This is a genomic window from Mesotoga sp. H07.pep.5.3 (assembly GCF_002752615.1).
In the GTDB taxonomy this organism is placed as follows: Bacteria; Thermotogota; Thermotogae; order Petrotogales; family Kosmotogaceae; genus Mesotoga; species Mesotoga prima.
This window is the reverse complement of the sequence record NZ_AYTV01000012.1, coordinates 230,687-346,029: the sequence shown is the minus strand read 5'-3', so window position 1 is coordinate 346,029 and position 115,343 is coordinate 230,687. Positions and strand designations below refer to the sequence as shown.

The window sequence follows — 115,343 nt, the reverse complement described above, 5'->3', positions numbered from 1 at the left end:
TATTTGACCAATAACAATATAGGCAATAACTGAGAGATCTAATGATTTTGGTCTCCACCAGGATCTTTCTTCGCGATTTTCTCTGACAATACTCTCAGAGCAAACTTTACAGCCTTAGTCCTGAACGGTCTTGCTTGGCTATCCAGTTTGATGAGCCAACGATTCCCTCTCCTTGATAGGTTTACGTAGAATCGCTGGGAGAAGTCCCTATCGACTGTTAGCGTTTCAATCAAGAAGGTATTGCGGTCCATATTTCTGTACAGCCCCATGAATTTCACAAAAATCTCATTTTTCGAAAAACTCTTCCCGTCGACTTTCTGAAGAGATTTCTCGTCAATGTCATCGATCCACAAGTTCGACACACGAACCACGTCCTCTTCACCATTTATTTCGCATTTGATTCTTACGCATTTCATCCTAAAGATCTCTTTACTCATATCCAGCCATTTCTTCTCGTATCTTGTTCCTACTCCGACCGTAGGATTCACTTCAAGGACTGGATCATCGAAACAGTTCGTCTTTCCAACTTCTCCAAACATTTCATGAACAAACTCTTCTGAATCCGAATACAGCTGGAAAAAACCGCCCTTTTTTAGCACTTTGGCAATCTTCTCAATGAAACTAACTGTATTGAGCCTCCGTTCTGAATGTCTCTTTTTTGGCCACGGACAAGGAAAATTCATGTATACTCCCGACATTGAATCTTTAGGAAGTATGTTTCGCAGAGCAAAAGATGCATCTACAAGCAGTGCGCGAACATTTCCAACATGATTCCTTGAGATTGATTTCAAAAGCTTTTTGGCACTTATCATTGATAGCTCTACACCAAGATAATCGGCATTGGGGTTCTCAATTGCCTTCTGAAGTATGAATTCTCCGCTTCCAAAACCAATTTCTAAGAAAGTCTCTCTCTTTCTTCCAAAGATATTCTGGAGATCAAGAGGAAGTTTATATTCCGTACAATCCACATAGTTAAGGAGATAGTGTTCACTCATGCTTTCGCCCCGCCCACAAATCAGACATTTATTTCAACCAAATTTTCTTGCTTGACAAAAAGCATTCTAACGCAACTGTGCATCAATTTCTACATTCAGCTTTTTGCGATTGGATCGCATCATCATCCTCCGATGGTATAATTATCGTGACTCCCGGAGGTGAAGGAAATGCTCTTTGATCCTGCAAGAATCGAAGTCCTTTATTCAGAAGAGGAACTGAAGAAAATCGTCAATGGACTGGCAGAGAAGATTAATGAATACTATTCACCGATTACTGATGAAATTACTGCAGTATGTATCTTGAAGGGGTCGGTTCATTTTTACAGTGACTTACTTAAGCGGCTGAATTTGAAGGTCCGATACAACTTTGTTCATGTTTCCAGTTATTCTGGAGCATCAACTACCGGTAGGATTCGCGTTAAGACCTGGGTAGATGAATCGGTTACCAATCGCTACGTCTTGCTTGTTGAAGACATAGTTGACACAGGAGGAACTCTCAGGTACATTATCAACTATATCTGGAAGCAAAAACCAGCGGATGTAAAACTAGTATCGCTTTTCGAAAAGACCATTCACGATCATGGAGTCAAAATTGATTTTACAGGTGAAAAGATTGGGGATCAGTTCATAGTCGGTTATGGACTTGACTACGAGGAGGTTTATCGCAATCTTCCTTACGTAGGTTATTTGAAAGGAGAATAATGAAAAAAGGCAACGTTGTTACACTAGTTCTGGCTGTACTGCTTCTAAGCATTTGCACCATAACTTCCCTTTTTGCACTGAACGTTGTCAGTTCCAACAGGGAAAACACGCAGCTGATGCTAGAAGCTTCAGTAATGAGAGGAGTAAGAGTCTCAGCAGAAAAGCTTCTTCTGTTCAGTATGGAACATGGAAAAAAACTGGCTGTTGAGATCAACGGTTATCACTTGGAAACGGACGAGATTAATGGGAGTTGGTGTGTGCGATTAGATAATGGAGATGAAGAAGAAATAATATTCGCCGAAGGAAGGTGAACGATTTGATAGCAATATCCGTTGATTCCGGTTGTGCACCTAGCAGGGATTTTGTGCGGGAGCATAAGCTATTTTTCATGGGGATGAAGGTGATAATTGACGATAAGGAATACAACGATGATTTTGACTTCATGGAGAATGTGTTTTATAGAATCGTTGAAAACTCAAAGGAATTTCATACGGCGCAGCCACCGTTGGGTCAGGTACTTGAATATTATAACGATATTAGGTCAAGAGGATATACAGAGCTTCTTGATATTCACTTTTCATCAAAGATGTCAGGGGTGTACGAAACTTGCGTAATGGCTTCCAAAATGGTCGAAGGAATAGATGTTCGGGTGGTCGATACCAGAAAAGTGTCTGTTGGTGCTAATCTTGTGGCCAGAAAGCTTATCAAGCTCGTTGAAACTGGATATAGTCTAGACGAGGTTTTTGAAAGCGTACCCCGAGTCATTGATAATACTTTTATGGAGTTTAGTGTTCCCACTTTGAAATATCTCATTAAGAATGGAAGAATAGGAAAGGCACAGGGGCTCGCAGGAACCTTGCTAAACATAAAACCAATTCTTTCTGTTGATGAAGAAGGATTTATAAGCCCAATAGCAAAACTCAGAGGTATGAAGAAGCTTCAGGAACAGATGGTTCAGAACATCGTGGAATTTCTTCAAAACAGGAGAAAATCAATCACGCTTTACTCGATTTATGGAAGCGAAGAGTATTTGACCGTTATGCATGAGACAACTGAATTGCTTATAGAATCAATCGAGTCGAGACTTGGAATATCCAGAAGTGACATTGAGCTGGTCAGCGGTAGAATATGGCCTACGATAGCTTGTCACAGCGGTCCTGCGGTTTTTGGACTTGCTTGCTACGGGGAGAGAGAAGCAGAATAATGCTCTTGGAGCAATTCCTTGAAGAATGTGAAAGACTTCTCGAAGCTCACCTCAGCGGCAAAAGGGAAGATAATGTATTACCCGAGCTCAAGCGTTTCCTATCTTTGCTCGATAGGTCCGAGTTGTCTTATTTCTCCTCGCTTGGCGAATACTTGTCTAAGTTTATTTCTTACCTCTCCAGAGTTGACGAGTTTCCTCATGATCGAAAGGTCAAAAGATTGAAAAACGGCCTCGAAATGATAGCCAAGCTAAGAATTTTTTTTCTACTTCACAATTCAGAAGAAATTGAATCTCTTCTTGGTAGACCGGTTTCACCTTCGACACCCATTAAGTACGCATATTCGGTAGGTGAAGCGAGATCAAAGATACTGAAGAGAATGGATATCGAAACAATTGGAGACCTAATACAGTATTTCCCGAGAGATTACGAAGATCGAAGGATAATTATGCCCATTTCCTCGATAGTCCCTGACCAAAAGGTAAGTGTAAAAGGCCGTCTTCTGAACTTCTCTGCAAAGAAGGCATCGGGTTACACAATTATCTCAGCAGTAGTCAGCGATGGCTTTGGTCAGTTGCTTCTTAAGTGGTTTAATCAGGACTATATACTTCAGAAGCTTAAGAGGGATCGAGAGTACTTGATTCACGGCTTGGCAAAGGGAACTCCATTTGGCCCCATGGAGATGAACTCTCCAGAAATAGAGGAGATCCAAGGCGAGGTGCCAAGAGAAATCCTTCCTGTCTATTCGCTAACTTCGGGCATTTCTATGAAGATGATGAGAAAGATCGTCAAACGAAATCTCGGCTTGGTAAGATCGTTGGACGATCTAGTACCTTCCTCAATAACCATTGAAAGGGGATTACTCCCTAGAAAACATGCGTTTACCGCTATTCACTTTCCAAAGAGCCTTTATGAAATTAGCAAGGCTAGAGAAGCTCTGGCTTATGAGGAGTTCTTTCTGTTTGAGACTACAATCTTATTCAGAAGACGCCAGATTAGGAAAGAGTATCAGGGTCTCCAAAAGGAAATCAGCGGCGTCTTGTCGAAGAGACTGATCGAATCCTTGCCATTTGAACTAACTAAAGATCAGGTTACTGCTTTCGAAGAAATCAGAGATGACATGAGGGCCGCTTCGCCTATGAATAGACTACTTCAAGGTGATGTTGGCTCCGGGAAGACTCTGGTCGCTGAACTGGCAATGGTCGATAATTACGAAGCTGGCTATCAGAGCGCCTTGATGGTACCTACTTCTGTACTTGCAATGCAGCACTATGAGAAGATCAAGAGAGAACTTTCACCTATTGGGATTGAAACCGGTCTGTTGACGGGATCAATGAAAAAAAACGAACAGGATTTTGTGAGGATGAGGTTGAAGAAGGGAGAAATAGATGTGGTTGTCGGTACTCACGCACTCATCCAAGATGGTGTTGAATTCAGGAATCTTGGCCTTGTGGTTGTCGATGAACAACATAGATTTGGGGTCAAGCAACGAGAAACATTGACAGCAAAAGGCAAGCTTCTCGACAGTCTCGTCATGACCGCCACTCCAATTCCCAGGACTCTTGCTTTAACCGTTTATGGAGACCTCGATATTTCGACAATTCTTACATTGCCAAAAGGAAGATCCCCAGTCAGAACAATTATCCTCACAAGAAAAAGACTTAAAGATCTTTACTCATACATCTCAGATGAACTGAAGATGGGTCATCAGGCATTTTTCATATACCCGCTCATCGAAGAATCAGAACAGATCGATCTGAAAAATGCTACCGATGAAGCGACGAGACTTAGAGAAGAAGTATTCCCAGGGGTAGGTGTTGAATTGCTTCACGGCAGGTTAAACGATAACGAGAAGCAAGAGATAATGCAGAGGTTTAGATCAAGGCAAAGCATGATTCTCGTTTCAACAACCGTTGTCGAAGTTGGGATAGACATACCCACCGCCACTGTTATGGTTATTGAACACCCCGAAAGATTCGGAATGGCTCAGCTACATCAACTTAGAGGGCGTGTCGGTAGAAGCAATCTCAAATCTATCTGTGTAATGGTTATGAATAAAGCTATTTCAGATGATGCTCTGTCAAGGCTCAGAGAATTCGCTTCTACTTCGAGCGGATTCGACGTCGCCGAGCTCGATCTAAGACTTCGAGGACCGGGCGAGTTTCTTGGCTTAAGGCAGCATGGTATGCCTCAGTTCCTTATTGGTGACATTGTAAACGATCGAGATCTCCTCTTCAAGGCAAGAGAAGACGCAAAAAAACTGATGGAAGAAGACCCCGAACTCCTTGAGCACGGTGCTCTACGAATCGAAATGGAAAGGGTCTATTCAGAGAGAGCTAGACTGATTGAGGTAGGATAGCATGTTGACAATAACCGGCGGAAAATTCGCCAGGAGAATGATTAAGCCAACAACAGCAAAGAAAACCAGGCACACTCCCCAATTAGCTCGTAAGGCCCTCTTCGACGTTATAGATATAAACTCAAAGTCCCTTCTAGATCTTTTTTCGGGGAGTGGGATAATATCTTTTGAAGCCCTTAGTAGGGGTGCAGCCAGCGTCCTGGCAGTTGAGATTTCAAGAAGGGCCTGCAATTCAATTCTTGGAAACAAACGGGGAATTGATCCCTCTATGGATCTGGAGATTCTTTGCTCAGATTTTCGTAGGGCAATTCCATCATTCGTAAAAAGTGGAATCGCATTTGACGTCGTATTTGCGGACCCTCCCTTCGACGAGGAATACATCCAGCCTCTTATGGCAGTTCTTGAAAGAAATGCCGAGCTTCTAAACCTTCGCGGAATGCTTATAGTCGAATCTTCTGTAAGAGAGAAGGATTTTGTCTTGCAAGGTGCAGGATCCTTCGATCTTGTTGACCAGAGAAACTATGCAGGAGTAGTGTTCTCCTTTATGGTGAAGAAATGAGATTTTTGGTTGAAGAGCCCTTAACCAAACTAGCGAGGAAGCTCAGACTGATGGGTTTTGACACGGAAATATGCTCTAGAAATGAGATAGGCAAGTCAGTTGAGAATCGGGATGTGTTTTTGACTAAGAGTAAGAAAGCAATGGAGATCGCGATTAAATATGGTATCAGATCTTATTTAATCAAGTCGGAAAACTGGCGCTCGCAGCTTAAATCTGTAATTCAAAGATTCCAGATAGGTTTGGACGATGTTCACTTTCTTAGCAGATGCTCGAAATGCAACGGTCTGCTTGAAGAGGCTTCCCTAAAAGATGTTGCGATGGTTCCAGATTATGTGGTGCTTACGGCAGAAAGGCTTTACAAATGCAACAGGTGTGGTCAGCTTTACTGGAATGGGAGTCATGTTCAACACATGAAATGGATGAACGAAATTGCAGGAAAGAGTGGTGGTAATGCTGAAGAAAACAAACTTTGAGAAATCGTCCGATGAAGTAATCCAGAGGATTTTGAAGAAGATTTCTTCTGAACCCTCTTCAAAAGCATCACTGTTCATACTGGAGAAATATCGAAACGTTTTCAAAGAAGTCAACCCAGATGAAGCCTTCACTCGCACTGGTAGAGAGATAAGGTTAAGCCTAAATCCCTCTCTGAAGGAGCTTTCTGAGGATTTTGCGGGAGAGATGAACGTTGTTGTTTCCTCTCATGGCAAAGAATTCAGAGAAAAAGTATTTCTCGTCAGTCTTTCTTACGATGGAGAACCTCATGGGTTACTGATTATGTCTGCAGGCGCAGAATCGAATAAATTACTCAAGGGCTGGATAAAGGAAATTGAGCTTGCTTTGCATTATTTGCTGAAAAGATCTGCCGAAGAGGAAGCTTACAGACGATTGAAACTGGTTTCAAAGCTTACTTCGGTACTGGAAACTGAAACTCAAGTTGAAGAATTGATATGTAAATCATTGGAGATAGCAAGAGAAATGTTGAGAGTTAGATGGATCTTCTATCTCGAAGGGCAGGGAAAGAGTCTTCACCTGAAGGCGGCTGTGGGAAACGGTAATAACCCTCTCAAGGGAATCGAAATAGAGATTTCTGATGATCAGTTGAGCGAACTGACAAGTGAGAAGCTTTTCGTTTCTGCGAGAAAATCAGATCTCTCATCTGCAATCTTTAAAGAAGATGTTTCTGTGGGCTCCTTCATGGCTATTCCTCTAGCCGTAGAAGGAATACTAAACGGACTGATCGTCGCTGCAGACAGGGAAGATATTGAAGGAGAATTCAGAGCATATAAACATCTCGACAAAGAAGACCTTAAAATTCTTGATGATATAAGCAGAAGAATGGCCGTTGCTATTAGCAGAATAAGACTTACAAAGAGGTTGGAGCTAGAAGTAAGGAAGCTAAGACAGCTTGGGAAGAAACATGAAGAACTCATAAATGATCAAAAAGATCAGCTTTTCAAGCTTGGAGTTCTCCATAAAATTACCGAGGCCATGAAAAGAAGCATGGACAGAGAGAGAATAGTTAGAATTCTTCTAATAGGCGCGACTGATTCCTCAGGACTGAGATTCGATCGCGCCACGTACTTCCGTGTAGATAGCGGTCGTTCCCTTCTCATTTTGGAAACCCAAGTAAATTCTACGAGGGGCAAGAGTTTCAAGGATAGATCCGCATACAGTGATCTTACAAGGTATCTTCAAGATGTTTCGCTTGAGGCGGCACAAAGTACCAGTAATAATGAGCCTTCGGCTTCAATTTCATATCCTGGGAATATCATTCTAGAAAGGGTCATCCTCAGGAAAAAAATGGTTCACGTTTCCCCTGAAATGCTCAGGCTCAGGGGAGAAGAGCTGAGCTTGATGAATAGGATTATCGGCACTGACGAGTATCTCATTGCTCCCGTGTCAGGGGAAGAAGAAGTACAAGGTGTACTGGTGGTTGACAATGCTTATTCCCGGAAGAAAATCAGCAGTGGTGACATAGAGATTCTCGGATTGCTGGCCGATAGTACAGGAGTAGCTCTTGAACTTACGGAGAACTATAAGAGAATTGTACAGATGGCTGAGAGTCTCGAAAAAGAGAGAAATCTCTCCAATTATTATCGAAGATTCGTTTCAAGTATACTTCAGTCTCTAGAATCAGCAATCATAGTTTGTTCTGTTGACGGTGAAATAACGGAAATCAACAGAACTGCTGGATTTCTTTTAAACATTGAAAGAGAAGAATTGATTGGAAAGAAGATTCAATCAATGAAACCACAACTTGGAAGCATTATCGACCTTTTGTCGGATGCGATGAGAATTGGCGAGACTATTACCCTAACGGATCAATACTTTGAAGCCTTTGGAGAAAGGTACTTCGACGTCCGCATAACACCGCTGAGAGAAGAGAAAAGGAAAGGTCTAACTGGCGTGATTCTCTCCTTAGATGACATAACTAGGAGGAGAAATCTTGAGCAGGAACTGAAGGGCAGGGAAAAACTTGCGGCTCTGGGGGAAATGTCTGCAAGAGTCGCCCATGAGATTAGAAATCCAATAACAATAATCGGCGGCTTCGTGAAAAGGATTCTGGCTTCCTCAGACAGGAAGAAAACCGAAGAATATGCGAAAATTCTCATGGATGAGCTTCAAAGACTGGACAGAATAGTTGGCGAAGTACTTGAGGTTTCTAGAAGAAAGGCCAAACCATCCAAGGAAGCGTTTGACCTGGTTTCTATGACACGTGAAATACTGGCTGGATTCGAAGAAAAAGCCGCGTCGGAAAATGTTAAACTTGTTCTATACACGAAAGAAGAAAGAATTGAATATTACGGAAATAGAGATAAAATCAAACAGGTAATAATCAATCTTGTTCAGAATGCTATTGAGGCCTCTGAATCTGGAGATGAGGTTCATGTAACTCTTGAGAAAGATAACGAGGAAATCCGTTTTTCAGCCTGGAACGGTGGGAAAACTATACCAGAAGAGACTTTGAAGCGCATTTTTGAACCATTCTTCACTACAAAGACTCTCGGTACTGGTTTAGGACTTTCTATTTGCAAAAAGATTGTAGAAGAACATGGAGGAAGCATTCATGCCTCAAGCGGAAGTGAAGGAACTGTCTTTACTTTCAGGTTGCCGACTAAGGAATTTGGGAGGTTTGATCTTGAAAAGAGTACTGATAGTTGAAGATGAAAAGAATCTGAGGCTACTAATCGAAGAAGAACTTACGGAATCTGGCTTTGAAGTTAAGAGTACCGGCACAGCTGAGGAAGCGCTTGAAATTCTCAGCACAAATAACTCGTTTGACCTCATGACCATTGACATTGAAATGAAAGGAATGAACGGGCTCGAGCTTGCCGGTGTTGTGCGAAAGCGGTTTCCTAATATGAAAATTGTGCTTTTAACCGCTTATACTCATTACAAGCACGATCTTTCTTCTTGGGCCGCCGACGCGTATGTTGTCAAGTCACCGGATTTCTCAGAACTTAAGAAAGTTATAGAAAGCCTTCTGAGAGAAGACCTTGACTAGTAAAGAAGGAGGAAGTAAGATGTACAAGAAAATCATATCTCTTTCAATAGTGCTTTTGATTACAATGTCACTTCTAGGATATTCAGTAAGACCGGGTGACCTTCTATCGATTTCGGTATATGGGTCCAGCGACCTTTCTAGTGAAACCCTTGTGGGACCAGATGGAACTGTTTCCGTTCCTCCGCTTGGAAGCATTATGCTTCTGGGAAAAACACTAGAGGAGATTCAATCCTTTCTGTCTTCACAATTTCTTAGCAAGGGCATTCTTACATCAGAGCCCCAGGTAACTGTATCTGTGAAGTCGTTCGCTCCATTCATGTTCTACGTTCTGGGAGAAGTTAACAAACCCGGAGCAATTGAGTGGCGCGACGAAACTATTGGGATCTCTCAACTGCTTGCTCTTGCGGGCGGCCTCAAAGACGGGGCAGATCTTTCCTCATCTTTCATAGTGGATAGCGAAGGAACAAGAAATTACATAGATCTATCATCAATTCTCTCCGGTGGAGCCGCTCTAAAAGAGAAAATCTCTGAGGGCTCAACATTATTCGTTCCAACAGGTCCTCGTGCGTGGATAATGACGATGGGCGAGTTCAATTCTCCTTCACTAGTCAAATACAGCCCTGGAATTACTTTGACTCAGGTGATCGCCAAATCTGGAGGACTAAAGGAAACCGCCGATGATAACGAAATCATGATTCTTAGCGAAGCTAAAGAGAATTCTTCGATCGTCAGTCTGAACAGCGTCTTATCCGGCATAAAGAGTGACCCTGAGCTATCTGCTGGAAGCATCGTCATTGCAAACGATGCCTCATCAAAATCGGTCAAGCTTCTTGGAGAGTTTGGCAATCCTTCATCAATACCATACCGTGAAAAGCTGACTTTGCTTCAGGCTATTGGAGAGGCCGGAGGACTAAATCCGGCCGCTTCGGACCAGCTTTACATTCTGAGGAAAGACCTGGATGAACCGGAATCCGTTGAAATCAGCAAACTCCTCAGCGGTCAGATCAAAGATATAGACCTCTACCCAGGTGAAACAGTATTCGTTCCACGCCAGCCTGAAAGATATGTTTATATAGCCTCCGCATCGTTTGGAGGAAAAGTTGAATTCAGTATAGACGAAGAAATTACGCTAATCAATGCCTTAGTAAAGGTAGATCTCTTTGATCCAGTAAGCCAGGACCCATTAGTTGTTGTAACCACATCAGGCGAACGTCGTGAGTTCCATCAAGGGGAAGATGCCGTTCTCGATGCAGGATCAATGATAATACTTCCGAGCGGTGAAAAGAGTATCTTCGTCACCGGTGAAGTGAGAAACCCGGGCGTCCTTTCCTTCTCGAATTTCGAAGAAATCACTCTTGGAAAAGCAATTGCAAAATCAGGTGGAGTAACGGAGTTTGCAGGCTCTGTAGAGCTTCTGGAAAATGGGGAGGTAAAAAAGTTTTCAATCGAAGATGCTGCTAAGAGCACTTTGGTTCTTTCAGCTCAATCTATCGTAAATGTAGCAGAGAAAGAGCATCGTTTTGTATACGTCGTTTCTTCGGCAGAAGGCGGAAGAATCGATTTTGATGAAAGAGAACCATTCACTCTGAGAAACCTGCTGGCAAAGATGAATTTACTAAACTTCAATTCGAAGAAGGAAATATCGATTATTGACACCACTGGAATGAGCAAATTTCTTTCTGTTTCTAACCTATCAAAGGAAGACTATCAGCTTGAGACCGGTTCAATCGTGATAATTCCCGATATAAGCACATGGATATATGTATTTGGGGAAGTGGAAAGACCCGGAAAGATCGAGCTCGATGAAGACGATCTTCTTCTGACGCGTGCTATTAGTGCAAGTGGAGGATTCACTCAAAACGCCGACATTTCGTCGGTTCAGGTGCTTTCTGGATCGGAAATCAGTGAAATAGATCTTGATGAAGTTCTGAAGGGAATATCCAGTGATCGGAAAATTTCCTACGACGATCTCATATATGTCCCAAGAATCGACAGTCGATTCGTCTACGTTGTTTCTGAGGAAAATGGTGGAAGAGTTGATTTCTCTTCTGGCGAAAGCATTACCCTCAGAAATGCCCTTGCCAAACTAAATCTTGTGGAGATCGCTTCAGAGAAGGAAATTTCGGTGATTTCACCGTCTGGTAAGGAGATAAGAGTTTCGATTAGTTCTCTTGAGAGATCTGACCTCGAACTGGAAACCGGAAGTGTAATCTTTTATCCTCAAGCGGATAACGTGGCAAATGTTATTGGACAGGTAAGAAATCCCGGTACTGTGAATCTCAAACCCGGTATCCCCTTCAATCTGAGCACCGTAATAGCAGCAGCTGGTGGCATAACCGATCTGGGCGACGAATTCAATATTACAGTAATAGATTCTAAGTCTGCTTCTACAGTTGTTTATAGCCTCGAAGATCTAACAAGAGACCCGATTCCTGTAATTCCAGATGGAGCTACTGTGTTTATTCCCGAACTCGAGGCGAGATTCGTTTATGTTTTGGGGGGTGTACGAGAGCCTGGAATAAAGGAAATAGGCAAAGAAGAGCCAAATCCAACTTTGACAAAACTAATAGCGATTTCTGGTGGACTAAGTGACCCACTTTCAAAGGAAGTTGAGATAATTGAGGATAATCAGAGAAGAAAGCTTGACCTACAGTCAGTAATGGCGGGCAGTATTGGAGATCCACAGGTATCGAATCATTCGATAATATATATTCCCGAAACTCCCGATCGATTCGTGTATGTAATCTCTAGAGAGAAGGGTGGAAGAGTCGACTTTGGAAGCAATGAGGAAATCACCCTAAGGACTGCACTGGCAAAACAGAATCAACTTGATTTTGATTCGGATGGCAGGGTTACCATTATCCTTCCAGACGGGACAAAGAGAGAGAGACAGATTTCAGATCTTGGGGAGAACGACATGAACTTGTCCCCTGGTTCAATAGTTATTTACCCAGATGTTCTACGTCAGGTTTTTGTGGTAGGCGCAGTTAACAAACCGGGACTCTTGGAATTCGAACCTGGAGAAAAAGTCTCCCTAACAACTGTTCTGGCAAGGGCAGGTGGAATGACCCCGCTTGCGCTGAGTAGCAAGATACAGATAACGGATCCTTTTGGCAGGACCTCCACTGTAAGTGTAGACTCAATACTTCTTGGTAAGGCTCTTGACATGAATCTTGAAGATGGTTCTTTCGTTTACGTACCCATATATGAACCAGTCAGGGTAAATGTAATAGGAGAAGTCAAGTATCCAGGAACGATTGAGTTTTCTAAAACTGAATTGCCATCTCTTCTACTCGCTATTTCTAGAGCCGGTGGTTTGACTGAAAAAGCTGCACAAAACGTGAAGATCACAGGCGAAGAGAAAGAAGTACTGTGGCTAGATCTTGTCGATGGAAAAGATGTGATGTTAGTCTCGGGTCAAACCGTCTACGTTCCGGGTGACGATCGATACATCTACGTTGGCGGTGAAGTAAACTCTCCCGGAAAATTCGAATTCGCAGCTCAGGAGGAGATTACGGTTCTGAGAGCTCTCGCAAGGGCTGGCGGCGAAAAGGCCACCGCCTCAGACCTGGTCAAGGTATTGCTGCCCTCAGGGGAGATTCTACCAGTGAGTCTTTCGAATATCAAGAACGAAGGCAAAGATGCGCTTATTGAACCTGGAAGCACACTCATAGTACCAAAACAAGTGCTAAGAATAACTGTTCTTGGGGCAGTTAAGAATCCCGGTCTTTTCACTTTCAATCCAGATGAGGATCACTCACTTTCCGATGTTATAGCTAGGGCCGGAGGTCTCATAGACGATAGTCTTGTTGATGCGATAATTGTTCATGACGACAAACGATACAGTGAATATACTCCAGAAGTTTTGCAGAAAAGAGGAAATCAACTGTCTGATAACACTTATATCTATGTGTCCAGTAGATCACCCGTCTCTGTGACTGTCCTGGGTGACGTCGCTAGACCTGGAGAGTATGAAATCAGCGTCAGGAACCCTTCCATTGCAACGGCAATCGCAGTTGCCGGCGGAGTTGAAAAGGCCGTAACAACGCTAAGCCTAATCGGAATAGATGGCAGGGTGCAATTGTTTGATGCGTTGAGGACCGAGGAACTCGCAAGAAGCTATCTAGAAGATGGAGATACCATTGTCGCGTTAAGAAACTACGATTCTTTTGTCGCGGTGGTCGGTGATGTGGAATCTCCGGGAGTATTTCCAGTCTCGGACTATGGTGAGCTAACTTTGGCTGAACTCATAAGTCTTGCTGGCGGAATTACGAATTTCGAAACCAGCGGAAGAGTCTTCATATCTTCAGGCGGCAAGACGGAAGAGATCATTACCTCACCTGATGATTTCATCTCTCTCACTAGAAAAGTAGTTCCAGCTGGATCCACTGTATATGTGCCTTACTCGGAACCGGCCAGAGTTTATGTTTTCGGTGAGGTTCAAAAACCTGGTGTCGTAAGATTCTATGACGGAATGACAGCCATTGAAGCTCTTGTGGAAGCCGGTGGATCGACAAGCTATGCTGTGCTCGGAAATGTATTGCTCTTCCAGGATCTTGAAGAGGAGCCAATGGTAATCGACCTGGATCAGCAGAAAGGAAAACCTGCAAAGGGGAATATCCCGCTGATACCGGGAAATATAATCTTCGTTCCGCAGTCCCCAATAGTGAATATTAAAGATATTATGTCGATTGTTGCGTCATCGCTAAGCATAGTGAATTCAGCAGTTGGCATATTTAAGTGAGGTTTGAGGAACTTGAATATTGACTCTCATTGCCATTTGCTTCCCGCAGTGGATGATGGTGTGGAAGAAATCGAGACATCATTAGCAATCCTGGAAGAAATGAAACTTAAGGGGCTGCAAAGGCTTTATTTGACGCCCCATTTCTTCTCTCCCATAAGTCCTTCAGATCCCGCGGAAATAATGAGGCGATGGCACGAATTCAGATTCGAACTGAATAATCATTCGGTCGAAGTTCTGCTTGGTTCGGAAATCTTTCTTAGGCCTGAGGTGTTAGAATCTGATTTGATCACAATGGGTGAGTCGAATTTCCTGCTAGTAGAGCTCTCGACTCAACAGAAACCGCATTACCTTTTTGAAGTCATAGGAAAGCTTCAAAGTAAGGGGTTTAGAATCATACTCGCTCATTTGGAAAGATATCATTATCTTTTCAAAAAGGTAGGATTAATCTTTGGGAAGGTAGAACCAACAGATGATGTACATAGGCTAAGAGACATGGGAGTTCTATTTCAGGTTAACTGGAACAGCCTTGATAAGGATTCAAAGGCAAGAGTTCTTGTTGATCGGAGAATTGCGGATATTACTGGAAGCGATAAGCACAAGCGAGGCGATAACAGACTGCTTATTGACTTCCATGATGATCGATACAGACTTTTTCTGAACGATTCTTTTCTCTAGATGGAGGTGCTTTAGTGAGCGAGTTCGAGGGTAGTGATTACAGAGAACTGACTCTTGAAGATATTCTTAGAATGTTTAAGAAACGGATGATCCTTTTCGTTTCTATAGTGCTCGCAGTTGTTGTTGTGACGGGAATCTACCTCATTTTTGCTACTCCTATTTACGAAGCCAGCGTTACAATAAAGGTCGACCCCACATCACAATCTTCAGTAAGTGATCTCTTCAGTAGTTCCCTGACCGGTAGTTCGGGATCGAACATCTCCACTGAAGTTGAACTGATTAAGAGCCGGACAAATATTGAAGAGATTATTGAAGTGCTTGATTTGGTGGACAGAATCTATTCAGAAGAGACAAAGAACCGACTTCTTGCGGAAGGTTATTCACAGAAAGATCTTGTGACATCACTAACACGCACGATTTCTTCAATGATAACGGTCTCTCCAGTCAAGGATACAAGAATTGTCAGAGTCTCGGTTCAGAACAAGGACCCAATTCTCGCAAGAGATATCGCCAATACACTAGCCGATGTTTATAATACAAAGCTCGCGGAGTTATCCAAAAGAGATTTGACAAGAAAACGAGAATTCATCGAGGCGCAGATTCCTCTACTAGAAAGTGATCTGAATGAGGCTACAGATAGGATAAAGGATTTCAAAGAGGAGACCGGAATTTACGTTCTCGACAAGCATGCCGATCTTCTTTTTCAGATGCTGAGTAGTTATGACAAGCAGTACAACGAACTGATGATATCCGCTGAAGAGAAGAAAGCGGAAATCGAGACCTATCAAAGTATGCTCGATGATTTCGACAGCAATGATTCGAAAAGCATAAAGGCTTTGTGGGTGCAAACCTCCGAGAGCTTCTCTGTTAACCCCGTTCTGACGAGTCTGAGGCAAAGTCTCGCAACTTTGCAGGTGGAGCTTGCCTCTCTAGAGGAACAGTATCCGAAAACCGATCCAAGAGTCAGGTCGAAGATAACAGAGATCTCAAAGACCGAGAGCTTGATCGAGGAACAGATACAGAATGAGTTCATAACCTCCGGTCAGGGTATGACTTTAAATCCAGCTTATCAGCAGATTATGACAGGAGTCATCAGTTCGGAAGCCGGGTTCCAAATACTTCAAGCTTCAATTCAGGCGGTGGGTCTCTTGAGAGATCAATATCAATCTGAACTCAGAAGCCTACCTGCAAAGGAACAGCAGCTACTTGATCTTGAAAGACAGATTGCTGTGAAAGAGAGCCTCTATACACTGCTTCTAGAAAGGCTCGAAGAAGCGAAGATCAGTGAAGCTGCCGTAGTTGGAAACGCGGCAATAGTTGATCCCGCAACTGTACCCCAGTCTGCGGTAAAACCGAACAAAAAACTTTCTCTCGCCATTGGGGGTGTGCTGGGAATCTTTCTCGGAATGCTCATGGTCTTCCTTGCCGAGTACCTTGACAAGACTTTGAAGACGGAAGAAGAGATAGAACGGTTCAGCAGACAGCCTATCATCGGTAGAATTCCAAATATTGAGGGGGCAAGCGAGGAAATGTACGTTGAGAAGAATCCCACCGCTCCTTCCTCAGAATCAATCAAGTTGGCCGCAAGCAACCTTTCCTTCACGATGGGTGAGGGAAAGTCTGTTGCCGTTACTTCCGTTCTGCCTACCGAGGGAAAGAGTTTTGTGATAGCAAACCTGGCCTACTCAATGGCAAACAGCGGTCAGAGAGTCATTCTCTTAGATCTCGATTTGCGTCGTCCGAGGGTAGAAAAGATCCTCAAGGCAGGAAAGATAACTAAGGGCGCAGTAGATGTGATTATGGGAAACACAACAGTTGATGAAGTTATACAACACTACGCGGATAACATGGACTTCATAGCGGTTGGAACTATTCCTCCCAATCCAACAATAGTGCTTTCATCGAAAAACGTCGATGCTCTCCTTTCAGAACTCAAGCAGAGATACGATAAAGTTCTTATAGATATGCCTCCGGCTGTGGTTACCTCAGATGTATCTCTAATCGGTAACAAGCTTGACGGGATAATATTGGTCGTGAGACCTGGAAGGGCGATTAAGGATGGCTTGAGAATAGTTGTTGAGAATCTCAAGACAGTGGGAATCAAGATTTTCGGAGTAATAGTGAACGGTGTTGATGAGAAGAATTCAAGCTATTACTATCACTACTACTACTATTACAACGAAGAGGGAAAGAGGCAAAAGAGAAGAAAGCGCACAAAGAAATGATCGCAATAGCTAATACCGAAATTTCGCAAAGTTCGCTACTGTAATGATGATGAAACTAATAATGGCAGTTCTCCGCGTTTTTAGTCCTGGACTCTTTGCTTTGACGAGGTGGTTTGGATGTCCGTAAAGAAGCACGTGATAGACTTCGAGACAATTGTCTATCTGTTTTTAACGCTGTTCATCCCTTTGTTTGTCACAAAGGGATTCACACATGAGCCTTCAACTGGAAAACATCTCTTCTACGTTATTGGATTCACAATTATCTTTCTTTCTCTGTTAATAAGAAAAAAAGAGATTTCAGTAGAGTTTGGAGACGTTCATCTGGCATTTTTCGGAATAGGCATAGCGGCCCTTTTGTCATTGATCGTGGTCTCTATGGACAATCCACAGTACCTGAGATATTCTTTAGAAATTGCTCTCTATGTAGTTTTTCTCTCTTTCACAGCGGTCTATATTTCGAACAAATGGAACACCATCGAGAAGCTAGAAATTGTAATGATCTTTTTTGTAATTGGAGCTGCGGTTGTTGCTTTTGACGCTCTCCTTAACTTCTATCTAGGTGTGGATATCTTTCTTGGTAAGGTCGGCGAGCCGTTTGCAAGAGCTTCTGCAAGATCAACGATTGGGAACCCGAATTTCGTGTCGGATTATATGGGAATGACCATTCCAATGATATTCTACTTCCTTATATCGAGAAAACCGCTAGGCTTTCTTCTCAAAAGACATGTTGGCCAGCTAATTTTCAAGATTACTTTGCTCATTTTCCTGATACCCATGATCTCTTCCGTATTCGTGTCACAAACAAGAACGGTGATAACAGCAATATTCGTTGGAAACGTGCTTTTTCTTGTTCTTTATTTCTTTCTGAAAAAGGGAAAGAAACGAGAAGTCCTAGAAGACTCTGAAAGCAGAAAACTGGGCAGAGTGTCTCTCGTTTTCTTTGTCTTGGCTCTGATAATTATCGCAGTACTCTCTTATCTATATCTCACCCCTTCGCCACTGTCCGGTGATGGAAGAATCAACATAACCGCAAGATTGGAATATGCTATCACTTCTTCGGGTTCCTGGAATGAAAGGTTTTCTGCTTGGTACAATTCGATTTTTCAGTGGCTGGAAAGTGAGAACAAGTTGAGAATTCCATTTGGCTCGGGCATTGGCACTTTTCAACTCTATCATTTGCTGTACAGTCCGGATGTTCTTCAGCATAGTCCTTACTTCATGCCAGTCTGGAATAATTTCAAAAGGACGCACAACGACTACGTACAGGGCCTGGGAGAAATGGGTCTAATTGGATTTCTATTTATTGTTCTTCTCGTTGGATTGCTCGTTTTTAGATATTTGAAGAATCTACTTAAGATCGACAATAGAAGGGACTTGCTGCTTTACGGATCGCTGGGGGCAGGGATATTCTCTCTGGCAGTTCACAGTTTCTTTGAGTTTCCCTTACACATGCAACCAAATCTCATGCTGGCAGTCTTTTTGGGATCAGTTGTTGTTGGAAAATACTTCAATCCAGATCTAAAAAACAAGAAAATCAGTAGACTCCCGTTTGCAGTAGTCATTATGGTTCTTGCAGGGGTCCTGATATTTCTGAAAACCTCAGCCTTTATAGGGGAAGGGTTTTTTAGGATTGGTCAGACTAATCAGCAGTATTATCTCGCTTACTACAACCAGGCTCAAAGCCTCAACATTAAAGCTCTCGAGCAAGCAAAGAATGAAATCAATAGTTATGCTGGCAATTATGCTTATCTTAAAGACGTTACCAGCTACATGAGCGCCAAAGGAAGTGAGATTCGTTCGAAGTATCCTGGAGCGAGCCAAATAGACCTTCTTGAGTTGGCCGAGAAAGATCGGCAGAGTGAGGTGCGCAAATTGCTCGACGAAATAGATAATCGAATTAATCAATATAACTTCTACTTGGCGAGATCAGGGGAGTATTATGAAAAGGCCATTGAGAATTTCAAGTTCTCAAACAGAGTTTATCCGGTCTTCGGAAAGCCGTTATGGTACATCGCCGGGCTAGGTACAAAAACACAGAGACTTGAAACTGCCAAAGACAACCCGGAGCTCATGAAGTCTATTCTCACAGGCAAGGATGAATACTCATCCGATATAATTTCGGAGTTCAAGGGCAACCCCAAAATAATCCCTGTTCACAGGACGACGATTCGGACTCTTCCCTTCCGCGATTTCTTTGAGAAAAACATTTCAGTCTTTGACAATCCCGAATACGTTTCGGGATTGCAGCTGTATTTCATTACTCAGATTCAGATGATTCTGGACGCGGCCGATTATTACGAATCGTCAGTAATACTTTTCAGCGAACGACAAACACCTAGAATTCTTGGGAGATTGTATACGAGCATAAACAGCGAGTTAAAAAAATACTACAGTTTCATCAATTCTAGAGAGACCATGATGACCGCCGCTTTTGGAGAGAGCGGTGAATTCAGACAGTTACTCATTGATCTGGTATACGAAAGTGCTGATAGAGCAATATACTGGTTTGATATGGCAATTTCGCTTCTTCCGGGCACATGGAATAGATACCCAGACTGGGAGGATATTTATATCGAATACATGAGCTCGATTCCGTCTATTCTCGATTCCAATGAAGAGAGAAAGCTAAAGATTCTTGAAGTTGCCGAGAAACATGTTTGGGCCTGCGAGAACATGGGCCCAGAGGCCCCAGTAGAAACGCTGCAGTTTGCAATCCAGTGGGGCAAATCCAACCTGTCCAATGGTGAATTGATAGACTTCGAACAATCTTTGAAAAAGATCTATGAAGAGGTTGTTTCTCTAAACACTGACTTGCTGGAGAAGTCACCAAATATTCCTCAGGATACAGCCGAAAGAATAAGGAGTCTTATCTCGCTCTACGAAGCGCTTTGAATTGTTTCGTTTGGTATACATTTAGCTAAGTAAATGATATAATATTTCTGGAGGTGTCCTGTGGAGAAGTTCTACGTCACTACGCCAATATACTACATCAACAGCGAACCGCATATTGGGTCTGCTTATTCGACAATAGTTGCAGATGTTATCGCAAGATATAGGAGACTCTCCGGATACGATGTGTTTTTCCTAACTGGAACCGATGAACATGGACAGAAGGTGCTTAACGAAGCCATAGAAAGAAATGTTGAAGCTCAGAAATACTGTGATGAGATGGCTGAAAAATTCAAGGCACTTTGGAAAGAACTTGAGCTTACAAACGACGGTTTTGTAAGAACGACTGATGAATACCACATGAAGACTGTTCAAACATTCGTCTCCAAGCTAAAGGAAAATGGCGACGTATATAAGGGGAAGTATGAGGGCTGGTATTGCATACCGGACGAAACTTTCTGGAACGAAGAGGACCTTAAGGAAGGAAGAACTTGCCCGGAATGTGGGCGAGAAGTTAAGTGGGTAAGCGAAGAAAACTACTTCTTCCGCCTTTCAAAGTATAACGATATTCTTCTGAGGTTTTACAAAGAGAATCCCCAGTTCGTTCAACCTGACTTCAGAAGAAACGAGATGCTCAGGATTCTGGAATCCGGATTGAAAGACTTGAGTATTACCAGGACTTCATTTGACTGGGGCGTTCCAATGCCAGATGATCCAGAACATGTCATATATGTTTGGGTTGACGCGCTGATAAACTACTTGAGCGCCATTGGGTACCCTCACAACATTGATCATTTCGAAAGATACTGGCCTGCCGATGTTCATCTGATAGGCAAGGAGATAAATCGTTTTCATTCGATAATTTGGCCCGCCATGCTTCTCTCTGCGGGTCTTCCTCTGCCAAAACAGATCTATGCCCATGGATGGTTGACCGTGAATGGCCAGAAAATTTCAAAGTCACTCGGAAATGCAATCAGCCCTTTGGCCTTCGTTAGAACCTACGGCAACGATGCTTTGAGGTACTACCTCCTAAGGGACATACAGTTTGGGAGAGACGGTGACTTCTCTGAAACCAACTTGATTAGCAGAATCAATGCCGATCTTGCGAATGATCTCGGTAACCTTCTGCATCGAACTGTCGTCATGATTCAGAAATTCAACGATGGTGCTGTTCCTGAAAGGAGCATCACAGAAACGATAGACGAAGACCTTATGGAGCTTGGGGAGAAGACATTCTCTGCCTACACTGAGTCGATGGATAATATGAGGTTCACCCAGGCTCTTGAATCAGTTTGGGAGCTAATCAGATTCGGCAACAAATATATCGATCTTACTGAGCCCTGGAAAATGGGAAAAAAACCGGAAATGAAGGGCAGACTAGATACGGTTCTGCACAATCTTGTCTGCACTTTGAAAAATGTTTCCATAATGATTGAGCCTGTAATGTTTAGAACAGCGAGAGAGATTCGAAAGAGGTTAGGTTTTGGTGGAACCATGACTCTTGAAAACGTTAGCTGGTCGGATATAGTGGCAGGAAAGAGAGTTAGTCACGGAGAGCCGATTTTTCCTAGAATCGAAATCGAAAAGCACAGGAAGGTGACTGAGATGGAAAACAAGGAGACGGGCCCGGAGATCAAAGACAATCTTCTAATAAGCATTGATGACTTCTCAAAAGTCGAATTGAGAGTCGCATCTGTAACTGAAGCCGAAATCGTCCCAAAATCGAGAAAACTCGTAAGATTACAACTCGACCTGGGTGATCTAGGAAAGCGACAGGTAGTAGCTGGAATTGCTCAGTTCTATAACCCTGAAGAACTTGTCGGTCTTAAAGTTGTCATCGTTGCGAATCTTCAACCGGCGAAACTTATGGGAATTGAATCAAACGGCATGATCCTGGCTGCAAAGATCGGTGATTCTCTCTCACTGCTCACGGTACACAAGGATGTGCAACCAGGCGCGAAAGTTTCTTGACAACCAAGGAGGAAAACGTCTTTGCCCGAAGAGATAATACACAAGAATATAGATGATGAACTGATTAATTCATATATGCTCTACTCGATGAGCGTCATTGTGGGAAGGGCCATTCCAGATTTGCGTGACGGTCTAAAACCTGTACAACGCAGAATACTATTTGGAATGTCGGAGCTAGGTCTTCATCATAACCAAGGGTTCAAGAAAAGCGCTCGAATAGTTGGTGAGGTCATGGGAAAGTTTCATCCACACGGCGATGCTGCGATATACGACGCGCTTGTCAGAATGGCTCAACCCTTCTCAATGCGCTATCCTCTCGTTGAAGGCCAGGGTAACTTTGGTTCGATAGACAGGGATCCGCCTGCGGCAATGAGGTATACCGAGGCGAGAATGGAAACGCTTGCCGAGGAATTACTACAAGATATCGATAAGAACACTGTTCCCATGATGCCCAATTTCGACGGATCGCTATCGGAACCTGACGTACTTCCTACAAAGATTCCCAACCTCCTTCTCAATGGCACATCCGGGATTGCAGTGGGTATGATGACCAGTATTCCACCCCACAATCTTGTGGAAATTGTCGATGCTATCAGTTTGTTGATAGAAGATCCCGAATGTTCTGTATCGGATTTACTGAGACACATAAAGGGCCCGGACTTTCCCACTGGCGGTATGATTATGGATGCCGCTTCCATTCCCTCAATCTATCAAGAAGGGAAGGGAAGGATAACCGTCAGGGCAATCGCAGAGATTGAGGAATCGGGAGGAAGCTCACAAATAGTTGTCAATGAAATACCCTACAATACATCGAAGGCGGATATTATAGAACAGATTGTGAATGCAACTCAGAACCATCGTGATCTGCAAATCAGAAATATCAGGGATGAATCGGATCAAAAAGGGCTCAGAGTGGTCATTGAATTTAAACGTGGAGCAGATCCAAATGTAGTTCTAAATCTGCTTTTTAAACACACGCAGTTACAAACAACCTTTAGCGTCAATATGCTGGTTATAGACGAAAAAAAGCGACCGAGAGTAATGAACTTAAAACAGATCCTTCAGGGATTTCTTTCCCACAGGTTCAACGTAATCAGATCGAAAACGGAGTACGATTTAGAACAAGCATCGAAGAGAGCACATATCGTTGAGGGATTGACAAAGGCCACGAGATCGATAGATACTGTTGTGGATATAATAAGAAATTCCGCCAATAGCGAAGAGGCTTCCAAAAACCTTATGGAGACACTGGAAGTCACTCAGGAGCAGAGCTCGGCGATTCTCGATATGAGAATGGGAAAGCTTACAGGAATGGAAATTGAAAAGCTGCTCAACGAGTACAAAGACCTTGTTGCAAAAATAAACGAGTACAGAATGATTCTCGCAAGCGATGAGAAGGTTTATGGGATAATTCTCGATGAATTGAATGAAATAAAAGCGAAGTACGGAGATGCAAGGCGTACAAGGATTGATTTGGGAAATGGAACTGATTTCAATATAGAAGATGTGATACCGGACGAGGATATAGTCCTGATGGTTACGAAGAAGGGCTACATAAAATCGACTCCTCTTGAAAGCTACAGAAAACAGGGTAGAGGCGGCAAGGGCGTGATAGGAGTAAGAACCGGAGACGAAGACTTCGTTGTCAATATACTTACCACCACTAGACTCAGCAAAACGGTCATAATAACATCAAAAGGAAAGGCCTATGTGTTGAGCAATCACATCATCGACCACTCGTCTAGAGATTCTAAGGGAAAGCTTCTTGCAAACTACATCAAGATCGATCCAGATGAAAACGTGCAAGCCGTTCTTTCGACGAGAAAGGAAGAAGTTCAAGGAAAGCACCTTGTCATCACGACAAGATCAGGGAAGATAAAAAAGACTGAGTTCGAAGCATTTTTGAATGTACGAATCTCCGGCATAAAGGCTATTAGCCTAAACGAGGGTGACAGAGTTATCGATGCATCGCTTACATCTAGAGAAGATGACACCATAATCATCTCAACAAAGAACGGAATGGTAATAAGATTCCCGCTGGATCAGGTACGTTCCATGGGAAGAAGCGCAGCAGGAGTTATGGGAATCAGGCTGAAGAAGAACGATGAAGTTGTTGGCGCCAATATCGTTGCTTCCGAAGATACGAGATTCCTACTCACAGCCACCGAAAAAGGTGGTGGGAAAAGGACCTGCCTATCTGAGTACAGGAGTCAGAATCGTGGAGGTTTAGGAGTGAAAAACATTTACGGGCTGGAGAAGATCGGGAAAGTTATTGGAACGCTAGTGGTTAACAGTGACGATGAAGTTATACTTGCTACTAAGTTGGGTATGTCTATCAGAATCCCCGTATCTCAGGTAAGGCCCACTGGCAGAGTAACAAAGGGAGTTAGAATAGTTGATCTGAAGGATAACGATATTGCTGCATCGATGGCGGTTGTTGTTGACTAAAAATCCCAGCCAAACATAGGGGGTGTCATGAATTGACTCTGACGGAGAAACAAAAGAAGATTCTTGAGTACATCGAGAACTTCATTAAGCTCTATGGTTACCCGCCAAGCATAAGGGATATCTGCAGGGATTTCGAGATATCCTCTCCAAGGGGGGTGGCGAAACATCTCGAGTCTCTTGAAAAAAAGGGTTACATCGAAAGGACCGGCGTTTCTCGAGGAATTCGAGTCTTGAGAAGCCCAGATGGTTCGTCGCTTGAACCCGGTGAAGATGTTGTGATGCTCCCAGTTATTGGCAATGTTGCGGCAGGTGAAGCTATTCAAGCGGTTCAAACTGAAGACGAGAAGATTCCCGTGCCGCTTTGGATGATCAGGAGGGGATTCGAATATTATATGCTCAAGGTAACTGGTAACAGCATGATTGAATCTCACATAGTCAACGGGGATTTCGTTATCATAAGGAAGCAGGAGTGGGCGAACAACGGTGAAATAGTGGTAGCACTGATAGATGATGAATACGCCACTCTGAAGAAGTACGAAAACGAAGGGCCGAAAATCCGGCTCGTTCCCTCAAATCCAGAAATGCTTCCAATTGTCGTTGAAGCTAACAGAGTTAAGATACAAGGCAGACTTTCCGGAGTGCTGCGTTGGTATAAATAGTAGAATGCTTTTTCAAGGAGTTGAAACATGAAGATTGCAATTGGTTCCGATCATGCGGCTTATGAGCTCAAATCTTTTCTCGTGCAATATGTCGAGAGTAAGGGTCATTCAGTAATTGATCATGGTCCAGAATCGGGGAGTCTTTCGGTAGACTATCCTGATTTTGCAGACAAGGTTTGTAAATCAGTAACTGACAATGATGCCGATTATGGTATTCTGCTTTGCGGAACTGGAATTGGAATGTCCATAGCGGCCAACAAGCACAGAGGCATTCGTGCTGCTCTCTGCCTTTTCCCCGAGATGGCGGCTCTTTCCAGGAGACATAATCATGCAAACGTTCTAGTGCTTGGAGGACGGCTGATCGGAAGTGAGCTGGCGGGCTGGATAGTCGATGCTTTTCTTGATTCGTCTGAAGAAGGTGGTAGGCACCAAACCAGAGTTGACAAACTCGAAACGGATACTTTCGGGAACCGGGTGAATGAGCCTTGATAGTTTTCTACGACAGAAGGCATCTCTTCCATCTCCCGATGAAGGAGCTTGATAACGGTAACTGGATTGAAAACCCGGACAGACCAGAAAGAATCGAATCTATCCGTAGTGCTCTAGAATCTGCCGGGTTTCAAATAAAAGAACCAAGAGATTACCACTGTTCCCATCTTTTTCAGGTTCATACGCCAGAATACGTAGAATGGCTCAAGGCGAAAAGTAATTCGGTTTCCAGAGACAGAGAATATTTTCCAGAGGTTTTCGGCTACGATAAGCTCTTCGATACTGGTACACCGGTCACTTCGGGATGCTATGTGAGTGCTCTCGCATCAGTGTCAACAGCGCTGAATGCAGTTGACTCTATTCTTGAAAGCGAACCCGTTTCCTATGCCTTATGCAGGCCACCAGGACATCATGCAGGCAAATCGACTGGTGGAGGTTACTGCTACTTCAACAACGCAGCAATAGCAGCCAAGTACTACCAGAAACACACCAGGGGTTATGTAGCAATTCTCGATTTAGACTTTCACCATGGGAACGGTACTCAAGAGATCTTCTACTACGATGATACTGTTTTCTATGTCTCTATACATGGTGATCCTAAGAATTTCTATCCCTGGATTACCGGGAACTCCTGGGAGATAGGTTCTGACACAGGAGAGGGATTTAACATGAATTTTCCTCTTGCCGGAGGTATAGAAGGCCCAGAGTACATGAGAACTCTGTCGAAGGCTCTGCAAGAGATCGAAGACTTTTCTCCTGATCTCATGATCATCTCCCTGGGTACAGACGGTCACAAAGATGATGGCATAGGCCATTTCAATCTCAGCAGCGAGGATTATTCAATGATGGGAAAGTTGATCGGGGAAATAGAAGTTCAGAAGCTTATAGTTCAAGAAGGCGGATATAATCCCAATGCCAATTCTGCCTCCGTTTTGAACTTCCTTACGTCAATCAGATGAAAATCTAAAGAAAGCGCGGGCAAGCCGCGCTTTCTTTATTTCATCAAAATGCTGCTCCAAAGCCAAAGAACGGCGTCCCATAATACGGTTCCCCTGCTCCAGAGTTTTGCTCAGCAAGAAAAGTGTTGTAACCGTAGCCAAGTCGGACCAAACCTATCATCGGTATCGATATGTCTATGCACAGGCCAAAGTCAGCAAGGAAATTCCCTCCTATTAAGTCTCCGCCTGGTGTCTTTCTATAGAAAAGCAAGTCTCCAAATCCCACAATATCTAAGGGTATTGAAGAGGCCTCAGGTGTTAGGGGATACCTTAACTGCGCAGAGCCTACGGTAACTCCGTACGCGTTCTGGCCTATACTTTGCGAACCTCTGACTCGAACAAATGTGTCCGGAGTCAACAAATAACTTCTGAAAACACCGTTTGGCGAAAGCGGGAATAGCTGCTGAGTTCTCACTCTGAAACCAAGTACCGGGTCCCCTATCGACATGAAGTTTCTGTACTCCGCATAACCCGAAATAAATGGCTCGTTATCCTTTCCAAATAAACCTCTGACTGTCAGTCCGGCTAGGTACTCACTTCCCATAGTAGGCCTGTAAAGATCGTCTCGGGTAGACAGCTCATAGCTCAATCCAGTGAAGATACCATCAAAATTTTCTGAGAGACTACCCGTGTCGACTTCCGTAGCAGTTTTAGTTTCCGTTGAGACCTGGCTTTCAGACATTATGTATTCGTAACCGGCGGTAAAACCGACTTTCTGGCCAGGGGAAATATTATAAATGGGAGTCAAAGAGAACAAGAACTCCGTTTCCTGGGAGGATTTCGTGACTATAGTGTCAGTCGAATCATTTGTTGTCGTGAATCCTGAGAATTTAAACTTGAATGCCGTATCGAGATCAAGTTTTGTTCCTCCTACCTTTGGGATAGAATAGCCTATAGTTGCATCAAAGGCTGGCCTTCTTGTCGTAGTCTCTGTAGCTCCGTCAGTCACGATAACTTCCTTATTGTTCGGCATGGGAAGCGTAACACTGAGTGTCGTTGAGATGTTCTGCCCGTAGCCCCAAACATTGAGAAGTCCGAGATCGAGATACAGATTCAACCCATTCTGCCAGCCTCCTCCTCCGCCGATCTTATTATTCTTATCAGTCTCCTGAAGCGTAATGCTTACGTCGAGCGCATCCTCACCAACAGGAACAGGAGCGATATCAACTTTTGAAAAGTAGCCGGTATTGTTCAAGAAAGCGTATGTATTTCTAAGCTCATCAAGCGACAATACATTGCCTTTCTGAATGACTATCTTGTCGACTATCAAATAATCCTGTGTCTTCTTAGGACCGTCAAATTCAACGGTTATGTCTCTTACTAAAGGCTCCGTAATCTTGATACTGAAGAAGCCGATCTTCTCATCAATAACTGGTTCTATCCTGATAAAAGGATACCCTCTCTCAGTATATAAGTCCTGAACTGCTTGAATAGATCTCATCGCTACCTCGTTGTCAACTCTTTGACCTTCCGTGAGTCCCGTCTCTCTTAGGATTTCACCTTTCTGTAGATTGACGTTTCCCTCTATGAAAACGCTTCTGAGATCGAACTCTTCTTTCACATATTCAACCGGCGCAAAAGCAATGCTCATTGATAACGCTCTGCTTTCTTTAACTTCCTCAGGAAGTGTTACCTGTCTTGCGTTTCTCAACGCGTTATTCAACGTAAGAATCATTGCCTGATAAGTCTCGTCATCAAATCCCCATTGACCGCTGGAATTCGCATAATATGTGCTGTAGACTGTCTGAACCATCATATTTATGTCGTCTAGCTTGGGCACGTACTTCTTCTTAGAATTTATCCATCTAACCAAAAATGATGTGTCATAGTACTTCTTCAGGCAATCAATCTGCAATTTGCTCGACAGAAATGCCTTGGACTCATCGGATAGGGGTGCTTCAATCGATACTTCCCACAGAAAGGATACTTTGACTGTAAATGTCACTTTTACTCTATCTTTTATGTTGCCAGAAAAAACGTCTTCTCTGCTTTTATCGGTTTCCCACTCTACCTCAACAAAAGGTTCAATGTAGCCGTTTTCTACGAGTTTGCTCATCATAGCTTCCTGAGTGAGGGGAATATCATAGATCAGTGTCGAGGGATCCGCCGGTTTACCGCTCTCTATCACTGAAACCGATTCAAGAACGTCAGGTTCAACGATTTTTGGACCGTCAAAAACAACTTCAACATCGACAACAGGATATTCCACAACCTGAATCTTCAAAAGACCGGAAGATTCATCAAAACTATAGTAAACATCTGAAAAGTAACCGCTGTTTCTAACTCTTTCCAGTGCCTCACTCAGTTCTGAATCGCTAATCTCTTTTCCCCGCTGAATATCAAGTATCTCAAGCACCTCTCCATCCGAGATCACTCTGTTGTCAAGAACGGTAATTCTCGAAGGAACAATAACTGCAAAAACAGATCCTGAGACCAGGACCAACACAAGAATCAAGAACAATCGTCTAACGGACATCTGACAAACCTCCCAGGGATATTTCTGCCTCTTGAAGAATGGTCAAGACCATCTTCATTTTGACTGGTGAAGTGAAGCAGTCGTTCCCGAAAGCTTCTCGAAACTGCGACGACGAAAATGCATACCCCTCGTCATCCAGTAACCTCTCTATAGACCAGTCTACACGGCCACTCAATGTAATAACAACAAATAGAGTCGAAGGGACATCTCCTACAGGCTGACAATCTATACTCGAGAGCAAGAACCTCGCACTCACTTCAGTTCCAGATCCTTCGACCGAACGAATCCTGAATTCCCCACCGGTGGACTCCGCAGCAAACTTAAGCATAGGAAGCCCCAATCCGAATTTCACTTTCTTTCTCTTTTCAGTATAGAAGGGATCTAAAACGGATTCAAGTGATTCACTCGAAATTCCTTTTCCCCTGTCAACAACCGAAAAGTAAAAACTCTCTTCTCTCTTCTCGACGATTCTCAATGTAGCTTCTTCCGTTCTAGAGTCGACTGCGTTCTGAGCGATATCAATAATGTGGTCACATATGGTCCTCAATCCCATATTATTCTCAGCGACCTTCCATTTGAATAGAGAGCGCTTCTAAACTCCTCGAAGCTTCTTGCCTTTGACTCAATCGAAACGGTGGGGGTGATCATACTTAAACTGTGTGCATCACTTGAATGAATGATGTTCTCCACAGGAAGTCCCTTTTCAAGGGTTCTCTTGAACGAAATCTCCATCGGTACTTCCCTGCAGGTCTCAGGTATGAAACCTAGCTGAGTCAAAAGTCCCATCTTTCTTTCAATGTGAGCCATTACAGAGACCCCGCCATACTCCTCTACGGTTGACAGAGTTTGCGAAATGCTCAAGAGAGCTGGTTGACCTAGCCAGATCTCTTCAAATCCAGTGAAGGTATCATCTTCATCAACGATTAACTGATAGCCTGAGATCTCTGGATCAACTGATAATCGCGAGAACTTTTCCCCTTTCAGCCACTCAGAGTAATCCTCAGCTATCTCAACCTCGGGAAAATAAGCGAGTATATGAACATCTTCCAAAGTGTGTACTTCTATGCCAGGTATCACAACAACACCAAACCTGTTTAGTACTTTACTGAAAACCCTGACATTCCTCGCACTATTGTGATCGGTTATTGCAATCCAATCTATTCCCTTTGAAACGCATGTTAAAGCTATTGCATTGGGAGTCATTGTGATATCTGCGCAGGGGGAAAGACAACTGTGAATATGGAAGTCACAAAGAAACGACAAAGCCCTCTAGCCTCTCAGTCCACTCTTGATAAGCTTGAGCGCAGTATCGAAGGTAGTATAATCGCTTTCAAGAAGGACAATACCAGTTTCTTCTGCCTTTCTTACAGTTGATTCCTCGAAGTGAAGACCGTTACACAACACGATCGCTCGCACTCCAACTATGGAGGCCACCGCAAGTATATTTACATGAGACTGAACGGTTAACCAGATTGAATTTGAGGGGGCATTACCCATCACATCGCTAAGTAAATCACCAATATATGCATCGGAAATTTCAATGTCTAAAGGCAGGGTAGTAATTACTCTCATTCCACACTTCTCAATCAGATCGTTCAGTTTCATTTTATTTCCTCCCATTCCGATAGAAATGCATTTCCAAGACGACTCCCTTTCCGGCTTCGGATACAACAACCATTTTGTCGGAATACCTTCTCATGTTTGAAAGACCCATTCCCGCCCCAAATCCCAGTTCCCTGACATGGTCTGAAGCGGTGGAAAACCCTTCCTTCATTGCTTGTTCCACGTTCTCTATGCCTCTTCCATAATCCTCCACTCTCACTCTGGTTACGTTTTCATCGTACCAGGCGAAAATGTAACCTTCACTTCCACTGTGAATAACTACGTTGACTTCAGCTTCGTAACAGGCAATAGAAACTCTTCTTATTAGCCTGTCATCATCCGTTAGAGTTTTAAGAAAACTCTTGAGTTTTGCAGATCCAACTCCCGCAGTATCGATATCTGTGTAATCAATATGATAAACAAAATCGGCACTAGTCTTCTCAACATAATCTCCCGTGATTAGGGACTTGTCAAACCAGTCAACGCTCTGTTCCAAGACCTCTTTTCGTCGTTTATCATGAACATAAATCAATCTAAATTTGTCAAGAATAGCACTAATTATGTCCTTCTTGGAGATAATCCCTACAAGTCTTCCGTCGGAATCAACAACCGGAAATCTGCCATACCGATATCTGTTGAACATTTCTATTACCGACTCAAGTTTCATCTCCGGAGAGAAAGTGACTATATTCCGTGTCATGTGTTTTTCGATCGGATCAGTGATGTAGTTCCCCTCCAGAGCAACAATGATGTCTTCTATACTTACTATCCCTTCGAGCTGATTGTTACCGTCGGTAACGGGAATACCGGATATCTTGCAAATCCTCATCAGCTCTTTCGCCTGCCACATTGTTCTATCCTTGGTCAATGTTACAACACTCTTTATCATTATGTCCTTAGCTGTGATATCTGCGAATAACCCCCTTAGTTTATCTAGAAGGTCGTCAACATTTCTTTCAGTCAAAGTGTTTCCCTTCCTCAAGAGAATCTCCCAAGTTCTCATTGAAGAGAATTCCGCAGGCTCTATACATTGACATTCTCGCGTGAACTAGTGGCATATCCAGCTCTTTTGCCAACTCTATAGTTGTCTCCGGCACATTTCTCTTTCTAATTATGACAACGGCTGTTGCACCGACTACAGAAGCCGTCCTGACACACTGTGGGGAGTTGAGTCCAGTTACTAAAATCATTCCGGGACCTCCGAAAGCCAGCACGTCGCTCATCAAATCGGCAGCACCTACCGACTCTACTTCAGGATCTCCATCACCGCAGTACAGTATTTCACACCCGAGAATCTCGATGATTCGTGATAGAGTCATCATCACTGAGCCTCCCTGTTGAGAAGATCGCCTGTGTAGCTATGCCGAATGAAAGCATCAAATGTTACTGGACAGCCAGTTTTAAAGATCTCGGCTATGGCGATGGCATACTCCTGAATTTCTGCTTGAGCATGTGAATCGGCCCTTTGATTAAGAAAATTCATAACTGATCTGGCGTTTACTGTCCAGTAAGCCTCAGTGTACATTGAGGTCGGCAGAACTATTCTTGCCATCTCTTTGGCTACTCCCATTTCAATTAACCTTTTATATGCTGCATATGCGTTTTCATAGGCTTCACTGATAATCGATATTGCTCTTTCGTTCATTTCCTTGTCTTTGCAGACAATCGATCCTTGTCTGTTGTCTTTGTCAGGTATTCTGATGACGCTAGGTAAATACCACTCTTCGGAAAACTCAGTGTATCTTCCACTGCGTTCATTAATAGACGCAATTCTGTGTCTTACCAGTTGCCTCATTACAAATATGGGAAGCTTCAGGTGAAACTTGAAAATGATGTGTTCAAAGGGAGATTGGTGACCGTTTTTCATCAGATAATCTATAAGCCGATCATCTCTCTCCTTATTTGTCAGACCCTTGCCATAGCTTGTCCTTGCAGCTTGAACTGCAGAATAGTCATCACCCATCTTATCTACCAGCTCTACAAATCCTCTATCCAGAACATCAATCTTCATTGTTTCCTCCGTCTTCTTTCATTGCCTTCCTTTCTTGTGAAGTCTTTCTCTTTTTACTAAAGTATTCTAACAGAAAGAGCCCAACAACAACTATCGCGGCAAGCGGAACTATTGTAACAAGCGCGAGCTCGAAAATCGCTCTTCTTCTTAGCTCCTTCAATGCCGAACTCACTTCATCGTCAAAACTCTCGTATCCGCTCAGCTGCAGATAGAACCTAGCGAGATCATAGTAGTCTCGATCTTTCGTCAGATAGTATGCCATTCCAAGATTCCTGACTGCCATTGAGTTCTCCGGCCAAAATCTCAAAGAATCTTGATAGTTCTTTACCGCCTCTTCAAAATCACCGTTTCCAAGGTAATAATTTCCAACGACCATTGAGGCATTTGAGGCGAACCTAGGTGGGATTCGGTGCAAGTCTATGGAATTTAGGATTTCCAGAGCGTCAAAGGATTCACCCATTTTCATGTAAGCCATAGCCGCATAATACATCGAAACAGGTTCACCTGTACCCAATCGAGAATAATCTTCAAGCACAAGCTCTTCGAGCCCCGAAACGAACTCACTTTCAATTAGATCATCTCCGAGCAAGTCTTGAAGACCTTCGGAAAATATTCTTTCTCTTATCTCCATAAGCCTATCTTTATCAATCGAACTGCCACTTGAGTATACTTCCAGAAGAGCTTTATAGGGGAAATACTGATTAGGTAATAACTCAATCAACTCATACGCAGTTTTTACAATCTCTTCTGATGATCTTGGATCTCTCGTGTCCACCCAGTCATAGAAGAAAGCCCTCAAAGAAATCGCCTTTATTAGATTATCGCTGTTTTGAGTAGAATAGAGCATATTCAAAGCCGACACTGTAGATACGGAAACCAGTTCATTGACAATCTTAATCCCTTCCTCAATCTCGGATGGAAGGGCTTTATCCTTCAGTTCCTCGTAGAGGTTTGAGAACCAGACCTTGTAGTTGGGCTGAATTGTCTCCCTGTATTTCAGACCAACCGCGATTGCTAGAATGGCTTTCGTTTCGACACTTTGAGTCTCCAGCGACTGTAGTTCAATCAGATACTCTTTGGACAGAAGGAGCTCGGCATTGTCAAGCGCAAAAATCAAAGACACAGACACTAGAAAGATCGCGACGGCAAATGCTGACTTCATGGAATCTCACTCCAAAATTCGCCAAGAGTGATTGCGAGAAATGGTTTAGCTGATTCTATAACGTCGTCAATTACTAGATAAAGACTTGGTTTCTCTTCAATCGTTACGCAAACCCCAGTACCAGAAAAACGACTGGTCTCCCTGACCGAGAAATACTCCCAGTCAAATCTTTTGACACTCTCGTAGTGACCAGGCATCAATGAGGGGTTCACAGCCTTCGAAGCCTTTTCTATATGGAGCTCCCTCCCTCTGTCCCAATCGTAAAGTCTGTAAGTAACATCGCTGTTCTGCTGAATCTCTATTAACTCCGAACCCGGACCTATCGCATGAACAATTCCTGCAGGCAATGTAAGAAGATCTCCACGCTTCAGGAGGATGTGATTAAGATCGTCTTCCCTTACGCTGTCAACGGGTTTGGTTTTATTCTTCATTCCAGCAAGAACCTGCCCTTCGTTTAAGAAATACCAGCATTCACTCTTTCCCCAGGGCTCTCCTTCATAGAGACGGGCAAACTTGTCATCAGGATGAACTTGAACTGAGAGCCATTCGTTGGCGCAGATGTGTTTCACCATGATTGGGAATCTTGGCAAAGATCTTCCCGATAACTTGTCTATAACTTCGTTCGGTGATAGTCTTGTTGATCCCGATTCAAGCCATGTTCTCATTCCTTCAATATCTGAAAGAAGCCATACTTCTCCAATTGGCTCCTCCGAATCAACTCCGTATATTCTATTTAGCTTCCGGTCACCCCAGGGCCTCGGTGAAAAGACAGGGCAACTTCTAAGTATCATCAGATGATCACCTCCAGGAAACGTTGAATTTTTTCCTGAGCAACAACCACTTTTTTTCTATTCTTCTCTCTCCTGTTTTTCATTCTGATTTCCGGCAGTAAACCGAAATTCGCATATACTGGTTTCAGAGGACTCCGACCCGATACCGTAATGTGGTTTATCAATCCTCCTATCATAGTTCCCACTGGAGGAATCACAGTCTGTTTACCTCTAACATATCGATCAGCATTGATCGCGGCGAGTCTTCCAGAGACTATCGCTTCAACATAACCTTCGAGACCACTTATTTGCCCAGCAAAGAACAATCCCTTGTGATTCCTGGATTGCAAATCGGGATTCAGAAGCCTTGGCGAGTCCAAAAAGGTGTTTCGGTGCATTACTCCGTACCTAATTATGTCAACATTTCTCAAAGCAGGTATTAGCGAAAGAATTCTCTTCTGTTCCCGCCATTTGAGTCTTGTCTGAAAGCCAACTATTCCCAACAGCGAACCCGACAAGTTCTCCTTTCTAAGCTGTACAACTGCGTACGGCTCCTTCCCGGTAATCGGGTCAATCAGTCCCACAGGCTTCATCGGTCCGAAGCGAAGGGCATCAATTCCACTACGAGCTATCTCTTCAAAAGGCTGGCACCGTTCAAATAGAAAGCGATCCGAGAAGTTCTCGACCTCTAACACTTCTGCATGCACCAGTTCATTCCAGAAAAGCTCGTACTCCTCCCTGGAAAGCGAGCAGTTCACGTAGTCGCCATTGTCGGAGTATCTATCAGCTATAAATGCTCTTTCAAGATCAACTGAATCTGCAGCTACTATTGGTGCAACTGCATCAAAGAAAAACAGGGCACCTCCGAAGAGTTCACCGAGGAAGGCTTCAAAACAGCCAGAAGTCAACGGACCGGTACACACAACATTCACTGCTCCATCGAAATCAAGTGAGCACACCTCTTCTCTTCTGACATTTATCAGTGGATGCGTCTCCAACTTCATTGAAACCTCTTCAGAAAACGCCTTACGGTCAACGGCAAGGGCTTTACCGGCTGGCACTCTGTTATGATAGGCAATTTCAAGGAGCCTGGATCCTAGTCTCAAACCCTCTTCTTTCAGCAAACCGGAAGCGTTATCCAGCGACTCAGACTTAAAGGAGTTGCTGCAAACGAGTTCTGCAAAGTCACCACTTTGATGGACATCGGTTTTCACATTTGGTCTCATCTCAAACAGGTTAACTTCCTGCCCAAAATCGGCGAGACTGAGTGCGGCTTCAGATCCGGCAAGTCCTCCACCAATAATGTTGATAATCAATTCAGAATTCTCCCCAACTTGTGAGTTCTGTAATATCTAAACAGTGCTTCCTGATAGTATCCACCGTAAGGAAAAAAAGAGTTCATTCCAAACTGCATGATCTTCTTTGTCGAGCCTTCAATACCATATATGTCCTTCATGACTCTGCTGATCCAAATATCAACGGGGAATGCGTTAAGTTCGCCGTAAGCAAATAAGACAACGCAACTTCCCACTTTGTAGCCTATACCATCATGCCTTATAAGCTCTTCCAGCTTTTCTTCAACAGTCAGTGGTATGAGCTGCGAAAAATAAGACTCCTGATCAATTCTTGAGAAAAGTTTCATTAGCCATGGCACTCTGAACCCAATTTTGAGATTAGTCAGCAATTCTTCCGAAATAAGCTTTGCTTGACCTAGAGAAGGGAACTTGTAAAACGTCTCTCCACAGAAGTCGACCCTGTTCTCGGGGAACGCGGCAGACAGACTATCGCTCATCCAGCGGATCATCGGGATGCTATTTCTAGTTGAAAGAATGTATTCTACTATCATTTCGAATGGGTCCTGTCTGAGTATGCGAAGACCACTGGCTTCAGATAATGCCCTTTCCGAAATGTCTCTGGCACTCCTGTTGAATCTACTAAGCCTTCTCCTGAGAGTCGAATGAATTTCGTCAAGATCGTCTTCAAGACCAAGATAGTGAATTATACCCGTAGAAATGTCCATTCCAAGAAGAGAACTGGAAGATGACTTTACCGTGATCTCGTTCAGACTTTCCTTCATAAAGAGGACAGTATCTCGGACTACACCCTTCCACCATTCCCCATCTTTAACCCATCTAAATGTTTGGCCACAATCCAGTGTTGAATCCAGATCTATGGGCTTTTCAGGTCTGAAAGAGAATTCAATCATAGTTCTACCTCATAAGACTCTACAATCGTTTTCAAGAGCCTGTAAGAATTGTCCTCAAGAAACTCTCCGACTACTATTAGATAGCACTTTTCTCTGAGATTATCCATGTGCAAAGCAGTAATCTGAACCCCTTCAACCACTGTAGAGCTTCTTGAACCGGTCGCTCTTGATAGTGCAAGAATCAATGAAGGAATTTCAAAGTCAATATCCCCATCATAAGGGATCCCATTTTCGTCTACCAAACGAAAGGTCATTCCACACTCTTCGCCCAGTTCTTTTATTCTTTTAGCTAAGGCAATCATTGATCCTTCTCCTTAAGTATCCTGCAATTGTAGGTACCTGTCTTCAGCCATCTTTTGTTCTTCAGCTCGGCGTCTTCTAAATCGTCAAATAGAGTTGCTGGCTTTATGATTCCAATCAGTTTTTTCAGCTCGGAAATATCGTTTACAGGAATTTCGCTTCGAAGAACAACCTCTCCTCTGAATCTCCAAAGGTCGACCAAATCGCCAAAGTCTCGCTCGAGCCTCTCTCTGTCCCTAGCGTCTCTTATCTCTCTCTCTTTCTTTTTCTCGCTCAGACTGGCTTGACAACCGCAGTAGTCTTGTTTGTAAATGCCCCTGATCAAGGTATTCAGTTTCCCTCTGTCCACTCTGAAATTCCCGGAGATGAACTCAATACTTAGATCATTCGCAATCTTATCCCCGATAAGGGTTATGAGCTTAACAGACTTCCTGGGGCTCGCTAAAAGAGTAGTGCTAAAACTCTCAGCGCCAATTGACTTGGCCATTTCCGCAGTTTTCTTAAGCCTCAGCTCGATACATTTAGAGCACCTAATTCCACCTTCCTTCTCATCAACATAAGAATCGAGAATTTTCGAAAAGTCTTCTGGGTGGTAACTTGGCTCGGGACACACAACTGACAAACTCTCACAGACCTCTTTAAAAGCTTTATATCTTCTGAAAAACTCCTCTTCAGGAAATATGTTCGGGTTGTAGAAGAAAAGCTTTGAGTCTCTGAGCTCTTCCATCTTAAAAACTGTGCTTACCAGATCCGGCGCACAACAGACATGTAGCACATTCAAAACTCTATCAGCTCCTTCAGGTTCGCGATGGTTTTTTCCCCAATCCCGCTTACTCTCTCCAAGTCCTCATATGAACGAAAGGGGCCGAAACTGGCTCGGAATTCGACTATTCTTTTGGCAATAACCGGTCCTACGCCCGGAAGTCCACAAAGAACCTCCTCATCAGCAGTATTAACGTTCACCTTCAAGGAACCTGATTGCTTGTCGCTTCCAACAAGAGGAACAATGCTAGCGAGAATCTCTGAGAGAATTGAGGGGCCGATACCCGGTACTTTCAGAAGGTCGTCTGAGGTCCTGAACGATCCGTTTTTTTCTCTAAACTCGACTATTGCCTTTGCTTTCGCCTCCCCAATACCCGGAATATCTTGCAGTGACAATACGTCTGCCTTGTTTATGTCGATTAGGGTGTTTACATCTGCAAGAGTGGTAGCGGAACCCGCAACAGTCACCATTTTCCTGAAATTGCTTAACGTCTTCTCTCCGATACCCCTAACCTGGAGAATATCTTCGACAGAACCGAACTGACCCACCGAGGTTCTGTAATCGATAATAGCTCTTGCTTTTGCCGGACCAATTCCTGGGAGTAGCTCAAGCTCCCTCTCTGTACACGAATTCAAGTCGATCGGAAAACTAACAGACTCCGTCTGATCGAAATTTTGTTCGGTGCTTTCCGTCCCGGTGTGCCCCATGACTGCCACAAAACCCATCAAGACAAGAATTACAACCGAACCAATTATCTGAAGCTCTTTGACAGTTAACTTCCTCATCTAAGCTGCCTCGGAAATCTGTCCGTGATATTCCATCCCGTTATCCTCTGTAAAGACTGGACATCAACTTCTGAGGAATAATTCCGAGCCGCATTGGCATCCGGAAATACTCCCAGTATAGCTGCGTAGAAGGTTCTTCCATCAGTTGTTATTGATTTGTATACAAAGGCAGGATAACCGGCACTTCTGAGATCCATGACCTGAGGCGCAATGCCGTCAGATACTGTATGAGAAACAAGCTGAATTCCATAAGCGGTTTTTGAGTCATAAAGACCGGTAAGTGGGTTTTCACCAAGAAACATAACACCAAATTGATCACCCACACGGGTGATAAAATACTTACCTAATCCCTTTTCTACACAAAGTTTGAACGCCGTTCCTTCTTCCACAACCACATAGCCGAACTCAGAGCCTTCAGCCAAGAAATCGAAGGAATTTGTTATTAGCCTTCGGTAATCGAAAGTCTCAAGGAAGAAGTTTTGAGTCTCGGGAACTGAGATCGCCTCCCTAATTATCTGTGTACCTGTCGGAATTTCAACGGGATTTTCTGATACTTCTGGTTGATCGGTTGAAGGGGTAAAAACCGAGCTTCGAATCTCTTCTATTACGAGCTTCGCTCTACGGTTTTCCTCTCGAAGCAGAATTGCATAGCCTCCTAAGATAAAAACAATGGCAGATAGTCCGAGAACAACTACAATCAATGTCTTCAAGACATAGTCATGTGATTCTTCGCTCATGCAAAACTCTCCAATCCTCTCCACGTTTTCTCTCTAATGAACCTTTCAAATGATGAATACCCGACAAAATAAGTTCTGTCTAGACTACCGTCGGGCGTACTGATTTTCAGACCACCCTTTTGTTCAATCAGATCGACCAAGGACGATAAATCAATTCTCAAGGGCCAGTTTCTGTTCCACAGCTGCCTCACTAAACCGAAAAAAACCTCCGAGCTTTTAACGTCATTGTTACTGAATTCCCTGGCGAGCCGCAGTTCTACCATTGCGCCGAGAATCACTGCTGCCCTATTTCCGGCTCTGAGTCTCGAAGCAGTTTCGATGAGTCCTGCAGTTTCCGCTCCAACAAATGGTTTCTTGAGCTCAATTCCCTTCAAATAGGCTTTTACAGAAGAGAAAACAATATCATCCCATTGCTCTTCAGTAATCTCTTTTCCAGAAGCCACAAGGTTTGAAATGTATCTGAATAATCTCATATCGAAAGAAAGGGCAACTAGTAAAGGAAAGAGTAGATCACTTCTCAATGAATCAAGATATTCTTTATAGCTTATCGAAGAATCAATAAACACTCTGTCGGGAATGCCATTTTCGCAGAGAAGATCCTTGACAAACTCAAAATTCAACTTGAATCCGTTAATAGCGGGCATAATCTGACCAACGGTGGTCGTTGGAAAAAGGAAGAGTTTTTCCACTTCTGTATGGCCTGCACACGCGTATCCTACCAGATCTATAATTGAACCTCCACCAATTGCAGTAACGGCTTTACATCTTGACACTCTAACCAGCTGATAAATCTCGAACACCCTGTCGATAGACTTAATATGCTCTCCGCCAGGCATTAAGTATTCAGACTTCAAATTTCCCGCAAAAGACTTCTTGAACCCTGAGTCAACTACTCTAATTGACTCAGGGAGCTTCTCAATCATATTCTTACCAAAGATGAGCTGACATCTTTCGGTCGATTCGCTCGTAAATGTAATTCTCTTCATTCCACTCCTTCTTCTGCAAGGCCCTTAAGAAGACGAACCGCATTCAAGACATCGTCATAGTCGACCATTTCGTGAGGAGAGTGCACATATCTGCATGGAATCGAGACGGTCCCCGATGCTATTCCTCTCCCAGTTGTCTGATAACCTCTTGCATCAGTACCTCCAAAAATCAGTACCTCATACTGAGTTGGAATTTCCTTCTCTTCAGCAACCTCTTTCAGTCTTGAGACAACCCTTGCAGAACTTACGCTTCCTCGATCCTTGATTTTTATCGTTGGACCTCCTCCAAGTTTGAAGCCCATTCTCTTAAAGGATTTGGGAGTGTCAGGGCCAGCTGTAACATCTATCGCAACAGCCATATCGGGCATAATATCGAATGCAGCGACACTGGCACCAACAATTCCGACTTCCTCCTGTACGGCAAAGACAAAATATACGTCATCTTTTGGTTTATCGAGCTCTTTCAATACCTGAATCATTATTGCGCAAGCAATTCTATCATCCATCGATTTGGAGACAATTCTCTTTCCAAGATCGACAAAGGTTGAATCATAGGTTCCGAAAGTACCAATCGGTGCCTTATTCTCTGCGTCCTTCTTGTCAATTGCACCAATATCTACAAAAACATGATCGTAGTCCAGGTTCTTTATAGTCTCTCCTAGTTCCTTTGCCGTCTCGCCTTCAACATCCACTACTCCCGAAGCGCCTGTCTCAAAGATCAATCTCGAACCTAGAAGCATGTACGGAGACAGTCCTCCAACTGAATCGACTCTCAAGAACCCGTTTGAGTCAATGTGAGTGACTACAACCCCAATTTCATCCATGTGTCCGTCAAGCAAAAGCTTTTTCCCACTACTTCCTTTTTTCATTGCAATAAGATTTCCTAAAGGATCTATCTTCATATCGTCAACATAAGGCTTAATCTCTTCGACTATCGCTTCTCTAATAGCGGATTCTCTGCCGCTTGGAGAACTAACAGTGACAAGCTTTTCGATCAGTTTCTTCATCTAGACAGCACCTTCCCTTCCTTAACCAGTATAGTTGCAAGTTCTACTACTTTAAGAAAATCGTTGACATTTATTACAGAAGTTGGTGAATGAATGTATCTTGAAGGCGTGGAAATGACTCCAGAAGGCACACCGGCCATTACTTTCGCAAGCCTTGCTGCGTCAGTTCCTCCCGCTATTCTGCTCTTATATTGAAACTCTATCGAATTGTTTTTTGCGGTTTCAACAATCGTGTCAAGGATCTTCTTGTCAAGAACCAAACCGCTATGAGCAAAAGTCAAAACGGGACCTTTTCCTAGACTTGTGGCCCATCTGTACTCGGGCAGCTCTGGGTTATCACCGGCTGTCGTATTCTCAAAGACAAGCGCAACATCGGGCTTGATTTGTTTGGCGGCGACTCCGCTTCCTCTTAAACCCACCTCTTCTTGAACGACCCATGCGAAATAAACATCGAAATCTACCGCTTTTTCGTCAAGGCTTTCAAGAACCCTCATCAATACTTCACAACCGGTTCTGTCGTCGAAAGACTTCGCGACTGCATAGTCCCCTATCTCTTTGTACGGAGTATCGAAAGAAACTGGATCTCCTATTCTGTGTTTTTCTGAAGCCTCTTCCTTCCTTGAATAGCCTAAGTAGATTTTCAGCTTGTTCATGTTAGGGGTTTTCAAAAGAGAAGAAGGGTCTTGAGTATGAATTGCCTCAAATCCTATGACTCCAGGTGTCAAATTCTCACCAACCAACACCTTTTTCCCAATCAGTACTCGAGGATCGACTCCCCCGATGTTAGTAAAAGATAGCGTACCATCTTCATTAATTTTTTTGACCATGAGACCAACTTCATCTGTGTGGGCTAGAAGCATAAGGCGTTTTGAGCTTTTTCCATTACCTTTTCTGACAGCGATCAGATTTCCAACCGTATCTGTCCAGACAGAGTCCACCTTTTCTTTGACAACTTCCATAATATATGAAGAAACCCTCTCCTCGAAACCGGAGATTCCCGGGAGTTCGCACAGTTCTTTCAACCGTTTGAGCTTCATATGTCCTCATCTCCTTTCAGCGAGACGAAGAAACCGGCAAGTAATCTTGCCGTACTTGCAATGTCACTAATCTGAACAACCTCAACTGGGGTATGCATATGCATTTCAGGAAGTGAAAGCAGAAGAGTCGGAATGCCGGTACCGGCTATCTGCACATTGTCAGCATCCGTCCCAGTTCGCCCAGACCCAAACTCATACTGAACCTTTATTTCGTTGTCCTTCGCGTAGTTGTTCAGTAACTCAAAATACTTCTTGTGGATGTTCGGACCTCCAACCGTCAAGGCCGGCCCCTTGCCAAGCTCTACATCATTCTCTTTATTATGATGAGTTACATCCATAGCAACTCCAAGATCTAATTCCAGAGCTTCTGCAGCTCCCTTTGCTCCAATAGCACCTACCTCTTCCCTCGTGGTAAAAACGAAGTAAACCGTGGGCGTTAAACTATACTTTGAAAGTTCTCTAGCAGTCTCTATACTTATAGCGGCACAAGCTCTATCATCCAACGCTTTGCCTGAAACCTTGCCATTCATCTCAAATGCAGAAAAATCTACTACCGCAAGATCTCCGACATCAATCTTCTCAAAATCTGGATTAATCGAAGCATCAATAAACAACTCGTCAAAAGAAGGGACCTCTCCTCTTGTCTCTTTGTTCTGAAGATGTGGAGCCAGCATGCCAATCACCCCGGCCCTTTCTTCTCCGTCTCTGCATTTAATCTTGACCTTCTGAGATATAAGAACTTTCGGATCTATTCCCCCCAGTTCTTCAAATCTCGCGAACCCTCTTTCGTCGATCTTTGAAATGACCAAAGACACCTCATCGACATGAGTGAATACTCCAATCCGCTTCTTGTCACCTTTCTTAACTGCGATTAGATTTCCAATCTCGTCAGTGTAGATTTCATCTACAAAGGGATCTATCGCCTCTTTAATTACTGAATGCACTTCACTTTCGTAGCCGACAGGTCCGAACGCATTGGAGAGATCTACTAACAATCTGGCTAGATTCAATTCGCCTCCCCCTTTACTTCAAACTTTACATTGTCTGCCTCTTCCACTATGATTCTTCCCGTTCTAACATGGGCAACGGCTGGACCATCAAAATGATCATATTCTTGAGTGATGAAGTTGCCTATTTGGATGAGCGACGGTTGTAAATCGATAGCCGCAATTACTCCAGTCTCGCCCTGGGAATAACCGGCTCTCAGAACTCCTTTCGCACTTCCGAATATCACTACGCTCCCTCCAGCTATTATTTCGGCGCCCGGATGAACGTTGCCAATAACAACTACATCAAAATTATGCACAACGATTTGACCAGATCTCAAATTTCGCCTAATAATCTGAGCTCCCCGAACTTCTGTGATCTTCTCTCTTACGAGATCATACTTCTGACCGACTTTGACGTCCTTTTGCTCCATGCTACCAACCAGGATGTCTTTAACATGAACGCCGAGATCACTGAGCAATGAGACGATTTTTACTATATCGTCGGGCTTACTTGTCTCTTGAGTAAGCATCAAAGAGATCTCATCTCCTTCAGAAAAAAAATCCTTTGCATCGGCGAACTTCTTCATGATGTCTTGCCTGAGTTCGTCAACGCTTCTGTAAGAATCAATTAGAAGTATCAGGCCCTTCTTAGTCATTCTGAAATCAATCGGCACAGTGATCACCCCTTTCTTCAAGATTCTATCACGAAAAAACTCTGTCCAAGGCGCACTGGAATTGAAAAAGTGGGCTGGATGAACTGTCAGAAATGCACATCGGCCTCTTGACCGCCGACGGTTTATAGTGTAATATAAAATACGTGCTTCGGCCCTCATCGTCTAGTGGCCTAGGACACTGGCCTTTCACGCCGGCGACCGGGGTTCAAATCCCCGTGAGGGCGCCAGTGGTGGAAGCGTAGCTCAGAGGAAGAGCGTCTGCCTTACAAGCAGAAGGCCACAGGTTCGATCCCTGTCGCTTCCACCAGATTGATGGCGAGGTAGCTCAGCAGGTAGAGCAGCGGACTGAAAATCCGTGTGTCGACGGTTCGATTCCGTCCCTTGCCACCAGGTAGTTTTATTCTTACGGATGTTTTTATGCTTGATATGTCCTCCGGGGCATATTTTTTTGAAGGTGTTTACTGTAAAGTAGCTGCTATAATGTAATTGTTTCCGGGGGTGAGAATGATAGAGAAGGTCGAGAGGCACAAATACATTATGAATCTACTTGAAGGTTCTTCTGTCCCTGTTAAGGGACAGTTTCTCGCCGACGAAACTGGTGTCAGCAGACAGATGATCGTGAAGGACATAGACGAACTGAGAAAAAATGGGTCGAGTATTGTCGCGACAACAAGGGGATACCTTCTCAGCAAAAGAAGGACCTTTAGAATGGTTGTATCGGTGAAACATGATGAAGAAGATATCTATGATGAACTCTCAGAAATCATTTCCGCCGGCGGCCATGTAGTTGATGTTAGCGTAATCCATGCAGTTTACGGAGAGCTAAAGGGCAAACTAGACCTTTCAACGATAGACGACCTTAACAGGTTCATAGCTGCTCTAAAAGCATCAAATGCAGTTCCTCTTCTCAGTCTTTCCAAAGATGGAGTTCATCTCCATACAATCGAGGCTGACTCTCAAGAGTCTTTAGAAAGAATTAGAAGCATTCTAAAAAGAAAGGGTTACTTGCTTACCTGAAGGAGGCTCTGATGAACATTGATGAAGTGATCCAAAAGTATATAACTAAGGGCAGGAGAACGCGCATGCTTCTACTGACTTCGCTGGAGTGGATGTTAGTAGCCGGAGGAGTTATGATTACCTCTTTGACACTTCCTTCAATCGTGGAAGATCTTGCCGGTACTACAGGCAGTCAGAATATGATGGCAAGTTCGGTATTCGTGGGAATGCTGCTCGGTGCGTTGTTTTCTGGAATTATATCAGACAGGTTCGGCAGGAAGTGGACAAATCTCATCTTATTGCTTATTGCCGGTCTTTCAACCGGGTTTACCGGCGTTTCGGTTTCAATGAGAACTTTCTCAGTTTGGAGATTTGTAGCTGGAATCGGTTATGGTGGTCTGCTTCCCGTAGTCAACGCATACCTTACTGAATTCTCATCGATAAGGATCCGAGGTTTATATCTCGCTCTTCTTGAATCGAGCTGGGCGGTTGGAAGCATAATCACCGGTGGATTTACCATGTTGACTTTGAACAGCCTTGGATGGCGGTGGTCCTTTTACTTTCTTGCATTATTCAGTGTACCACTCTTGCTAATTTCCTTCTTTCTTCCTGAAAGCCCTAAGTATCAGTTCATGAAAAAGGGCAAAGTCGCACTGGAGAAAATACTGGGAAAAGAAATTGATGAAGAGATAGAGATGCACAAACAGTCTAAGCAACCAATTCTTGGACTGTTCAGAAATGATCTGGCAAGAAGGACAATAATGATCTGGATCAGCTGGTTTTCCGTAAGTTTTGTCTATTATGGAATCTACACGTGGGCGCCAAAGATCTTTATGTCTAAAGGTCTGACGCCCGTCTCTTCTCTCTGGTATACCTTTTTCATGTTGATCATGCAACTGCCTGGCTATCTGACCGCAGTGATCCTCATTGAAAGAATTGGGAGAAAACCATCACTAACGTTCTTTTTTGGAGGAATGGCGGTTTCGTCAATCGTCATGGCACTGGTGAATAGTTCAGCTCTTCTTCTCGTTGCGAGCGTTTTGATTTCGCTCTTTGTGCTTGGAGCATGGGGAATGGTATACGCATATACACCCGAATTATATCCAACTGAAATGCGTGCGCTTGGAAACGGTGCATCTGGAGTGATGGCAAGAGCAGCTGGAATTGTCGCTCCCTTCTTCACGAATTTGGTTATGGGAGGTACAGGCAGCGTGTTTGTAGTGATGATATTCATGGCTGCCCTGAGTTTGTTTGCTGCGATAATCGTATCCAAAATGGGCGTTGAAACAAAACAGGCGATCATCGAGTGATAAGCAAGGAGCTAATCGACAGGATCATCATTGTTGGGGAGTGAACCAATAGTTGTCTTCTCGAGAAGAAGAATCTGTCTCAAATAGTCAGGATTACTGCTATTTATGATTTCTGAGCACTCGCGGCAGTTCTCTCTACTCCGAAGCAACCTGCCCATCTTTCGACATCGAAAACTTGTAATGAAGTAAATAAGGATGGACAAGATTCATCCAATTACTGAAATCTGTATCCACTCTAGTTATTGTCGAGTTGAATTTATAGCATCAATAATTGATTTCATCAAACCACTGAGATTGGTCATGTTGGCTTGTCACTTCGTTTACTGCTTTTATTCTTTTCATTATCGCAGTTTATGATCTGTTGGAGGGGTTCCAAATGAAGAAACGACTCGACAAATGTCCAAGCTGCGGTACAGACTTGCAGATAACTGAGTATGCCTATCAGAACTGCAAGGCAAAGATAATCGGATCATTTTCGCAGGGAGAACTTTCATCTTTGCCAGAAGAGCTTCTTGCGTTTTTGAAGGCCTTCATCAAGAACAGAAGGAATCTCTCAGAGTTTCGAAAAGAGTTAAATATTCCGTACTCTACAGCTAGAAGCAAAACTGGAATAACTGGTAACCGGTCCCGGATCCGGAGTTGCCAACCGTCAAGTTCGCAAAGCATCCAAAATAATCAAGAAGCTCGAAGAGTTGAACTAACAATGAAGAGGTCGCTCAGCTTCTGAACAACATGAAAAAGGGAAGATAATAGCAGATGGATTCATGCCAACAGAATTTGTTGTCAAGATGCTTCACATAGCACCGGCAGATGATAATTCTTCTCAAATTTTAGACCATAAGAGAGTTTGAAGATCATTATGCGAAAAATGGTATATTATTGTTGCTCGACAACTTCTGTAAAGGGGTGTCGCGAATGAAAATAGTTAGGACGCTCTTTCTGGTTCTGCTTATTGTCATTGCGGTTGCAGTTGTCAACGGAATTTTCAGTGTGACAATGGCGAGGATTTTTTTGAACAGGATTGAAAGAGAAGGTAGGTACTTGAAGGTCGGTGAGGAAGAGCTTTTTCTGAAGGTTCTCGGCGAAGGAAAACCGATGCTTATGATTCACGGATTTCCCGGATCGCATCTTGATTTTTCAGAACTGGCCAAGCTTCTCTCTTCAAATAGAAAAGTCTACCTAGTAGACCTCCCTGGATCAGGCTTATCTGAAGCGTCAAGCAAAGGAGACTACTCAAGAAAAGGATACGCAGAGCTTCTTGTAGATTTGATGAATCTTCTGAACATTGAAAAAGCAGATATAATAGGGCACTCCCTCGGAGGAGAGATCGCGCTCAACATCGGCTACTACTATTCAGAAAGAGTAGAGAATCTCATCCTTATAGATTCTTATGCATTCACCGAACAGAAACTCGTGCCTGATTTCATTTCTAGTAGCAAAGTGTTGACATGGATTGCAATGCGATTCTATTATCAGACCTATCCTGTTCAGAGGTATCTCTATACTAAAAGACTGGGAGACAAAAGTTACTTCGTCCATGAGGAGTTCGGAAAGTATTTTGCTCTCGTAGATCGTATGTCTATACAATTCCTTAGTGAGTTCATTAAGGACAGCGATGGCGGTTCTCTTTCAGGAATGCTTGGAGAAATCGATCTGAATGTATTAATAATCTGGGGAGAAAGGGATGAAATACTTCCTTTAGATTATGCAAAAAAGATTTCTGAAGAGATTCCTGGAAGTACTCTCAAGATAATTGAGGGAAGAGGACACGCTCCCTTCATCGACAAACCCGAAAGGGTGGCTGAAGAAATTCTCTCTTTCCTCGAATAAAGAGGAGGACACGACTTTGATACACTCTAGACCGCAAGTCGTGGTCAGTAGATGTCTCGGATTCGATACCTGCAGATACAACGGCCAGATGATTCCAAGCAAATTCGTCAAAAGGCTGAAGAAATACGTCCAGTACTTTACCGTGTGTCCCGAATTCGATATCGGACTTGGGGCACCGCGAGCCCCTGTAAGAATGGTAAGAAAGTCAGATGGAATAAGGTTAATTCAACCTTTGACAGGTAACGATGTTACAGAGCGTCTTACAGATTACTCTCACAGGTTTCTCGATGGTTTGAGCGGAGTTGACGGTTTTATTCTCAAATCTGCATCGCCAACCTGTGGCATAAAAGATGTGAAAGTGTATCCCGGGGCAGGTAAGATAATGTCATCCGGTAGAGACTCTGGTTTTTTTGGAGGAATTGTTATTGAGAGGTTCAACTTCCTCCCAGTTGAAGACGATGGAAGGCTATCAAACTTCATAATAAGAGAACACTTCTTGACCAAACTTTTTACGGTCTCCCGATTCAGAGAACTCTCAAATAATCTTACCAGGAAAGGGCTGGTGGATTTTCAATCTGACAACAAGCTGTTATTCATGTCGTACAATCAAAAAGAAATGAGGATTATGGGTGCGATTGTGGGGAAGATGGATTCCAGAGATATTAGAGAAGTCTATGACGAGTATTCCTCTCATTTCTACAAAACGATGTCAACCCCACCAAGACACACCTCTCATATCAATGTCTTGATGCATGGACTGGGTTACTTTTCAAAGTACATATCGTCTTCGGAAAAGAGATTCTTTCTCGATACACTCGAAAGATATAGGGAGGGAAAGATTCCGCTGAGCGTCCCTCTATATATTTTACGTTCTTACGTCGTTGCATTTGAAAGCGAATATCTCGCGCGGCAGACTTTCTTCGAGCCTTATCCAGAAGACCTCGTCGAAATAACGGATTCTGGAAAGGGCAGATCAGGAAAATGAGAGCAGATAGGGCCCACAAGTTGAATAAGAGCAATGATCGACGCGGGAATTTTGTTTTATACTGGATGCAAGCTTCACAGAGAACTGAAGAGAATCATGCTCTTGAACTTGCTAAACAAGAAGCGAAAGAACTTGATGTTCCACTTGCTGTGCTTTTCGTTCTGAACGCTAATTACCCCTCAGGAAACCTGCGGAGTTTTTCCTTCATGTTCGACGGTTTGAGAGATGTGAAATCGGAGCTCGAAGAACAGGGAATCCGCTTCGTGATTTTTAAGGGAGATCCGGTCGATATAGTCCCCAAAGTATCTAAACGTTGTGCTCTGGTGGTAACAGACGTAGGTTATCTACGACACCAGATAGACTGGAGGAAGAGGATCGCTGAAAAACTAGAATGTCCGTTTCTTTCTGTTGAAAGTAACGTGGTAGTTCCTGTAAGAACGGCAAGCTGCAAAGAAGAATACAGCGCAGCGACTTTCAGGAAGAAGGTTATGAAGCATTTTGCTGAATTCGTAAATGATTTCGAAGCTGTGGAACTAAGATCCAGAGCTTCGCTTGCTGAATTTGAAGGCGCTACGGGTATTGAAGACGTTGATCTTTCCGACCTTGACCAGAGCGTTTCCGTTGTCTCCGATTTCCATGGGGGGCAGAAAGAAGCCAAGAGAAGACTTGAAGTATTTCTCTCGAAGAATTTAGACCGGTTTGAAGAAGAGAGAAATGATCCGAATTCCGGTTGCCTGTCAGAAATGAGCCCCTTTCTTCACTTTGGACACATTTCACCTTCTTACATCGCACGAAGAGTAATTGATTCCTGTTCAAAGGGAAAAAATGCATATATCGAAGAACTGGTGGTCAGGAGAGAACTGGGCGTTAACTTCGTCTTCTATAATTCCAAATACGATTCCTTTGAAGCACTGCCTCAGTGGGCTCAGAAGACTCTCAATGAACACCGGAAGGACAAGAGAGTTCGATCCTTCTCACTTTCCGAACTTGAAAGCGGTAAGACCGATGATCCTTACTGGAATGCAGCTCAAAAGGAAATGTCTCTTACCGGGAAAATGCATGGTTATATGAGAATGTACTGGGGAAAGAAGCTCCTTGAATGGAGCTCCGATCCCGAAAGCGCTATTTGCTCGGCAATATACCTTAACGACAAGTATGAACTGGACGGACGGGACCCAAACGGATACGCCGGTATCCTTTGGTGCTTTGGAAAACACGACAGAGCGTGGTCTGAACGCGAGATCTACGGTAAGGTCAGATATATGAACTCAAACGGTCTCAAAAGGAAATTCGATATCGATTCCTACGTCAAAAGAATCGATAATCTGTCATTCGACAGAAAGTGACGAACTGAAAACTTCAGTATCAGTTACTCTTTCATCTTTCATTACTTCCAGTTCAACTATTAAGTCATAAGTGCCTGGGACAAGGCCAAGAATCTTGATCGCCTTTCTTGGGTATGTGAAGGCCTGAGTAACAAATTCCCCGCTACCCGGTGAGTGGAGCGTGGCGTATACTTTTATGGTTCTAGTCTCAATAAGGAGAACGCTTGTCACTTCTATCTCATATCCTCCTGTAGGTTTTTCTCCAGCTTGTATTACCAGGACCGGTTCGCCTGATATTACTGAGGTTTCTCTGAACCCTTTTTCTTCCACAACACCAATCAAAATTCCTGCTTCAATGCTCCTCTCTATCTCCACTGCAAGGCATTCATACTCAAGCTTCTTCACCGCATCCTCCAAAACCGATTCATAGTCAAGTACTAATTCCATTACGGACAACGAATACCCTCTTTCAAATGATAACAAAAACGGCTTCATTACAAAATAAAGCCCCTGTCTAGCCAAGGAAACTATCTTCTCATAGCATTCACCATTTACTTTCAGCTGAATTGATGCCTCCCGTTCCTGCTCTTCGCTTTCAGGATCGAAGAGCCAACCTGAAGCAATAATCACAACTTTATTGGAATCACTTGCAGAAAGAACGGAGAAATCAACGCTCTTTGTTCTACTTCCTGTGCTTTCATCGAGTACGAGCGGCTCGTAACTTGAAAGCTCCGTGTAGTCTACCTGAAAAGCGACCAGAAAAGGGGAAAGAAGAACAATGGCAATGAACACAATAATCAACTTCTTCATATTTCACCTCCTTCTTGTAAGACATGCAATTTCGCAGATTTGTTTGCACAGGTTAATTCTGAGCCGCTATAATTCAAAGAATCGTCTTCAACGCCTCAAATAAGCCATGAGTATCCTTCTGTATTTACCTTCAGAGATGTATCTTTTTAATAGGAGCAATCGCTCCAATTAAATGGGGAGGTGTTTAGATGAACAGGCGTTTAGTTTTTGTTCTTTTAATGGTCCTTCTTTCCCTTTCGATTCTTGTTGCCAACACGATTGAATTGGAGTTCTGGACTCACGAAGACCCAAACAGAACTCCGCTTGAGGAACGTTTCATTGAGGAATTCCAGAAAATGTACCCAAACGTAGTTATCAAAAGGGTTACACAGTCTTCCTCCAAGATACAAGAGCTCATACTGACGGCTTTCGCCGCTAATCAGGGTCCAGATATCTTCAACATGTCAATTGAAGACGAATTTGCATACATTGCTAATGGAAGAGTCGCTCCCGTTGATTATGAAGCCGCAGGTTACAAAGACATGGAGGATTTACTGGCATCATTCCTTCCCGGAACTCTAGATCCTGTGAAGTATGAAGGCGAGATTTATGGGCTTCCTCTCGAAATTACCAACTGGTGCATCTTGCTTAATAAGAAAGTATTCAGAGATGCCGGTCTAGATCCGGAAATCGACTACCCAAAAACATGGGAAGAGATGATGGAAGTATCTGAAAAGCTCACAATAAGAGAGGGTGAGATAATTACCCGTAGGGGCTTTGATTTCAGGTACCCGTACTATCTCGTAGCATTCATGCCATTGGTCGAGCAAATGGGCGGAAAACTCGTAAGTGACGACGGAAAGACCGCGATTATAAATGACGAAGCTTGGCTAAACTTCCTTGACTATATGGCAGAATGGGGACCGAATGGAAGAAATCTCGGTTCTCCAACTTACAAGAATGCCCGCAGTTTGTTCAATATGGACAACAACGACATTGGTATGTGCACAACCGGTCTATATCAACTCGCGAGAATAAAGGCCGACAATCCGGAATTTTATGACAGTGGAGAATTCATGGTCGTTCCCTTCCCTCAGTTCGAAGATGCTGTAAATTACGTGCCAGCCCATTATTATGGACACTACTACATGGTGAACTCCCAGAAACCAAAGGAGAATCAGGAAATGGCCTGGAAGTTCATCTCTTACATGCTGAGTCATGCAGAGGAGTATCTTGAAAAGGTTGCAATCATAATACCGACAAACGAACTACTGGAGTCAGAGACGTTCAAGAATTATCCATATTCAGACGTCTTTATCTCCGATCTTGAAAAATCGACGGTTGTGTATTTCTCTGAAAGCTCAGCAAAGATTCAGTCTCTAATAAAGGAAGCTGTAGAATCTGTTATGCTTAGCGGAACAAGCTCTCGTGATGCACTCGATACACTGAGAAGAAAGGTTCAAGAGGTTTTGGACGATCAGTATTGATTAATTTGCCCGCCACGCGGCGGGCAAATTCCTTTCAGAAAGGAGTGAGCCTTACCTTTGAGACGTGTTTTTAACAGGGGCATAGAACACAAAAAAGCAAGGTGGGGCTGGTTATTTGTGATCCCATCGCTTGCCTTTTTTGCCGTCTTTTCTTTCTATCCAATAATTAATGCTTTTTACACCAGCCTTTTCAGAAAAAGACTCCTAGATCTGCGGCCCCCAAAGTTTATAGGCTTTGCAAACTATGAGTATCTTCTCAAATCGCCCGATTTCTGGAATTCAGTCAAGGCAACCTCTATCTTCACACTGGGAACGTTCATTCCAATTGTGGTATTCAGCCTTCTGCTCGCGGTCTTTATCATGTCAAGGCGAAGGTTCCAAAAGTTCTTCCAGATAGTGTACTACTCACCGGCCGTCCTTTCTTCAGTAGTTGCTGCAGCCATCTGGTTGTTGATATTCGATCCGCGAGGTCTGGCGAATACCACCATGAACACTTTGCTCGGAACCGTCGGCAAAGATTATAAGTGGTTGGCAACGGCGGGAATGGTAAGGTTGTCGACAATCCTGGTATATTTCTGGAAGTACATAGGTTACTTCACGATTATTTATATTACGGGATTGGCATCCATACCTCAGAGCCTACACGAAGCGGCACAAATCGATGGTGCAAACGGCTGGAAGGACTTTTGGCACATCACCCTCCCTTTGCTGAAACCGACAACCGTTCTGGTGTCGATCATGTCTATGCTTCAGTGTCTGAAAACATTCAGCACCCAGTATCTCTTCACGCAATCGGGAGCTCCCACCCAGCCAATAAACGTAATAACCCTTAACATATACAACACGGCGATCAGAGACCATGACATTGGCAGAGCAAGCGCCATGAGTATTATCCTCTTCGGCATAATGCTCTTCTTTACCTGGCTTCAATTCAGAGTAAGCAAATCAGGTGGAGAAGTCGACTATTAGGAGGTGTCTTGTGAAGACAATTCGAAAACAATCCGTGGTTGTTGATGTCTTGATATGGGCCTTCCTTATAGTGACAGCCATCGTGATTCTTGCACCCATAGTCTTTATGTTCACGGCCTCGCTTATGCCCTCGAAAGATATCCTGAAGATGCCGTATTCCTGGATCCCGAAGGATCTCTACATAGATAATTACTGGCAGGCAATAAGGGGGAATGATGGCAGTTTCATCTACCCCAGGAACATACTCAACTCATTCATAGTTGCGGGAGCTGTTTCACTTTCTACCGTATTCCTTTCCGCGTTAACGGGATATGGTCTGGCTAAGTTTCCCTTTAAAGGGAGAAATCTGGTGTTCCTTTTGATCATGGCTACCATGATGATCCCCTTCGAAGCCATTATGATTCCTCTGTATCTCGTTGCAACATCACTCAAGATCCAGGACTCATATGTCGGACTGATACTCCCCTTTATGGTTAATGCTTTTGGAATATTCCTGATGAGGCAGTATTTGATAACGTTTCCCGATGAAATAATTGATGCCGCCAGAATAGATGGTTCAGGCGAGTTTAGCATCTTCTGGAAGATAATACTGCCAAATAGTGCTCCGGCAGTTGCTACACTTGCTATCCTTACATTTCGAAGTCAGTGGGACAACCTGCTTTGGCCTCTCTTGATTTCACAGAGTGAAGAAATGAAGACAATCCCACTGTACATTGTGAAGTTTGCCATGGAGAAACACACTAACGAGGGAGCGATGATGGCGGCTGCAGCAATAGCGAGCATTCCCATGCTGATTCTCTTTCTTGCGCTCTCTAAGTATTTCGTCAGTGGAGCGTCTCTTCATTCATCGAGAAAGGGGTGACCTAGGAAGTACCTAGCCTCAACAAGTCCAAAAAAGCTGCCTTTAAGGGAAAAAATCTCCTGAGAGGTGTTTCTGTCAATTACGGCGACCGAATCATCAAGCCGACATACGAGGAGCTTATTGTGGTTTTGCCAGTCAACTATCGGCACTGCCTCTCTTAATTTGTCGTTTACGATGTGTCTTTCTTTAAGAGATAAGTCGTCTGTGTCAAAAACCAGTATTTCATCAACCCTCGAGTCGACCACAAACAAATCCCCATCACTAACTGAAACATCCATTGCGTAGCCAACCTTAATTTCGGCTTTCTTGACGAGCGCAGAGTCACCAATTTCAAAAGTCATTACTCCTCTTTCTCCTGCTGCAACATAAAACGAGTCTTCCCAGGCTGCAATGGCGTTTACTATTACTCCCTCTTCCAGATCACTCACATACCTGGGATAAATGTGATCGATTAGCTCGAATCCCTTCTCCCCTCTCCGAATCACGAAAAGCCCATCAAGCTCGCTTCCAACCAACAAGTAGTCATCCAGGTACGCTAGGGAGTTTACCCAGCCTTTCAGTGGTATTGTCTGAATGTGTTTATAAAAGGACGATCCATAGAACTTAAAGACTTCTACCCCGTGTGTCCCGTCGGCTACAAAGACTTCCAGTCTCTCAATATTAACTTCGATTGCTTCGCAATGAAAAGTATCAACCACCCTATAACCCTCCGGTTGAAGAGCGGGAATCACCGCAAAGCCTTTGTCTCTAAGGACATTGAAGATCAGTTTACCGGCAACTATTCCTCCACTCGATAACGAGGTGACAGGTATGACTCTCATATTCCACTCCTGATTCCCGGCAATGACTTCGACTAGACCGATAAATCCAGATCCAATGTAGAACCCACTAGCGAGTGAAATAGAAAAGAAAAAGAAAACGATCCCTAAGAGAATCACTCTTCTCATTTTTTCACCCCCAAGATTATTCTAATGCACCATCAAATAAACAAGGCTCCTATCTAACGACACAAGACTGACTTTTTGGTGGTCTCAAGATTGGAAATTAGATTTTTCCCCAGAAGAAACAAGTAATATAATTGAATAGAGAGGTGATCTTATGAGTAAGAAGGAGTTCCTTAAAAGGATTCTTTCAGAAGGGCGAAGTGCAGACGAGATAGCCGATCTCTTTGGAATTACCGCCGAAAGGTTAGAGAATTATCTCGAAGACCCTTCACGGTCGAAGCTTGCCGTCGCAGAGATCAAGACTGAGCTAAGAAGGCTGGAAAGCTTGCCTCTGGAAACAAAGGAAGACATTCTTCTCTTCTCTTTCAGAGTTATACTGGAATCGATAAACTTTCTGTTCTCCGATATTGAAAGAGCTGCTTCAGATAAAAGAGAAGAGAGACTGCCGTGCCTGATAAGGAAGCTCATCGATGGAGCATACCTCCTTCTCGCGATTTCCAGACTCGAGAAGGTCGGTAAGAATCTCTCATCGATGAAGTTCGACGAGAGATTCTTGCGAGCATGCCAGAATAAGGCACTAGTAGTCGATAGACTAATGGATCTTGCCGAGCTGATAGATCGGGAAATTGAGCGTTAGCCTTTCCTTTTGCGATCCTCCAATCGGTTTCAACAAGTGTAGTATAATCTTCTTGGAAGTCACTTTAAGTGAGGGATATGTTTTGTCTGATTCTCGTCAACGGGAATTCATTTCATTTTTATCGGCCGAAGATGTTATCGAAAAAGCCAATGAGAGTCTTGAGGGTAAGAACTGGAAACCGCTAGCTGAGACCTCAAATGCTGCATTGATTTCTTTGAAGACTCCACTGGTCGCAAGTTTCTTCAAGAAGTTCTTTGAGACCAAGTACGCTTTCATTTACAGAAGTGTAGAGGATGAATTGATCTCCTCGAGTTCAGAGAAGCTCTCTGATCTTGTCGACACTCTGTTTCAAGCGGCAACTGAGCGACAGACTCTAGATGATAGTTTCTTCGTTTTTTTGGACTACTTCAAGGAGGCTCCTCAAATTCTAGAAAAGATCGTACTTCACTATTCCTCTTTGATCGCGGATAAATCCGACTCTCTCTTAACGAGTCTAAGAGAACTCAAGAATTTGCACGAAAGGGTGCGGAGAAGGGCCGATCAATTTGGACTGAATCTCGCTTTGAATGAAATTGTTTCGAGGTTGTTTAGCCTCGAATGCCCATTACTCCCTATGCTTGAATCAGATCTTGTTGATTTCCTTTCAAAATTCCCTCCCGATGAAGATGGGGCTTCTAAATTCCTGGACAATCAGATTGGGCTTGCTGTAGGTGAATACGATGAAAGTAGTGTGGAGGTTCAGCTTTCGAGATTGGAGACTATAATCAAAGAAATAAAGAGATATTCTTTAACCTTCATGAAATGGCTTACCGTTCCCGATAACCTCTTCGTTTCATATCTCGAAAAGGGTTTTAGAAGATACGGGACAATTGCAACATGGCTTGAAGGTATAAAGGAAGCGAGGACCGAGTATGGACTTGGTCAGAGTCATTGGGAACAAGCAAGAAGGTGGTATTTCGAAAAGATATCTAGCAGAATTCTACCCTCTTTTCAGAAGGCAATGGCTGGCTGGGCTTGCTGGACGATTATTGAAGAACGACAGATAAAGGACCCTTTAGCCCATGCGGGCGAAACTATGCGTTACTCTGCTAGAAGGAGCGAGTTTAGGATTATCAAATGTGAAGAAAGCAGCGGCGTTTTTGATCTATGTTCTGTCGACGAATTGATGATAACTTCGTCGGGTCTCAAGAAGGGTGAAAGAAGCTTTCCGTTCAACTCTATAAGAACTCAGCTAGAGGAGTTGAGGCTCTCTCGCGAAGCCTTTTTGGACAGCAAAGATGCAATTTTTGTCGGATATACTTGGAAGTACTTACTTCCCGGTGGGGGGCCAGACAAGGAGGCCAAAAACAACGAGCGAATAGAGTGCTTCAACTATTACTGTGTAACAGTTTCGGCAACGGGTTTCGGTGTCCCTTTGATAAAGCTGTTTTTTGCAAGAGAGGAAAGCGCAAGAACTTTCATTGAGTTCTTGAAAGAAGCGCGGATAATGTCTTCGTGGAAAGAGTATCCGCAGAATGGGCTCCCCGCTCCGCTAAAAGCAAAAACAAAGAATCGATCTGAGTCTGAAGACCAGATTAATCCTGGAGAGGCTAACCATAAAACAGTCGGGGAACTCATAATACGAAATATGGTCGAAGAGAGTGACGAATCGGAAATCGAAGAGACAACAGAGGTTTCAGCGGTCCCTATATCTGCAGAATTGCTTGAAAAGATCAACTCTCTTCATTACGAACTTGAATGGTCAACCAAAAGGATGAATGAGGTAGAGTGGACATATTTCTTTCCGGAGAGGGAAAAAGAGGAAGAAGAAATAAAAACTGAAAATCCTGTACAAGAAGAGATTACTGGATTCAGAGAGCTTGAAGTAAAAATAGAAGCCCTGTCGGGGAAAACAAAAAGAACTGTCTGTAAAATCCTTTCATGTGAACCCGAAAGAGAGTATTCGCTTCAAGAACTTGGGCTAACATTCTGGAGTGTCTTTGTAGTGGCACCTAAAGTGACAAGTGGCGGTAAACCCCTTATAGAAGTTATTAGTGGTGATGTACCCAGGCTTGTCTGGGGAAACAATTTCGATGAAGAAACTAGGGAACTGCTGAAAGCGAGGTTCGCATCAGATGATTGACACAAAGCTGAAAGGAGTTTTCCGTGGATTACCATCCGATGTTTGAGGCCATAAGAGCCGGAACTGCCGTCCCGGTTGATTTCGTCACCGAGATACTCACAGGCCGAGAAAAATACGTTCAAGAGATTGAGAACGATATCAACTACATTCTGACTGGGAGAAGCAAGGTGAGAGTCTTTCTGGGAGAATACGGACTGGGAAAGACAACTCTTGCCAGATACGCGGAATACGTGTCCAGGGAAAAAGGAATGATGATATCCTGCCTTTCCGAAAAGGATTACGACACACTACACAAACAGGACGAATTCTTTAGATCAATAATGAAGAACATGACAATGGTGGGAATAAACGGGAATCCTTTGAAGATATTCCTCAGGGCCTGGGCCGAAAAGACGCTCGGCGAGCTTGAGGAACTGAGAATTCCGTCTGACGATGTGAACTCAGTGAGAGAATACCTATCAACGAGAGACAATTATGACCCCGATGGCATGTTTTCTCATTTCTGCGCCGCATATGTGGCAAGCGCTGGACAGGGAGCCCCTGGTGAAGAGTTTTATGCGTATCTCGTTGGAGATAGTGTTGACAAAAGAACGATGAAAAAACACGGCATATACCATTTTCTCCAGGATGATGGTTGGAACTTCCTGAAGTCTTTCACTTCTTTGATGGATACTTTACAGGTCCCAGGGCTGGTAATAATAATGGATGAGCTCGAATCCACAATGAACAGAAGAAGAGATGTAAGGGATAGGACCTTCAATCAACTAAGGGAAATCATCGACAAGATGTCTGCGGGGTTCCTCCAAAAGACTTACTTTTTGTGGCTTGGAACAGATGTTTGGTTCGAAAACAAGCATAGAGGAATCGCATCCTACCATGCGCTTTACGACAGGATGAAAAACATCTCCGGGGATAATAGTGGAAAGACCATTATCCTGAATCTAGAACCGTTGGGAAAAGAAGATTTGAGACAGCTGATCAGGCGGTTAAAGACGCTTTACGCCAGCTGCTATTCATACACTGCAGACTCGTCCTTCGAAGAGACCACACTGCAGTCCCTGGTTAAGCAGTACACAGGAATTGATGGAAAACTCAGACCCTCCGTTAGAGAAGTTGCCAAGCTCACCGTAGAGTTCCTCGATTCTCTCAGGCAAGGCAAAGGACAAGAAGGAAATGGAGACGCAGATTCAGTTAAAGCTGCTGATCAACTTTGGTGATTGATCCCAGACTAAATCAGAAGCTTGTGGATCTCTTCTCTTATAGATATCGCTGGCAGAGCTTGAGAGAGATTCAGAGCAAAACTATTCCCCCTGTGCTGGATGGAAAGAACTTGTTGCTGATTGCGGGTACGGCCTCAGGAAAAACGGAAGCAGTAATGATACCCGTAGTTAATAGACTACTTGAGCTTTCGGCTGGTCTGAAATGCATTTACTTCGCTCCACTGAAATCTTTGATCAACGACGTGGCTTCTCGACTTGAACTCATTCTGAGACCTTTTGGTATGGTAGTGGGGAAGTGGCACGGTGATCTCACAAAATCAGAGAAGTTCTCTACTGCGAAGGAGGCCTCCATACTCGTAACGACACCTGAATCAGTTGAAGGTATCTTTTTGAGTGAGAATATAGATTTGCTTTCAAAGGTAGAATTCGTGATAATAGATGAGGTGCATGCTTTCATCGATTCTCCAAGAGGCGCTCAGCTTGCTTCTTTAATGGAGAGAATTAAGATTCTCTCTGGCATTGATCAACAGAGAATTGCAATGTCCGCAACTGTTGGAAACCCTGAACTCCTTATGGAATGGCTTAGTGGGAGCTCAAACAGAGAATCCGAAATAGTAACTGACGACAGTAAGAGCAAGAGAACCATTGAGGTTCTCACGGAAGGAGAGATCTCTCCAGCCGAATACCTCGCAAGGCTCCTTGAGGAGACTGACGACAAGATTCTACTCTTTTCTTACTCGCGAGCGAAAGCCGAGGATTTTGCAGCTTCTGCAAAAGCGTTAGGACTGGCTATCCCGGTTCACCACAGTTCCGTATCAAAGAGCTTAAGGGTAGAGATTGAGGAGGAGTTTAAGAGGGACAAGAAACTGAGGGCTATTGTAGCCACTTCGACGCTGGAAATGGGCATAGACATAGGCGATATAGATAGGGTGATCTTTCTTGAGATACCTCCATCAGCGGCTTCATTCCTTCAAAGAGCTGGCCGTGCCGGAAGAAAGAAGAACAAATCCACAATATCCGTTTTCATAGAGGATCCTCAAAGTCTCTATAATCTTCTGGGAATACTCGATATGCTAGAAGAAGGATCCGTTGAGCTACTCAAGCCTAGCAGTTTTCATCTTCCTTTGCTGGGCCATCAGTTGATCGGCCTAACCAAGACTGCCGGTTCTTTGTGCAAGGAAGATCTTACAGTGCTCAAGAGAGCCTTCCCTTTCCGACAAATCGGCAGCGCGGATTTCGAAATCGTTTTGGATCACCTCGTTAAGGAATCCTTCCTGGCAAGAAGAGGAAATGCGATAACTTCGGGGGCTGCTACCGCCGAGATGATCGGAAGCGGAAAGGAAAAGATGGACTTTGTTGTCCTCTTTCCCGGGGGATTTGATTACTCCGTTATTTTCAACGGACACGAAATTGGAAAGATTCACCCTGCAGTTCTTAGCACTTCCTCTGACGATGAAGTCAGTTTTCTTCTCGGGGGAAGATCATTCCTTGTAAAAGAAGTCAGTCCTGCCAGGAAGACAGTTCATGTTGTTTTAGGTGACAGCGGCAAACCGCCTTCTTGGTTTGGAAGCAGTTCGTTGATGACAAAGGAGTTCGCAAGGGCCATAAAGTCTTCTCTGGCAGAGATAAAGATTCCTGATGGAGTAGTTCTCTCACAGGACGCTTCACAAACGCTTCTTGACTTCATCGATAATCACAGGGCATCATCTATTTCAATTTCTCTTCGAAACTCAAGAAAAAGTGTAATAATCGAAACCTTCGCGGGCGATATGTCAAACATCTTTCTCTCTCTGTGCATAAAGGCAGTTTCCGGTATCAAGAAGATTAGCTCTAGCTGGCACAGCGTAATAGTTAAGGACGGAATCGATATCGATGAGCTACACGAAATGTTGCTCGCGATTTCAAGAATGGAAGAAAATGAAATCAAAGGGATTCTCTCAACCTATCTCAGAGAAAACCCAAATGAGCTAAAGAAACTGTACGAACTCTTAGGCGAAAAACTCGATAGATTCGTTCCTCAACAACTCCTTGTAAAGTATGTAATACACAGATTCTTCGACTCCCCCTTACTGAAGGAACTGTCTGAAGCCGTAATGGTAACAGATGCTGACTCCTAAACCCCCTACAAGCAAAACACCCATTATGTAAAAGAGAAAAGGGGGCAATTGAACCCCCCAAAAATGAATCTAATTCAGTCCTCCTCGAAATCCTCTTCCATCTCCACAACTGAATCGTTGAGCCTTTCAAGATCACCTTTCAGTTCGAGGATCGATGCTTGAAGCTCGGGTAGACGTGCAATGATCTCGTCAAGTCCATCAACCCAGTCTTCAATGCTTGATCTTAATTCCGTCACTTCATCCTGTTCCATATCCGGCAGAGCCTCGGTAAGCTCCTGGACATCAGCATTCTCAAGTTCATCGAAAAGCTCTTCAACTAGATCGATGATCTTCTCTATGTTCTGCACCTTTGCCACTCCTTTCGGGTTTGACTTCTATACTGACAGATGTTATCACAACTTAGTGGAGTTTTGTATAGTGAAAGGAGCATGCTTTCGATCCTGAAGACTCTAGAATTACGCCTTCGTGATCAACCGATTTTTCCGTCGCTCTTTAGTCTTGCTCAAAAGCAACGAAAGAAATACTGATGATTTGGGAGATCTGAAACACAAAAAAGAAGCGGCCGAAACGGCCGCCTCTGAATTCAGAGAAATACAACTATCTCTCTGGGAAACCATAACCGATTGCTTCGTTCCACCAATCGGGATATGGTGAGGATTTGAAATTGACATATCCGAGTGCGTAGTTTCCAAGAAGCCTGTCACCAAGAAGTTTCCATTCTTCGTGCCATGCAACCGCGTTCATGAAAGCATAGTTGGAGACGAAATCTATGGCAGCTTCTGGATCCGTCTCATACATATCAGTAGCTATCTTCTGAACTTCCGGTGTAACCTTGTAGAGAACTTCCAGTTTAGGATCCCTGTAGTTCCTGATATCCTGGATCGCAAGGTTATAGTGAAGTTCGGCCATCTGCTGCACATAAGAGTTGACCCACCAACCGGAGTCTCTTCTGAACTCTTCGAATCTACTACCGGTCTCGTAGAACTTGGGAAGCTCTCTCATTATCGGCCACAATGGAACTATGTAGCTTGTATCGGGTGCGCCGTAACCGAACCAACTGATTCCTTTAAATGGTTCTGCATAGGCAGAGTTTGTCTCGCCTATGTGGACATAGCAGGTTCTGTGCATATTGATACTTCTCTCCCAAGAACCCGTCTTACCAGTATTGGCATATCTTAGAGGATCTCCCCAGGGGCCCGCAGCCAGTCCAGCTGTCAGGTCGTAATCCGTTCCCTGATAGTAATCACCCTTGATCGCAAAGATATCATTTACGGTGAGAAGTCTGTCGGGCTTAACAGAAAGCGGGAATCTCAAGTCGTGTGGGCTGAGTCCCAGAGAAGGAGCTGCGAGGTCGAATGCTCTCCACTCTCTTCTTGTTGCGTAAAGGCTGTCGTTCGGAGCGTAAATCTCGGCTATGTTGAATGGCTTGCCTGAGTTAGGATCATACCATCCCTGTTCCACGGCAAAGGATACTATGTTCGGGGAAGCCATAACGTTTTCTGTGTCTTCGAGATCTACTTCCATGATTCTTGCTCTATTTGCTGCAACTGTGAAGTGGTCACTTGGAATCCTTACACCAGCCCAAATATCTCTTCCGTAGAACTCAACGATCCAGGTCTCTTCGCCGTCGGCAACGGTCATTGTCTCTCCGCCGCCACCAACCGTGCTCCATCCATACTGCTCGACGAGATCACCCATGATCCTTACAGCTTCTCTCGCGGTCGCGGCTCTCTCGAGAGCAATATCATGTGCCGTCCAGCAGTCAATGATTCCCTTAGAGTCCGTCCAGAGAACCTTTCTTACTTCCTTGCCATAATCGGTACTGGTGTCTATACCAAATGTTGATTCACTTACGGCAACTCCTTTCTCGTTCATGAAGGAGTATCTTGAGTGGAAGTACTGATAGGTGTGAGGAACCTGAGGAATCTGTCCTATGAGAGTCCCCTTCGAACCAATGTTCACTTCGGGATAGTTGCCGTAATCGATGTAGTTGTGAGAATCGAGCACGATATCTCTCATTGAACCTTCCGGCCAATCCATCGCAGGGATAATCCACAGACGGAAATCCGCACTGGTTGAATCATCGTTGTGTGTAATGATAGTTGAACCATTAACCATTGCATCCTTGCCAACCCCAAGGATAGTACATGCAACGGCTGCACTTGCGAAACTTATCAATGCCACAATCAGAATTATTAAAACTTTCTTCATAAGAGTACATCACCCCATCTAGATTAGATTTGTTGTTGCTTTTGAAACATTACTACTACGCTGTCTGACTGATCCCACCTCCCGTATAGATTCACTGAACAAGAAAGGGTTTTTGGATTCTAGTTGTTCAAAGAGTCCAGAAGTTCGCCCCATTCTTTTGGCAGACCTGTTCCAAAGTTAATCCTGTCTGCACAGTAGTTGCCCACCAAGTAATCTCCGAACTTAAGCTGCTGGCCTGCCATGCAACCGTCGTGTTGTACGCATAATCACTTATGATAGCAAGCGCGGCATCGTTATCGGTCTCGTATAGTTCTGTGGCGTATTCTTGAATCTTTGGCAACGTCTGATACACTGCCTGCATCTTTAGATCCCTGAAGTTTCTTAAATCGACGATTGCATCTTTGAATCTCAGCCCTGTCATTTCCTGAACATATGTACTTGTCCACCATCCAGAATCTCTTCTGAAGTCTTCATATCTCGAGCCAACCTGATAGAACTCTGGCAGCTCAGACATTGCCGGCCAAAGAGGAGTATGGTACTGTGCGCCGCCTCCACCATATCCAAACCATACTACTGATCCAATTTCAGGCGGCAACCAGTTCTTGATCTGACTGATCTGAACGTAACAACTCAAGTAGATACCTATGGGTCTCTGCCTTCCTCCGACTCTGTAGCTTGCAAATGGATCGCCAAAAGGCCCGGCACCAATTCCTTTAGTCAGGCCGAATTCCGTTCCTTCGTACCAATCTCCAGAAATTGTGAAAATGTCCCAAACGGAAAGTTTCTTATCGGGTTTTATCCAGAGAGGGTAGTGGACATCTAGGTACTCGTACCCCATGGATGGAGCCATCAAGCTGAATGCTCTCCATTCGCGAATGTTTCCGCTGCTCCTCTGGGCATAAACATCTGCCGGTCTGAAGGGTTCTCCGGAATTCGGATCGTACCATCCCTGTTCAATCGCATAAGAAATAAGATTCGGGGAGTACATCACATTTTCAGTGGCTTCAAAATCGAGATCTCGAATTCTCATCGTGTTTGCACCGACGAAAACACAGTCGTCCGGCATCCTCACTGCAACCCAGAGATCACGTCCGTAGAATTCGGCTATCCAGACCTCATCTCCATCAGTTACGTTCATTATCTCGCCTGAACCGTACCAGCCGTACTGCTCGACAAGATCCCCCATGATTCTGACCGCTTCTCTTGCCGTGGAGGCCCTCTCCAGGGCGATATCCTGAGCCGTCCAGCAGTCGATCCAACCTCTGACCTCTCTCAGTTCCCTTCTGCCTCCGGCAGTGGACTCACCCATTGCAACTCCCATTTCGTTGATAAACGAGTACCTGGAGTGGAAATACTGGTAGGTATGCTCCACCTGAGGAATCTGTCCCACAACTACTCCCTTGTCACCAACATCAACGAAGGGAAAGCCACCGTAATCAATGTAGTTGTGAGAATCGATCACGATATCTCTCATCGAACCTTCCGGCCAGTCTGTAGCCGGGATTATCCACAGCCTGAAGTCGGCCGAACTGGAATCGTCGTTGTGGGTAACAATTGTCGAACCATCCACCGATGCATCCTTGCCAACGGCAAGTATGGTACAGGTAAGCGCGGTACTACTCAAGAAGACCAGCAAAATCACAAGTACCAGGAACGCTTTCAGCTTCAATTTCACGTTTTGCCCCCTAGAAAAAGGATTGTGGTGCCTTCCTGTATCAGTTGATCTTCAGACTTTCAGTTCTGGAAGACTCTGGATGGGTCGGCTTTGCTTGGATCATGTAGATAGTACCCCGACCCATTACTCATAACATCGACGTAGTTTGGAAAAGTCACGCTAATTGCCTTGTCAGGGAAGAACTGATTCATCCAGTTCAAGGCCTCTAGCGTTCCTGATAGGTGCCTACCGACTCTGTAATCCATCGGTGTACCAATAATCATGTTTCCAAGAGCATCCGGAAAACCTTCATATATGTCGTAATCGCAGTAAACTAGACCCTTTTCTGCAGCTGTCTGAAGGAATTCATCTTTACCCTCTAGCATAAGTTCCTCTGACATGCGCCCAACGACTCTGTCGATAAAGGCTTCGGGCGTCTCCATCAATATTGCCAACGTATTGCTGAAGTCGCCCACTTCTCTGTGTGTCAGACCTCTCAAGTTTTTTGGCGAGGCCTCGCACTTCATCGGGAACTGAGTGGCGCTTAGCATCATTGCGGCCATCATGGCAATATCCATTGACCTGTCGTGTGCCACGTAAGTACTTACCACCGGGTACATCAGTGATGCCTCGTGAAAATCGAAGAAAATGTCAATGTCCTCATTCCGAATCAACTCCATAATCGCATAGGATATTCTCTCCGTAAGCGTTCCATCCGGTCTTCCAGGAAAAGTCCTGTTCAAATTCCTGATGTCCTGGTAAGCCAAATTCTGGGTTGATGGGTAGTGAACGTAGGTGAAAGGGTCTGGCCACTGATCTAGTGGATTAGTTCCTCGGTCACCGACTCTATACTTCTTCTGACCCCATGGAGTCTCTATATGGTAGTACTTTATGTATGCGTTGCCAAGCATTCCCAATGTAGAGGCACTCATATTTGCATGAGGAATTATATAGACTTTCCCCGATGTCACGTCGATGTTTTCCATCATAACGTAGGTTGCGAGTGTCGTCGCCGGCTCATATGGATGGGTTCCACCGAGAACAAGCATCGAGCCTCCCGGTACTCCGGAGTCATAGATATAAATAGGTGTATCTCCCCAAGTATTCTTGAGACTTGGAAGATACTGGCTAAGCATAATCTTTTCAGAGAAGTCTTCTGAAACGACGACCGTTTCTTTGTAATGCCGGAGTTCCCAGAACTCTATTCCAGCTAAAAGGCCGAGTACGCCCGAAAGAACCAGGAATAGGATTTTTAGATACAGTGGATTCTTCATCTCACACCTCACTTAATCCCGATTACTCTTAGTATGAAGACCATGATAACGTAGGAATAGACTATGTCATAGACAAGGCCTTTTCGCCTTTCTCTTTTGAAAAGATTCTTTAGCAGAAGGATAGCAAAGAACCCAGTCATTACAAAGTAAAAATAGTGAATAATCGTATCCATTAAGACCAACATGTCCTCACCTCCATCAATAGACTACAAGGAAATCTAACTGGTTGGGGAAAATAAGCATCAGCAGCCCGATAGCACCCATGAAAAGCCACGGTATAGCTATCGCTTTGAGGAAAGACATGTAGCTGCCTTCATATCCTACCGTCTCAACAGTAAGCCTTCCCACTATTCTCGATGGAGGCAGACAGTCGCCCAATGGGAAAAGGAGACTGAGAGCAGCAGCAGTAACTGTGACATTCAGTCCAACCGAATTGAATAGGAAGATTATCGGCGTACCGAGGATAATTGCACTTCCGTAGCTGAGCGCTCCTTGGGCGAAAGGTGCAAAAAGCAGCGCGGTAATGTAGATGAAAACCATCGGTAGAGTAATGAAAGTGATCGCAAGCAAGCCTCTGACACCAGTTGCCGTCATGATATTTACAAGGGCACCTACGCTTATAACCGTTGCTAGTAGCGGAAACACCTGATCCATAGTCTTTACCATCACATCGAACCATTTGCGAACATCCCACCTCTTCCTGTCCATCATGGCAGAGACAAAAGCACATATCACAAATGTAAGCGGAAGGCCAAGAACGGGAATAGAAAATGCCGCGAATTTAGATAGTAGAATCAACACAAGCAGAACAGCAAAAGGAGTTATGATCTTGAACCAATTCATCCCTTCAGGTGGAAGTGGAAGTTCGGAAAGGATGTGTTCTTTGCTCTTTCTCTCCGGCGTCTTGCTAGTGCCAGTATAGACTATTGTAAACAAGGCAATAATTACTATTGGTACAAGCAGTACCACATTGAAACCAACATATGGCATGTTAGCCTGAGCTGCCATCAACATTGCCCATAGGTTTATAGGAGGTGAAACGGCAGCAAGCATTGCAAACAAGTATATGAAGGCCGCCACACGCCTCTTCGAAAACCCCATGTAGCTCATGACTGAAGCTACTAGGCCTCCTACGACAAATATCGATACGCTCCCCGCTCCAGTCAAAGCACCAGGAATGATCATCAATATTCCCAGTAGCACTAACATTAGCCACTTTCTGTCGTAAAACTGCTTCACAATCCATCGAACCAGGGCATTCATAGCCCCTGTCTCAGAGTAAATATTGATAAAAATCGATGCGGTTAGAAAAATCATTCCAACATCAAAATATGTAAACATACCCTCCACTAGAAGCCTCGAGGGAAATCCAAACCCACCCACTAACGCACCAACAATGGCGGTAATTACCATGGATATCTCCGGCGATTTCAACTTCCAGCTTGCAAGAGCAAAAGTAGCAACCATAATTATTGCGATAATCGTTGTCTGAAGATACATTTTTACTCCTCCAAAGAAGCGGCGATCTGGCTAGAACGCCATCATTCGGCCGGGAACATCAATTTAATTACCTGCATGAAATCAATCGTGTTGTCGATGAGAGTGAGGGGGATATCTTTCTCTTCAGCTATCCTAGTGAATTTACCATCTAAGTTTCCCTCTTTCATCACAATTAGGTAGTCTGCATATGGTGCAATCGCATCAATTGACCGTTCGTCTGCACTTCCGGGATTTCCCCTTCTTGCCTTTCCTTCAATGTGAGCGGCAATAATAAACATGTTGAGTCTCTTGGCTTCTTCTATCATCTTGTTGAGTCTCACTATCTCTTCATCAATAGTTATACCCGATGCGCCAAGGCCCTTTGCAGAAGAACCGATGATAACGAAAAGCATCTTGTATTCTCTCGCAGTAAGATCGTTCGGATTTTCTTTAAGTGGTTCTGCATTGTAATCGAAATCCGTGTCTTCAATTGCTCCGCTCTGCCATATTAGAAGCCTTGCCATTTTGCCGCCGGGACCCTGCCCCGCGTTGGTGAGAAGAAACGGTAGTTGACCCTCAACTACTGGGTCTCCAGATACAACCGCAAATAGACCAGTTGTGAATAGAACCATGCTTAGTAAGACCAGAATCAATACCTTTCTCATGATATTGCCTCCCGAATTATGAAAGTGAAGATCATATACAATGAAAAGAAAATCACCTTCCAAAAGTGCCTTACGGTGAATATACATTCTAGGAGAATATACCACACTAACATCTCTTTAACGCTGCTTTCTGTAGCCGAATAGGAACCAAAGATAGGCAATTAATCTCGAAAATCGCTGCGAGACTCAGACTTTCGTGCGAAATCTACTTCGCAATACGAACAAACTAAAAGCGACAATGAACCGTAATCTTAGGAACTGTACTGCATTTCCTTCTGAGCGAACCGGGACCTTTTTAAGAAGACGCACCTACAGATTTGCTCTACTCTCTGCAGTACAGCCAGTGAATCGGTTGTTACTATTTCCTTCAAGGTCCACGAAATTCTTCATAGAAAAATCATTCGAACAAAACATCACTGTAGATCTAAGACAACGAATAGTAATGATACATCATTTCATCTTCAGAGAATGGGCATTTCTGGCCGCTCGAAACTCCAAAATTACCTCTAGACCATGTCCTTAAGATCCTCAGCGACAAATAGCCGAGCCTCTGTTAAAGATTGTACCTCGTCAACTGTCACCTCACTTGCCTTCTCTTTCAACATAAGCCCTCCGGCAAAGGGTTCGATTACCGCTAACTCTGTAACAATAAGGTCTACTCGTCTGTTTGAAGTTATGGGAAGAGTGCATTGTTTCACGATTTTCGGACTTCCCCTAGATGTATGTGTCATGGCGACAATAACACGTTTAGCTCCAGTAACAAGGTCCATTGCACCGCCCATACCTGGCACCATTTTGCCAGGGACCATCCAGTTAGCCAGAATCCCACGCTCATCGACCTGAAGACCTCCTAGGACAGTGACGTCGAGATGTCCACCTCTGATTATTGAAAAAGACATTGCACTGTCGAAAACTGCCGAACCCGGTAGAGCCGTTACATATTGACCCCCGGCATTTGTAAGATCTCTATTCTCCATTCCTTTTTCCGGTAAGGGTCCCATGCCGATGATGCCATTTTCTGATTGAAAAAACACCCTTATACCCGCTGGTATATAGTTTGAGACCAGGGTGGGAATTCCAATCCCCAGATTTACCAGATCTCCGTCACCCAGTTCCCGTCCAATTCTTCTCGCTATTCTCTCTTTTGGGTCCATCATTGCACTCTACCTCCGACAACAATGTAATGAACGAAAACTCCAGGAATATGAATTTCATCCGGCGACAGGGAACCAATTGGAACGATTTCTTCAACCTCTACAAGCACCGTATCACATGCTAGGACCATCAGAGGGTTGAAATTCCTTGCAGTCAAAGAGAATACCAGATTTCCGAAGTAATCGGCTTTCTTGGCCTTCACCAAAGCAAAATCGGCTCTTAGAGGAAGTTCCATCAGGTAATCTCTGCCATCCACTGTTAAAACCTTTTTTCCATCCTGAACCACAGTCCCGACACCTGTTGGCGTCAGAACGCCTCCTAAGCCTACACCACCGGCTCTAATTCTCTCGGCCAGAGTACCCTGCGGAACAAGCTCTACCTCCAGCTCTCCGTCAATCATCTGACGTTGTGTCTCAGGATTTGTTCCTATATGAGAGACAACAATCTTGGAAGCACACTTGTTGACAATGAGTTTTCCTATCCCCGTTTCTGGAAAGGCAGTATCGTTTGCTACAAGAGTCAAACCAGAGATTTCGTTCTTAACGATCTCATCGATAATTGAGTCTGGAGAACCACAACCTAGAAACCCTCCTATCATCACAGATGAACCTTTTTCAATCAGTGAGACGATCTTTTTCATTCCCACGACTTTCAAAGAAATACCTCCTTCGGAGTATTAGTAAGTCTTTCGAATTATGCCTGATAAGGCATATGATTATCTTACCAAAAGCTCCAATTAGGAACAAAGATATCGCCACTTCTGATAAAAAGAACCTTTGAGATTGTAAGCCCGTGCACATAGATTTTTTATGAATAACTTTCTTTTGTACAAGAGATCTCAGCCGGAACGCGCCTGTATTGAATCGGCCGTGCTTTCCCATTTCCCAGAGTAGAACCTGATAAACTTCAGTGTTGTCCTGAAGGCCATATCGGCCATCATTCCTATCCAAGCACCAAATAGACCGAGACCGAAATATCTTACAAGCACGTAGCCAATAGGAAGTCTCAAGAACCACATTGCCACAAGCGAGGTCTTCATTGGAAAAGAAGTGTCACCCATGCCTCTCAAAGCCCCGGTGACCACGTAATCGGTCCCCATCACTACCTGAAAGAGCCCGATAATTCTCACTGGCAGTCGTCCCTCTTCTATGAGCGACGGCTCATTTGTGAAAAGAGAGATGAAAAGGTCCGGAAACAACGTAATGGTTAATCCAATCGCAGAGGAGATTGCGAGGGCAATGAACCAACCCTGTCTAACTACACCAATCGACATTCTTCTTTGCCTGCCACCATTGTAGATTCCGACTAAGGCGGTTATAGCAACTCCCATACCCCAAGCAGGCATGAAGGAGAGAGATTCTACCTGAATACCGATTCTGTGGGCAGCATACGCCTGTGGACCGGAAATAAAGAGGATATTTGCGAAGACAAGAACTCCAAGAGAGAATCCAAAGTTTTCGATGGAAGCTGGAAGACCTAGAACAAAGATCTCTTTGAAAAGCCACTTAGAGAATCTCCGGGGCTTCCTTGACATCGAAATTCTTCGATTTCGAAACAGCAAAACAATAATTATCACTGAACCTACGACTCTCGACAAGACTGTTGCAAGTGCGGCCCCAAAGGCACCCATCTCGGGGAACCCAAACTTTCCAAAGATCATTGAGTAATCAAGAAAGACATTCAGTACATTTGCAACAGCGGCTACTATCAGCGGCGATTTCGTGTCTGCCGCTCCTCTCAAAGCCGCACCAAGAACAATCATTATGCTCATTGCAGGGAAACCTGCCATGATGATTTGGAGATATTTGCTTCCGTTCATCTGCATCAACGAGTCGCTAGAAGGAAAGAGAACTGACAACAAGCTATCAGAGAAAAAAGACCCAAAAGAAAGAATCAAACCAGCAGCAATGCTAAGATAGATCGCATGCCATGCAATCAAATCTACTCTTCTGTGATTGTTTGCACCATAACTGTTAGAAAGCAACACCATCGAACCTGTTGAAATCGCTACTAGGACTGCCTGAAATATGAAGACAACCTGATTTGCGGTACCGACAGCGGTCATAATTCTCCAGTCATAATGGCCGAGGAAAGCGGTATCTGAAATTCCAAGCAGCATCTGGAGTACGTTTTCTGCCATAGCAGGAATGGCCATCACAAGAAGGGAACCTCGAATCTCCTTTGCTTCTTCAACGTTTAGATAAGACTTGAATAGGCTGTAAGACATCAACGCCTCCACAGTAAGGAATCCGTACTATATAGTCTACCATGCAGTTCAATAGTTTAAAAGACCTGGCGAACATTGAGAACCAACTCTCTTTGAAAACCCGGAAAGCAAAGTAAAATTATACTTGTGAAATAACTCAATTACATATTGACTTTATTTGATTTCCATGCTATATTATTGAATGTTTATTTTGTAATTTGTGATTAAGAATGATATATAATTAATTTGAATCGCTGCTATTCAAATAGATAAACCCTTTGTTTAGAGATGTGGACGTTTAGTGGCGCAAAGCGCCACATTTTTTTGCTTATATTTCATTTTATGTTTGTTTTCTGGACGTGGTATAATTTCATCGAAACCCGATGCTATCAGTTCAATATTGTTGGAGGACACTTATGAAACCTGAAGATATCGAGAGTTTTCTGAATTCGGTTCTACATCCGGAAGAATTCGACGATTATTGCTTCAATGGAATTCAAATAGAAGGAAGCAAGGAGATAAACAAGGTGGTTACTGGTGTCTCTTTCAGCGATGCTTTGGTTGAAAAAGCGGTCACAGCCGGAGCGGACGCTATTCTTGTTCACCACGGAATCTTCGGGAAGGAATTCTTCAGACTTTCAGGGTATCTAAAGAAAAGGGTTGAGAGAGTATTGAGTTCGGGCATCACACTGTTCGGATATCACCTGCCGCTCGACGCCAATGAGCCATATGGCAACAACTATTCAATTGCTGAAGAGATAGGACTTGTCAACCTTGAGAGATATGATGTAGGCTTTATAGGAACTCATCCGGAAAACATTCTCGTGTCTGAGTTGAGGAATTCCTTATGTAGGATTTTCCCACGTCAAGAGGTTGGCCTATTCAAGAACTCCGATTTCGCTGGAAGAGTATGCATAATATCCGGCGGTTCTTCATCAAATCTGAGGGAGCTTGAAGGCACAGCAGACACCTTCATTTCAGGGGAAGTTGGTGAACCGACTCGGGAGATTGCAAGAGAGACAGGTATCAACTTCTTCTGGGTAGGGCACTACGCAAGCGAAAGATTCGGTGTGATTAATCTCGGAGAGCTGCTTAGAGAGAGATTCTCGCTTGAAGTGGAATTCGTCGAGATTTACAACGAAGTTTGATCGTTTCTTCCAAACTCGTCCTTCAAAATACCCATAATGATCTCGTCATGGAATGATCCATCCCGGAAAATTTCCTGTCTCAAGGTTCCTTCGATTCTGAATCCACATTTTTGATATGACCTGATCGCTCTCCTGTTGAATGAATAGACATTTAATTTTGCTTTATTGATGTTCATCTGTTCAAAGACGAATCTTAGAAGGATTCTCATTGCATCGGTTCCATAACCTTCGTTCCAGAACTTCTTTGCGATGAATATTCCAAGCGTTACTACACTATTCTTCCAGTCGACTTCGTTGATGCCACACCCTCCGATATATTCATTGTCTTCTATCTTTGCAATGGCAAAGCTATAAGTGTCTTTAGAAGAGCTTTGAGAATCGTACCACTTTTCCTCCTCTTCCAGTCTCAACGGAAAAGGAATCCCTGGCACCAGCATTCTTTTGACTTCATAGTCGTTTATATATTCATGAGCCAGTACAATGTCCTCCTTCCGGTATTCTCTAAGATAGACCTTTCGCCCCTTCAACACTTTCATCACCCCCATTTGGGATAGTATAACAAAAAGGGCGGCGCCTAGTAGCAGGCACCCCCCTGCAAATTGCCGCTCTTTTTATTCCTCAGGAGCCTTTGTCATTACGAAAATGCCGTTAAGAAGTAGTCCGACTAGAGCAGCCAGACCTATGCCTTCGAACCTTACAGGGCCTATTCCAATGGCCGCGCCTCCAATTCCCACAACTAGCATCACGGAGATAATTATTAGATTCTTGCCATCTACCTTAACTCTGTTCTCAATAAGCGTTTTCATTCCTATTGCAGCAATCATACCGAACAAGAGTATTTCGATTCCACCCATCACTGCCGTAGGAATCGACTGTATAAGAGCGCCGACTTTGGGAACAAATGACAGAATGATTGCGAATACAGCAGCAATCCTCATCACTATGGGATTGAAAACTTTGGTGATAGCAAGGACTCCCGTGTTTTCACTATAGGTTGTATTCGCCGGACCTCCGAAAAAACCCGCGACTGCCGTCGCAATTCCATCCCCGGCAAGTGTTCTGTGAATGCCTGGATCTTCATAGTACTTCTTCCCGACAACAGCTGATACTGCGAAAATATCCCCGAAGTGTTCAATCGTGGGTGCTAGAGCAACAGGGACAAGCACTGTCAAAGAGTAGAATGAGAACTTCGGAAGAACAAACTGAGGCAGGCCGACCCAGCTCGCCTGACTGACTGCATCGAGTGTTACATTGCCTGTTATTGCAGCCACGACGTACCCCACCACAATGCCACACATAACAGGGATTAATCTCGTAAAACCCTTTGCATAAAGCCTGACAAGAACAGCCGTTCCCAGAGATACGATTGCAATCCACCAGTTCGAACTTGCCATGCTTATCGCAGTCGGAGCGAGATTTAGACCGATGACTGCAATGATCGTTCCCGCAACGGCAGGTGGAAAGATCTTTTCAAACATGCTAACTCCAAGTCTCTTGATGAGCATCGCAATTGCTACCTGAACAAGGCCAGCAATCAGTATTCCACCTGTGGCATACGCTATCATGTCCGGAGTTATGGAGAATCCGGCTGCAATAGCTTCAGGAACAGATTCATAGATTTCCGGTGCATTTGCATGATAGAGAATTACTGCATTGATTGGCGCAATGTAGGCAAAGCTTGAACCTAGAAAGACCGGCACCTTCCACTTCGTAAGCAGATGGAAAAGAAGTGTGCCTATACCTGCCGTGAATAAGGCAACATTCACAGGAACGCCTGTCAGATAAGGAACAAGAACAGTTGCTCCGAACATTGTGAATGCGTGTTGCAGGCCGAGTACTAAAAGGCCTCCTCTACCCAGATTCTTGCTTCTGTCTTCCTGTTCCCTTACCTCCTGGTAAGCTGAATTCTCACTACTCACAAAATCCCTCCTCAAGATATAAATTTGTCCACATAGCAAAAAAAAACCTCACGATATCTCGTGAGGTCTAACTGCAGAATCTATGTCTTTTGTGATTTTGATCATCACCCTTTGAACTGTACGGAAAGAAGACAAAGGGCTTTTACGGGGGGAAAAAAGAGCTCTGTGTCGATTAAAAAGAGAGATCTTCCACTCTTCATACAAAGCCAGGCACATATAGCTCACTCTCCCAAGAATTTATCCAAAGATCATTTTATCACAAAGAACACAGATTTCTCCTCAGATGCCCAATTGTTTCATTCAGTAAATCTTTTCGTATAGATTACTCAGCAAATCGCTGAGCGGAAAAACGGAGAAAAAACATAGCACGACTATAAAATCAACGGAAATCCCCTTATGAAGGACAGATAATCGAAATTAAGCAATATCCCTGACGACCACCCGAATCTTGAAACATCCCATTAGTTATATAGAACCATACAACTTCACTAGATCATGAAGATGTCTTCGTTCCTCCTCGATAATATCCTTCAGTTCCTTGCAGTCAGGTATGAAAGAAGAAAGATCTGAATAGAATATTATACTGTCTTTTTCTACTTCCACTGCACTGCTAATTGCTTTGTTAATGTTGTCTGGAACATCAATCGATTCAATTCGTGGAAATATAGATATCTCTGCATAGGACTTCAAATAACCAACATTATCTTCCCAATCTTTAGCTATTAGAGAGTTGTCGGCGTCTTTCAACATCTCCCTGAATACTGCTGCATGCTCTCTTTCCTGCGTGGCAAGTTTTACAAACAACGATTTCACTTCGCCCGAAGTTTTCTCGCTGAGTTTCTGATAATAACTATAACCGACACTCTCAATTCTCAGAGCTATGTCTAACATGTCACCTACTGTGATCACATGCAACCTCCTTGTCAAAGCTGATTTCGATTATTCGAGACTCTCAAAATGAAAAAGGAAGAGATCAATGACCTCCCCCCACTTTCAGAGATTACCGAACCCCAATTATTTGATTTCGTCTTTCTCCGAAACAATCTTAATGGTAATTCCCGTTCTCATCTCTTCTCCAATCTGAATCTCCACAAATCCAGGGACCATGTACACTTTCGTACCCTGTTCTCTGAGGAATCTAGAAGCGATGGCAACTGCTTTCACAGCCTGATTCACAGCACCAGCGCCAATGGCCTGAAGCTCTACTTGCTCGTTCTTTGAGATAACTCCGGCTATGGCACCTGCTACCTTGTTCGGATTCGATTTCGAACTGACCTTCAGGATTTCCATTGAGATTTCCTCCTTTTGCAGGTAATTTCGCTGTAATTCTACCACAGAGGCCGCTTAATTAGCAAAAGTTTTAACACATCGTTTGCAAAAAGAAGGAAGGATCGTTACTGATTGAGGTTCTACAGATCCATTATTTCAGACTTGACTTTTGATATTGCATCAAGAACTTCTTGTGGAGTAATCAACTCGCCACTGACCTTGCTCACATGCTCGATCTTTGCGCCTCGTTTGTTCAGTCTAGAAACTTCATAGAGAATTTGCCCAAGATTCATCTCAGCAACAATCACGGCGCTCACCTTTTTTAGCAGCTGTCTTAGCCTCGTACTGGGAAACGGCCAAATCGTAACCGGCTTGAAAAGACCCACATTGATCTTATCCTCTCTTGCCATTTTCACAGCCTTAATGGCGCTCCTGGCAACGGAACCATATGCGAGGACCAGTATCTCTGCATCTTCAGTCATATATTCATCATATATTACTATCTCGTCGCTGTGCAATCTTATCTTGTTGTCAAGTCTTCTCAAAAGCCTTTCCGAATCGGAAGGAGAACCAACCGGGAAACCCGATTCATCGTGGACCAGACCCGAGACATGAAACCTCGACTTACCCATCCTAACAAGTGGAGTTGCCATCATCTGATCGTCACCTTCAAATGGATGGAAGATATCTTCTTCTGCAATTTCGGCCTCACCGACTCTTTGTACTTCCATTATCTCCGAATCGTACGGGAGGTAAACACTCTCGCGCATATGGCCAAGGATCTCGTCCATTAGAAATATCACTGGTGTTCTATACAGTTCAGCATAATTGAACGCAGTTATAATGTACTTATAGACTTCTTCAACATTTGAGGGGTAGATTGCGATGATCTGGTGATCTCCATGGGTTCCCCATCTTGCCTGCATAATATCCCCCTGCGCCGGTTTTGTGGGCATACCGGTGGAGGGGCCTCCTCGTTGAACATTCACTATTACTGTTGGAGCCTCAGTCATCGCCGCATAGCCAATCGCTTCCTGCATTAGCGAAAAACCAGGTCCACTCGTTGCAGTCATCGATTTTTCGCCTGCAAGAGAGGCACCGATTATTGCAGCAGCACTTCCAATCTCATCCTCCATCTGAATAAAGGTTCCACCAACTTTTGGGAGCTCCCTCGCCATGGTTTCGGCAATCTCAGTAGCCGGAGTAATTGGATAACCTGCGAAGAACCTGCACCCGGCCTTGATTGCTCCAAGCGCACATGCCTCGTCACCCTGAAGAAGAACGAACTCACGCATCCTCTTTCACCGCCTCCACTTCCCGCACATCAATCGCAAAGTCAGGGCATGCGTTCTCGCACATCAGACAACCTATGCATGTCTTGTGATCAACCACTTTTGGCCTGCCAAGCTCCCCTTTAGTAATCGTTTTCGTCGGGCAGATCCAGTAGCATATTCCACAACTCTTGCACAGAGCCAAATTGATATTTACTTTGTACTGCTTTCTTACAGCCATTACACCCTCCCGTTCCAGGCTATCATATTATTGAAAGGAATACTCCGGCCGCAACTGCAGAACCAATTACACCTGCTATGTTCGGTCCCATTGCATGCATTAAGACAAAATTAGTCGGATCTTCCTCCGAGGCAATTTTCTGGGCAACTCTTGCGGCAGTAGGGACCGCCGAAACCCCGGCCGCACCTATTAACGGATTTACTTTGTTTGCGGAGAACAGATTCATCAACTTTGCAAATAGAATTCCCGAAGCTGTTGCAACAACAAAGGCGGCGCAGCCCAATGCCAAAACCATTATACTCTCAATCGTGAGAAATATCTTACCGTCCGCTTTTGCGCCAACGGAGACGCAGAGCAAAATAATCACGGTGTCCGAAATGTATTTTCCAGAAGCCTCGACGAGCCGCTTTGTCTTCCCATTCTCTCTCAAAAGATTGCCCAACATAAGCATTCCCACTAGTGGGAGCGCTTGAGGAACTATCAACGAGATCGCAATCGTCGCAACTACTGGAAAAACAATCCTTTCGAGCTTCGAGACTCTTCTCAGCTTCTTGCCCATTGTTATTGCTCTCTCCTTGTGAGTAGTTAGAAGCTTCATAATGGGAGGTTGAAGAACCGGAATCAGAGCAATATAGGAGTAAGAAGCTATAGCAATGATCGGTAGAAACTGAGACTTGAGAATACTTGCAACGTATATTGAAGTCGGTCCATCTGCTCCGCCAATTATCGATATGGCGGCTGCATCTGAAAGGGAGAACCCCATCAAATTAGCTGCGAGGAATGTTATAAAAATGCCAATTTGAGCAGCTGCCCCCAAAAAAAGCGTCTTGGGATTTGCAAGAACAAAAGAAAAATCCGTCACCGCTCCTATCCCCAGAAATATTAGAGGTGGATAAATTCCCAACATCAATCCCTGTTGTAAGATCCACATTATACCCGTACCAGGAGTGAAGACACCCGTAGCCTCGGGCGGAATATTGGCGATAACCATACCAAACGCTATGGGTACAAGAAGAAGTGGTTCAGCATCTTTTGCAACCGCTAGATAAACCAGGAGACCTGCAATTGCAAACATAACCCAGTTTTCCCAGCTTACCGTGGCTAATCCTGTCTGTGCCATATATCCCGAGATCAACGTTGACATGAAAGGCTTACCTCCAAAAGAATAAAGGCCGCACCAACAGGCGCGGCCCAAAATGAAGACTATCTATTCTTTACTACTGCTTGAGCTGCGGACAATCTCGCTACTGGAACCCTGTAGGGCGAACAACTGACATAGTTCAGACCCACGATGTGACAAAACTCAACTGACGAAGGTTCGCCGCCGTGTTCACCACATATTCCTACCTTCAGATCTGGCCTGCTGGAGCGACCCTTTTCAGTTCCCATCTTCACGAGCTGGCCAACACCCACTCTATCAAGCTTCTGGAATGGATCGTTTTCCAGAATACCTTTTTCCATATAGTGTCCAACGAACTTTCCATAGTCATCTCTACTGAAACCATAAGTCATCTGCGTAAGATCATTCGTTCCAAAGCTGAAGAATTCAGCTTCTTTTGCAATTTCATCGGCAGTAAGGGCAGCTCTTGGAACTTCTATCATCGTACCTACTTTGTAATCCAGCTTCAATCCAGATTTTGAAATGAGTTCGTCTGCCGCTTTTACTATCACCGATTTTACAAACTTAAGCTCTTCCAGCTCAACGATTAGCGGAATCATGATCTCTGGAACCACTGACTTTCCTTCCTCAACCAACTTTAGAGCAGCTCCAATTATCGCTTTCGTTTGCATCTCGGCAATTTCGGGGTATACAACTGCAAGTCTGCAACCCCTGAACCCCATCATGGGATTGAACTCATGAAGATCTTCAACTGTTGTCTTCAATTCCTCATAGGTCATTCCCATCTCCTCAGCCAGTTCTTTGACATCTTCGTCTTCTTTGGGAAGGAATTCATGAAGTGGAGGATCCAGGAGCCTAATGGTGACGGGCAGACCTTCCATAGCTTTGAATATTCCGTAGAAATCCTCTTCTTGCATTGGAAGAAGCTTATTGAGAGCTTTTTCTCTCTGCTCTCTGGTACTGGAAGTAATCATCTGACGAACAGCAAAAATCCTGTCTTCCTGGAAGAACATATGTTCCGTTCTGGTGAGACCAATTCCTTCAGCCCCGAACTCCCTGGCAATCTTGGCATCTCTAGGAGTATCGGCATTCGTTCTTATACCGAGCTTCCTGATTTCATCGGCCCAGCCAAGCAGTTTCGCAAGCGGTCCTTCGAGACCCTGAGGCTTAACTGAATCGAGTTTACCCATGAATACTTCGCCTGAAGTACCGTCAATGCTAATCCATTCGCCCTCATTTATGGTCTTTCCATTTACTCTCATTGTCCTTGTCTTCTGATCTACCTCTACAGCTTCGCAACCTACTATACAGGTTTTGCCCATACCTCTCGCAACCACCGCCGCATGTGAGGTCTTACCTCCCGTAGAAGTCAGAATTCCCTGAGCGGCTGCCATTCCGGCAATATCCTCAGGCGAAGTCTCAGGTCTGACAAGGATAACCGCCTTACCTTCTTCTCTAGCCATCTTTTCAGCCGTTTCTGGGTCAAAAGCAACTGCACCTGAAGCGGCTCCGGGAGAAGCAGCAATTCCCTTAGCTAGAAGCTCTGCACTCTCCATAGTTTCCTTCGTAAAGTACGGATGCAGCAGAGTTTCAATGTGTTCAGGCGTTACTCTCATAACCGCCTCTTCCTTTGAAATTTTCTCTTCTTCCGCAAGATCAACAGCGATCTTCACACTTGCATAAGGAGTCCTTTTCCCGTTTCTCGTCTGGAGAAGATACAGGGTTCCATGCTCAACAGTGAATTCAATATCCTGCATATCCCGGTAGTGGTTCTCGAGTTTCTCAAAAATCTCAAGAAGCTGTTTGTAGACGGCGGGGTTTATATCGTTAAGCTTTGTAAGAGGGAAGGGCGTTCTTGTCCCAGCAACAACGTCTTCGCCCTGGGCATTCGGCAGATATTCACCGTAGAACTGTTTTTCTCCCGTATTGGGGTCTCTTGTAAACGCAACTCCCGTTCCACTGTCATCGCCGGTGTTCCCAAAAACCATCGCAACGACATTGACAGCTGTACCAAGGAGTTCGCCCTCCTTTATTCCGTTCAGCGCTCGATACTTCTTTGCCCTTTCATTCATCCAGCTTCCGAAAACAGCGTTTGTTGCCATCCACAACTGCTCCCAAGGATCCTGTGGGAACTCTTTTCCAGCCTTGCTATAGACCTCAAGATATCTCTTCACCACTTCCTTCATATCATCTGCATCGAGTTCAGTATCAAGTTTGACGCCCTTCTCTTTCTTTATACTAGAAAGCGCACCTTCAAATTCTGAATGCTCGATCTTGAGAACGACATCCCCAAACATCTGAAGAAATCTTCTGTAGGCATCGTAACAGAACCTAGGATTACCTGATTCTTTGATCATTCCATCTACCGTCTCGTCATTGAGACCAAGATTTAGAATAGTATCCATCATGCCAGGCATCGAAATTGCTGCTCCTGACCTCACAGAAACGAGCAATGGTCTCTCATTAGAACCAAATCCCTTTCCGGTTTCTTCTTCCAAAAGTCTTACAGCCTCTTTCACTTCATTCTCAAGGCTTTCCGGATATTTATTACCATGCTCATAGTAGTACTTGCAGACTTCAGCAGAGATAGTGAACCCTGGGGGGACGGGAATTCCTATTTTAACCATTTCAGCTAGATTGGCTCCCTTTCCACCGAGAAGGTTTTTCATCTTCGCATCGCCTTCGGCCTTTTTCTTTCCAAAATAGTACACAAATTTCTCTGACACTTTCTTTCCTCCCTTCCTGAAAGCATATTCGACTGATTATATCATAGCTAAACATACGGGGTGTTTAGCTGTCTCTCTAATGGTGAACGTCTCTTGAACCATACCTTTCTCTTTCCATAGGGCAGAAAATCATGGATTTGATTCTTTCAGTACCCTCCTAAAGAACAGAGCCGCCTTATGGCGGCTCTTAATTCCTAACGAAAAACAACTCAATCTATAAGGCCCAATCCTTTTAGGAATCCTTCAGCAACTTCATCAGGCTCATAACCTGCAGCGTCAACCAGATAATTAAGCCTTGTCATTATTGGTTCAGTAAGATAGACAGAGATTGGCCTCAAGATCTCCTCAATTTCGGGATTGTTTTCTAATATTTCCTTCCGTACTGTAACAGCTAGGTTGTATGATGGGAAGAAACTCTTAGTATCTTCAAGCACTAGAAGATTGTACTTCTCCAATTTTCCATCAGTAGAAAAGACCATTGCAACATCGATTTGGTTCTTGTCTAGTGCCTCATATGTCAGTCCGATTTCCATTGTCTTGACTTGTCTCTTCTCCACGGCAAAACCATATGCCTCACTCATAGGCCAAAATCCATCGTCTCTTTCAAGGAACTCGTATACAATTCCAAAGAGAAGATCCGGATCTTCATGAGTCAGCTCAGCCAGATCTTCGAGTGTTGTGAGCCCATGCTCAGCAGCGAAATCTCTTCTAACGGCAAGGGCATAAGTGTTGTTGAAATTTGCCATGTCGAGCCATACAATACCATTTTCGAGATCTTCGGCCTTTACTGCCTCGTAAAGTTCATGAGGATCTCTAATCATCTTTTCGTGGCCCAAATATGTTGGCCAGGCCGTACCTGTGTAGTCAGCATAAAGGTCAATCTGCCCGGTTTCGAGTGCACTTCTTGCAACAAATGAGCTCATCCCAAAATTCTCGGTCACTCTGAACCCGGCATCTTCCAGAAGCTGCGAAATCATGCTACTGACAATGTACTGCTCTGTAAAGTTCTTTGCTCCAACATTCAGTCTTGTCTGACCGAATGACATAACCGTTGCCATCAATACTACCAACGTAATAAGAAATAGTCTTTTCAAAACTAAACACCTCCATGTTTCCTAAATTTTGAGGCCTTTCGAAGTCAGAGCCTTCTCCGAAAAACCTAGGATTATGTCTACTGCTATCGCCAAAATCGTTACAGGAATGGCTCCTGCAATTATCATTGGACCCCTTGTCATACGAAGGCCAGTAAAGATGATCTCTCCCAGACCACCCGCTCCAATTGATGCGGCAATCGCAGCAGTACCAATATTTATCGTCGCCGAACTCCTAATTCCAGATAACATTGTCGGAACCGTTACAGGCATTTCTACCTTCCACAATATCTGCCTGTTAGTCATTCCCATTCCCTTAGCCGCCTCTTTCATCATCATCGAGACATTCATCAAGCCGGATGCAGTATTGAAGACTACCGGTACTAGACTATAAAGGAAGAGAGCAACTACGGCTGGAGCGGCTCCAATTCCCATGAACAGGAAAACAAGAGCGATCACTGCGATACTGGGAACGGCCTGAGTTGCTCCGGTGATCGACAGAACCAGTTTGCCCGCTTTTCTGTGCCCTGGCCTGGTAACAAAAATCGCAATTGCAACCCCTGCCACTACTGCCATGCTCCAGGAAGTAAGGAAGATGAAAATGTGCTCAAGAAGCCTTTCCATAATGTAGCCAGAATTCTCGAACATATATTCTAAGACTTCCATGATCTCACTCCTCATCAGACGACTCATAAGAGCCTACTAGGTTTACAAGATCCTTGAACCTCAAGATTCCAAGTAGCCTCTCCTTATCGTCGACGACCGGCAGTGAGGAAAGCCCGGTATTCATGATCAATGACATCGCCTCCATCAAATTCGAAAGAGGTTGTATGGTCTCGATAGATCTCAAGTACTTCTTTAGGGGCTCTTCATCAGACGCCTTGCTTAGCTGTTTCAACATAACATACCCCTTGAGTCTTTTGCTTCCATCAACAACGTAGGCGAATTTTTTTCCCTCGTTAACGAGAAAATCCTTTGCCTTTTTTACCTTGCAATCACCTGTGTCTTCGATCCACTTTCCGCCAGGAACGTAAGTCTCCCTTACTCGCACGAGTTCAAGACCCTTCAACGCCCTATCTGCGCCAAGAAGATCTTCAACAAACTCATTAGCCGGTTCCTGAACCACCGTCATTGTATCGGCATATTGCACCAGTTTTCCGTCGTCTAGAATCGCTATCTTGTCACCCAGCTTGATTGCTTCCCTGATATCGTGAGTTACGAAGATAATTGTCTTCTCTATCTTCGACTGAATTTCGAGAAACCCGTCCTGAAGCTTTTCACGGTTAATCGGATCTATTGCTCCGAAAGGTTCGTCCATAAGAACTATTTTTGGATCGGAAGCTAGACCTCTTGCTACTCCTACTCTTTGACGTTGTCCTCCCGAAAGTTGGGCTGGGTATTTCTCTGCATAGTCGGAAGGTTCGAGGTTTACAAGGTCCAGCAATTCAAAAACATGTTTCTTGATTCTTGATTCATCCCACTTCATCAATCTTGGAGTGACAGCAATATTATCGAAAACTGTCATGTGAGGAAAAAGACCAATCTCTTGGATTACGTATCCGATGCTTCTTCTCAGTCTAATCGGATCGATTTCATCAAGCGATGTCCCGTCAACGACAATTTCTCCATCGGTTTTCTCAATTAACCTATTTATCATCTTCAAAGTGGTTGTCTTCCCACAGCCGGAGGGACCTATTAGTATTGTCAACTTCTTGTCCTCAAAGGTAATACTGAGGTTGTCGACTGCTTTGAATCCTTCTTCGTATTCTTTAACGACATTTTTGAATTCTATAGACATCTATGTTCCACCTCACTTTTCCCTCTCGATTTTCAGTCCTCTGGGAGTGATGATCTCTTCTAGAGCGAGCAAACCATAGTTTGTTCCTATTCCCAGTATGGAAACTATCAGAGCTCCCAGAAGAACCATATTGAAATTTGACCTGCCTAGCCCTGAGAAGATGAAGTACCCAAGTCCTCTTGCGCCGATAAGGTACGCGATAGTGGCTACACTTACACCCATAACAGCAGCGTTTCTTACGCCTGCCATTATAATCGGTATAGTGAGCGGAAGTCTTACCCTGAAGAGGATCTGCCAGTTGGTCATCCCCATTCCTCTGGCTGCTTCAATCATTCTGGGATCCACTGAATTCACAGCGACAACCGTGTTCCTTATTACGGGAAGAAATGAGTAAATTACTAAAGCAATCACAGCTGGCGTAACACCTATTCCAGCCTTAAGTGGCGCTAAGAGGACTACCATATAACCGAACAGCGCAAGACTGGGAATTGTCATAAGAATTCCGGCTCCATATAGGGCAATAGAAGAAGCCCTTTTGCTCCTCGAAACCACAATCCCGATGGGAACACCAATCCCAATCGCGATCGGGATAGCTATAGCAATTATCTTTATGTGATTGAGTAACTCAATAAGAACCAAATCGTAATTCCGTCCCAGATACTCAAAGAAACCCATAAATCTCTCCTTCCATAATCGGCCAAAAAAATGGAGTACGGTTAAGACCCTTTCTTATGAACGAGTATTAAGTTTCTGACTAAAGATTTTTCTTTGCTCAAGTAGATAGAGATGGTTGTGTCAAGATCCTAACCAGAATTATTCAAACACAAGACTACCATAACTAGTATACTATACCACATACTGGAAAGCTATTTCTCACAACGCAAGGTTGGTTCGTGAAGATTGACTTAACTTAAGAACTTGATTTGAAGACAATTATAATTTGCGACAACCACTTATTGAAGTTCACTGCCGCTTAACATTATTCTTAAACAAGAAGGTCATTTGACTGATAATAATTACCGTTATCAAACCTATCGACATTAGACCTACGCTCTTCAAAGAGGGCCATAACTGGAGAAAATACCCTCCCAATAGCGGTCCGACACCGAAAATAATACCTACCATAGACTCGTGAATGCCTCCCTGCTTACCATGATCGTCTTCCTTCGAGGTAAGGCCGTAGAAGATTGCAAATATGTAGGGAACCGCATAGGTTGCACCTGAAAACAGAGTGGCAAGGAAGAACGTGACTGGACTCTCTGGAAGGAAAAATGTGGCAACGGCCGCTCCAAAGACAGTTATCATGGTAATGAAGGATAATTCAGGACTACCAACCCAAAAACGAAAGAGGCTCAGGAAGACAAAAGAAAGGAAGACCCCGACGTTTGCACCTACTGTCAAGAAACCCACATTCTGGAGCTGTATGCCTGTTGAAGATATTAGCTTAGGGAAAAGTGCCATTCCACTTGTATAGATTATACCTGCGAGCAAGAAAGTAAATCTGTAAACTTTTCTGTACTCCTCTAGCCTTGGGAGATCAATCTCACTGAATGACGAACTGAATGTTTCGGCAAAAGAACCGGGAAGGGATTCGCCGTGTCTTTTGAGATGTGATCTCACATGTATGCTACCGAGTCCACAGAGAGCAATTCCGTAAGAAAAGATAGCTGCCGGGAACCTCTGGATAAGAAATGGCCCAAAAGCCATTCCAACAATGTTACCTGCACTCCACGAGAGGACAAAACGAACAACGGTCGAAGCCGAATCAATTCCAATACTCTTTTCCGACTTCGAAAGCAACCCTTCTAGTGACGGGAAAAAGAATCCAAAAAAGAGATTCACCCCAATGGCTGCTATCACTATATCTACAGGTCGGCTCCAGAAGAAACCAAGAAAAAGAGCGATTGTCATGATAAACATGCCAATTGACAAACTTCGCTTAAAACCGGTTCTGTCTCCCATTCTTCCGAATACCAGGGCAGAGATTACGTAAAAAACACAGCCAATGAAGTTGATCAAACCAATTACCATATATGACAGACCCCATTCGGCCGCTTTAGTGTTGATCGATGAATTTAGTAAGTAAAGTAGTATTGAGAACGAAAACGCGTAGAAGTTGAATACATGAAAGTACTTTTTCATTTACTCCCGCCTCTCAAAGATGGTACCCCGGAAATTGAAAACATTCGAGACAATTCTACCTTAAGAGGGTAGAACTCCACATACAGCCGATGAAAATAATCTCCGAACCGAAATGAAATTCTGTCTGTTCTTGTTCATGAGTTCAAGAACTGATTATTCCAAACTAGATCCTGAACCTCTGCTTTCATTCTTCTGAATTCAACAAAAAAGGGAGGCCATAGGCCTCCCTACTCAATGCTTTGTTTATTGTTGCTCAGCAACTTTCAAGAGAATTTCCTGCTCTGCCCATGCCAGCCCTTCTTCCACGGTTCTCTTCTGGTTGATTACATCTCCTACCATTGTTCCAAGAATGTTTCTTACGTCATCCCAAAGAGCAACATTAGGATCGACCGAACCGTAAGGGATCTGACTAATAGGAACCATTACAGTCGGGTTCTGTTCCTCGTAGGCCTTCCATTGAGGGGTTGTCAAAGCAATTTCGGTAACAGGCATATATCCTGTCTTAACCGACCAATAAGCCTGTATTTCCGGGCTTATGAGATACTTCATGAATTTCCAAGCAGCAGCCTTCTGTTCAGGAGAAATCCCTTTGAACATCACTACATCTGTTCCGGCAAAAGGAGGAGCCTGGACTTTCCACATTGGAACGGGAGCCCATGCCCAGCCGTGCTTTCCTCTGGAACCTGAATCAACGTAAGAAGCCGACGCAATAGTCTCTACAAACATTGCTATCTGGCCGTCCCCGAATGGTGCGTCCAGGTAACCACCCTGGAAAAGGGCGACGTTGTAGGTATGAGCCATATCGTACATCAACTGAAGAGCCTCTTTTGCTTCAGGAGAATTGATAGTTACTTCAACCGAGCCATCGGGCTTTATATCGATTGCTTCTCCACCATTGGCTCTCAGGAATATCATGAAATGATCGATCGTGGTTCTGAAACCAAAGCCATATTGATCAATCTGACCGTCGTTGTTCTTGTCCTCAGTAAGCATCATCGCTGCAAACAGAAGATCGTCCATTGTCTTAGGAACCTCAAGCCCATATTGCTCAAAGAGGTCAGTGTTGTAATAAAGGACGTAAGTACTTTTGTTGAAAGGAAGGGCATATACTGTATCACCCCAGGTGACCATTTTCTTGAAAGGATTCCAAATGGCATCCCATTCCTCATCCGTCAAGCCAACTTCGGGATCGGAAATCAAGGAATTCAGTTCTTGAACAGCATCTCGAGGTATAAGTCTGGCAGTCCAGTTCCCGTAAGCCTGAGAAAGAGCAGGTAATGTCTTGCTTTCCGCACTTACCAGGAGTTTCTGCTGCAAAGCACTGTAGTTACCAACATAGATTGCCTTCACCAAGATATCAGGGTTGGCCTCGTTGAAGGATGCTACAATTTCATTGACTGTTGTTCCCTGCGCGCCGCCCATCGCGTGCCAGAATTCGATCTCCGTCACAGCAAAGGTAAAAACAGCAAAAGATACAATCAACAAAGCGAGAATCAGTCTCTTGCGCATTTCCCTACCTCCTTATAAAGGATTTCTAAGTAACCAAATTATACCACTATGCCCCACTCAAAAAGAATCGATCTCAGTTTCTCGAAAGTCTCTTCACTACTGCCTAATGTAGTAACTACAGCATCTACAGACTCTTTTATCGAATCGAGGTATTGCTGTGAGGCCAGAATCGATTCTGCACGTGATTTGCTCATTCCTCTCTTCATAAGTCTCTCGATCGCTATCTCGTTCGGGCATTCAAACCATATGATTTTGTCGCAATACTCAGCGAGTCCAATTTCATGGATAAGAGCTCCGTCAAAGATATAGTGATCTGAAAAATCCCTACCGACGATCTCCAGGGCTTTTCGCTTTATCACAGGATGGACTATCTTATTCAGCTTTGTAAGAAGATCGGAGTTTTCGAAGACTATTCTGGACAGCTTCTTTCTATCAACGTTACCGCACGTCAAAATGCCTCTCCCAAAGGAGTTGACCAGGCTTTCTTGTTCTTCTCTCAGCGCGTCGTGTCCGAGCTTATCGAGAGAGATTAACTCCATTTTTGATTTGGCCAGACGCTCTGCAGCCGTTGACTTGCCACTCCCCGCTTTTCCCACAAGACCAACAATCATTACAGAAGCTTTTCTCCCGACTCGATAACATTCAGCACGACTCTTGACAACTCACTGCTTGCATTCTTCAGCTCTTTCTTCTCTTCAGGGCTTATCACAATGATGTCTGCCTCGATTTCCTCCATTTCTCCAATCTTCTTCAAAAGATCCTCAGATTCCATCGAAACTATCACAAAGGTAGGTATTGGTTCTCCCGAAGTGTAGAAGACTTCCTCAACTGAAAAACCCTCAAGAACTCTTAATAGCTCTGACTTCATAGTTCAAACCTCCATGAGGTTTTCTCCTCATATCTATCCCTTATTTCCTCGTAACCCTTTCTTCCCATAAGAGCGTATGTAAGTTTCTTTCCCAGTTCCACTCCTGGCTGGTCATATGGATTTACTTTCAGCAAAAACCCCATGATAGCCGTCTGTATCTCATAAGATATAATAAACTCGCCTACATGAACTTCGTCTATCTGAGGGAAGATAATCGTCATGTTCGGCACACCGTTTGCAACGAGAGCAATAGAAGTTGCCCTGAGTTCTGCATTTAAAAGCTCCCCAACCCCGATTCCATTAAGATACGATAGAGCTTCGATATCGGAATGGATGAAAGGTATTGTAAGTTGATTCACGAAGTCTTCAACCTTCACCAGTGTAACAACCTTATCTTTTGGCCCCTCATTATAAAGCTGAACTTGAGAGTGCTGGTCGATCGCACCCAAAGATTTCACAGGGGTTTGACCAGTATGGACAATTCTTCCGGAAAGATCGAATTTCTTTCCCAAAGATTCTGCCCACAATTGCCTGTACCAATCAGCGAGAGTGTATAACCTATTTGAATAAGGCATCATTACTGAGATATTGTGCCCCTTTTTCAAGTACGCGTAATGAATAAGAGCACAGACAGCGGCTGGGTTTGATTTCAAATCATCCCTCAGATACCTTTCCTTGCCAAACCGTGCACCCTCGTAGATTTGCTCAATATCTATTCCCTCAGCGACTGCAGAAAGCAATCCAACGGGGGTAAGAACGCTGAAACGCCCACCTACATCATCTGGAATCGTCAGAGATCTTATCCCTTCATTGTCTGCGATTTGTCTTAAAACACCATTATCCTTGTCTGTCGTAAATATGAAATGCTCTTTGACAGGAAGGTCTAGTTTTTCAAGTAAACCCCTGACAACCAGATAGTTGGCCATACTTTCGGCAGTTGTTCCCGACTTTGATATTACGTTGAACACCGTGTGAGCAAGATCAAGTTCTCCAAGAACAGAGGCTATCAGGTCTGGATCTACGTTGTCCAGAAGGAAAATCCGAGCCTTTCCTCCCCTTTTTTCATTACTAAGAGAGTTCCAGTTGATTGGTTTGAGCGAGGAATGAAGGGCTTGATTTCCCAAGGCCGATCCTCCTATTCCTATGACGACAAAGTTCTCGAACCTCTGAAGCCAAGACTTGAGAGCCCCAACTTCTTCAAGGATCTCGTCATCGTCAAGAATCCTAAGAAAACCAGGAAGTGGCTGAAAAACCTTTTCAAAGTTGGCAGATAAAGCTTTCCCAATATCAAATATCTCATCAAAGGACAACCCGCTCTCAAGAGTTTCCTTAAACGCAAATGAGAAGTCATATTTAAGCATTCTTCAAACCTCCACTAGTAAGTAATAAGAGTCTCCACACTGTACCTGGATAGCCTCTTTCTAGGTTCAAGAAATCCAAGTTCTGCCAGGCAAAGAATTTCAACGACTTCTCCTCCGCTTTCTTCGATCATTTCAGCAATCGCCTGCATGGTTCCACCTGTGGCCAGGATATCGTCTACAATAAGAACTCTGTCTCCTCTGTTGATTGCATCTACGTGCATTTGAAGAGTGGCTCTACCATACTCTAATTCATACTCGATTTCCTTTGTTTTATATGGAAGCTTCCCCGGTTTTCTAACCGGTACAAGGGCCTTTCCTATCTCAAAAGCAAGAGGAGCCGCAAAAATGAAACCTCTTGCTTCCGGAGCCACCATTATATTGAAATCAACTTTCATCGCTTTTTCCGACAACCTCAATATACACTCTCTAAAAGCCAACGGATCCTTTAACAATGGAGTGACGTCTTTGAAAACTACACCTTCCTTAGGAAAGTTTGGAACATCACGGACAAAGGATTCTAGATCCATCTAATCTCCTCCTCATAAGGCTCCTTGAACATGGGTTATTTTAACACAGGAATCAGCCCATTTCTCTAGGTGCATGTTATAATGCATGTGTGAAATAAATAACATTCTTTCCTCAAAGGAGGTGCATGGTTTGTCTCTTGTTAATTGCCCGGAATGCCAGCAGCTCTATAAAGAGCTTGACGAGTACATAGACTCGGTGAAAGGCAACACGGGGGTATTAATTAATGTACTCCACAAAGCACAGGAGATCTTCGGGTACTTGTCCGAAGAACTCCAGCAACACGTGTCAGAGAAACTAGATATTCCTTTGAGTCAGGTATATGGAGTCGTTACTTTTTATAACTTCTTCAGCATGAAACCAAAGGGGAAAAATCAAATAAAAGTCTGCCTGGGAACTGCCTGCTATGTTAAGGGTGCAGATAAAATTCTCGAAAGACTTCAAGACGAACTGAATGTTGAAATGAACGAACCAACCTCCGATGGGCTTTTTTCGATTCATGCTGTCAGATGTCTGGGTGCTTGCAGTATGGCCCCGGTTGTCTTGATTGGCGAAGATGATTACTACGGAAGAGTCAGCCCAGACGAGGTTTCCAAGATTCTGGACAAATACAGGAGGGCCGAGTAATGGCGAAGATTAAGAGCCTTGAGGAACTTATGAAAATCAAAGAGAACGCAATGAAGGGCCTTAAGATGCGTAACTCAGGCAAAAGAGGAAAAGTGATAGTGGCAATGGGTACGTGTGGAATTGCTGCGGGTGCAAAGGATACGCTTAGGGCAATAGTTGATTCACTTGAAGAAAAGGGAATCGACGATGTCTCCGTCGTTCAGTCAGGTTGTTTTGGTCTCTGCGATGCTGAACCAACAATAGAGGTTCATCTTGAAGGATCCGATCCAATAATATATGGACATGTTACCCCGGCTCAGGCAAAGAGAGTGGTCGAACAACACATAGTCGGGGGAAAAGTTGTCGGAGATCTTATAGTGAAAAGAGGAGAACTATAACGAAGAGGTGATTACGGGTGCCCGCGGTTGAAAACACGGTGCTGATCTGTGCTGGAGGGGCCTGCATTTCGGCAGGCGAGAAGAGTGTCAAAGGCATTTTTGAGGAAACCCTGAGAAAGTATTCGCTAGATAACGTTGTCAGAGTTGTAGAAACTGGATGCATGGGCGCTTGCGACCTCGGCCCAATGCTTGTGATTTACCCTGAAGGTGTCTTCTATCAGAAGATCACTCCAGAAAACGCGTCTCGAATCGTAGAAGAGCATATTCTAAAGGGTAGAGTAGTTGAAGATCTACTTTACAGAGGAGATGCGGGGGATCTAAGAGAGAGACCTCAGGAGGAACTGCCCTTTTTCACAGAGCAGGTGAGAATTGCGACCAGAAACCTGGGAGTAATCGATCCTCTTTCCATAGATGAGTACATTGCTAGAGATGGCTACTTCGCGCTGCATAAAGTCCTTTTTGAAATTGGTATTGACGATGTAATCGAAATACTCAGGAAGAGTGAACTTAAGGGCAGGGGTGGAGCAGGATTTCCAACCTGGATGAAGTGGGACTTCACTAAAAAGGCGGAAGGTGACACAAAATACGTTATTTGTAACGCGGATGAAGGTGACCCTGGCGCATTCATGGATAGAGCGGTCCTTGAGGGTGACCCCCACTCGATAGTTGAAGCTATGACTATTGCTGCACGAGTTGTTGGTGCTCAGAAGGGTTTCGTGTATGTACGAGCTGAATATCCGCTGGCAATCGAAAGGCTTACTCACGCTATGAAAATGGCTAGAGAATATGGTTTCCTGGGCGAAAACATTCTTGGTACTGACTTTTCATTCGACCTCGAGATCAGAATCGGAGCAGGCGCATTTGTTTGCGGCGAGGAAACTGCACTGATCAATTCGATTGAAGGGAAGAGGGGAATACCAAGAGTTAAACCTCCCTTTCCCGCAAATAAAGGACTCTGGCAAAAACCTACCCTTCTGAACAACGTAGAGACTTTTGCCAATATACCACCCATAATCAATAATGGCGGCGAATGGTTCAGCCAGTTTGGGGTAGAAGGGTCGAGAGGAACCAAGGTCTTCGCCCTTGCCGGGAATGTTAAAAACACGGGCCTGGTCGAAGTACCTATGGGAATCACTTTGAGAAAGCTGATATTCGAAATAGGCGGGGGCGTGCCCGGTGGGAAGAAACTGAAAGCAATCCAGACCGGAGGACCAAGCGGAGGATGCATTCCTTTAGAACTGATCGATACCCCAATAACATACGACAACATGAAGAAACTGGGAACTATAATCGGTTCCGGTGGAATGATTGTAATGGATGAAGACAGCTGTATGGTCGATGTTGCAAAATACTTCCTTGAGTTCACGGTCGAAGAGTCATGCGGTCAGTGTACGCCTTGTCGAGATGGAACGAGAAGGATGCTTGAAATCCTTGAAAGAATTACTAGTGGGGAAGGTACTATGGAAGATCTCCAACTTCTGAAAGATCTTGGCGAGAACATCATGGCAACTTCTCTTTGTGGACTTGGCCAGACGGCTCCACAGCCGGTAATATCGACGATGCGTTATTTCTGGAACGAATACGAAGCACATGTGAAGGACGGAAGATGCCCCGCCAAGAAGTGCAAATCTCTGACACGTGTAGTGATAGACAAAGAAAAATGCGTGGGTTGTACCGCTTGCTCAAGAGTTTGCCCTGTGGAAGCGATAAGCGGTTCGGTAAGAAAACCCCATGAAATAGATCCGGAAATCTGCACTAGATGCGGTAGTTGTCTTGCAGTCTGCAGATTTGGAGCGATCAGCAAAGTATCTCCGTGAACTTTTTGGAACCCTCTTCATCGGGGGTTTCTTTGCTACTTCGAAGAGGATTGAAGGGAGGAACTTATATGTCTGCTGAAGATGTCCGTTTGACTGTAACAAGAATCTATGAAGATATAAGTGGTCAGAGCCTTGAGAAGGGAGACGTACTAATAAATACTCTTCACGCAATTCAAGATCATTACGGCAACTTTATTCCAATCGAAGCGGCAGAAGTGTTGAAGGAATTGACTGGGACACCTCTTTCCAGGATTTATGAGGTTCTTACATTTTACACGATGTTCTCAACTCACAAGAGAGGCAAGTACGTCGTCAGGGTTTGCAAGAGCCTTCCCTGCCATGTAACAGGTGGACAGGCGGTGATAGATTCTTTGAAAAATACGCTTGAGATAGGCTTCGGTGAGACTACTGAAGATGGCTTGTTTACGCTGGAAGAAACTAGTTGTCTCGGTCTCTGCGGAGTCTCCCCCGTTATGATGATAAATGATGAGGCATATGGAAACCTTACCCCAAAAAGAGTCTCCGAAATAATACGCGAGATCGTCTCAAGGGAAAGGAGTGAGTAATCATGAGCAAACCAATCACGGTTCTCGTATCTATAGATTCGAACAGCTTGCTCCTAGGTGCCAGGCACTTAAAGAACTATCTCAATACTCTGGTCGAGAATTACAACCTGAGTTCCATGGTAGAGATTCTTGAAACTGGCTCTTTCGGTGAGTATGGAAGAGGGGTTCTCTTTCTTGTACTCCCCGATGATGTAATGTATTCTGCAAAGTCCGAAGTAGACATTGAGAAAATTGTCCTGGAACACCTTCTAAAGGGTCGAAAAGTAAGAGATCTGGTCGTTGCGGATTTCGATTCTGGAGGAAGTGTTGAAGCTACCAAATCAACGAGTGAAGTGAGAATCGTCCTGAGAAACGCCGGTTCTATCGATCCGCGAAATCTTGAAGAGTACATTGCGCTAGATGGATATCAGGGCCTCGCAAAGGCATTGAGAATGACTCCTGAGGAAGTCATAGAAGAGCTGAAGAAGAGCAACCTCAGAGGAAGAGGAGGGGCCGGCTTTCCAACGGGACTGAAATGGGAGTTTACTCAGAAAGTCAGATCCGATGAGAAGTTCGTGATCTGTAACGCTGACGAAGGCGAACCGGGGACATTTAAGGATCGGTTAATCATGGAGGGTGATCCCCATTCAGTTATAGAAGGCATGGTTATTGCTGGATACGCTGTAGGTGCAAGTAAGGGATACATATATATCAGGGGAGAATACTTCGAATCTGTATCTAGTCTAAGGGACGCGATAAGCAAGGCGTATGAATACGGGCTTTTGGGACAGTCAGTTCTCGGAACAGAGTTTTCATTCGATCTTTCTGTCAGACTGGGTGCAGGAGCATACGTTTGTGGCGAAGAGACTGCTCTTATAGAGTCTATAGAAGGCAAGTCGGGAAGACCTAGGCTGAAACCCCCTTATCCTCCTGTAAGTGGCCTATACGATAAGCCAACAGTAGTCAATAATGTCGAGACTTTTGCCTGTGTTCCACCAATAATAGATAAGGGAGCAGGTTGGTTCCGGTCGATAGGGACACAATCATCACCGGGAACAAAGGTATTTTCTTTGTGCGGGGATCTTGTTAAGAGAGGAATAGTTGAAGTGCCCATGGGAACTTCCGTGAGAGATCTTGTTCACAAATTTGGGGGAGGCATCCCCAAGGGCAGAACCCTAAAAATGGTACAAACAGGCGGCGCTGCGGGAACCTTCATTAAACCAGAAGAGATGGATGCTGAGCTGGATTTTGATTCCTTCAAGAAATCTGGTGCATCCCTGGGATCCGGAGTAATCCTCGCGATCGATGAAACTCATTGCGCAGTTGATATCGCAAAGAATCTCATGGAATTCTTCGCTCACGAATCCTGCGGAAAGTGTTCTCCTTGCAGGGAAGGAACCCGTGTAATCGTGTACATTCTTGATGAGTTCTCAAAGGGAAGAGGAACTGTGGAGATGTTCAACCAGTTATATGACATATCTGAGACAATGGAAGAATCATCTTTCTGCGGCCTCGGCCAGTCTGTCCCAATTCCATTGCGATCTATACTCGACAGGTTTAAGGACGAGTTTCTCTCTCATCTAAACTCTCCGGGATGTCCGGTTGGTGTTTGTGAGTTCGATAAACCCGAGAAGAAAAAGAGGTAGAGTCAATAATCAAGAGGCCGGGGCAACCCGGCTTTTTCTCTGCTATAATTGCCGCGAGGTGGAATATGGACAAGGGTAAGAAAATTGACATGATCGTGCTTTCGATTCTCCTTGCATCGATCATCATTTTTTCATTGATACTTACTTCCCTTAGCGCAAAGAATAGACTTGACAGAGTTGCAGCTCTCTCCGTGCTTTATAATGCAGGCCTTGGAGCCGATTATAAGTCCATTCTTGAAAGCCCATCTTACCAGTACGATGACCGTGTGGTTGAAGCATACAGATATTTCACTGACAAGAGCGGCTCACTGAATTATAGATTGAGCAGTTCAGTAAAGATGCACAATGTTTCGGAGAACGATCTTTTCGTTTGCAACCAAACAATATCAGATCTTTCACAGCAAAATGCAAAGAGGAAATGTCCCTACTTAGAAACTAAGATAGCTTCGTTAATTGAGTCCAGCAGTTTACTTTCTGACAGATCCGCAATTTTTAAGAATCGCCTATCAGAGGAGATTTACAATGCCTTAATGGAATTTGCAAATGTGAAAGTTGATATTATAGTTGGAGGCGAAATTAAGACTCTAGATTTGTCTAGACTGGACCCGGAAGTTGTACTATCAATCATGGTAGTTGAATCCTCTTTGAATCCCTTTGCTTTGATGGAAGAAAGAAGTATTGATGAATCATTTTCTGACTATGTGCATTCAAGGGGGCTGATGCAAATCTACGAGATGACGCTTTGGACTTTGAATTCTTGGTTGAAGCAATCCAGGATAAATATTAAACCCCAAGAGCTCTGGTCCATCAGAAACAACATTTTCCTTGGAATGGTCTATCTTGCTTATGCCAATGAATTCCTGGAGGAGAAAAGATGAAAGACTGGCAAAGAGATTCTATCGTCTATCAGATATTCCCAGATAGATTCAAGATTGGCTATGGAAAGAACGTATTTCAAAAACGCGAACAAGGTCATTATCAGCTTCCAAAGCAAGACGTTAGAGATTGGGGAGAAAAACCCGTTGCTTCCGTAGACGGTAGTCATCAATATGATTTCTGGGGAGGTGATCTTGCGGGAATAACCGAAGAGCTAGATTACATAAGAGACCTTGGCGCGAACACTCTTTATTTGAATCCAATATTCTGGGGACACACGAATCATAAGTATGACACTGTTGATTATTTTAAGATAGATCCTGACTTTGGTACGGAAGAAGAATTCCTTCTACTTGTCGAGACTGCTCATTCGAAGGGGCTCAGTATAATACTGGACGGAGTTTTCAATCACGTTGGAGCTTCGGGAAAATGGGCCAACTCTCTTGAGCTATTCGAGGAACCAGGTGCCCTCCAGGGAAATGAGGAATTCAGAAAGTACTTCTTCGAAGGAAAAAAGGGTTTAAGAGGCTGGATGGACTCATGTAATCTTCTTGAACTCAATCTTGAGAATCCGATCCTTTCAAACATGGTTTTTAGAGGCACTGACTCAGTTGTAGCTCACTGGCTTAAGAAGGGCATAGATGGCTGGAGGTTAGATGTTGCCTATGATCTTGGACCACGAATCTTGAAAGAAATAGTTGCGACCACCAAATCGGTCAGAAGTGACGCGGTTGTTATCGGGGAAATCTGGAACTATCCCGGTGGTTGGCCCGAGCAATCGCATCTGGACGGGCTGATGAATTACTACTTTCGACTGGTAATCTGGGAGGCTCTCAACGGTTATCTTTCCGGACATGACGCACTGAAAATCATCGATGAGGCTATTAAAGAGGCCGGCTTGACTTTCATTTCTAATTCCTGGACTATTCTCTCTTCACACGACGTACCCAGGCTTAAGAACGAGCTCGGATCCTTCCAGAGGGTAAAAGCAGCGCTTGTTCTTCAGTATTGTCTTCCCGGGATTCCCTTGATCTATTATGGCGAGGAAATAGAAATGGATGGAGGCAATGATCCTGAGAACAGGGCTCCGATGGATTGGCAAAGTGTTTCGAAGGAAACAGAGACGCGGATCCTTTATAAGAAGCTGAACGCAATTCGAGAAACAAAAGCATCACTTCGAGCGGGTAATTTCAAACCCTTGATTTCTTCCGATAGTTCACTCATATCCTTCAAGAGAACTGGCGAAATTGTGGAAGATATGGTTCTTTGCGTAGTCAACCCTACTGCAAACAACATAAAATCGAGAGTTTTTTTGCAGGAGGGTTTCCTTATGAACGGGACAGAAATGAAGGATCTGTTGACTGGAAGAGCATTTAAAGTGTCGTTCGGAACGGTATCTGTTGATCTCGGACCGTTTGAGGCGCTGATTATGGAGCCTTTGATTATCAGATCAGATCTTCATTATTCACCGTATAAAAGATTATGAAAGAGACTGATAGAAGATCCCTAGGTCTTGTTATTCTGGCAACAACGGCAGTGATTTGGGGTGGATCATATATTTTTACCAAGGTGGCCGTCAGTTCACTGCCTCCAATGCTGCTAGCTTTTCTTCGTTTTGCAATTGCAGTCGTTATTCTGTTTCCCATATCCTTAAATAAGAGGGGTTCTTTCAATACCGTAGATCACAAGAATGCGGCTTTAGCAGGTCTCTCAGGAATCACATTTTATTTTTTCTTCGAAAATTATGGTTTGACAATGACGAATGCCGCTGATGCTTCTTTGATTGTATCCACGGCTCCCATACTCACAATACTTCTTTATGACCTAATAAGAAAAAAGTACGATCTTTTTGAATACTTGGGGGGTCTCGTAGCTTTCTCGGGACTCTCAGTGATTATTTATTCGGGAAGATTTGCCGATGGCTCTAGCGTAACAGGAAATCTCTTCTCTTTCGGTGCAGCAGTCTCCTGGACGGCATACACTTACTTTTATGAGAAGATTCACAACAGCTCGATATGGACAACTCTAGAAATAATGCTCTGGGGACTTCTCTTTTCCGCGCCCTTTGCTCTTTCAGAAATCCTTCTTTTCAAAAGACCCGTCGTCTTTTCTTTCGGTGCGGTCTCAGGCATTTTGTTCTTAGGGATTTTTGCATCGGCTCTGGGATACATAATGTGGAACAAGGGAATAGATCTTTGGGGAGGAAAGGCGGCTACTCTATGGGTCTACACAATCCCCGTTTTCACCGTAATCGCCGACATTGTTTTTCTCGGGAATTCACCTTCCATGTTGTTTTTTTACAGGCTCTGCACTGGTCGGAGCAGGAATGTTATTGGTTATAGGAAGGGAATACAGGCGGCTAGTTTCACACGACAACACTAACCGATAACTGTCTCAACCGACTGCAGTTCGACAGGGATTACTCTTGAAAGACCGTCTGTCATTGTCACTCCATGAAGAACATTTGCAACCTCCATAACAAGTTTGTTATGGGTAACAACAAGAAACTGCGTGTCGGCGGCATGTTTCCTAAGCAACACTCTGAACCTTTCGGCATTGAAATCATCCAGTGGAGCGTCAACTTCATCTAAAACGTAAAAAGGACTGGGTTTTATACTCAGTAACGAGAAAACAAGGGCTATTCCAACAAGTGCCTTTTCCCCACCGGATAGGAGTTGAAGCTTCTGAATCTTTCTTCCAGGTCTCCTGACTGTGATCTCCAAACCGGTCTCAAGTAAGTCTTCACCAGGGATTATCTTTATCTCGCCTTCTCCTCCGTCGAAAATCTCCTCAATGTACCGATTGAAGTTCTCGTTCACACTGTTGAAGGTTTCCATGAAGATATTCTTCGCCTTAGCATCTGTCTTATCAATCAGTTCGATAAGTTTTACTTTAGCTTCTTCTAGATCCTTCCTCTGCTCATCGAGTTCTTGATACTCCCTATCTACGACACCATACTCATCAATAGCCTCAAGATCAACGCTTCCAAGAAACTTTAGTTTGTTCTCGTAATCGTCAAGTTCCACCTTGATGTCTTGAAGTTTCTCTTCGGAAAGAATCTCGACCTCTTCTTCGACTTCATCTAATTCTTCTCTCACTCTTGACAGTTTCATCTCGCTCTCTTGAATGTGCATCTCAAGTTTGTGAGATTTGTCCCGAAGTTTTTCTCTCTCCGCTTTCATTTCATTTATCTCTTCTTCGGCCTCTTGAAGGGCAGAAAGCCTTTGCTCTTTCCCTTCCCTTTGATTTCTTATGCTCGAAAAGAGGTTTTCCGTTTCTTTCTTGACTGAGGTTAGCTCTCTTTCCTGATCCGCCACCTGTCTTCTCAGCCGTTCCGTCTCCGATTCGACTTCTGAGACTTCTCGAGAAAGAAGATCGATGTTCTCCTGATCAGCTTTGCTCTTTTGAATTAAGGAACTGTGTTCCTTTGTGTACTGTTCCTGCTTCTCGTATAGAGTGGATAGCCTAAGCCTGGTATCGACAATCTTTTCTTGAAGCTGTTCAAGGGCTTTCTTCTGTTTCTTAAGCTCTTCAGATTCCTCTTCAACTTTGCGTTGTAGTTCAGAGCGCTCTTCTTTGAGAGCAGATTGTTCTCCAACAAGAACTTCCTTCTTTCTAGAATTTTCTTCCATCCTTCTAGTATATTCGTTTTCAAGTTTCTGAAGCTCTGCTATCTCTTCCTCAACTTCCTGAGCAGATTTCAGCAATTCCGCTATCATTCTGTTTATTGCCGCCCCCTTTGAAGCCAATTCATTGAGCTCTTCTTGCAGCGCCTTCAGATATCCACGGACCTCTGTCATCTCGTCCCTAAGTCTTTCAATCTGCTTATTACCGAGCTGTATTTGCTTCTCCAGTTCGTCTTCTCTTTCAACAAGTTCTTGGATCCGTCTCTTCCTGGAGAGTAGATCGGTTCGAGTTTCTTCGCCAATAAACCCTCCGGTAATGGATCCACCGCTACTCAACAACTGGCCATCGACGGATACAATTCTACCAATGAAACCTTCTGATCTCCTCATTTCAATCGCATCATCAAGGGTTCTTGCTACAATTGAGTTTCCGAAAAGGTAAACCGGTAGTTTCTCGAAACCATCCGGGATTTCTACAAGCCTGGCAGCGTAGTTGATGAAGCCTGGATGCGACTCAACCCTTGAGAAATTTCTGAAACTGCCCTCAATCATGTCAATGGGAAGCAAGGTTACCCGACCTATCTTATACGATTTGAGGAATTCGATTATTCTCTTTGCGGTTATTGAGTCGTCAACCACTATATCCTGCATACGGTATCCTAGAAGAACTGTTATAGCGGTTTCAAAGGATTCTGGTACCTGTATGATGTTTGCAACAACATCTCTGAGTCCCGCAAAGCTCTCCTTTCTCGAGAAAACTTCTCTGACTGCTTTGGAGAATCCCTGATATTCTTCTTGCTGCCTTTGGAGTAAGCCCCTTTCCATTTGAGATCTTCTAAACTCGCTTTCATTGCTTGAAAGACGATCCCTAGTTTTCTCTAATTCTGCATCCAGCTCAACGAGTCTTTCTTTCGAGGCGCTTACTTCCGCTTCAACTTTTCGTTGTTTATCTGAACTTTCCTTGCCCTGTTTTGCTAGAGACTCGGTTTCTTCCTTGAGGGTTTCGAACCTATCTCTTTTCGTTTCCAGTTGGTTTTCGATTAGGCGCAATCTCTTACTTGTGTCTTCCCTGCTATTTTCAAGTCTCTCGAGCTCATTCTCAATCTTTGAAAGCCTCTTCGAAATAGACTCAAAGGTCTCTTGATGCTTGAGCCATTCTCGTTCTCTCGCGCTGTAATTTTTTAAAAGGGAGTCCCGTTCCTCTTCAGACAAAGAGAGGGCAGTTTCTTCATCTGAAACCTGTTGCTCGAGGCTCTCGATAATTAACTTAATCTCATCCTTTCTCTTATCGAGTTCCTCGATTTCCGATCTGAAATTGTCAATCCGGGTTGAGATTTCTATCAATCTATTCTCTTTTTCGTTCAGTCTTCTTGAGTACATCTCTTTGAGCTCCAACAAGTCGTTTTGCCGTTTCTTATACTCTTCGAGAAGTTTTGTGAACCCTTCGATTTCTTTGTCAACTTCTGAGAACTCTGCCCTTAAAGCAGACCACTTAGACTCGCCTTCAATTAACTTCTTCTGAAGATCTTTTAACTCGTTACGAACCTCTCCTAGATCTCCATTAAGAGTCCCAAGTTTCTCCTCTTCGAGTCTTGCGATATTGCCGAAGAAGAGATTCTTCAGCTCCTTCTGTTTCGCAGAATATTCAACGAACTTCTCAGCCCTTTTTGCTTTTAGATAAAGAGACTTACGTTGTTTGCCAAGCTCAAAAATTATGTCTTCAAGTCTGCTTAGATTTTCTTCCGTTGCCGCCAACTTTCCCAGCGCTTCTTTCTTCCTCTCTTTGTACACCGCAGTACCGGCAGCCTCTTCAATGAGAGCCCTCAGCTCGTATGGCGAGGCCGTCACTACCTTATCGACCTGTCCCTGCCCAACTATAGAGTATATATCCATTCCAACACCGGTTCCCTGGAATAGCTCCTTTATATCCTTCAGTCTGGACTGTTTGTCATTGACTTTGTAAGACGACTGTCCATCTCTAGATATCTCCCGCGCAATTGAAAAGATTCCTTCCTCTGATTCGAATACAAGTTTGACTTCAGCGGAGTTTGAAGGTGGAAATCTCTCTGAACCGTTGAAGATGACATCTTCCCTGCTGTCGGCCCTGATGTTTTTCATAGACTGCTCGCCAAATATCCATCTTATCGCGTCAACAACATTCGATTTTCCACTGCCATTGGGTCCGACTACCGCAGTCATGCCCGATGAGACCTCGAATCTAGTTGGCATGGCGAAGCTCTTGAATCCTTTTATGTAAACTGAATTAAGCCTCAGCATAAACTCCCTCCAGAACCCTTTCTTTGATCCGTCTCATATAAAGAGAAACATCGATTTCCTCACCATCGTGAGCGAAGTCTATAAGAATCCCCTCCTTACGGGCTTCCTCGACAATTCCCTTCTTATGACCTGTGAAAAATGGTTTGAATTTATTATGAAGTCTTAGCTCGTTTCTCTTCATTTCCCCGGAAAATGCCCTGACGATTTCAAGGAAAAGTCTATCACGCACGAGTTCTCCAATCGCAGGGTGAAATGGACCGGCCACCACGTTGTCTATCTGCTTTCCATACAGACAGATACCAATCCTGTTTATCTTCACATTCGATGTCGAGAGCAGAAGGTACATTTTCCAGAGAATCTCAATAGACTCCTGGAGGTCAAGAGGCGAAAATCTACGAAGTTTGTATTCATTCTCAAGAAGAGAACCCTTCAAAATCACCAGAGGATGAAGCCTAACGGAAGAGGCACCTACTCTGATAGCCTCTCTGGTCGAGTGAATGTCCTTACTCTCTGAGTCTTCGGGTAGCCCGGTCATCAAGTGAATGCCAAATTTGATTCCGTTGCTATTCAACAAGTGAGTTGCTTTATAAACATCGCTGGTGTTGTGGTCTCTGTTAGATTTCTCCAGAACAGTATCATCAAAAGACTGGACTCCAAGCTCGATAAAGTTTACCGGATACGGTTTCAAATACTCTACTAACCTCTCGGATATGAGCCCCGGAGAGGTGGAGAATCTGATCCCCTTTATCTGACCTGCTTTGAAGAACTCAGTTGCAACCTCCAGGTACTCCTGCTGATTACCAAACCCGGTAAATGTGCCACCATAAAATGCAAGCTCCACATCCTCTGGATGTCTAAAGAATGAAAGATACTTCTCTACAGTGGAAATGATCTCTTTCTCATCGGGAACTCCAGTGACTCCAGTGGCGGAGTATTCATTACAGAATATGCATCGCGTTCTGCAACCCTCATGTGGAACGAAAATTGGAATAATATTCATACTAGTATTATAAACCGATTGAGCACTATTTAACAAAGATACTTCAACAAATCTTAAACGAAATGCTTTCTGTGTTACTTTGCAGATGGTAGAATGAATCATTCAGGAGGAAGGAATATGGAAAGATTGATTTTAGTTTCATACAGTATAGCACTTTCTAATAATAACTGGCCGGGATCGGTCAGTTAATCTTTGCGTTTCAACAAAAAAGATTAGAAGGCCGATGGATAACCATCGGCCTTAATTTTTGAAGGGGTGAGAAAATGGAAAGCATCGGGAGACTCAGTTCTAGAGTGTTGGAGCACCTTAGTGATCCGGTTGTGAAGTCGGCAGTTAAAGTAAAATCTGCAATTCTGGGAGAAGCAAGCAGTTTTCTTAGGGGAAAGAACTTTGTCGAGCTACTTCCTACTATTGTATCTCCGATCACCGATCCACTTAATCACGAAGTTCACACCACAAGGTTCACTTACTACGATCAGGAGTATCGCCTTACGCAGTCAATGATATTTCACAAGCAACTAGCGTGTAAATCATTCGAAAGGATCTTCATTGTTTCTCCGAATGTAAGACTTGAAACATCGGAAAAGGCACTTTCAGGAAGACATCTCTTTGAGTTCAGTCAAATTGATCTTGAAATCCGGAACGCAAAGAGAGAGCAAATAATGTCTCTCATCGAAGACCTCATAATTACAGTAATGCTTTCAGTAAAGAGAAATTGCAGCGAAGAAATGGATTTTCTTTCCTCGGATCCTTCGATTCCTTCAAAACCCTTTGCTACGGTGAAATTCATGGACGCTTATGAACAGTATGGAAAAGACTTTGAAACGATACTATCCGCCAGTTTTAGCGAGCCGTTTTGGTTAATTGATTTCCCAATATGGGAGAGGGAATTCTATGACTTGTTGTCGGAAGATAAGAGAACACTCAAGGATATGGATCTAATACTTCCTCATGGATTTGGTGAAACTCTGTCCGGAGGAGAACGAGAATGGGAGCATCAGAGAATCCTTGAAAGAATGGGTTTCAAAGGCAACGACCCTGAAGAACTCTCATGGTACATGGATATCGCAGAAGGGGGAGAGCTTGTTCCGACTGCAGGTTGTGGAATTGGTGTCGAAAGACTGACAAGATATGTCTGTTCTCTAGACAACGTTTCAAGAACAAGACTCTTTCCCAAGGTCCCAGGACAGAGCTGGATATAAAAAACTCCCCCAACAGGGGGAGTTCTGGCTCCAGCGGAGGGACTCGAACCCCCAACCGTCCGGTTAACAGCCGGATGCTCTGCCATTGAGCCACGCTGGAACACAATGATTATTTTAACCCGAATCAAACGTTATTTCAAGTAGTAGGATTAAGGAAGAAAAGTTTGAATTCTCTTCACAGGACGCGTGGCAATGAGCGCAGTCCCCTGGCCATCGATATCATCCATAAGGACGTCTCCAATCTGTACAGGAGCTTCAACTGAAATTTTTCTGACCAAATCCATTTTCTCCTTTATAATCGACCTGTCAATTGCGCCAGATGTCTTCACGGAAACTAGGGGAATCTCCCCGTTGATGACTTTTACGCTTGTTGTAAGTATTCTCTTCGGCATGATTAATTCATTTAAAGCATATTCTTTTCCTCTGGGACATCTGTTACCCCTTATCTCATACTCGCTTCCGCTTTTTCTAACTGAAATTTTGCAACTAACCGGGCAAATTACACAAGTTATGTGTCTCTCCATTAGTGCACCTCCACCGTTAACCGTTTTGCGTCAATAAGAGGCATCAGCTTCTCTTTTTTAATAACCATCTGAATCATCTCACTGGGAACCCCATAAGAGAAACTCTTCTCGAGCCCTAGTTCCTTTAGAACTAGAGTGCCCTCGTCCATAGGGTTTTTCAATCTTACATACAGGCGTACGTGCTCATCCATATCCACTATGCCAGGCACAACAACTCCCACATTATCTCCCCTAACAACGGGAACCCTGTCCCCAGAAGTATTCTTGCCGAGCGCATAGAGAGCAGCATGACGGCCGGCTATCCAGCCCTCGGCGGCTACATAATCCACGAGATCGAATACCGCAACATTGTTTCCCGCCGCAAAAACACCCTCTACGGAGCTTTCACCTGTGTTTGAAACAACAAAACCTCTATTGATAGGATCGATAGTCAAATCATCATCGAAATCCTCAACCTGTGGAAGCAACCCGGCAGAAAGTATTAAAGTGTCAACTTTCAGCCGGCTGGAAGTGCCCGGTATCGGAACGAATCTCTCATCGACCTTAGTTATTTCAACTTCTTCAAGCCTTCCCTTTCCGAAGACTTTGGTCACAGTTGTCGAAAGGAGAAGGGGAATATCATAATCTTCAAGGCACTGAACAATGTTTCTTGTAAGACCTCCGGGATATGGCATCCGTTCTATTACAGCGACTACTTCCACACCTTCAAGTGTCAGTCTTCTTGCCATTATCAACCCGATATCCCCTGATCCTAGTACAACCGCTCTTTTTCCTGGTAGATAATTCTCTAGATTCACATATCTTTGAGCCAAACCTGCCGGCAATATTCCTGACGGTCTATAACCCTGTATCAACAGCGAGCCGAACGGTCTTTCTCTGGCTCCGCTCGATATGACAAGGGCCTTCGCAGAAATTTCAAATGCTCCCTTAGGAGAAAGCACAACTGCTTTTTTCTCCCTCACGTCTATGTGCCGGACATAGGATTCACCGATCATGCTCACCCCTTCTTCACTCATCTCACGTTGAAGGCGAGAGGCAAATTCCGGACCTGTCAGTTCCTCATGGTAGAACTGAAGGCCGAACCCATTATGAATACACTGATTTAGGACACCTCCTGCAATCGGTTCTCTTTCTAGGAGAGTAACGTCAGCTCCAGTTTTTGCAGCACTGAGAGCTGATGACATACCTGCTGCTCCGCCACCTATGATAAGAACGTCTGTGGTGAGTCTGTTCATTGTCTCACCTTCCCATCAACTATCCAGCTTCCCTCGCTGTTCTGTCTAACTTCGGATAGATCCTTCTTGAGCTCTCTAGCCAGAATCTTCGCAATGTTCCAGCTGCAGAACCCGCCCTGACATCTTCCAAAACCCGCTCTAGTTCTAAATTTAATCCCGTCAATTGTTCTTGCTCCATCGCGAATGGCCTGGACTATCTCGGCTTCAGAAACCTCATTGCATTGACAGACGATTCGCCCATACGCAGGGTTTTCATCAATCATCTCAGAGACTTTCCCAGCTGGAAGTTCCTTTATCTTTACTCTCTCTTCAAGGCACGGAACAAAATCGTCTCTTCTAACCAGATCGATTCCAGTTTCTGGAACGATCATACTAACTACGAATTCCGCAATTGCGGGGGCTGCAGTCAAACCTGGAGATCTCATAGCCCCCACTGTGATGAAGTTTGCAAGTTCTTCGGCTCTCTTTATGTAGAAATCCTTTTGGACGGTTTCAGGTCTCAGCCCGGCAAATGACTTTATGAACCACTTTGCATTGTCTATTCCCGGGATAAGATATTCTCCAGATTCTCTAACTGAAGTCAGCCCAGAATCAGTAGTGCTAACATCTTCCGGCGAAAACTCGGGTAGTTCAACTGAAGTCGGCCCTAGAAGAACTCCTCCATCAACCGTTGGAACAACTAATTTTCCCTTTCCTGCAGCGGTTGGAAGCGGAAATATTATCATATTTACTAATTCACTTGCCTTTTTATCCAAAAGGATATACTCACCCTTTCTCAAATGAACCGGGGGCACATTCACGTTAAAGGCTGAAGCAACCTTTTCGTAGAAGAGACCGGCTGCGTTTATTACCAAGTCGGCTTCAATCTTCCTGCCAGAACTTAGAAATACTTCGGTGACCCTTCCTTCATTGATCTTCCCGCCTATGACTTCTTCACCTGTGACAACCTCGCCCCCGTTTGCGGCAACATTCATAGCCGAAGCAATTGCCACCATCCAGGGCTCAGTGATTCCAGCAGTACCACAAAATAGGGCATAATTAAATTCATCTGAAATGTGAGGTTCCAGCTCTCTAAGCTCATTTTTGCCAACGATTCTGAGATCTTTTACTCCATTGTTGATACCATTTTGAAGTAGCTCCTCAAGTTTTGGAAGCTCGTTTCTGTCCTTTGCTACGACAATCGATCCGGTCCTTTTTACAGGGAATTTCAATTCTTCAGCGAGCTTATCAAACATTAGATTTCCGGGAGCGCAGAACCTAGCTCTTAATGTTCCTGGCGGATCGTCATAGCCACCGTGAAGAATAGCAGAGTTTGCTTTAGTAACTCCCTGTCCTATATCCTCTGATTTCTCAACGAGAACAACCTTAATTCTAAATCTGCTGAGTTCTCGAGCGATTAGAGACCCGACAACTCCACCTCCAATGACTACCGCTTGCATCCAGCACCTCCAAAAAGAAAACCACGCCATACAAAAATGGCGTGGTTCTCTCATAAACTCTACCACGTGTAAAGAATTATATCATATTCCATACACTCAGCCGGAAAAAAGTGACCCTTCAGAGAACAGGAGGGTTCCTTCTTTCGAAATCAGCGCTTAGTGTATTATTCTACTTAGGAGGGGTTTTATGCTAAAAGGAATTATTGCGGCTTTATGGAACAGAAAAGAGAGACCAGAATCAGTTGTTCCGGAAACGGTTTTCTTCCTAAATGGTGGGCTCTTTGAAATACAGGAGAGGATCGATCGATTCAAAGCTGCTGGAAAGAAGGTCTTCGTGGATATTGATTTTGTTTCTGGGCTTTCTGGCGACGAGGATAGCGTTCTTTATCTTAAGAAGAGCGGAGTCGATGGAATAATCACTGCTAAGCTTAGAATATTCAAACAAGCAGTAAATGCCGGGATGCATCAGAGCCTTTTGAGGTTTTTCGTACTTGACTCGAGGGCCGTTGAAAAGGGAATTCAAACGATCGTATCTAATGGAGTGAGAAACATTGAGATACTGCCTGGAATAGTCGCAGCGAAGGTAGCCCCAAAAATCAGAGTTCATGCACCTGAGACTACCATAGTTGCTGCAGGTCTTATAGACAGCGTTGAGGAAATTGAAATGTTGAAGAACCATGTTGATGGGGTTTCCACTAGTTCCACGGCCTTGTGGACCTATAGATGGTGATTATCTGTTTATTCTAGGATCGAGCACATCTCTCAGCCCATCCCCCAGGATGTTGAGACTCAAAACGATTATAGCTATCATCATTCCAGGAAACAGGACTATCCATGGTGCGCTCAACAAATAGGAGGTTCCCTGGCCAACCATTCCTCCTAGAGTAGGCTCTGGAGGAGGAACTCCTAGACCGAGAAAACCAAGGGAAGCCTCGGTTAGAAGCGCTGTTGAAACATTTGTGGTGAAGGTTACAATCAGGATCGAAGAGATGTTTGGAAGAATGTCTTTAAGCATTATAGAGATATTCTTTTTTCCAAGCGCCTTAGAAGCCTTCACAAAAAGAGTATCCTTTAGAGAAAGCGTTGCTCCCCTTACGGTCCTTGCAAATATCGGCACATAGACAAGGCCGATTGCAAAGATTAGGTTGGACATGCTTGAACCGAAAAGAGCAATTATGAATAGTGCCAAAATAAGCGATGGGAAAGCGAAGAAACTATCCATAATCCTCATGATTATCAGGTCGGTCAGTCCGCCAATATAGCCCGACAACAGCCCCAGCATAGTACCGATTATCGCCGAAATAGCAATCGCACTGGAAGCGATTATTACGCTCTTCTGTATTCCATACATCGACCTTGAGAACACGTCTCTTCCGAACTGGTCTCCACCAAACAAATGATCTATAGAAGGCCTGCTCATAAAGGCATCCATATTCATCTTGTACGGGTCATATGGTGCAAATAAACCAGGGAATAGTGTGATCAGAACAATGACAAAGATCATGATCATGCTAATCGTGTAGATCGGATTACTCACAAGTCTCCGCATTACTCTAAGCATAGTCGCTCACCCTAACGTAGCTCGACACGAGGATCAATTAGTGTATATATAACGTCAACCAAGATATTCAACATTACTATTATTATCCCGATAAAAAGAACAATTCCCTGAACAACGGGATAATCTCTTTCATTGACAACCTGAAGAAGAAGTCTTCCCATTCCGGGAAGGGCAAACATATTCTCTATTACTATGGTTCCACCAAGCAGATAGCCTAGCTGAATACCCGAGAGCGTTACAACAGGAATTAGAGCATTTCTCAAAGAATGCTTGAGAATTACATTTCGGGCACTCACTCCTTTTGCTCTGGCAGTTCTAACGTAATCTTGATTTAGTACATCCAGCATCGATGTTCTGGTAATTCTCAAAATCTGCGCTGCTACCATCAAGCCCATTGTAAGTGAAGGAAGAAACATCACCTGTAGATTAGAAAACGGATCGACTACCGGACTCACATATCCAAATAGGTTGAAATTATCGAAGGCACCAGAAACCAGCACAATTAAGATCGCCCCCACCCAGAAGGATGGGGACGAAAGACCAATTAGACCGATCACTCTCACAAAGTTATCGAGAAAACCATTTCTCTTTATTGCAGAGATTATTCCCATGGGGATTCCAAATAAAAGTGCAAATCCTAATGAGAAAGCGGCCAATTCAAGAGTAACCGGGAATCTTTCCTTTATCAGTTCGGTTACGGGTCGGCCCGTTCTTAGTGAAGTGCCCAGGTTGAATGAAAGCAGATTCTTAACCCATATTCCATACTGAACAATCAGGGGCTTGTCAAGCCCATATTCGGAATACAGATCCTCTATCTGACTTTCAGTCAGATAATTCTGGGTTCCCAGCATTATATCTATCACATCGCCAGGAACTATGTGAATCGCAATGAACACCATGAACGTGACTAAAAGAACTGTGGGAACTGCAGATAGCAGCCTCCTGATTACGTAACCGAACTCCATATTCTACTCTGAAACTAATCTTTGCTTGTTTCTCTCAAAAACACAAGGCTTTCATTCGCCAATGATCTAAATCCCTTAACGGAATTATTAGAGGCAAATAACGTGTTTGGCGAATAGAGAAAAAGTATTGGTGATTCTTCCACGAGTTTTCTCTGGACTTCTTCATAGATCAGTTTTCTGGCGTTCATATCGGACTCGCTTCTACCCCTATCAAGTAGATCATCGACCTCATGGTTACTATAGAGAAAGACATTAGTCGATCCTCCAGTTCGGAAAGTCCTGTTGAACTGGATGTCTGGATCTATCGATCCGCTATTCATAGAAATGAAAGAATCGAAATCACTCTCTCTCCACTTGCTGATGAAAATTCCCCACTCAACCAAGTTTATCTTTGCAGTGACACCGATTTCTGCCAGCTGAGCCTGGATTACCTGTGCAACCTTATCGAAATTGTATCTCTGCGCAGCAACTATCTCAAATTCGAAGCCATTTGGATAACCGGCTTCTGCAAGTAGCTGCTTCGCCTTTGAAGGATTGTAACTATACTCCTCGAACTGATTGGGTTGCAAAGCCCAGAAATCCAGCTCGGGGTTCAACGGACCCGTAACTGTTGCCTCGTCAAAGGCTACAGCCTTCACTATCATTTCCCTGCTAACGGCGTAACTGAGGGCGTTCCTAACTTCCGGTTTGCTTAGAGGTCCTCTTGTCGTGTTGAAACCGAGCAAATAATAGCTTAGCACTGGCGTCCTGTAAATTACGAACTTGTCTGAGGCTAACTGGTTAAGACTTAGTGGCTCGCTGATCTTTGCAATATCGACGTCCCCATTCCTTAAAGCGGAAACTCTTGTTACCTCTTCGGGCATTATCATCATTTTTATTTCATCGAGATAAGGAAGCCCGGCAACAAAATAGTCTGCATTCTTTCTCAGCCTTATGTAGTTGCCTGCGACAAACTCAGCAATGTAGAAAGGCCCCGTACCATTTGTCTCTAGCTGAAGATTTGCGCCTGACTCGACAAAACTCTTGGAAAGTATAGCGCTGTTAACTCCCGCAAAATTGGGAAGAAGCGAAGAAGCCATCGGGATTTTCAGCTTGAACTCAACCTTGTTTCCGTCTAAAGATCTTATTGTTTCTACCTCGCCGTAATAACTGGCTGCTGGAGCCTTTACTTCGGGATCCCTTATTCTTTCAAAAGTAAAGAGAACATCCTCAACAGTCAAAGTCTCGCCATTGTGGAATTTTACGCCTTCTCGTATTTTGAACACTATTGTGTAGGGATCCACCACTTCGAAATCTTCGGCTAGATTAGGAACGAGATTCATATTTTCATCATACTTCAGAAGACCATCGTAAACGTTCTCAAGAACTCTGTGAGATGCAAATGCGGTAACCAGCGTCGGATCGAATCCTACCGGCTCAGTTTCAATTGCCATAACCAGTACGCTGTCACTTACGCCAAACACTGCTACTGAAAGAAATGTAACTAATACTGCCAAGAGTAATTTCTTCACGCTAACACCTCCAAAATGGAATTCTATTCCTTTCTGCTCTCGAGCAAGACTGGATCATTAGGTTTCTCTACATCATAAACTAACATGCTGTTTCCCGATCTCACTATCAAAAGGCTCCCCTCAACTGAAATCTCATCGACCTGGGTGAGCTCCAAATCCCGAAGAATTACAGGAGAATCTGGAGTACTAATGTCTACAATCGACACTCCCTTATCGGTAGACGCGTAAAGAACACTGCCCGACACCTCTATTTCAAGAACAATGTAGTACCTTCCTACATTAGCCTTTCTCGATCTCGCTATATCAATGACCTTCAAACCACCGTCTATTCCTGCCTCTCCGGAATAAACAACACCGTTACTTTCAGCAACTGCTCTGGAATAACCATCCAAGGGAACTTCAAAACTTGAAGAACGATCGTTGTAAGTTTCCCCTTCTCTCTCGAGGATTTTTATTCCCGACAAAGCATCTGCCAGATAAATTCTCGAGAGATCTTGCGTGACGAATAAATCAACCGGTGTCGTCCAGTCCCTGTAAACAGTTTCCATTCTTTCGGGAATGCCACTTTCGCTGAGAACTACTCTAATGACCATTCCTGCACTCTTGGTGTCTAGAATCCAGAGATATCCGCCCTCCATAATCAACTTCTCTGGAACCGTGTTAGTAACTAGAGTGTCTATAACTTCGGCCTCACCGGTCCGGTAGTTGATTGTGGACAGTTTTCCACTTTTGTCTATCACATAGAGTAGATCACCGTTTAGAATTGCGGAGTTCTTTCCATCATACTGATAAGGGATCTCAACGATTTCCAGGCCAGCACTGCTCAGTGAAACTATATTCAAAACGTCGTTGAAGTAGAAAGCCAACATATCGACACTCTCAGAAGCAGTAGGTCTATCGGACGACATTGTCTTGAATCTATTTGGACCGGTTGAGGATATCATCTTTCCTTCCTGCCAGAGCTCAACTGACCAATAGTAGGTCTTGCCGTTATCCAATCGATTCTGCAATCGCATAGAAGTGGCATCAGTTATACCGATCAGTGACATTTCCGACTCTGACTCACCAATAAACACTCTAAACTCTCCACTTCCCACTTCAGAAGATTGCCAGGAGAAAACGGGGGTAAGATCTACTTCCGAATCCACTACCGGGGACAGGATGTCAATCTTGAATTCTGATGCAGTAACATTGAATGTTCTCGTTTCGGATTTAACAACATTTTGACCGTCTGAAGCTGTAATGTACCAGCTATATGTCTTGTTCATCAAAAGGCCGGATACTCTAATCTGATTTGACTGCATGGAATCTCTGTAAAGCTCTAGATCCTCGTCGGTTCCAAAATACACCGAGTATCTCAGATGATCTCCGTCAGGATCATAGCCTGACCATGTTAAATCAACATACGTTTCACCAACCGCCCTTCCATTAACGGGACTGATTAAAGAAAGTTCTGGAGGCCTGTTTTCAACCGAGAATCGGAAGGTCTCGCTTCTTATTGTGGCTCCACTATTGTCTGTCAACTGAACGAACCATTCATATGTTCGTCCCGCAAGAAGCCTTCCTGTCTGATAACTGTTGCTCGAAACAGTGTAACGTGAAAGGCTACCCAGTTCTCCAAAATAGACTTCCTTCTGCCTTATCGCTTCTGTATCACCGTCTAAAACCCATTTCAATGTTACTCCCGAAGCCGGCACCTTTTCTCCGTTCCTAGGCGCTTCAAGCAACACTCCAAACGACTGTCCAGAAATGAAACTGACCGGTTCACCTGCATACTCTACATTGTCCCTCAAAACAGATACAGCCCAGAAGTACTGCCTACCGTCCTCAAAAGATAGTTCGGGTCTGTATATGTTGTCCTGAACAACTCTTCTGACAATGGGGTTATGATCTGAATCATAAAGTCGGAAGACGTATCCCGAATTCTGTTGTGAATAAGACCAAGAGAACTCTCTGCCGTTCTCGAATACTCCACCGGAAGGATAGATGTAGTCTAGTCCCGAAACACGGCTTTTTATAGGTATTTCGAGAGTCCCTATTTCACCTCCGGGGTCCTCTGCCACGATTGTCAACAAGTAATCTCTGCCGGAAAAGAGGTTGGTTATGACATATCTCTCAAGGTTATCTCCGATAGCTACTGGCCGCCCTAACGACTCTTCGGCAAGGTTAACATATACTCCCACCTCAAGGTCTTCTCCTTCAGGATCGTCCAGCTCCCATTCAACAACAAGAGGAGTCGTTGCCCCCTCCAGGAACATTCTAGGAGGATGAGTTAAAGTTATAACCGGCCTTTGGTTTCCAGTAACAAAGGATGCGTATTTGCTGACAGAACTTTTTCCCCCGTCATCGGTAACCTTTACGGCCCATTCGTAACGTTGACCGGGATCAAGCTCTTCGATAGTCAGTGAATTCCCGAGAGCTTCGTACTCCTCTTCATTTCCAGCAGAATCTCGCAGATGTACCTTTGTCGACACAATTTCTCCATCGGGATCACTGGAAACCCAACTTAGAGTCAAATCATTGGTCGATACTTCCGAAGCTCCATCCACAGGGAATCTGAGCTCTGGTAACGCCGGAGGTAGATTTTCGCTGGTGAAGCTCCAGACTTCTCCCTCAGTTTCAGAACCGTTCTTGATAACATCGACTCTCCAAAAGTACTTCCTGTTACTAAATAGGTCCAAGGTCAATTCAATCGAAGTTTCCTTCGTTTCGTTTTCAAAGACTATGTCATTCAACCTGTCGTCATTTCCAAGAACGAATCTATAAGAAAGATCTTCGCTCTCATCATCGATTTCCCAGCTAAAAGTAGTGTCAGATAAGCTTACTTCAACTTCACCAGGCTGAGGCGTCAACGGGACAGCTACTTCCAGAGACTTCTGCCCTGTAGTGAAAACAGCGTCTTCACTTCTAGCGAAGGCACCTCTAGAGTCTTCTACCGTAATAAACCAGCTGTAATTCTCGTTTT

At 44.0% G+C, this 115,343-nt stretch carries 100 protein-coding genes and 4 tRNA genes (1 of these 104 cut by a window edge); 43 read left to right on the top strand and 61 right to left on the bottom strand.

Translation table 11 applies throughout. From position 1 onward, the window contains the following. Positions 1–38 precede the first annotated feature (38 nt). Positions 39–995, bottom strand: a complete 957-nt coding sequence (trmB, locus tag V513_RS05290; RefSeq protein WP_014730371.1) for a tRNA (guanosine(46)-N7)-methyltransferase TrmB — start codon at positions 993–995, stop codon at positions 39–41. A gap of 168 nt (positions 996–1,163) precedes the next feature. Between trmB and hpt the strand changes: the two genes are divergently transcribed. The 17 genes from hpt to V513_RS05205 all read left to right on the top strand — a co-directional run bounded on the left by hpt (position 1,164) and on the right by V513_RS05205 (position 26,381). Next, positions 1,164–1,697 carry a hypoxanthine phosphoribosyltransferase gene (gene hpt, locus V513_RS05285; protein ID WP_099771952.1) on the top strand — a complete coding sequence of 178 codons (534 nt, stop codon included), beginning with the start codon at positions 1,164–1,166 and terminating at the stop codon, positions 1,695–1,697. Continuing rightward, positions 1,697–2,008 carry a hypothetical protein gene (locus V513_RS05280; protein WP_099771951.1) on the top strand — a complete coding sequence of 104 codons (312 nt, stop codon included), beginning with the start codon at positions 1,697–1,699 and terminating at the stop codon, positions 2,006–2,008. The genes hpt and V513_RS05280 overlap by 1 nt, the downstream gene beginning before the upstream one ends. After that, positions 2,005–2,901 carry a DegV family protein gene (locus tag V513_RS05275; protein ID WP_099771950.1) on the top strand — a complete coding sequence of 299 codons (897 nt, stop codon included), beginning with the start codon at positions 2,005–2,007 and terminating at the stop codon, positions 2,899–2,901. The genes V513_RS05280 and V513_RS05275 overlap by 4 nt, the downstream gene beginning before the upstream one ends. Then, positions 2,901–5,258, top strand: coding sequence for an ATP-dependent DNA helicase RecG (gene recG, locus V513_RS05270; protein WP_099771949.1), 2,358 nt, complete (start codon positions 2,901–2,903; stop codon positions 5,256–5,258). The genes V513_RS05275 and recG overlap by 1 nt, the downstream gene beginning before the upstream one ends. 1 nt (position 5,259) lies before the next feature. Further along, complete coding sequence (locus tag V513_RS05265; RefSeq protein WP_099771948.1) at positions 5,260–5,817, top strand: RsmD family RNA methyltransferase; 558 nt, start codon at positions 5,260–5,262, stop codon at positions 5,815–5,817. Next, positions 5,814–6,290 (top strand): Mut7-C RNAse domain-containing protein, encoded by a 477-nt coding sequence (locus tag V513_RS05260; RefSeq protein ID WP_099771947.1) that lies wholly within the window; start codon positions 5,814–5,816, stop codon positions 6,288–6,290. The genes V513_RS05265 and V513_RS05260 overlap by 4 nt, the downstream gene beginning before the upstream one ends. Beyond that, positions 6,268–8,979: an ATP-binding protein gene (locus tag V513_RS05255; RefSeq protein ID WP_099771946.1), complete on the top strand. Its 2,712-nt coding sequence runs from the start codon at positions 6,268–6,270 to the stop codon at positions 8,977–8,979. Before V513_RS05260 ends, V513_RS05255 begins: the two co-directional genes overlap by 23 nt. Continuing rightward, the gene (locus V513_RS05250) at positions 8,957–9,322 is read left to right on the top strand and encodes a response regulator (RefSeq protein ID WP_006492172.1); all 366 of its coding nucleotides are present in this window, start codon (positions 8,957–8,959) and stop codon (positions 9,320–9,322) included. The genes V513_RS05255 and V513_RS05250 overlap by 23 nt, the downstream gene beginning before the upstream one ends. A 19-nt stretch (positions 9,323–9,341) precedes the next feature. Beyond that, positions 9,342–14,066 (top strand): SLBB domain-containing protein, encoded by a 4,725-nt coding sequence (locus V513_RS05245; RefSeq protein WP_099771945.1) that lies wholly within the window; start codon positions 9,342–9,344, stop codon positions 14,064–14,066. Positions 14,067–14,078: 12 nt separating this feature from the next. Continuing rightward, positions 14,079–14,741, top strand: coding sequence for a CpsB/CapC family capsule biosynthesis tyrosine phosphatase (locus V513_RS05240; protein WP_099771944.1), 663 nt, complete (start codon positions 14,079–14,081; stop codon positions 14,739–14,741). Between the two features lie 14 nt (positions 14,742–14,755). Continuing rightward, on the top strand, positions 14,756–16,966 hold the full coding sequence (locus tag V513_RS05235; protein ID WP_099771943.1) for a GumC family protein: 2,211 nt from the start codon (positions 14,756–14,758) through the stop codon (positions 16,964–16,966). A gap of 117 nt (positions 16,967–17,083) precedes the next feature. Beyond that, on the top strand, positions 17,084–19,858 hold the full coding sequence (locus V513_RS05230) for an O-antigen ligase family protein (RefSeq protein WP_099771942.1): 2,775 nt from the start codon (positions 17,084–17,086) through the stop codon (positions 19,856–19,858). Positions 19,859–19,918: 60 nt separating this feature from the next. Continuing rightward, the gene (gene metG / locus V513_RS05225; RefSeq protein ID WP_099771941.1) at positions 19,919–21,826 is read left to right on the top strand and encodes a methionine--tRNA ligase; all 1,908 of its coding nucleotides are present in this window, start codon (positions 19,919–19,921) and stop codon (positions 21,824–21,826) included. Positions 21,827–21,847: 21 nt separating this feature from the next. Continuing rightward, on the top strand, positions 21,848–24,274 hold the full coding sequence (gyrA, locus tag V513_RS05220; protein ID WP_099771940.1) for a DNA gyrase subunit A: 2,427 nt from the start codon (positions 21,848–21,850) through the stop codon (positions 24,272–24,274). Positions 24,275–24,306: 32 nt separating this feature from the next. Beyond that, positions 24,307–24,933, top strand: coding sequence for a transcriptional repressor LexA (gene lexA, locus V513_RS05215; RefSeq protein ID WP_006492163.1), 627 nt, complete (start codon positions 24,307–24,309; stop codon positions 24,931–24,933). A gap of 27 nt (positions 24,934–24,960) precedes the next feature. Next, on the top strand, positions 24,961–25,422 hold the full coding sequence (rpiB, locus tag V513_RS05210; protein ID WP_099771939.1) for a ribose 5-phosphate isomerase B: 462 nt from the start codon (positions 24,961–24,963) through the stop codon (positions 25,420–25,422). Continuing rightward, positions 25,419–26,381, top strand: coding sequence for a histone deacetylase family protein (locus tag V513_RS05205; protein ID WP_099771938.1), 963 nt, complete (start codon positions 25,419–25,421; stop codon positions 26,379–26,381). Before rpiB ends, V513_RS05205 begins: the two co-directional genes overlap by 4 nt. A gap of 43 nt (positions 26,382–26,424) precedes the next feature. Here the strand turns inward: V513_RS05205 and V513_RS05200 are convergent, their stop codons facing one another. The 20 genes from V513_RS05200 to minC are packed head-to-tail and all read right to left on the bottom strand — an operon-like array spanning position 26,425 to position 43,925. Next, on the bottom strand, positions 26,425–28,896 hold the full coding sequence (locus V513_RS05200) for a BamA/OMP85 family outer membrane protein (protein ID WP_099771937.1): 2,472 nt from the start codon (positions 28,894–28,896) through the stop codon (positions 26,425–26,427). Then, positions 28,886–29,449 carry an ATP-binding protein gene (locus tag V513_RS05195; RefSeq protein ID WP_099771936.1) on the bottom strand — a complete coding sequence of 188 codons (564 nt, stop codon included), beginning with the start codon at positions 29,447–29,449 and terminating at the stop codon, positions 28,886–28,888. Before V513_RS05195 ends, V513_RS05200 begins: the two co-directional genes overlap by 11 nt. Continuing rightward, positions 29,440–30,159, bottom strand: a complete 720-nt coding sequence (locus V513_RS05190; protein WP_014730361.1) for a PHP domain-containing protein — start codon at positions 30,157–30,159, stop codon at positions 29,440–29,442. Before V513_RS05190 ends, V513_RS05195 begins: the two co-directional genes overlap by 10 nt. A gap of 6 nt (positions 30,160–30,165) precedes the next feature. Next, the gene (locus tag V513_RS05185; RefSeq protein ID WP_099771935.1) at positions 30,166–30,501 is read right to left on the bottom strand and encodes an iron-sulfur binding hydrogenase; all 336 of its coding nucleotides are present in this window, start codon (positions 30,499–30,501) and stop codon (positions 30,166–30,168) included. A gap of 1 nt (position 30,502) precedes the next feature. Beyond that, on the bottom strand, positions 30,503–31,480 hold the full coding sequence (locus tag V513_RS05180) for a CBS domain-containing protein (RefSeq protein ID WP_099771934.1): 978 nt from the start codon (positions 31,478–31,480) through the stop codon (positions 30,503–30,505). Continuing rightward, complete coding sequence (locus tag V513_RS05175) at positions 31,455–31,820, bottom strand: hypothetical protein (protein ID WP_014730358.1); 366 nt, start codon at positions 31,818–31,820, stop codon at positions 31,455–31,457. Before V513_RS05175 ends, V513_RS05180 begins: the two co-directional genes overlap by 26 nt. Continuing rightward, the gene (gene thyX, locus V513_RS05170) at positions 31,820–32,509 is read right to left on the bottom strand and encodes an FAD-dependent thymidylate synthase (protein ID WP_014730357.1); all 690 of its coding nucleotides are present in this window, start codon (positions 32,507–32,509) and stop codon (positions 31,820–31,822) included. Before thyX ends, V513_RS05175 begins: the two co-directional genes overlap by 1 nt. Continuing rightward, positions 32,499–33,671 (bottom strand): tetratricopeptide repeat protein, encoded by a 1,173-nt coding sequence (locus V513_RS05165; protein ID WP_014730356.1) that lies wholly within the window; start codon positions 33,669–33,671, stop codon positions 32,499–32,501. Before V513_RS05165 ends, thyX begins: the two co-directional genes overlap by 11 nt. Then, positions 33,668–34,462, bottom strand: a complete 795-nt coding sequence (locus tag V513_RS05160) for a type I phosphomannose isomerase catalytic subunit (RefSeq protein ID WP_014730355.1) — start codon at positions 34,460–34,462, stop codon at positions 33,668–33,670. Before V513_RS05160 ends, V513_RS05165 begins: the two co-directional genes overlap by 4 nt. Then, positions 34,462–35,757 carry a methylenetetrahydrofolate--tRNA-(uracil(54)-C(5))-methyltransferase (FADH(2)-oxidizing) TrmFO gene (trmFO, locus tag V513_RS05155; RefSeq protein ID WP_014730354.1) on the bottom strand — a complete coding sequence of 432 codons (1,296 nt, stop codon included), beginning with the start codon at positions 35,755–35,757 and terminating at the stop codon, positions 34,462–34,464. Before trmFO ends, V513_RS05160 begins: the two co-directional genes overlap by 1 nt. Next, positions 35,754–36,647, bottom strand: a complete 894-nt coding sequence (locus V513_RS05150; RefSeq protein ID WP_014730353.1) for a DNA-3-methyladenine glycosylase family protein — start codon at positions 36,645–36,647, stop codon at positions 35,754–35,756. Before V513_RS05150 ends, trmFO begins: the two co-directional genes overlap by 4 nt. Further along, positions 36,644–36,949, bottom strand: a complete 306-nt coding sequence (locus tag V513_RS05145; protein WP_014730352.1) for a hypothetical protein — start codon at positions 36,947–36,949, stop codon at positions 36,644–36,646. Before V513_RS05145 ends, V513_RS05150 begins: the two co-directional genes overlap by 4 nt. Continuing rightward, on the bottom strand, positions 36,946–37,722 hold the full coding sequence (locus V513_RS05140) for an epoxyqueuosine reductase QueH (protein ID WP_257211955.1): 777 nt from the start codon (positions 37,720–37,722) through the stop codon (positions 36,946–36,948). Before V513_RS05140 ends, V513_RS05145 begins: the two co-directional genes overlap by 4 nt. A gap of 2 nt (positions 37,723–37,724) precedes the next feature. Next, the gene (locus tag V513_RS05135; RefSeq protein ID WP_099771932.1) at positions 37,725–38,495 is read right to left on the bottom strand and encodes a ComEA family DNA-binding protein; all 771 of its coding nucleotides are present in this window, start codon (positions 38,493–38,495) and stop codon (positions 37,725–37,727) included. After that, on the bottom strand, positions 38,492–39,232 hold the full coding sequence (locus tag V513_RS05130) for an SPOR domain-containing protein (protein ID WP_014730349.1): 741 nt from the start codon (positions 39,230–39,232) through the stop codon (positions 38,492–38,494). The genes V513_RS05135 and V513_RS05130 overlap by 4 nt, the downstream gene beginning before the upstream one ends. Further along, the gene (locus V513_RS05125; protein WP_099771931.1) at positions 39,229–40,218 is read right to left on the bottom strand and encodes a 3-dehydroquinate synthase; all 990 of its coding nucleotides are present in this window, start codon (positions 40,216–40,218) and stop codon (positions 39,229–39,231) included. The genes V513_RS05130 and V513_RS05125 overlap by 4 nt, the downstream gene beginning before the upstream one ends. After that, positions 40,215–41,225, bottom strand: coding sequence for a M42 family metallopeptidase (locus V513_RS05120; RefSeq protein ID WP_099771930.1), 1,011 nt, complete (start codon positions 41,223–41,225; stop codon positions 40,215–40,217). Before V513_RS05120 ends, V513_RS05125 begins: the two co-directional genes overlap by 4 nt. Continuing rightward, on the bottom strand, positions 41,222–42,262 hold the full coding sequence (locus tag V513_RS05115) for a M42 family metallopeptidase (RefSeq protein WP_014730345.1): 1,041 nt from the start codon (positions 42,260–42,262) through the stop codon (positions 41,222–41,224). The genes V513_RS05120 and V513_RS05115 overlap by 4 nt, the downstream gene beginning before the upstream one ends. Further along, entirely contained in the window at positions 42,259–43,272 is a 1,014-nt protein-coding gene (locus V513_RS05110; protein WP_099771929.1) for a M20/M25/M40 family metallo-hydrolase, read from the bottom strand. The genes V513_RS05115 and V513_RS05110 overlap by 4 nt, the downstream gene beginning before the upstream one ends. Beyond that, positions 43,269–43,925 (bottom strand): septum site-determining protein MinC, encoded by a 657-nt coding sequence (minC, locus tag V513_RS05105; RefSeq protein ID WP_014730343.1) that lies wholly within the window; start codon positions 43,923–43,925, stop codon positions 43,269–43,271. The genes V513_RS05110 and minC overlap by 4 nt, the downstream gene beginning before the upstream one ends. A gap of 151 nt (positions 43,926–44,076) precedes the next feature. On the opposite strand from minC, the gene V513_RS05100 reads away from it, so the two are divergent. The 8 genes from V513_RS05100 to V513_RS05060 all read left to right on the top strand — a co-directional run bounded on the left by V513_RS05100 (position 44,077) and on the right by V513_RS05060 (position 50,392). Beyond that, positions 44,077–44,152, top strand: a tRNA-Glu gene (locus V513_RS05100). 5 nt (positions 44,153–44,157) lie between these two features. After that, positions 44,158–44,232: transfer RNA gene (locus V513_RS05095), tRNA-Val, on the top strand. A gap of 7 nt (positions 44,233–44,239) precedes the next feature. Further along, positions 44,240–44,315, top strand: a tRNA-Phe gene (locus V513_RS05090). Between the two features lie 114 nt (positions 44,316–44,429). Then, positions 44,430–44,942: a transcription repressor NadR gene (locus V513_RS05085; protein ID WP_099771927.1), complete on the top strand. Its 513-nt coding sequence runs from the start codon at positions 44,430–44,432 to the stop codon at positions 44,940–44,942. Between the two features lie 11 nt (positions 44,943–44,953). Beyond that, entirely contained in the window at positions 44,954–46,231 is a 1,278-nt protein-coding gene (locus V513_RS05080) for an MFS transporter (RefSeq protein ID WP_099771926.1), read from the top strand. A 915-nt stretch (positions 46,232–47,146) separates the two neighbouring features. Further along, on the top strand, positions 47,147–48,061 hold the full coding sequence (locus tag V513_RS05070; RefSeq protein ID WP_014730339.1) for an alpha/beta fold hydrolase: 915 nt from the start codon (positions 47,147–47,149) through the stop codon (positions 48,059–48,061). 16 nt (positions 48,062–48,077) lie between these two features. Further along, positions 48,078–49,046, top strand: coding sequence for a YbgA family protein (locus V513_RS05065; protein WP_099771925.1), 969 nt, complete (start codon positions 48,078–48,080; stop codon positions 49,044–49,046). After that, positions 49,043–50,392 carry a deoxyribodipyrimidine photo-lyase gene (locus V513_RS05060; RefSeq protein WP_014730337.1) on the top strand — a complete coding sequence of 450 codons (1,350 nt, stop codon included), beginning with the start codon at positions 49,043–49,045 and terminating at the stop codon, positions 50,390–50,392. Before V513_RS05065 ends, V513_RS05060 begins: the two co-directional genes overlap by 4 nt. Here V513_RS05060 and V513_RS05055 read toward each other — a convergent pair. After that, a complete protein-coding gene (locus V513_RS05055; protein WP_099771924.1) occupies positions 50,375–51,181 on the bottom strand; it encodes a protease complex subunit PrcB family protein in 807 nt (268 codons plus the stop codon). The two genes, V513_RS05060 and V513_RS05055, sit on opposite strands and share 18 nt — an antisense overlap. Before the next feature lie 188 nt (positions 51,182–51,369). Between V513_RS05055 and V513_RS05050 the strand changes: the two genes are divergently transcribed. Genes V513_RS05050 through V513_RS05040 form a run of 3 tightly spaced genes read left to right on the top strand, consistent with a single transcriptional unit; the run spans position 51,370 to position 54,478 of the window. Then, positions 51,370–52,647 carry an extracellular solute-binding protein gene (locus tag V513_RS05050; RefSeq protein WP_014730335.1) on the top strand — a complete coding sequence of 426 codons (1,278 nt, stop codon included), beginning with the start codon at positions 51,370–51,372 and terminating at the stop codon, positions 52,645–52,647. A 57-nt stretch (positions 52,648–52,704) separates the two neighbouring features. Next, the gene (locus V513_RS05045; RefSeq protein ID WP_099771923.1) at positions 52,705–53,616 is read left to right on the top strand and encodes a carbohydrate ABC transporter permease; all 912 of its coding nucleotides are present in this window, start codon (positions 52,705–52,707) and stop codon (positions 53,614–53,616) included. Positions 53,617–53,626: 10 nt separating this feature from the next. After that, positions 53,627–54,478 carry a carbohydrate ABC transporter permease gene (locus tag V513_RS05040; RefSeq protein ID WP_014730333.1) on the top strand — a complete coding sequence of 284 codons (852 nt, stop codon included), beginning with the start codon at positions 53,627–53,629 and terminating at the stop codon, positions 54,476–54,478. Here V513_RS05040 and V513_RS05035 read toward each other — a convergent pair. Further along, entirely contained in the window at positions 54,457–55,425 is a 969-nt protein-coding gene (locus V513_RS05035; RefSeq protein ID WP_099771922.1) for a hypothetical protein, read from the bottom strand. The two genes, V513_RS05040 and V513_RS05035, sit on opposite strands and share 22 nt — an antisense overlap. Positions 55,426–55,576: 151 nt before the next feature. On the opposite strand from V513_RS05035, the gene V513_RS05030 reads away from it, so the two are divergent. The 4 genes from V513_RS05030 to V513_RS05015 all read left to right on the top strand — a co-directional run bounded on the left by V513_RS05030 (position 55,577) and on the right by V513_RS05015 (position 61,518). Then, positions 55,577–56,059, top strand: coding sequence for a hypothetical protein (locus V513_RS05030; protein WP_014730331.1), 483 nt, complete (start codon positions 55,577–55,579; stop codon positions 56,057–56,059). A gap of 82 nt (positions 56,060–56,141) precedes the next feature. Further along, positions 56,142–58,181, top strand: a complete 2,040-nt coding sequence (locus V513_RS05025) for a hypothetical protein (RefSeq protein WP_099771921.1) — start codon at positions 56,142–56,144, stop codon at positions 58,179–58,181. A gap of 23 nt (positions 58,182–58,204) precedes the next feature. Beyond that, on the top strand, positions 58,205–59,398 hold the full coding sequence (locus V513_RS05020; protein WP_014730329.1) for a BREX system ATP-binding domain-containing protein: 1,194 nt from the start codon (positions 58,205–58,207) through the stop codon (positions 59,396–59,398). Continuing rightward, entirely contained in the window at positions 59,395–61,518 is a 2,124-nt protein-coding gene (locus tag V513_RS05015) for a DEAD/DEAH box helicase (RefSeq protein ID WP_099772283.1), read from the top strand. The genes V513_RS05020 and V513_RS05015 overlap by 4 nt, the downstream gene beginning before the upstream one ends. Before the next feature lie 74 nt (positions 61,519–61,592). On the opposite strand, the gene V513_RS05010 is transcribed toward V513_RS05015, so the two are convergent. The 10 genes from V513_RS05010 to V513_RS04970 all read right to left on the bottom strand — a co-directional run bounded on the left by V513_RS05010 (position 61,593) and on the right by V513_RS04970 (position 72,183). Then, complete coding sequence (locus tag V513_RS05010) at positions 61,593–61,865, bottom strand: hypothetical protein (RefSeq protein WP_006492119.1); 273 nt, start codon at positions 61,863–61,865, stop codon at positions 61,593–61,595. A 250-nt stretch (positions 61,866–62,115) separates the two neighbouring features. Next, positions 62,116–63,729 (bottom strand): dipeptidase, encoded by a 1,614-nt coding sequence (locus V513_RS05005; RefSeq protein ID WP_099771920.1) that lies wholly within the window; start codon positions 63,727–63,729, stop codon positions 62,116–62,118. A gap of 127 nt (positions 63,730–63,856) precedes the next feature. Then, a complete protein-coding gene (locus V513_RS05000; protein WP_257211953.1) occupies positions 63,857–65,404 on the bottom strand; it encodes a dipeptidase in 1,548 nt (515 codons plus the stop codon). A 59-nt stretch (positions 65,405–65,463) separates the two neighbouring features. After that, positions 65,464–66,657, bottom strand: a complete 1,194-nt coding sequence (locus V513_RS04995) for a succinylglutamate desuccinylase/aspartoacylase domain-containing protein (protein ID WP_014730325.1) — start codon at positions 66,655–66,657, stop codon at positions 65,464–65,466. An 8-nt stretch (positions 66,658–66,665) separates the two neighbouring features. Beyond that, a complete protein-coding gene (locus tag V513_RS13855) occupies positions 66,666–66,842 on the bottom strand; it encodes a hypothetical protein (RefSeq protein ID WP_006492111.1) in 177 nt (58 codons plus the stop codon). Positions 66,843–66,855: 13 nt separating this feature from the next. Beyond that, complete coding sequence (locus tag V513_RS04990) at positions 66,856–68,157, bottom strand: citrate transporter (RefSeq protein WP_099771919.1); 1,302 nt, start codon at positions 68,155–68,157, stop codon at positions 66,856–66,858. A gap of 41 nt (positions 68,158–68,198) precedes the next feature. After that, positions 68,199–68,801, bottom strand: coding sequence for a DUF6305 family protein (locus V513_RS04985; RefSeq protein WP_099772282.1), 603 nt, complete (start codon positions 68,799–68,801; stop codon positions 68,199–68,201). A gap of 506 nt (positions 68,802–69,307) precedes the next feature. Continuing rightward, entirely contained in the window at positions 69,308–69,958 is a 651-nt protein-coding gene (locus V513_RS04980; protein WP_099771918.1) for a 3-oxoacid CoA-transferase subunit B, read from the bottom strand. Continuing rightward, positions 69,955–70,611 (bottom strand): CoA transferase subunit A, encoded by a 657-nt coding sequence (locus V513_RS04975; RefSeq protein ID WP_006492104.1) that lies wholly within the window; start codon positions 70,609–70,611, stop codon positions 69,955–69,957. Before V513_RS04975 ends, V513_RS04980 begins: the two co-directional genes overlap by 4 nt. Positions 70,612–70,794: 183 nt before the next feature. Then, positions 70,795–72,183, bottom strand: a complete 1,389-nt coding sequence (locus V513_RS04970) for an MATE family efflux transporter (RefSeq protein WP_099771917.1) — start codon at positions 72,181–72,183, stop codon at positions 70,795–70,797. A 395-nt stretch (positions 72,184–72,578) separates the two neighbouring features. Here V513_RS04970 and V513_RS04965 point away from each other — a divergent pair, with 395 nt between their 5' ends. Further along, complete coding sequence (locus V513_RS04965; protein ID WP_099771916.1) at positions 72,579–73,310, top strand: Nif3-like dinuclear metal center hexameric protein; 732 nt, start codon at positions 72,579–72,581, stop codon at positions 73,308–73,310. Here the strand turns inward: V513_RS04965 and V513_RS04960 are convergent. The 18 genes from V513_RS04960 to V513_RS04875 all read right to left on the bottom strand — a co-directional run bounded on the left by V513_RS04960 (position 73,295) and on the right by V513_RS04875 (position 91,152). Then, the gene (locus V513_RS04960) at positions 73,295–73,840 is read right to left on the bottom strand and encodes a GNAT family N-acetyltransferase (RefSeq protein WP_099771915.1); all 546 of its coding nucleotides are present in this window, start codon (positions 73,838–73,840) and stop codon (positions 73,295–73,297) included. The genes V513_RS04965 and V513_RS04960 overlap by 16 nt on opposite strands. 81 nt (positions 73,841–73,921) lie before the next feature. After that, positions 73,922–75,229 carry a uracil-xanthine permease family protein gene (locus tag V513_RS04955; protein WP_099771914.1) on the bottom strand — a complete coding sequence of 436 codons (1,308 nt, stop codon included), beginning with the start codon at positions 75,227–75,229 and terminating at the stop codon, positions 73,922–73,924. 465 nt (positions 75,230–75,694) lie between these two features. Then, entirely contained in the window at positions 75,695–76,138 is a 444-nt protein-coding gene (locus V513_RS04950) for a ferritin-like domain-containing protein (protein WP_099771913.1), read from the bottom strand. Between the two features lie 105 nt (positions 76,139–76,243). Next, positions 76,244–76,519 carry a stage V sporulation protein S gene (locus V513_RS04945; RefSeq protein ID WP_006492095.1) on the bottom strand — a complete coding sequence of 92 codons (276 nt, stop codon included), beginning with the start codon at positions 76,517–76,519 and terminating at the stop codon, positions 76,244–76,246. A gap of 119 nt (positions 76,520–76,638) precedes the next feature. Next, a complete protein-coding gene (locus V513_RS04940; RefSeq protein WP_014730318.1) occupies positions 76,639–77,793 on the bottom strand; it encodes a 2-oxoacid:acceptor oxidoreductase subunit alpha in 1,155 nt (384 codons plus the stop codon). Further along, positions 77,786–78,010 carry a 4Fe-4S dicluster domain-containing protein gene (locus V513_RS04935; RefSeq protein ID WP_014730317.1) on the bottom strand — a complete coding sequence of 75 codons (225 nt, stop codon included), beginning with the start codon at positions 78,008–78,010 and terminating at the stop codon, positions 77,786–77,788. The genes V513_RS04940 and V513_RS04935 overlap by 8 nt, the downstream gene beginning before the upstream one ends. A 22-nt stretch (positions 78,011–78,032) precedes the next feature. Then, positions 78,033–79,154: a sodium ion-translocating decarboxylase subunit beta gene (locus V513_RS04930; RefSeq protein WP_014730316.1), complete on the bottom strand. Its 1,122-nt coding sequence runs from the start codon at positions 79,152–79,154 to the stop codon at positions 78,033–78,035. 59 nt (positions 79,155–79,213) lie between these two features. Then, the gene (gene ppdK, locus V513_RS04925) at positions 79,214–81,856 is read right to left on the bottom strand and encodes a pyruvate, phosphate dikinase (protein WP_099771912.1); all 2,643 of its coding nucleotides are present in this window, start codon (positions 81,854–81,856) and stop codon (positions 79,214–79,216) included. A 209-nt stretch (positions 81,857–82,065) separates the two neighbouring features. Continuing rightward, complete coding sequence (locus V513_RS04920) at positions 82,066–82,950, bottom strand: ABC transporter substrate-binding protein (protein WP_014730314.1); 885 nt, start codon at positions 82,948–82,950, stop codon at positions 82,066–82,068. Positions 82,951–82,971: 21 nt separating this feature from the next. After that, positions 82,972–83,613 carry an ABC transporter permease gene (locus tag V513_RS04915; RefSeq protein ID WP_014730313.1) on the bottom strand — a complete coding sequence of 214 codons (642 nt, stop codon included), beginning with the start codon at positions 83,611–83,613 and terminating at the stop codon, positions 82,972–82,974. A gap of 4 nt (positions 83,614–83,617) precedes the next feature. Beyond that, the gene (locus V513_RS04910) at positions 83,618–84,745 is read right to left on the bottom strand and encodes a betaine/proline/choline family ABC transporter ATP-binding protein (RefSeq protein ID WP_099771911.1); all 1,128 of its coding nucleotides are present in this window, start codon (positions 84,743–84,745) and stop codon (positions 83,618–83,620) included. A gap of 12 nt (positions 84,746–84,757) precedes the next feature. Further along, positions 84,758–85,420: an ABC transporter permease gene (locus V513_RS04905; protein WP_014730311.1), complete on the bottom strand. Its 663-nt coding sequence runs from the start codon at positions 85,418–85,420 to the stop codon at positions 84,758–84,760. Positions 85,421–85,708: 288 nt separating this feature from the next. Then, complete coding sequence (locus V513_RS04900; RefSeq protein ID WP_014730310.1) at positions 85,709–86,887, bottom strand: MFS transporter; 1,179 nt, start codon at positions 86,885–86,887, stop codon at positions 85,709–85,711. 243 nt (positions 86,888–87,130) lie between these two features. Beyond that, complete coding sequence (locus tag V513_RS04895; RefSeq protein WP_014730309.1) at positions 87,131–88,396, bottom strand: ABC transporter substrate-binding protein; 1,266 nt, start codon at positions 88,394–88,396, stop codon at positions 87,131–87,133. 38 nt (positions 88,397–88,434) lie between these two features. Then, positions 88,435–89,007, bottom strand: a complete 573-nt coding sequence (coaE, locus tag V513_RS04890) for a dephospho-CoA kinase (RefSeq protein ID WP_099771910.1) — start codon at positions 89,005–89,007, stop codon at positions 88,435–88,437. Beyond that, a complete protein-coding gene (locus V513_RS04885; RefSeq protein WP_006492079.1) occupies positions 89,007–89,264 on the bottom strand; it encodes a hypothetical protein in 258 nt (85 codons plus the stop codon). The genes coaE and V513_RS04885 overlap by 1 nt, the downstream gene beginning before the upstream one ends. Then, positions 89,261–90,625, bottom strand: coding sequence for a glucose-6-phosphate isomerase (locus V513_RS04880; protein WP_099771909.1), 1,365 nt, complete (start codon positions 90,623–90,625; stop codon positions 89,261–89,263). Before V513_RS04880 ends, V513_RS04885 begins: the two co-directional genes overlap by 4 nt. A gap of 14 nt (positions 90,626–90,639) precedes the next feature. Then, positions 90,640–91,152 (bottom strand): adenine phosphoribosyltransferase, encoded by a 513-nt coding sequence (locus tag V513_RS04875; protein WP_014730306.1) that lies wholly within the window; start codon positions 91,150–91,152, stop codon positions 90,640–90,642. A gap of 130 nt (positions 91,153–91,282) precedes the next feature. Between V513_RS04875 and V513_RS04870 the strand changes: the two genes are divergently transcribed. The 8 genes from V513_RS04870 (at position 91,283) to V513_RS04835 (ending at position 99,420) form a co-directional block, all read left to right on the top strand. After that, positions 91,283–91,777, top strand: a complete 495-nt coding sequence (locus V513_RS04870) for an NADH-quinone oxidoreductase subunit NuoE family protein (protein ID WP_014730305.1) — start codon at positions 91,283–91,285, stop codon at positions 91,775–91,777. Then, complete coding sequence (locus V513_RS04865; RefSeq protein ID WP_014730304.1) at positions 91,777–92,154, top strand: (2Fe-2S) ferredoxin domain-containing protein; 378 nt, start codon at positions 91,777–91,779, stop codon at positions 92,152–92,154. Before V513_RS04870 ends, V513_RS04865 begins: the two co-directional genes overlap by 1 nt. A gap of 17 nt (positions 92,155–92,171) precedes the next feature. Further along, complete coding sequence (gene nuoF, locus V513_RS04860) at positions 92,172–93,971, top strand: NADH-quinone oxidoreductase subunit NuoF (protein ID WP_014730303.1); 1,800 nt, start codon at positions 92,172–92,174, stop codon at positions 93,969–93,971. Positions 93,972–94,039: 68 nt separating this feature from the next. Next, complete coding sequence (locus tag V513_RS04855; RefSeq protein ID WP_014730302.1) at positions 94,040–94,537, top strand: NADH-quinone oxidoreductase subunit NuoE family protein; 498 nt, start codon at positions 94,040–94,042, stop codon at positions 94,535–94,537. A gap of 2 nt (positions 94,538–94,539) precedes the next feature. Next, on the top strand, positions 94,540–96,162 hold the full coding sequence (gene nuoF, locus V513_RS04850) for an NADH-quinone oxidoreductase subunit NuoF (protein WP_099771908.1): 1,623 nt from the start codon (positions 94,540–94,542) through the stop codon (positions 96,160–96,162). 65 nt (positions 96,163–96,227) lie between these two features. Then, entirely contained in the window at positions 96,228–97,040 is an 813-nt protein-coding gene (locus V513_RS04845) for a transglycosylase SLT domain-containing protein (RefSeq protein WP_014730300.1), read from the top strand. Continuing rightward, positions 97,037–98,524, top strand: a complete 1,488-nt coding sequence (gene aglB, locus V513_RS04840) for a cyclomaltodextrinase (protein WP_099771907.1) — start codon at positions 97,037–97,039, stop codon at positions 98,522–98,524. Before V513_RS04845 ends, aglB begins: the two co-directional genes overlap by 4 nt. Next, complete coding sequence (locus tag V513_RS04835) at positions 98,521–99,420, top strand: DMT family transporter (RefSeq protein ID WP_257211950.1); 900 nt, start codon at positions 98,521–98,523, stop codon at positions 99,418–99,420. The genes aglB and V513_RS04835 overlap by 4 nt, the downstream gene beginning before the upstream one ends. Here the strand turns inward: V513_RS04835 and smc are convergent. Next, positions 99,417–102,941: a chromosome segregation protein SMC gene (smc, locus tag V513_RS04830; protein ID WP_099771906.1), complete on the bottom strand. Its 3,525-nt coding sequence runs from the start codon at positions 102,939–102,941 to the stop codon at positions 99,417–99,419. The genes V513_RS04835 and smc overlap by 4 nt on opposite strands. After that, positions 102,928–103,941 carry an elongator complex protein 3 gene (locus V513_RS04825; protein ID WP_257211949.1) on the bottom strand — a complete coding sequence of 338 codons (1,014 nt, stop codon included), beginning with the start codon at positions 103,939–103,941 and terminating at the stop codon, positions 102,928–102,930. The genes smc and V513_RS04825 overlap by 14 nt, the downstream gene beginning before the upstream one ends. A gap of 263 nt (positions 103,942–104,204) precedes the next feature. Between V513_RS04825 and V513_RS04820 the strand changes: the two genes are divergently transcribed. After that, positions 104,205–105,143: an asparagine synthetase A gene (locus V513_RS04820; protein ID WP_014730295.1), complete on the top strand. Its 939-nt coding sequence runs from the start codon at positions 104,205–104,207 to the stop codon at positions 105,141–105,143. Positions 105,144–105,168: 25 nt separating this feature from the next. Here V513_RS04820 and V513_RS04815 read toward each other — a convergent pair. From V513_RS04815 to V513_RS04800, 4 genes are all read right to left on the bottom strand, one after another. Beyond that, positions 105,169–105,243 (bottom strand) — tRNA-Asn (locus V513_RS04815). A gap of 49 nt (positions 105,244–105,292) precedes the next feature. Then, the gene (locus V513_RS04810) at positions 105,293–105,667 is read right to left on the bottom strand and encodes a DUF1667 domain-containing protein (protein WP_014730294.1); all 375 of its coding nucleotides are present in this window, start codon (positions 105,665–105,667) and stop codon (positions 105,293–105,295) included. Continuing rightward, positions 105,667–106,902: an NAD(P)/FAD-dependent oxidoreductase gene (locus V513_RS04805; protein WP_099771904.1), complete on the bottom strand. Its 1,236-nt coding sequence runs from the start codon at positions 106,900–106,902 to the stop codon at positions 105,667–105,669. Before V513_RS04805 ends, V513_RS04810 begins: the two co-directional genes overlap by 1 nt. Beyond that, a complete protein-coding gene (locus V513_RS04800; protein ID WP_099771903.1) occupies positions 106,899–108,341 on the bottom strand; it encodes an NAD(P)/FAD-dependent oxidoreductase in 1,443 nt (480 codons plus the stop codon). Before V513_RS04800 ends, V513_RS04805 begins: the two co-directional genes overlap by 4 nt. 187 nt (positions 108,342–108,528) lie before the next feature. On the opposite strand from V513_RS04800, the gene V513_RS04795 reads away from it, so the two are divergent. Then, positions 108,529–109,071, top strand: a complete 543-nt coding sequence (locus V513_RS04795) for a glycerol-3-phosphate responsive antiterminator (protein ID WP_014730291.1) — start codon at positions 108,529–108,531, stop codon at positions 109,069–109,071. Here V513_RS04795 and V513_RS04790 read toward each other — a convergent pair whose 3' ends face one another. The 4 genes in view from V513_RS04790 to V513_RS04775 are tightly spaced (at most 23 nt apart) and all read right to left on the bottom strand, a layout consistent with a single transcriptional unit that may run on beyond the window. Next, positions 109,072–109,902 carry an ABC transporter permease gene (locus V513_RS04790; RefSeq protein WP_006492056.1) on the bottom strand — a complete coding sequence of 277 codons (831 nt, stop codon included), beginning with the start codon at positions 109,900–109,902 and terminating at the stop codon, positions 109,072–109,074. It lies immediately after the preceding gene. 11 nt (positions 109,903–109,913) lie between these two features. After that, positions 109,914–110,867 (bottom strand): ABC transporter permease, encoded by a 954-nt coding sequence (locus V513_RS04785; protein ID WP_014730290.1) that lies wholly within the window; start codon positions 110,865–110,867, stop codon positions 109,914–109,916. Between the two features lie 14 nt (positions 110,868–110,881). Beyond that, the gene (locus V513_RS04780) at positions 110,882–112,378 is read right to left on the bottom strand and encodes an ABC transporter substrate-binding protein (protein ID WP_099771902.1); all 1,497 of its coding nucleotides are present in this window, start codon (positions 112,376–112,378) and stop codon (positions 110,882–110,884) included. Between the two features lie 23 nt (positions 112,379–112,401). Further along, positions 112,402–115,343: the 3' portion of a fibronectin type III domain-containing protein gene (locus V513_RS04775; RefSeq protein ID WP_099771901.1), read on the bottom strand. The gene runs 1,516 nt beyond the window's last position; the window shows 2,942 of its 4,458 coding nt (coding positions 1,517–4,458); the start codon falls outside the window, past its right edge; the stop codon is at positions 112,402–112,404.

Excerpts from the sequence above, each read along its gene's own strand:
- V513_RS05165 (WP_014730356.1), bottom strand. The coding sequence starts at position 33,671 with ATGAAGTCAGCATTTGCCGTCGCGATCTTTCTAGTGTCTGTGTCTTTG.
- V513_RS04795 (WP_014730291.1), top strand. The coding sequence starts at position 108,529 with ATGCTAAAAGGAATTATTGCGGCTTTATGGAACAGAAAAGAGAGACCA.
- V513_RS05005 (WP_099771920.1), bottom strand. The coding sequence starts at position 63,729 with ATGAAGAAAGTTTTAATAATTCTGATTGTGGCATTGATAAGTTTCGCA.
- V513_RS04800 (WP_099771903.1), bottom strand. The coding sequence starts at position 108,341 with ATGCAAGCGGTAGTCATTGGAGGTGGAGTTGTCGGGTCTCTAATCGCT.
- V513_RS04805 (WP_099771904.1), bottom strand. The coding sequence starts at position 106,902 with ATGAACAGACTCACCACAGACGTTCTTATCATAGGTGGCGGAGCAGCA.
- V513_RS05260 (WP_099771947.1), top strand. The coding sequence starts at position 5,814 with ATGAGATTTTTGGTTGAAGAGCCCTTAACCAAACTAGCGAGGAAGCTC.
- V513_RS05175 (WP_014730358.1), bottom strand. The coding sequence starts at position 31,820 with ATGATGACTCTATCACGAATCATCGAGATTCTCGGGTGTGAAATACTG.
- V513_RS05245 (WP_099771945.1), top strand. The coding sequence starts at position 9,342 with ATGTACAAGAAAATCATATCTCTTTCAATAGTGCTTTTGATTACAATG.
- rpiB (WP_099771939.1), top strand. The coding sequence starts at position 24,961 with ATGAAGATTGCAATTGGTTCCGATCATGCGGCTTATGAGCTCAAATCT.
- V513_RS04930 (WP_014730316.1), bottom strand. The coding sequence starts at position 79,154 with ATGTCAACGTTGATCTCGGGATATATGGCACAGACAGGATTAGCCACG.
- thyX (WP_014730357.1), bottom strand. The coding sequence starts at position 32,509 with ATGAAGATTGATGTTCTGGATAGAGGATTTGTAGAGCTGGTAGATAAG.
- V513_RS04910 (WP_099771911.1), bottom strand. The coding sequence starts at position 84,745 with ATGTCTATAGAATTCAAAAATGTCGTTAAAGAATACGAAGAAGGATTC.
- V513_RS04885 (WP_006492079.1), bottom strand. The coding sequence starts at position 89,264 with ATGAAGTCAGAGCTATTAAGAGTTCTTGAGGGTTTTTCAGTTGAGGAA.
- nuoF (WP_099771908.1), top strand. The coding sequence starts at position 94,540 with ATGAGCAAACCAATCACGGTTCTCGTATCTATAGATTCGAACAGCTTG.
- V513_RS13855 (WP_006492111.1), bottom strand. The coding sequence starts at position 66,842 with ATGTTGGTCTTAATGGATACGATTATTCACTATTTTTACTTTGTAATG.
- V513_RS04855 (WP_014730302.1), top strand. The coding sequence starts at position 94,040 with ATGTCTGCTGAAGATGTCCGTTTGACTGTAACAAGAATCTATGAAGAT.
- aglB (WP_099771907.1), top strand. The coding sequence starts at position 97,037 with ATGAAAGACTGGCAAAGAGATTCTATCGTCTATCAGATATTCCCAGAT.
- V513_RS04895 (WP_014730309.1), bottom strand. The coding sequence starts at position 88,396 with ATGCGCAAGAGACTGATTCTCGCTTTGTTGATTGTATCTTTTGCTGTT.
- V513_RS04810 (WP_014730294.1), bottom strand. The coding sequence starts at position 105,667 with ATGGAGAGACACATAACTTGTGTAATTTGCCCGGTTAGTTGCAAAATT.
- V513_RS05160 (WP_014730355.1), bottom strand. The coding sequence starts at position 34,462 with ATGATACTTAGAAGTTGCCCTGTCTTTTCACCGAGGCCCTGGGGTGAC.
- trmB (WP_014730371.1), bottom strand. The coding sequence starts at position 995 with ATGAGTGAACACTATCTCCTTAACTATGTGGATTGTACGGAATATAAA.
- V513_RS05185 (WP_099771935.1), bottom strand. The coding sequence starts at position 30,501 with ATGAAACTGAACGATCTGATTGAGAAGTGTGGAATGAGAGTAATTACT.
- V513_RS05255 (WP_099771946.1), top strand. The coding sequence starts at position 6,268 with ATGCTGAAGAAAACAAACTTTGAGAAATCGTCCGATGAAGTAATCCAG.
- V513_RS05195 (WP_099771936.1), bottom strand. The coding sequence starts at position 29,449 with ATGGGATTGAGGACCATATGTGACCACATTATTGATATCGCTCAGAAC.
- V513_RS04970 (WP_099771917.1), bottom strand. The coding sequence starts at position 72,183 with ATGTCTTACAGCCTATTCAAGTCTTATCTAAACGTTGAAGAAGCAAAG.
- V513_RS05055 (WP_099771924.1), bottom strand. The coding sequence starts at position 51,181 with ATGAAGAAGTTGATTATTGTGTTCATTGCCATTGTTCTTCTTTCCCCT.
- V513_RS04905 (WP_014730311.1), bottom strand. The coding sequence starts at position 85,420 with ATGGGTTTCTTTGAGTATCTGGGACGGAATTACGATTTGGTTCTTATT.
- V513_RS05200 (WP_099771937.1), bottom strand. The coding sequence starts at position 28,896 with ATGTCCGTTAGACGATTGTTCTTGATTCTTGTGTTGGTCCTGGTCTCA.
- V513_RS04995 (WP_014730325.1), bottom strand. The coding sequence starts at position 66,657 with ATGAAGAATCCACTGTATCTAAAAATCCTATTCCTGGTTCTTTCGGGC.
- V513_RS04835 (WP_257211950.1), top strand. The coding sequence starts at position 98,521 with ATGAAAGAGACTGATAGAAGATCCCTAGGTCTTGTTATTCTGGCAACA.
- V513_RS05125 (WP_099771931.1), bottom strand. The coding sequence starts at position 40,218 with ATGAAGAGAATTACATTTACGAGCGAATCGACCGAAAGATGTCAGCTC.
- V513_RS04940 (WP_014730318.1), bottom strand. The coding sequence starts at position 77,793 with ATGCGTGAGTTCGTTCTTCTTCAGGGTGACGAGGCATGTGCGCTTGGA.
- smc (WP_099771906.1), bottom strand. The coding sequence starts at position 102,941 with ATGCTGAGGCTTAATTCAGTTTACATAAAAGGATTCAAGAGCTTCGCC.
- V513_RS05070 (WP_014730339.1), top strand. The coding sequence starts at position 47,147 with ATGAAAATAGTTAGGACGCTCTTTCTGGTTCTGCTTATTGTCATTGCG.
- V513_RS05050 (WP_014730335.1), top strand. The coding sequence starts at position 51,370 with ATGAACAGGCGTTTAGTTTTTGTTCTTTTAATGGTCCTTCTTTCCCTT.
- V513_RS04980 (WP_099771918.1), bottom strand. The coding sequence starts at position 69,958 with ATGATGGACCCAAAAGAGAGAATAGCGAGAAGAATTGGACGGGAACTG.
- V513_RS04875 (WP_014730306.1), bottom strand. The coding sequence starts at position 91,152 with ATGGATCTAGAATCCTTTGTCCGTGATGTTCCAAACTTTCCTAAGGAA.
- V513_RS04820 (WP_014730295.1), top strand. The coding sequence starts at position 104,205 with ATGGAAAGCATCGGGAGACTCAGTTCTAGAGTGTTGGAGCACCTTAGT.
- V513_RS05135 (WP_099771932.1), bottom strand. The coding sequence starts at position 38,495 with ATGAGGAAGTTAACTGTCAAAGAGCTTCAGATAATTGGTTCGGTTGTA.
- V513_RS04965 (WP_099771916.1), top strand. The coding sequence starts at position 72,579 with ATGAAACCTGAAGATATCGAGAGTTTTCTGAATTCGGTTCTACATCCG.
- V513_RS04785 (WP_014730290.1), bottom strand. The coding sequence starts at position 110,867 with ATGGAGTTCGGTTACGTAATCAGGAGGCTGCTATCTGCAGTTCCCACA.
- V513_RS05280 (WP_099771951.1), top strand. The coding sequence starts at position 1,697 with ATGAAAAAAGGCAACGTTGTTACACTAGTTCTGGCTGTACTGCTTCTA.
- V513_RS05060 (WP_014730337.1), top strand. The coding sequence starts at position 49,043 with ATGAGAGCAGATAGGGCCCACAAGTTGAATAAGAGCAATGATCGACGC.
- V513_RS04990 (WP_099771919.1), bottom strand. The coding sequence starts at position 68,157 with ATGTATCTTCAGACAACGATTATCGCAATAATTATGGTTGCTACTTTT.
- V513_RS04935 (WP_014730317.1), bottom strand. The coding sequence starts at position 78,010 with ATGGCTGTAAGAAAGCAGTACAAAGTAAATATCAATTTGGCTCTGTGC.
- V513_RS04825 (WP_257211949.1), bottom strand. The coding sequence starts at position 103,941 with ATGAATATTATTCCAATTTTCGTTCCACATGAGGGTTGCAGAACGCGA.
- V513_RS04915 (WP_014730313.1), bottom strand. The coding sequence starts at position 83,613 with ATGGAAGTCTTAGAATATATGTTCGAGAATTCTGGCTACATTATGGAA.
- V513_RS05145 (WP_014730352.1), bottom strand. The coding sequence starts at position 36,949 with ATGATTGCCTTAGCTAAAAGAATAAAAGAACTGGGCGAAGAGTGTGGA.
- V513_RS05150 (WP_014730353.1), bottom strand. The coding sequence starts at position 36,647 with ATGATTGAATTCTCTTTCAGACCTGAAAAGCCCATAGATCTGGATTCA.
- V513_RS05265 (WP_099771948.1), top strand. The coding sequence starts at position 5,260 with ATGTTGACAATAACCGGCGGAAAATTCGCCAGGAGAATGATTAAGCCA.
- coaE (WP_099771910.1), bottom strand. The coding sequence starts at position 89,007 with ATGATTGTTGGTCTTGTGGGAAAAGCGGGGAGTGGCAAGTCAACGGCT.
- hpt (WP_099771952.1), top strand. The coding sequence starts at position 1,164 with ATGCTCTTTGATCCTGCAAGAATCGAAGTCCTTTATTCAGAAGAGGAA.
- V513_RS05030 (WP_014730331.1), top strand. The coding sequence starts at position 55,577 with ATGAGTAAGAAGGAGTTCCTTAAAAGGATTCTTTCAGAAGGGCGAAGT.
- V513_RS05085 (WP_099771927.1), top strand. The coding sequence starts at position 44,430 with ATGATAGAGAAGGTCGAGAGGCACAAATACATTATGAATCTACTTGAA.
- V513_RS05120 (WP_099771930.1), bottom strand. The coding sequence starts at position 41,225 with ATGAAGAAACTGATCGAAAAGCTTGTCACTGTTAGTTCTCCAAGCGGC.
- V513_RS05230 (WP_099771942.1), top strand. The coding sequence starts at position 17,084 with ATGTCCGTAAAGAAGCACGTGATAGACTTCGAGACAATTGTCTATCTG.
- V513_RS04845 (WP_014730300.1), top strand. The coding sequence starts at position 96,228 with ATGGACAAGGGTAAGAAAATTGACATGATCGTGCTTTCGATTCTCCTT.
- V513_RS04880 (WP_099771909.1), bottom strand. The coding sequence starts at position 90,625 with ATGCTTAAATATGACTTCTCATTTGCGTTTAAGGAAACTCTTGAGAGC.
- recG (WP_099771949.1), top strand. The coding sequence starts at position 2,901 with ATGCTCTTGGAGCAATTCCTTGAAGAATGTGAAAGACTTCTCGAAGCT.
- V513_RS05115 (WP_014730345.1), bottom strand. The coding sequence starts at position 42,262 with ATGAAGCTCAAACGGTTGAAAGAACTGTGCGAACTCCCGGGAATCTCC.
- V513_RS04790 (WP_006492056.1), bottom strand. The coding sequence starts at position 109,902 with ATGCTTAGAGTAATGCGGAGACTTGTGAGTAATCCGATCTACACGATT.
- V513_RS04945 (WP_006492095.1), bottom strand. The coding sequence starts at position 76,519 with ATGGAAATCCTGAAGGTCAGTTCGAAATCGAATCCGAACAAGGTAGCA.
- V513_RS04900 (WP_014730310.1), bottom strand. The coding sequence starts at position 86,887 with ATGAAAAAGTACTTTCATGTATTCAACTTCTACGCGTTTTCGTTCTCA.
- V513_RS05080 (WP_099771926.1), top strand. The coding sequence starts at position 44,954 with ATGAACATTGATGAAGTGATCCAAAAGTATATAACTAAGGGCAGGAGA.
- V513_RS05130 (WP_014730349.1), bottom strand. The coding sequence starts at position 39,232 with ATGAGCGAAGAATCACATGACTATGTCTTGAAGACATTGATTGTAGTT.
- V513_RS05035 (WP_099771922.1), bottom strand. The coding sequence starts at position 55,425 with ATGAGAAGAGTGATTCTCTTAGGGATCGTTTTCTTTTTCTTTTCTATT.
- V513_RS04985 (WP_099772282.1), bottom strand. The coding sequence starts at position 68,801 with ATGAGAAAGGTATTGATTCTGGTCTTACTAAGCATGGTTCTATTCACA.
- V513_RS04865 (WP_014730304.1), top strand. The coding sequence starts at position 91,777 with ATGGCGAAGATTAAGAGCCTTGAGGAACTTATGAAAATCAAAGAGAAC.